The 115,343-nt window shown below is 50.1% G+C and carries 109 protein-coding genes, 15 tRNA genes and 2 rRNA genes; 90 read left to right on the top strand and 36 right to left on the bottom strand.

Annotated elements, in window-relative coordinates; translation table 11 throughout:
* Positions 1-253: 253 nt before the first annotated feature.
* The gene (locus PDUR_RS22215; protein ID WP_156130571.1) at positions 254-1,966 is read left to right on the top strand and encodes a glycosyl hydrolase family 18 protein; all 1,713 of its coding nucleotides are present in this window, start codon (positions 254-256) and stop codon (positions 1,964-1,966) included.
* Positions 1,967-2,073: 107 nt separating this feature from the next.
* Here the strand turns inward: PDUR_RS22215 and PDUR_RS22210 are convergent, their stop codons facing one another.
* Positions 2,074-2,439, bottom strand: a complete 366-nt coding sequence (locus tag PDUR_RS22210; RefSeq protein WP_025690302.1) for a YgzB family protein — start codon at positions 2,437-2,439, stop codon at positions 2,074-2,076.
* A 136-nt stretch (positions 2,440-2,575) separates the two neighbouring features.
* On the opposite strand from PDUR_RS22210, the gene PDUR_RS22205 reads away from it, so the two are divergent.
* From PDUR_RS22205 to PDUR_RS22090, 24 genes are all read left to right on the top strand, one after another.
* Positions 2,576-3,451 (top strand): nucleotidyltransferase-like protein, encoded by an 876-nt coding sequence (locus PDUR_RS22205; protein WP_042208228.1) that lies wholly within the window; start codon positions 2,576-2,578, stop codon positions 3,449-3,451.
* Between the two features lie 525 nt (positions 3,452-3,976).
* Positions 3,977-5,531, top strand: a 16S ribosomal RNA gene (locus tag PDUR_RS22200).
* Between the two features lie 295 nt (positions 5,532-5,826).
* Positions 5,827-8,755: ribosomal RNA gene (locus PDUR_RS22195) — 23S ribosomal RNA — on the top strand.
* Together the 16S and 23S rRNA genes with 15 tRNA genes alongside form the textbook arrangement of a ribosomal RNA operon.
* A 131-nt stretch (positions 8,756-8,886) precedes the next feature.
* Positions 8,887-8,962, top strand: a tRNA-Asn gene (locus PDUR_RS22190).
* 5 nt (positions 8,963-8,967) lie between these two features.
* Positions 8,968-9,059 (top strand) — tRNA-Ser (locus tag PDUR_RS22185).
* A gap of 12 nt (positions 9,060-9,071) precedes the next feature.
* Positions 9,072-9,146: transfer RNA gene (locus tag PDUR_RS22180), tRNA-Glu, on the top strand.
* 7 nt (positions 9,147-9,153) lie between these two features.
* Positions 9,154-9,229, top strand: a tRNA-Val gene (locus PDUR_RS22175).
* Positions 9,230-9,259: 30 nt separating this feature from the next.
* Positions 9,260-9,336, top strand: a tRNA-Met gene (locus PDUR_RS22170).
* Positions 9,337-9,363: 27 nt separating this feature from the next.
* A tRNA-Asp gene (locus PDUR_RS22165) sits at positions 9,364-9,440 on the top strand.
* A 20-nt stretch (positions 9,441-9,460) separates the two neighbouring features.
* Positions 9,461-9,536, top strand: a tRNA-Phe gene (locus tag PDUR_RS22160).
* A gap of 20 nt (positions 9,537-9,556) precedes the next feature.
* Positions 9,557-9,632, top strand: a tRNA-Thr gene (locus PDUR_RS22155).
* Between the two features lie 6 nt (positions 9,633-9,638).
* Positions 9,639-9,724: transfer RNA gene (locus tag PDUR_RS22150), tRNA-Tyr, on the top strand.
* A gap of 4 nt (positions 9,725-9,728) precedes the next feature.
* Positions 9,729-9,802 (top strand) — tRNA-Trp (locus PDUR_RS22145).
* Between the two features lie 27 nt (positions 9,803-9,829).
* Positions 9,830-9,905: transfer RNA gene (locus PDUR_RS22140), tRNA-His, on the top strand.
* A gap of 21 nt (positions 9,906-9,926) precedes the next feature.
* A tRNA-Gln gene (locus PDUR_RS22135) sits at positions 9,927-10,001 on the top strand.
* A 4-nt stretch (positions 10,002-10,005) separates the two neighbouring features.
* A tRNA-Gly gene (locus tag PDUR_RS22130) sits at positions 10,006-10,080 on the top strand.
* Between the two features lie 9 nt (positions 10,081-10,089).
* A tRNA-Cys gene (locus PDUR_RS22125) sits at positions 10,090-10,163 on the top strand.
* 37 nt (positions 10,164-10,200) lie between these two features.
* Positions 10,201-10,280 (top strand) — tRNA-Leu (locus PDUR_RS22120).
* 174 nt (positions 10,281-10,454) lie between these two features.
* Positions 10,455-11,549, top strand: a complete 1,095-nt coding sequence (locus tag PDUR_RS22115; protein ID WP_042208227.1) for a low temperature requirement protein A — start codon at positions 10,455-10,457, stop codon at positions 11,547-11,549.
* A 26-nt stretch (positions 11,550-11,575) separates the two neighbouring features.
* Entirely contained in the window at positions 11,576-12,145 is a 570-nt protein-coding gene (locus PDUR_RS22110; protein ID WP_042208226.1) for an NADPH-dependent FMN reductase, read from the top strand.
* Between the two features lie 21 nt (positions 12,146-12,166).
* Positions 12,167-12,409 (top strand): (4Fe-4S)-binding protein, encoded by a 243-nt coding sequence (locus PDUR_RS22105; protein WP_036641554.1) that lies wholly within the window; start codon positions 12,167-12,169, stop codon positions 12,407-12,409.
* 2 nt (positions 12,410-12,411) lie between these two features.
* Positions 12,412-12,693 (top strand): GNAT family N-acetyltransferase, encoded by a 282-nt coding sequence (locus PDUR_RS22100; protein ID WP_042208225.1) that lies wholly within the window; start codon positions 12,412-12,414, stop codon positions 12,691-12,693.
* 71 nt (positions 12,694-12,764) lie between these two features.
* The gene (locus PDUR_RS22095; protein ID WP_233277420.1) at positions 12,765-13,496 is read left to right on the top strand and encodes a LysM peptidoglycan-binding domain-containing protein; all 732 of its coding nucleotides are present in this window, start codon (positions 12,765-12,767) and stop codon (positions 13,494-13,496) included.
* Positions 13,497-13,620: 124 nt separating this feature from the next.
* On the top strand, positions 13,621-14,367 hold the full coding sequence (locus tag PDUR_RS22090) for an IclR family transcriptional regulator (RefSeq protein WP_081949620.1): 747 nt from the start codon (positions 13,621-13,623) through the stop codon (positions 14,365-14,367).
* A gap of 6 nt (positions 14,368-14,373) precedes the next feature.
* On the opposite strand, the gene PDUR_RS22085 is transcribed toward PDUR_RS22090, so the two are convergent.
* Genes PDUR_RS22085 through PDUR_RS22075 form a run of 3 tightly spaced genes read right to left on the bottom strand, consistent with a single transcriptional unit; the run spans position 14,374 to position 17,157 of the window.
* Positions 14,374-14,838 (bottom strand): heme-binding protein, encoded by a 465-nt coding sequence (locus PDUR_RS22085; protein WP_042208223.1) that lies wholly within the window; start codon positions 14,836-14,838, stop codon positions 14,374-14,376.
* A 12-nt stretch (positions 14,839-14,850) separates the two neighbouring features.
* Positions 14,851-16,029 (bottom strand): MFS transporter, encoded by a 1,179-nt coding sequence (locus PDUR_RS22080; protein WP_042208222.1) that lies wholly within the window; start codon positions 16,027-16,029, stop codon positions 14,851-14,853.
* Positions 16,030-16,035: 6 nt separating this feature from the next.
* The gene (locus tag PDUR_RS22075; RefSeq protein WP_052410345.1) at positions 16,036-17,157 is read right to left on the bottom strand and encodes a glycerol dehydrogenase; all 1,122 of its coding nucleotides are present in this window, start codon (positions 17,155-17,157) and stop codon (positions 16,036-16,038) included.
* Positions 17,158-17,828: 671 nt separating this feature from the next.
* Here PDUR_RS22075 and PDUR_RS22070 point away from each other — a divergent pair.
* The 12 genes from PDUR_RS22070 to PDUR_RS22015 all read left to right on the top strand — a co-directional run bounded on the left by PDUR_RS22070 (position 17,829) and on the right by PDUR_RS22015 (position 29,375).
* Positions 17,829-18,299, top strand: a complete 471-nt coding sequence (locus PDUR_RS22070; protein WP_042208221.1) for a NifB/NifX family molybdenum-iron cluster-binding protein — start codon at positions 17,829-17,831, stop codon at positions 18,297-18,299.
* 71 nt (positions 18,300-18,370) lie between these two features.
* On the top strand, positions 18,371-19,255 hold the full coding sequence (gene nifH / locus PDUR_RS22065) for a nitrogenase iron protein (RefSeq protein WP_179945170.1): 885 nt from the start codon (positions 18,371-18,373) through the stop codon (positions 19,253-19,255).
* A gap of 231 nt (positions 19,256-19,486) precedes the next feature.
* Positions 19,487-19,789, top strand: coding sequence for a LiaF transmembrane domain-containing protein (locus tag PDUR_RS22060; protein WP_042208219.1), 303 nt, complete (start codon positions 19,487-19,489; stop codon positions 19,787-19,789).
* Between the two features lie 46 nt (positions 19,790-19,835).
* The gene (locus tag PDUR_RS22055; RefSeq protein WP_042208218.1) at positions 19,836-20,510 is read left to right on the top strand and encodes a PspA/IM30 family protein; all 675 of its coding nucleotides are present in this window, start codon (positions 19,836-19,838) and stop codon (positions 20,508-20,510) included.
* Positions 20,511-20,514: 4 nt separating this feature from the next.
* The gene (locus PDUR_RS22050; RefSeq protein ID WP_042208217.1) at positions 20,515-21,015 is read left to right on the top strand and encodes a PspC domain-containing protein; all 501 of its coding nucleotides are present in this window, start codon (positions 20,515-20,517) and stop codon (positions 21,013-21,015) included.
* Between the two features lie 3 nt (positions 21,016-21,018).
* A complete protein-coding gene (locus tag PDUR_RS22045; protein ID WP_042208216.1) occupies positions 21,019-21,720 on the top strand; it encodes a PspA/IM30 family protein in 702 nt (233 codons plus the stop codon).
* A gap of 175 nt (positions 21,721-21,895) precedes the next feature.
* Entirely contained in the window at positions 21,896-22,543 is a 648-nt protein-coding gene (gene liaF, locus PDUR_RS22040; protein ID WP_042208215.1) for a cell wall-active antibiotics response protein LiaF, read from the top strand.
* Between the two features lie 24 nt (positions 22,544-22,567).
* Positions 22,568-23,614 carry a sensor histidine kinase gene (locus PDUR_RS22035; RefSeq protein ID WP_042208214.1) on the top strand — a complete coding sequence of 349 codons (1,047 nt, stop codon included), beginning with the start codon at positions 22,568-22,570 and terminating at the stop codon, positions 23,612-23,614.
* 298 nt (positions 23,615-23,912) lie between these two features.
* Positions 23,913-24,566: a response regulator gene (locus tag PDUR_RS22030; RefSeq protein WP_042208213.1), complete on the top strand. Its 654-nt coding sequence runs from the start codon at positions 23,913-23,915 to the stop codon at positions 24,564-24,566.
* 320 nt (positions 24,567-24,886) lie between these two features.
* Positions 24,887-25,729, top strand: coding sequence for a YwmB family TATA-box binding protein (locus PDUR_RS22025; RefSeq protein ID WP_042208212.1), 843 nt, complete (start codon positions 24,887-24,889; stop codon positions 25,727-25,729).
* A gap of 207 nt (positions 25,730-25,936) precedes the next feature.
* On the top strand, positions 25,937-27,487 hold the full coding sequence (zwf, locus tag PDUR_RS22020) for a glucose-6-phosphate dehydrogenase (protein ID WP_042208211.1): 1,551 nt from the start codon (positions 25,937-25,939) through the stop codon (positions 27,485-27,487).
* 301 nt (positions 27,488-27,788) lie between these two features.
* Positions 27,789-29,375 carry a peptide chain release factor 3 gene (locus tag PDUR_RS22015; protein ID WP_042208210.1) on the top strand — a complete coding sequence of 529 codons (1,587 nt, stop codon included), beginning with the start codon at positions 27,789-27,791 and terminating at the stop codon, positions 29,373-29,375.
* 93 nt (positions 29,376-29,468) lie between these two features.
* Here PDUR_RS22015 and PDUR_RS22010 read toward each other — a convergent pair whose 3' ends face one another.
* Entirely contained in the window at positions 29,469-29,711 is a 243-nt protein-coding gene (locus PDUR_RS22010) for a small acid-soluble spore protein SspI (RefSeq protein ID WP_042208209.1), read from the bottom strand.
* Between the two features lie 114 nt (positions 29,712-29,825).
* On the opposite strand from PDUR_RS22010, the gene PDUR_RS22005 reads away from it, so the two are divergent.
* Both PDUR_RS22005 and PDUR_RS22000 read left to right on the top strand, forming a co-directional pair.
* A complete protein-coding gene (locus tag PDUR_RS22005) occupies positions 29,826-30,506 on the top strand; it encodes a potassium channel family protein (protein WP_269079222.1) in 681 nt (226 codons plus the stop codon).
* A 29-nt stretch (positions 30,507-30,535) separates the two neighbouring features.
* On the top strand, positions 30,536-31,327 hold the full coding sequence (locus tag PDUR_RS22000) for a TrmH family RNA methyltransferase (RefSeq protein WP_042209612.1): 792 nt from the start codon (positions 30,536-30,538) through the stop codon (positions 31,325-31,327).
* A gap of 286 nt (positions 31,328-31,613) precedes the next feature.
* Here PDUR_RS22000 and PDUR_RS21995 read toward each other — a convergent pair whose 3' ends face one another.
* Both PDUR_RS21995 and PDUR_RS21990 read right to left on the bottom strand, forming a co-directional pair.
* Positions 31,614-32,486 (bottom strand): oxidoreductase, encoded by an 873-nt coding sequence (locus tag PDUR_RS21995; protein WP_042208207.1) that lies wholly within the window; start codon positions 32,484-32,486, stop codon positions 31,614-31,616.
* Positions 32,487-32,527: 41 nt separating this feature from the next.
* On the bottom strand, positions 32,528-33,958 hold the full coding sequence (locus PDUR_RS21990; RefSeq protein WP_042208206.1) for an aldehyde dehydrogenase family protein: 1,431 nt from the start codon (positions 33,956-33,958) through the stop codon (positions 32,528-32,530).
* A gap of 163 nt (positions 33,959-34,121) precedes the next feature.
* Here PDUR_RS21990 and PDUR_RS21985 point away from each other — a divergent pair, with 163 nt between their 5' ends.
* Positions 34,122-34,784 (top strand): TetR/AcrR family transcriptional regulator, encoded by a 663-nt coding sequence (locus PDUR_RS21985; RefSeq protein ID WP_042208205.1) that lies wholly within the window; start codon positions 34,122-34,124, stop codon positions 34,782-34,784.
* A 164-nt stretch (positions 34,785-34,948) separates the two neighbouring features.
* On the opposite strand, the gene PDUR_RS21980 is transcribed toward PDUR_RS21985, so the two are convergent.
* The 3 genes from PDUR_RS21980 to PDUR_RS28935 are packed head-to-tail and all read right to left on the bottom strand — an operon-like array spanning position 34,949 to position 36,918.
* The gene (locus PDUR_RS21980) at positions 34,949-35,833 is read right to left on the bottom strand and encodes an oxidoreductase (RefSeq protein ID WP_233277419.1); all 885 of its coding nucleotides are present in this window, start codon (positions 35,831-35,833) and stop codon (positions 34,949-34,951) included.
* Between the two features lies 1 nt (position 35,834).
* Entirely contained in the window at positions 35,835-36,641 is an 807-nt protein-coding gene (locus PDUR_RS21975; protein ID WP_218918423.1) for an SDR family NAD(P)-dependent oxidoreductase, read from the bottom strand.
* Positions 36,642-36,666: 25 nt separating this feature from the next.
* Entirely contained in the window at positions 36,667-36,918 is a 252-nt protein-coding gene (locus PDUR_RS28935; RefSeq protein ID WP_156130569.1) for a hypothetical protein, read from the bottom strand.
* Positions 36,919-37,033: 115 nt separating this feature from the next.
* Here PDUR_RS28935 and PDUR_RS21970 point away from each other — a divergent pair, with 115 nt between their 5' ends.
* From PDUR_RS21970 to PDUR_RS21935, 6 genes are all read left to right on the top strand, one after another.
* Entirely contained in the window at positions 37,034-38,530 is a 1,497-nt protein-coding gene (locus tag PDUR_RS21970) for an Lsa family ABC-F type ribosomal protection protein (protein WP_042208204.1), read from the top strand.
* A gap of 236 nt (positions 38,531-38,766) precedes the next feature.
* The gene (locus PDUR_RS21965; RefSeq protein WP_042208203.1) at positions 38,767-39,798 is read left to right on the top strand and encodes a Cfr family 23S rRNA (adenine(2503)-C(8))-methyltransferase; all 1,032 of its coding nucleotides are present in this window, start codon (positions 38,767-38,769) and stop codon (positions 39,796-39,798) included.
* A gap of 395 nt (positions 39,799-40,193) precedes the next feature.
* On the top strand, positions 40,194-41,381 hold the full coding sequence (locus tag PDUR_RS30145; RefSeq protein ID WP_052410344.1) for a 3-keto-alpha-glucoside-1,2-lyase-like domain-containing protein: 1,188 nt from the start codon (positions 40,194-40,196) through the stop codon (positions 41,379-41,381).
* Between the two features lie 303 nt (positions 41,382-41,684).
* Positions 41,685-42,425, top strand: a complete 741-nt coding sequence (locus PDUR_RS21950; protein ID WP_042208201.1) for a hypothetical protein — start codon at positions 41,685-41,687, stop codon at positions 42,423-42,425.
* 427 nt (positions 42,426-42,852) lie between these two features.
* A complete protein-coding gene (locus tag PDUR_RS21940) occupies positions 42,853-43,323 on the top strand; it encodes a hypothetical protein (RefSeq protein WP_042208199.1) in 471 nt (156 codons plus the stop codon).
* Positions 43,289-43,828 (top strand): hypothetical protein, encoded by a 540-nt coding sequence (locus PDUR_RS21935; protein ID WP_042208198.1) that lies wholly within the window; start codon positions 43,289-43,291, stop codon positions 43,826-43,828. Before PDUR_RS21940 ends, PDUR_RS21935 begins: the two co-directional genes overlap by 35 nt.
* A 99-nt stretch (positions 43,829-43,927) precedes the next feature.
* Here PDUR_RS21935 and PDUR_RS21930 read toward each other — a convergent pair whose 3' ends face one another.
* The 3 genes from PDUR_RS21930 to PDUR_RS21920 all read right to left on the bottom strand — a co-directional run bounded on the left by PDUR_RS21930 (position 43,928) and on the right by PDUR_RS21920 (position 46,120).
* Positions 43,928-44,464 (bottom strand): CueP family metal-binding protein, encoded by a 537-nt coding sequence (locus PDUR_RS21930; protein ID WP_042208197.1) that lies wholly within the window; start codon positions 44,462-44,464, stop codon positions 43,928-43,930.
* 231 nt (positions 44,465-44,695) lie between these two features.
* Complete coding sequence (locus PDUR_RS21925; protein ID WP_042208196.1) at positions 44,696-45,448, bottom strand: HAD family hydrolase; 753 nt, start codon at positions 45,446-45,448, stop codon at positions 44,696-44,698.
* 21 nt (positions 45,449-45,469) lie between these two features.
* A complete protein-coding gene (locus tag PDUR_RS21920) occupies positions 45,470-46,120 on the bottom strand; it encodes a GntR family transcriptional regulator (protein ID WP_042208195.1) in 651 nt (216 codons plus the stop codon).
* A gap of 189 nt (positions 46,121-46,309) precedes the next feature.
* On the opposite strand from PDUR_RS21920, the gene PDUR_RS21915 reads away from it, so the two are divergent.
* From PDUR_RS21915 to PDUR_RS21870, 10 genes are all read left to right on the top strand, one after another.
* The gene (locus PDUR_RS21915) at positions 46,310-47,449 is read left to right on the top strand and encodes a mandelate racemase/muconate lactonizing enzyme family protein (protein ID WP_042208194.1); all 1,140 of its coding nucleotides are present in this window, start codon (positions 46,310-46,312) and stop codon (positions 47,447-47,449) included.
* Between the two features lie 72 nt (positions 47,450-47,521).
* Positions 47,522-48,541: a zinc-dependent alcohol dehydrogenase gene (locus PDUR_RS21910; protein ID WP_169744932.1), complete on the top strand. Its 1,020-nt coding sequence runs from the start codon at positions 47,522-47,524 to the stop codon at positions 48,539-48,541.
* A 16-nt stretch (positions 48,542-48,557) separates the two neighbouring features.
* Entirely contained in the window at positions 48,558-49,697 is a 1,140-nt protein-coding gene (locus tag PDUR_RS21905; protein ID WP_042208192.1) for an ABC transporter substrate-binding protein, read from the top strand.
* Between the two features lie 66 nt (positions 49,698-49,763).
* Positions 49,764-50,849 carry an ABC transporter ATP-binding protein gene (locus tag PDUR_RS21900; RefSeq protein WP_042208191.1) on the top strand — a complete coding sequence of 362 codons (1,086 nt, stop codon included), beginning with the start codon at positions 49,764-49,766 and terminating at the stop codon, positions 50,847-50,849.
* A gap of 1 nt (position 50,850) precedes the next feature.
* Positions 50,851-51,693, top strand: a complete 843-nt coding sequence (locus PDUR_RS21895) for an ABC transporter permease (RefSeq protein WP_042208190.1) — start codon at positions 50,851-50,853, stop codon at positions 51,691-51,693.
* 11 nt (positions 51,694-51,704) lie between these two features.
* On the top strand, positions 51,705-52,505 hold the full coding sequence (locus PDUR_RS21890; RefSeq protein ID WP_042208189.1) for an ABC transporter permease: 801 nt from the start codon (positions 51,705-51,707) through the stop codon (positions 52,503-52,505).
* 17 nt (positions 52,506-52,522) lie between these two features.
* Complete coding sequence (locus PDUR_RS21885) at positions 52,523-53,452, top strand: hypothetical protein (protein WP_042208188.1); 930 nt, start codon at positions 52,523-52,525, stop codon at positions 53,450-53,452.
* A 592-nt stretch (positions 53,453-54,044) separates the two neighbouring features.
* Positions 54,045-54,902 (top strand): ABC transporter permease, encoded by an 858-nt coding sequence (locus PDUR_RS21880; RefSeq protein ID WP_407944320.1) that lies wholly within the window; start codon positions 54,045-54,047, stop codon positions 54,900-54,902.
* A 17-nt stretch (positions 54,903-54,919) separates the two neighbouring features.
* The gene (locus PDUR_RS21875; RefSeq protein ID WP_042208186.1) at positions 54,920-55,801 is read left to right on the top strand and encodes a carbohydrate ABC transporter permease; all 882 of its coding nucleotides are present in this window, start codon (positions 54,920-54,922) and stop codon (positions 55,799-55,801) included.
* Between the two features lie 59 nt (positions 55,802-55,860).
* Positions 55,861-57,477, top strand: coding sequence for an ABC transporter substrate-binding protein (locus PDUR_RS21870; RefSeq protein WP_042208185.1), 1,617 nt, complete (start codon positions 55,861-55,863; stop codon positions 57,475-57,477).
* A gap of 113 nt (positions 57,478-57,590) precedes the next feature.
* On the opposite strand, the gene PDUR_RS21865 is transcribed toward PDUR_RS21870, so the two are convergent.
* Both PDUR_RS21865 and PDUR_RS21860 read right to left on the bottom strand, forming a co-directional pair.
* Positions 57,591-57,971: an SET domain-containing protein gene (locus PDUR_RS21865; protein ID WP_042208184.1), complete on the bottom strand. Its 381-nt coding sequence runs from the start codon at positions 57,969-57,971 to the stop codon at positions 57,591-57,593.
* Between the two features lie 214 nt (positions 57,972-58,185).
* Positions 58,186-59,055 (bottom strand): helix-turn-helix domain-containing protein, encoded by an 870-nt coding sequence (locus PDUR_RS21860; protein ID WP_025696562.1) that lies wholly within the window; start codon positions 59,053-59,055, stop codon positions 58,186-58,188.
* Between the two features lie 182 nt (positions 59,056-59,237).
* Between PDUR_RS21860 and PDUR_RS21855 the strand changes: the two genes are divergently transcribed.
* The 12 genes from PDUR_RS21855 (at position 59,238) to PDUR_RS21800 (ending at position 71,173) form a co-directional block, all read left to right on the top strand.
* Complete coding sequence (locus PDUR_RS21855; RefSeq protein WP_042208183.1) at positions 59,238-60,542, top strand: ABC transporter substrate-binding protein; 1,305 nt, start codon at positions 59,238-59,240, stop codon at positions 60,540-60,542.
* Between the two features lie 180 nt (positions 60,543-60,722).
* Positions 60,723-61,598, top strand: a complete 876-nt coding sequence (locus tag PDUR_RS21850; protein WP_042208182.1) for a carbohydrate ABC transporter permease — start codon at positions 60,723-60,725, stop codon at positions 61,596-61,598.
* 12 nt (positions 61,599-61,610) lie between these two features.
* The gene (locus PDUR_RS21845) at positions 61,611-62,504 is read left to right on the top strand and encodes a carbohydrate ABC transporter permease (protein WP_218918422.1); all 894 of its coding nucleotides are present in this window, start codon (positions 61,611-61,613) and stop codon (positions 62,502-62,504) included.
* Between the two features lie 88 nt (positions 62,505-62,592).
* A complete protein-coding gene (locus tag PDUR_RS21840; protein WP_042208181.1) occupies positions 62,593-63,945 on the top strand; it encodes a glycoside hydrolase family 172 protein in 1,353 nt (450 codons plus the stop codon).
* A gap of 59 nt (positions 63,946-64,004) precedes the next feature.
* A complete protein-coding gene (locus PDUR_RS21835) occupies positions 64,005-65,510 on the top strand; it encodes a glycoside hydrolase family 32 protein (RefSeq protein WP_081949618.1) in 1,506 nt (501 codons plus the stop codon).
* A 676-nt stretch (positions 65,511-66,186) separates the two neighbouring features.
* Positions 66,187-67,122 carry a hypothetical protein gene (locus PDUR_RS21830; RefSeq protein WP_042208180.1) on the top strand — a complete coding sequence of 312 codons (936 nt, stop codon included), beginning with the start codon at positions 66,187-66,189 and terminating at the stop codon, positions 67,120-67,122.
* A gap of 23 nt (positions 67,123-67,145) precedes the next feature.
* Positions 67,146-67,718, top strand: a complete 573-nt coding sequence (locus tag PDUR_RS21825; RefSeq protein ID WP_042208179.1) for a hypothetical protein — start codon at positions 67,146-67,148, stop codon at positions 67,716-67,718.
* Between the two features lie 24 nt (positions 67,719-67,742).
* On the top strand, positions 67,743-68,207 hold the full coding sequence (locus PDUR_RS21820) for a cytochrome b/b6 domain-containing protein (protein WP_042208178.1): 465 nt from the start codon (positions 67,743-67,745) through the stop codon (positions 68,205-68,207).
* A gap of 24 nt (positions 68,208-68,231) precedes the next feature.
* A complete protein-coding gene (locus PDUR_RS21815; protein WP_042208177.1) occupies positions 68,232-68,531 on the top strand; it encodes a hypothetical protein in 300 nt (99 codons plus the stop codon).
* Positions 68,532-68,534: 3 nt separating this feature from the next.
* Positions 68,535-68,915, top strand: a complete 381-nt coding sequence (locus tag PDUR_RS21810; protein WP_042208176.1) for a hypothetical protein — start codon at positions 68,535-68,537, stop codon at positions 68,913-68,915.
* A gap of 125 nt (positions 68,916-69,040) precedes the next feature.
* Positions 69,041-69,520: a hypothetical protein gene (locus tag PDUR_RS27490; RefSeq protein ID WP_156130567.1), complete on the top strand. Its 480-nt coding sequence runs from the start codon at positions 69,041-69,043 to the stop codon at positions 69,518-69,520.
* A 12-nt stretch (positions 69,521-69,532) separates the two neighbouring features.
* Positions 69,533-71,173 (top strand): multicopper oxidase family protein, encoded by a 1,641-nt coding sequence (locus PDUR_RS21800; protein ID WP_052410341.1) that lies wholly within the window; start codon positions 69,533-69,535, stop codon positions 71,171-71,173.
* Positions 71,174-71,422: 249 nt separating this feature from the next.
* Here the strand turns inward: PDUR_RS21800 and PDUR_RS28285 are convergent, their stop codons facing one another.
* Positions 71,423-71,725, bottom strand: a complete 303-nt coding sequence (locus PDUR_RS28285; RefSeq protein WP_233277418.1) for a multicopper oxidase domain-containing protein — start codon at positions 71,723-71,725, stop codon at positions 71,423-71,425.
* Positions 71,726-71,764: 39 nt separating this feature from the next.
* On the opposite strand from PDUR_RS28285, the gene PDUR_RS21795 reads away from it, so the two are divergent.
* A complete protein-coding gene (locus PDUR_RS21795) occupies positions 71,765-72,889 on the top strand; it encodes an NADase-type glycan-binding domain-containing protein (protein WP_156130565.1) in 1,125 nt (374 codons plus the stop codon).
* Positions 72,890-73,063: 174 nt separating this feature from the next.
* Here the strand turns inward: PDUR_RS21795 and PDUR_RS21790 are convergent, their stop codons facing one another.
* Both PDUR_RS21790 and PDUR_RS21785 read right to left on the bottom strand, forming a co-directional pair.
* Positions 73,064-73,687 carry a class I SAM-dependent methyltransferase gene (locus tag PDUR_RS21790; RefSeq protein WP_042208174.1) on the bottom strand — a complete coding sequence of 208 codons (624 nt, stop codon included), beginning with the start codon at positions 73,685-73,687 and terminating at the stop codon, positions 73,064-73,066.
* Between the two features lie 35 nt (positions 73,688-73,722).
* Positions 73,723-74,304 carry a hypothetical protein gene (locus PDUR_RS21785; RefSeq protein ID WP_042208173.1) on the bottom strand — a complete coding sequence of 194 codons (582 nt, stop codon included), beginning with the start codon at positions 74,302-74,304 and terminating at the stop codon, positions 73,723-73,725.
* A gap of 137 nt (positions 74,305-74,441) precedes the next feature.
* Between PDUR_RS21785 and PDUR_RS21780 the strand changes: the two genes are divergently transcribed.
* The 4 genes from PDUR_RS21780 to PDUR_RS21765 are packed head-to-tail and all read left to right on the top strand — an operon-like array spanning position 74,442 to position 76,965.
* Positions 74,442-74,633: a DUF2933 domain-containing protein gene (locus PDUR_RS21780; RefSeq protein WP_042208172.1), complete on the top strand. Its 192-nt coding sequence runs from the start codon at positions 74,442-74,444 to the stop codon at positions 74,631-74,633.
* Between the two features lie 21 nt (positions 74,634-74,654).
* Positions 74,655-75,362, top strand: a complete 708-nt coding sequence (locus PDUR_RS21775) for a response regulator transcription factor (RefSeq protein WP_179945169.1) — start codon at positions 74,655-74,657, stop codon at positions 75,360-75,362.
* Complete coding sequence (locus tag PDUR_RS21770; protein ID WP_042208171.1) at positions 75,359-76,768, top strand: sensor histidine kinase; 1,410 nt, start codon at positions 75,359-75,361, stop codon at positions 76,766-76,768. The genes PDUR_RS21775 and PDUR_RS21770 overlap by 4 nt, the downstream gene beginning before the upstream one ends.
* Positions 76,765-76,965, top strand: coding sequence for a hypothetical protein (locus tag PDUR_RS21765; RefSeq protein ID WP_042208170.1), 201 nt, complete (start codon positions 76,765-76,767; stop codon positions 76,963-76,965). Before PDUR_RS21770 ends, PDUR_RS21765 begins: the two co-directional genes overlap by 4 nt.
* Before the next feature lie 60 nt (positions 76,966-77,025).
* Here the strand turns inward: PDUR_RS21765 and PDUR_RS21760 are convergent, their stop codons facing one another.
* The 6 genes from PDUR_RS21760 to PDUR_RS21735 form a co-directional block, all read right to left on the bottom strand.
* Positions 77,026-78,126, bottom strand: a complete 1,101-nt coding sequence (locus PDUR_RS21760; protein ID WP_042208169.1) for a glycerol dehydrogenase — start codon at positions 78,124-78,126, stop codon at positions 77,026-77,028.
* 225 nt (positions 78,127-78,351) lie between these two features.
* Complete coding sequence (locus tag PDUR_RS21755) at positions 78,352-79,158, bottom strand: alpha/beta hydrolase family protein (RefSeq protein ID WP_233277593.1); 807 nt, start codon at positions 79,156-79,158, stop codon at positions 78,352-78,354.
* Between the two features lie 320 nt (positions 79,159-79,478).
* Complete coding sequence (locus tag PDUR_RS21750; protein WP_042208168.1) at positions 79,479-79,826, bottom strand: hypothetical protein; 348 nt, start codon at positions 79,824-79,826, stop codon at positions 79,479-79,481.
* A gap of 153 nt (positions 79,827-79,979) precedes the next feature.
* The gene (locus PDUR_RS21745; RefSeq protein ID WP_042208167.1) at positions 79,980-80,654 is read right to left on the bottom strand and encodes an ABC transporter ATP-binding protein; all 675 of its coding nucleotides are present in this window, start codon (positions 80,652-80,654) and stop codon (positions 79,980-79,982) included.
* Positions 80,651-82,216, bottom strand: a complete 1,566-nt coding sequence (locus PDUR_RS21740; protein WP_330217220.1) for an ABC transporter permease — start codon at positions 82,214-82,216, stop codon at positions 80,651-80,653. The genes PDUR_RS21745 and PDUR_RS21740 overlap by 4 nt, the downstream gene beginning before the upstream one ends.
* Before the next feature lie 87 nt (positions 82,217-82,303).
* On the bottom strand, positions 82,304-83,395 hold the full coding sequence (locus PDUR_RS21735; protein ID WP_042208165.1) for a Fe(3+) ABC transporter substrate-binding protein: 1,092 nt from the start codon (positions 83,393-83,395) through the stop codon (positions 82,304-82,306).
* 372 nt (positions 83,396-83,767) lie between these two features.
* Here PDUR_RS21735 and PDUR_RS21730 point away from each other — a divergent pair, with 372 nt between their 5' ends.
* A complete protein-coding gene (locus tag PDUR_RS21730; RefSeq protein ID WP_042209600.1) occupies positions 83,768-84,238 on the top strand; it encodes a C40 family peptidase in 471 nt (156 codons plus the stop codon).
* A gap of 81 nt (positions 84,239-84,319) precedes the next feature.
* Here the strand turns inward: PDUR_RS21730 and PDUR_RS21725 are convergent, their stop codons facing one another.
* Complete coding sequence (locus PDUR_RS21725; protein WP_042208164.1) at positions 84,320-85,258, bottom strand: substrate-binding domain-containing protein; 939 nt, start codon at positions 85,256-85,258, stop codon at positions 84,320-84,322.
* Positions 85,259-85,396: 138 nt separating this feature from the next.
* Between PDUR_RS21725 and PDUR_RS21720 the strand changes: the two genes are divergently transcribed.
* Positions 85,397-86,251 carry a sulfite exporter TauE/SafE family protein gene (locus PDUR_RS21720; RefSeq protein WP_042208163.1) on the top strand — a complete coding sequence of 285 codons (855 nt, stop codon included), beginning with the start codon at positions 85,397-85,399 and terminating at the stop codon, positions 86,249-86,251.
* On the opposite strand, the gene PDUR_RS21715 is transcribed toward PDUR_RS21720, so the two are convergent.
* Positions 86,223-86,792: a guanylate kinase gene (locus tag PDUR_RS21715; protein WP_052410339.1), complete on the bottom strand. Its 570-nt coding sequence runs from the start codon at positions 86,790-86,792 to the stop codon at positions 86,223-86,225. The genes PDUR_RS21720 and PDUR_RS21715 overlap by 29 nt on opposite strands.
* 81 nt (positions 86,793-86,873) lie before the next feature.
* Positions 86,874-87,323, bottom strand: a complete 450-nt coding sequence (locus PDUR_RS21710) for a GNAT family N-acetyltransferase (RefSeq protein ID WP_042208162.1) — start codon at positions 87,321-87,323, stop codon at positions 86,874-86,876.
* A gap of 177 nt (positions 87,324-87,500) precedes the next feature.
* Between PDUR_RS21710 and PDUR_RS21705 the strand changes: the two genes are divergently transcribed.
* Positions 87,501-87,953, top strand: a complete 453-nt coding sequence (locus tag PDUR_RS21705; RefSeq protein ID WP_042208161.1) for a MarR family winged helix-turn-helix transcriptional regulator — start codon at positions 87,501-87,503, stop codon at positions 87,951-87,953.
* Between the two features lie 117 nt (positions 87,954-88,070).
* On the opposite strand, the gene PDUR_RS21700 is transcribed toward PDUR_RS21705, so the two are convergent.
* Entirely contained in the window at positions 88,071-88,628 is a 558-nt protein-coding gene (locus tag PDUR_RS21700; protein WP_042208160.1) for a GbsR/MarR family transcriptional regulator, read from the bottom strand.
* 252 nt (positions 88,629-88,880) lie between these two features.
* On the opposite strand from PDUR_RS21700, the gene PDUR_RS21695 reads away from it, so the two are divergent.
* Genes PDUR_RS21695 through PDUR_RS21685 form a run of 3 tightly spaced genes read left to right on the top strand, consistent with a single transcriptional unit; the run spans position 88,881 to position 91,812 of the window.
* Complete coding sequence (locus tag PDUR_RS21695) at positions 88,881-90,077, top strand: quaternary amine ABC transporter ATP-binding protein (protein WP_042208159.1); 1,197 nt, start codon at positions 88,881-88,883, stop codon at positions 90,075-90,077.
* Positions 90,077-90,910 (top strand): ABC transporter permease, encoded by an 834-nt coding sequence (locus PDUR_RS21690; RefSeq protein ID WP_042208158.1) that lies wholly within the window; start codon positions 90,077-90,079, stop codon positions 90,908-90,910. Before PDUR_RS21695 ends, PDUR_RS21690 begins: the two co-directional genes overlap by 1 nt.
* A 53-nt stretch (positions 90,911-90,963) precedes the next feature.
* Positions 90,964-91,812: a glycine betaine ABC transporter substrate-binding protein gene (locus tag PDUR_RS21685; RefSeq protein WP_042209595.1), complete on the top strand. Its 849-nt coding sequence runs from the start codon at positions 90,964-90,966 to the stop codon at positions 91,810-91,812.
* An 84-nt stretch (positions 91,813-91,896) separates the two neighbouring features.
* Here PDUR_RS21685 and PDUR_RS28280 read toward each other — a convergent pair whose 3' ends face one another.
* From PDUR_RS28280 to PDUR_RS21670, 3 genes are all read right to left on the bottom strand, one after another.
* A complete protein-coding gene (locus PDUR_RS28280) occupies positions 91,897-92,457 on the bottom strand; it encodes a CDP-alcohol phosphatidyltransferase family protein (RefSeq protein ID WP_179945168.1) in 561 nt (186 codons plus the stop codon).
* Positions 92,458-92,731: 274 nt separating this feature from the next.
* Entirely contained in the window at positions 92,732-94,204 is a 1,473-nt protein-coding gene (locus PDUR_RS21675) for a DUF4179 domain-containing protein (protein ID WP_042208156.1), read from the bottom strand.
* Between the two features lie 21 nt (positions 94,205-94,225).
* Positions 94,226-94,735 (bottom strand): RNA polymerase sigma factor, encoded by a 510-nt coding sequence (locus PDUR_RS21670; protein WP_081949612.1) that lies wholly within the window; start codon positions 94,733-94,735, stop codon positions 94,226-94,228.
* Positions 94,736-95,095: 360 nt separating this feature from the next.
* Here PDUR_RS21670 and PDUR_RS21665 point away from each other — a divergent pair, with 360 nt between their 5' ends.
* The gene (locus PDUR_RS21665) at positions 95,096-95,707 is read left to right on the top strand and encodes a TVP38/TMEM64 family protein (RefSeq protein WP_042208155.1); all 612 of its coding nucleotides are present in this window, start codon (positions 95,096-95,098) and stop codon (positions 95,705-95,707) included.
* A 313-nt stretch (positions 95,708-96,020) separates the two neighbouring features.
* On the opposite strand, the gene PDUR_RS21660 is transcribed toward PDUR_RS21665, so the two are convergent.
* Entirely contained in the window at positions 96,021-96,692 is a 672-nt protein-coding gene (locus tag PDUR_RS21660) for a DUF559 domain-containing protein (RefSeq protein ID WP_042208154.1), read from the bottom strand.
* 340 nt (positions 96,693-97,032) lie between these two features.
* Between PDUR_RS21660 and yunB the strand changes: the two genes are divergently transcribed.
* Positions 97,033-98,181 (top strand): sporulation protein YunB, encoded by a 1,149-nt coding sequence (gene yunB, locus PDUR_RS21655; RefSeq protein WP_081949611.1) that lies wholly within the window; start codon positions 97,033-97,035, stop codon positions 98,179-98,181.
* 1,142 nt (positions 98,182-99,323) lie between these two features.
* Here yunB and PDUR_RS21635 read toward each other — a convergent pair.
* The gene (locus PDUR_RS21635; protein WP_042208151.1) at positions 99,324-99,995 is read right to left on the bottom strand and encodes a DUF559 domain-containing protein; all 672 of its coding nucleotides are present in this window, start codon (positions 99,993-99,995) and stop codon (positions 99,324-99,326) included.
* A gap of 658 nt (positions 99,996-100,653) precedes the next feature.
* On the opposite strand from PDUR_RS21635, the gene PDUR_RS28930 reads away from it, so the two are divergent.
* The 7 genes from PDUR_RS28930 (at position 100,654) to PDUR_RS21605 (ending at position 109,406) form a co-directional block, all read left to right on the top strand.
* Positions 100,654-100,743 carry a potassium-transporting ATPase subunit F gene (locus PDUR_RS28930; RefSeq protein ID WP_156130563.1) on the top strand — a complete coding sequence of 30 codons (90 nt, stop codon included), beginning with the start codon at positions 100,654-100,656 and terminating at the stop codon, positions 100,741-100,743.
* Complete coding sequence (gene kdpA / locus PDUR_RS21630; RefSeq protein ID WP_042208150.1) at positions 100,740-102,434, top strand: potassium-transporting ATPase subunit KdpA; 1,695 nt, start codon at positions 100,740-100,742, stop codon at positions 102,432-102,434. The genes PDUR_RS28930 and kdpA overlap by 4 nt, the downstream gene beginning before the upstream one ends.
* A 19-nt stretch (positions 102,435-102,453) precedes the next feature.
* On the top strand, positions 102,454-104,511 hold the full coding sequence (kdpB, locus tag PDUR_RS21625; protein ID WP_042208149.1) for a potassium-transporting ATPase subunit KdpB: 2,058 nt from the start codon (positions 102,454-102,456) through the stop codon (positions 104,509-104,511).
* An 11-nt stretch (positions 104,512-104,522) separates the two neighbouring features.
* A complete protein-coding gene (kdpC, locus tag PDUR_RS21620; RefSeq protein ID WP_042208148.1) occupies positions 104,523-105,083 on the top strand; it encodes a K(+)-transporting ATPase subunit C in 561 nt (186 codons plus the stop codon).
* 136 nt (positions 105,084-105,219) lie between these two features.
* Complete coding sequence (locus PDUR_RS21615) at positions 105,220-107,955, top strand: sensor histidine kinase (RefSeq protein ID WP_042208147.1); 2,736 nt, start codon at positions 105,220-105,222, stop codon at positions 107,953-107,955.
* The gene (locus PDUR_RS21610; RefSeq protein WP_042208146.1) at positions 107,918-108,619 is read left to right on the top strand and encodes a response regulator; all 702 of its coding nucleotides are present in this window, start codon (positions 107,918-107,920) and stop codon (positions 108,617-108,619) included. The genes PDUR_RS21615 and PDUR_RS21610 overlap by 38 nt, the downstream gene beginning before the upstream one ends.
* A 118-nt stretch (positions 108,620-108,737) precedes the next feature.
* Positions 108,738-109,406 (top strand): alpha/beta hydrolase, encoded by a 669-nt coding sequence (locus PDUR_RS21605; protein WP_042208145.1) that lies wholly within the window; start codon positions 108,738-108,740, stop codon positions 109,404-109,406.
* Between the two features lie 94 nt (positions 109,407-109,500).
* Here PDUR_RS21605 and PDUR_RS21600 read toward each other — a convergent pair whose 3' ends face one another.
* From PDUR_RS21600 to PDUR_RS21585, 3 genes are all read right to left on the bottom strand, one after another.
* On the bottom strand, positions 109,501-110,262 hold the full coding sequence (locus PDUR_RS21600; protein ID WP_042208144.1) for an SDR family NAD(P)-dependent oxidoreductase: 762 nt from the start codon (positions 110,260-110,262) through the stop codon (positions 109,501-109,503).
* A gap of 118 nt (positions 110,263-110,380) precedes the next feature.
* On the bottom strand, positions 110,381-110,959 hold the full coding sequence (locus tag PDUR_RS21595) for a TetR/AcrR family transcriptional regulator (protein WP_042208143.1): 579 nt from the start codon (positions 110,957-110,959) through the stop codon (positions 110,381-110,383).
* A gap of 646 nt (positions 110,960-111,605) precedes the next feature.
* A complete protein-coding gene (locus PDUR_RS21585) occupies positions 111,606-113,105 on the bottom strand; it encodes a transposase (protein WP_042208141.1) in 1,500 nt (499 codons plus the stop codon).
* A gap of 279 nt (positions 113,106-113,384) precedes the next feature.
* Here PDUR_RS21585 and PDUR_RS21580 point away from each other — a divergent pair, with 279 nt between their 5' ends.
* The gene (locus tag PDUR_RS21580) at positions 113,385-114,341 is read left to right on the top strand and encodes a thiamine pyrophosphate-dependent dehydrogenase E1 component subunit alpha (RefSeq protein WP_156130756.1); all 957 of its coding nucleotides are present in this window, start codon (positions 113,385-113,387) and stop codon (positions 114,339-114,341) included.
* The gene (locus tag PDUR_RS21575) at positions 114,338-115,309 is read left to right on the top strand and encodes an alpha-ketoacid dehydrogenase subunit beta (RefSeq protein ID WP_042208139.1); all 972 of its coding nucleotides are present in this window, start codon (positions 114,338-114,340) and stop codon (positions 115,307-115,309) included. Before PDUR_RS21580 ends, PDUR_RS21575 begins: the two co-directional genes overlap by 4 nt.
* The last annotated feature ends 34 nt before the right edge of the window (positions 115,310-115,343 follow it).

Below are 115,343 nucleotides of genomic sequence, written 5' to 3'. Positions count from 1 at the left end.
CGTAAGACTCCGCCGTCTTGGAAGGCAGGAGACGCTTTTACCAAAAAAGTAACGAGAACGTGCGGAGTCCGAACAAATAGCGGATAACTCACGTTTTCTTTTTTTTAAAATATAAAATTTATAAATTTCAGTCTTATCAATGGCCTTATATTTCTACGAGAAAAGTACTTGCGTCCTTCAAGGACGCCGTCAGGCGTTTCTTCTTGGCAGCATTTTCCCCACTTTAAATTCAGCAGAGTATGGAGGACCTATTTTGAACAGAAGACAGAAGCATGGACACAGACGCGCCGTTAGGCGAAGCGGTGTTCTTCGCAGACTTGCAGGATTGTTAATTATTGCGGCGGCGGTATACGCATTAATCTTTTATGTGCTGCCCAATCCTCTTCACGTCGATCCGGAGTGGAAGGGAACGGACAAGCCTATTTTCGTCAAAGGCCAGTATACCGGATTTTCCGCTTCCGGAACTGGGGAGAACTTACTGCTGCCACTTCCGCTGTTGGAGAAGGCGATAGATCCCTCTATCCGGTACGAATCCGGGACGAAGTCGGTCATTCTTTCTACGGACAGCAAGCTTCTATATATGCAGGCAGACAAGAAGGCGGCGAGCCTTAACAATAAGCCGATTCAGCTTCGGCTGGCTCCCGAAGAACGGGACGGAGTCACCTATTTGCCGGCCGAACCGCTTAAAAGCTTATATGGCCTTGATGTGCAGGAGAACGCGGATACAGGAGCGGTTCTGTTAATGGCCGCCGGTGAGACGGTCCCACTCGGAGAAGTGAAGGAAGATAAGGCCGTGCTGCGCACCGAGGCGACGATTCACGCGCCCGTCCTAGCCAAAATGACGCCCGGGACGAAGGTAAGAATCTGGAGCCGGCATGGGGAGTGGCTGTACGCTCAAATGAATAACGGTTTTGCCGGTTATGTGAAGGCGGCGGGTATTGCGGAGACCGGAATCAAGACGGTGAAGAAGACAACATCCGAACCAACCCGGGCGGAGCGCAGTTGGGACGGCAAAGCCGTGAGCTTGACCTGGGAAGCTGTGTACGACCGGAATCCGAATCCTGGTTCCATCGGCAAGCTGAACGGTGTTAATGTTGTGAGTCCTACATGGTTCAAAATTGTGGATAGTGAAGGAAACGTACGCAGCCAGGCAGATCAAGCTTATGTGAAGTGGGCACACGGTCAAGGGATGGAAGTATGGGGACTTCTAAGTAATGACTTCGATCCCGATTTGACCACACAAGCGTTGTCCACCTATGACAAACGGATGCGAACGATCGTACAAATGCTGGAATACTGCGATCTTTATAATCTGGACGGCATTAATATCGATTTTGAAAATGTATATACCAAAGATGGCGGGAATGTTACGCAATTTATGCGCGAGCTGAAGCCGATGGCCCAAGCGAAAAATCTCATTTTATCTATCGACGTCACTCCCAAATCGAATAGCGAAATGTGGTCGCTCTTTCTCGACCGGCGCTCGCTGGGAGCATTGGCCGACTTTATGATTGTAATGGCGTATGATGAGCATTGGGCTTCCAGTCCTGTGGCCGGTTCGGTGGCGTCGCTTTCCTGGTCGCGGAACTCGGTGGAGCGCATTCTTGAAGAAGACGCGGTGCCGGCGAAGAAGCTTGTTTTGGGCGTACCGCTGTATACCCGTATTTGGACAGAAAAAAAGGCCGGAGGGAAGACGGAAGTAAGCTCCAAAGCGGTCAGCATGGACGCCGTTGCCGAAATTATCCGCTCCAAGACGCTGGTACCCGTCCTTTCCGAAGATTCTGGACAAAACTATGTGGAATACAAGGAAGACGGAGTTCTCCGCAAAATATGGATTGAGGACAAGGTATCGCTGCAGTCGAGAGTGAAGCTGGCCAAGACTTTGAACCTGGGAGGTATCGCGGTCTGGAACCGCAGCTTTGCAGGAGATGGGGCATGGGAAACACTGAGCGGAATTCATGAATAATAATATACAGGAAAAGAGGCTTCCCGGATCGGGGGCCTCTTTTCCTGTTACAGCCGGTTCTGACTCTACTGCCGATTTAGTTTCCTCGGTACGCCAGATTCTGGGGTTTATTGCTTGAGTTGTTCGCTTTTTAACTGTTCGGAGGTTATGGTCGCCTGCTGCGGGTCCAAGGTAAGAATCGTATGACAGAACATGCAGCGATCCGTTTTTCCGAGCATTTTGGTCAGCTTGCCGCATTCCGGGCATTCAATCTGAACGGCGCTTGTAGACAGCATGCCTGCCCAAAAATAAATTGCAAGACTAGCCATCATGGACACCAAGCCAATCACAAGCCCGAATGCCGCGAAAATTTTGCCCGTCTGACCCCAAAATACAATGCCGGCTGTTCCCAGTATCATGAGCCCCATGCCGAACATCGTCAGCAGCAGGCCCCATGTGCGAAAAGCGTTAATCTTGGCGGATTTAAAGGTCATGAGTCATTTCTCCCAGCTAAAATATAGTTCGGTCGTCCGGAAGGAACTAACATGGAGATGTAGAATAATTAGATTATAAGATAAGAGAATTATAACTGAATTGACGCAAAATCGCCAAATTTGATGGAGGACGATAATGGAATTATCCAATCTGACATTATTAAATGGAGATATTTTTGACGCGAACGCCCTTGGAGCGATTGCTTTGGATTCCCAAGGCAAGGCTCCTTTTCAGAGCGCCCTTCTTCATGAGTTCGATAGGGTTGTAATGCTTCTGCGCGACGATGGGGGAGCGAATCGGCTTGTTGGCAACATGATTGCAGGCGAGTTGCGTACCCAGACTCTCAGAGTTGGGCTTTCGATGTTGAAGCGCTCCATTATAACAGGAGACAATAACGAGCTTATCACCTGTCTGCTGGAAGGCGATATTATTTGGGACCCTCAGGAAGTTCTGGAGCAGCTTCGAGCAGAAGTGATTTCCTTTGAGCCGCCGCTAAGAGAGAGAATACTGTTTATAGAATTTGCCCGGTTTCTGCATATGTATGTGAAGTCGAAACGTTATTTGCAGGCAGGTTGTACAATGGATTCCTATAATTGTATTCTAATGGCTCTGTATCATTGGGCACGAATGGAGGTCGGCGAGGCTGGCCACTATCCGACACCGGCGGTATGGGAACAAGTGAAGAGTCTGAACAACTCAGTCTATAAGCTTTACGAGGAGCTGACAATCAGTGGTGAAACGATGGACCAGAGAATTCAGCTTGTTCAGCTTGCTTGTGAGTTCTCCCTTGTGTCCAAAATGGGCGACTGCTGCAAATGGTTCCTTGACCTCCTGAAGGAGCGGAAGGGACCGTGGAGTATAGAGGAGATTCTCGAATTTTCCGAATTAAAATATGTTGAAGCGGAACTGCCGTTTGTTCTTCGCAAGCTGGCATCCCGATCACTAATTCGGGAGATTGCGTCGTGGAGCGACGCAGGCGGCGGCGGGTATCGGGTGCGATATACTTTTTAGTCCAATTTTCTAATCTTAAATATTGAGCTTGTTTATGAACTGGAGAGGCGTAGCGCTCTCTTTTTTTCATTATATTGCGGATATCGGGAAGGATGAACAACATATTTATGGTTGACTGCCTGGTCGTTCATGTGATACATTATAACTCGTCCCTCGAGAGAGAACAGCGATAAAACGTTCGCAGAGGCAACCGAAATAAAATTAATTTAAAAAAAGGTTGACTAATTCAGGGGCAACGTGATATATTATAAAGGTCGCCGCGTGAGACACGGTGATGCACTGAGAGAGAAATTGATCTTTGAAAACTGAACAACGAGTGAGTGGGAATTCGCTTTAAGCGAGTTCCAAAAATAAGATGGATTTCACAGCGTGTTTCACGCTTTTGAAATGCCATCCTTGAGAATGCAAATTCTCGTCAGATGTTTCAAATTGAGCTAATCGCTCTATCGATATCTGAATACGAAATCATCCGCTCAACCGAGTTGGACCGATTTCATATTCGGCCGATGTTGCTCTGCAACATCTTTATTGGAGAGTTTGATCCTGGCTCAGGACGAACGCTGGCGGCGTGCCTAATACATGCAAGTCGAGCGGAGTTTCATCGGAAGCTTGCTTCCGATGAGGCTTAGCGGCGGACGGGTGAGTAACACGTAGGCAACCTGCCCCTTGGACTGGGATAACTACCGGAAACGGTAGCTAATACCGGATAATTCCTCTTAGCTCCTGCTAGGAGGCTGAAAGGCGGAGCAATCTGTCACCAAGGGATGGGCCTGCGGCGCATTAGCTAGTTGGTGGGGTAACGGCTCACCAAGGCGACGATGCGTAGCCGACCTGAGAGGGTGAACGGCCACACTGGGACTGAGACACGGCCCAGACTCCTACGGGAGGCAGCAGTAGGGAATCTTCCGCAATGGGCGAAAGCCTGACGGAGCAACGCCGCGTGAGTGATGAAGGTTTTCGGATCGTAAAGCTCTGTTGCCAGGGAAGAACGTCTTGTAGAGTAACTGCTACAAGAGTGACGGTACCTGAGAAGAAAGCCCCGGCTAACTACGTGCCAGCAGCCGCGGTAATACGTAGGGGGCAAGCGTTGTCCGGAATTATTGGGCGTAAAGCGCGCGCAGGCGGCTGTTTAAGTCTGGTGTTTAAACCATGGGCTCAACCTGTGGTCGCACTGGAAACTGGACAGCTTGAGTGCAGAAGAGGAAAGTGGAATTCCACGTGTAGCGGTGAAATGCGTAGAGATGTGGAGGAACACCAGTGGCGAAGGCGACTTTCTGGGCTGTAACTGACGCTGAGGCGCGAAAGCGTGGGGAGCAAACAGGATTAGATACCCTGGTAGTCCACGCCGTAAACGATGAGTGCTAGGTGTTAGGGGTTTCGATACCCTTGGTGCCGAAGTTAACACAGTAAGCACTCCGCCTGGGGAGTACGGTCGCAAGACTGAAACTCAAAGGAATTGACGGGGACCCGCACAAGCAGTGGAGTATGTGGTTTAATTCGAAGCAACGCGAAGAACCTTACCAGGTCTTGACATCCCTCTGAATCGTCTAGAGATAGGCGCGGCCTTCGGGACAGAGGAGACAGGTGGTGCATGGTTGTCGTCAGCTCGTGTCGTGAGATGTTGGGTTAAGTCCCGCAACGAGCGCAACCCTTGACTTTAGTTGCCAGCAGGTGAAGCTGGGCACTCTAGAGTGACTGCCGGTGACAAACCGGAGGAAGGTGGGGATGACGTCAAATCATCATGCCCCTTATGACCTGGGCTACACACGTACTACAATGGCCGGTACAACGGGAAGCGAAGCCGCGAGGCGGAGCCAATCTTAGAAAGCCGGTCTCAGTTCGGATTGCAGGCTGCAACTCGCCTGCATGAAGTCGGAATTGCTAGTAATCGCGGATCAGCATGCCGCGGTGAATACGTTCCCGGGTCTTGTACACACCGCCCGTCACACCACGAGAGTTTACAACACCCGAAGTCGGTGGGGTAACCGCAAGGAGCCAGCCGCCGAAGGTGGGGTAGATGATTGGGGTGAAGTCGTAACAAGGTAGCCGTATCGGAAGGTGCGGCTGGATCACCTCCTTTCTATGGAGAATCGTTTCCCGTAGCGGAAACATTCAAATACACACTCACTCGTTGCTCAGTTTTGAGAGTTCAATCTCTCAAATCTTGATCCTTGAAAACTGGATACCGAAACGAAAATTGCGTTTTAGAACATCTTTTAGCTGAGCTTGTGTCCAAACAAGTTGAAATAGTTATTAGCTGAGAGCGAAGATTTTCGAATGAGAGCGACTTTTGGCTTGAAAGGCGAAAGCGAACGGAGACATCCGGAAGCAGCCTTTCAAACAAGACGGAGCGATCAGGCGGAAATTGGAGCGTTGGTTAAGCTAGTAAGAGCACACGGAGGATGCCTAGGCGCCAGGAGCCGATGAAGGACGTGGCGAACAACGAAAAGGCCTCGGGGAGCTGTAAGCAAGCTTTGATCCGGGGGTGTCCGAATGGGGAAACCCGGCTGTGGTAATGCACAGTCACTCCTCTCTGAATTCATAGGAGAGGTAGAGGCAGACCAGGGGAACTGAAACATCTAAGTACCCTGAGGAAGAGAAAACAAGAGTGATTCCGTCAGTAGCGGCGAGCGAACGCGGAACAGCCTAAACCGAAGAGCTTGCTCTTCGGGGTTGTGGGACGTCTCACATGGAGTTACAAAGGAACGGTTTAAGCGAAGAGGTCTGGAAAGGCCCGCTGGAAAAGGTAAAAGCCCTGTAGCTGAAAAGTCGTTCCCTCCGAGACGGATCCCGAGTAGTGCGGGGCACGTGAAACCCCGTATGAATCCGGCAGGACCATCTGCCAAGGCTAAATACTCCCTGGCGACCGATAGTGAAACAGTACCGTGAGGGAAAGGTGAAAAGCACCCCGGAAGGGGAGTGAAACAGGTCCTGAAACCGTGTGCTTACAAGAAGTCAGAGCCCATTTTAGGGGTGATGGCGTGCCTTTTGTAGAATGAACCGGCGAGTTACGTTTAACGTGCAAGGTTAAGGCGAGGAGCCGGAGCCGCAGCGAAAGCGAGTCTGAATAGGGCGACTTAGTACGTGGGCGTAGACCCGAAACCGTGTGATCTACCCCTGTCCAGGGTGAAGGTGCGGTAACACGCACTGGAGGCCCGAACCCACGAACGTTGAAAAGTTCGGGGATGAGGTGGGGGTAGCGGAGAAATTCCAATCGAACTCGGAGATAGCTGGTTCTCCCCGAAATAGCTTTAGGGCTAGCCTCGGTGAATAAGAGTAATGGAGGTAGAGCACTGATTGGGTGCGGGGCCCGCAAGGGTTACCAAGCTCAGTCAAACTCCGAATGCCATCTACTTGTCGCCGGGAGTCAGACAGTGAGTGCTAAGATCCATTGTCAAAAGGGAAACAGCCCAGACCATCAGCTAAGGTCCCCAAGTGTGTGTTAAGTGGGAAAGGATGTGGAGTTGCACAGACAACCAGGATGTTGGCTTAGAAGCAGCCACCATTGAAAGAGTGCGTAATAGCTCACTGGTCGAGTGACTCTGCGCCGAAAATGTAACGGGGCTAAACACACCACCGAAGCTATGGCTTGATGCTTGCATCAGGGGTAGGGGAGCGTTGTGTATACATTGAAGGTTGACTGTAAGGACAGCTGGAGCGTACACAAGTGAGAATGCCGGTATGAGTAACGAAAAGATCAGTGAGAATCTGATCCGCCGAAAGCCCAAGGTTTCCTGAGGAAGGCTCGTCCGCTCAGGGTAAGTCGGGACCTAAGGCGAGGCCGACAGGCGTAGTCGAAGGACAACAGGTTGATATTCCTGTACCACCATAATCCGTTATGAGCAATGGGGGGACGCAGGAGGGTAGTGACGCGGACTGATGGATGTCCGTCCAAGCAGTGAGGCTGGTGTATAGGCAAATCCGTACACCGTAAGGCTGGGCTGTGATGGGGAGCGAAAATTGTAGTAGCGAAGGTCATGATCTCACACTGCCAAGAAAAGCCTCTAGCCAGGAGAAGGTGCCCGTACCGCAAACCGACACAGGTAGGCGAGAAGAGAATTCTAAGGCGCGCGGAAGAACTCTCGTTAAGGAACTCGGCAAAATGACCCCGTAACTTCGGGAGAAGGGGTGCCTCGGTAGGGTGAATAGCCCGAGGGGGCCGCAGTGAAAAGGCCCAAGCGACTGTTTAGCAAAAACACAGGTCTGTGCGAAGCCGCAAGGCGAAGTATACGGGCTGACGCCTGCCCGGTGCTGGAAGGTTAAGGGGAGCGGTTAGGATTTAGTCCGAAGCTGTGAACCGAAGCCCCAGTAAACGGCGGCCGTAACTATAACGGTCCTAAGGTAGCGAAATTCCTTGTCAGGTAAATTCTGACCCGCACGAATGGCGTAACGACTTGGGCGCTGTCTCAACGAGAGATCCGGTGAAATTTTAATACCTGTGAAGATGCAGGTTACCCGCGACAAGACGGAAAGACCCCATGGAGCTTTACTGCAGCTTGATATTGAACTTGGGTACGATCTGTACAGGATAGGTGGGAGCCTTGGAAGCCGGAGCGCCAGCTTCGGTGGAGGCGACGTTGGGATACCACCCTGATCGTATCTAGGTTCTAACCTGGTACCCTCATCGGGTACGGGGACCGTGTCAGGCGGGCAGTTTGACTGGGGCGGTCGCCTCCTAAAGAGTAACGGAGGCGTCCCAAGGTTCCCTCAGAATGGTTGGAAATCATTCGAAGAGTGCAAAGGCAGAAGGGAGCTTGACTGCGAGACCTACAAGTCGAGCAGGGACGAAAGTCGGGCTTAGTGATCCGGTGGTACCGCATGGAAGGGCCATCGCTCAACGGATAAAAGCTACCCTGGGGATAACAGGCTTATCTCCCCCAAGAGTCCACATCGACGGGGAGGTTTGGCACCTCGATGTCGGCTCATCGCATCCTGGGGCTGAAGTAGGTCCCAAGGGTTGGGCTGTTCGCCCATTAAAGCGGTACGCGAGCTGGGTTCAGAACGTCGTGAGACAGTTCGGTCCCTATCTGTCGTGGGCGCAGGAAATTTGAGAGGAGCTGTCCTTAGTACGAGAGGACCGGGATGGACGTACCGCTGGTGCACCAGTTGTTCCGCCAGGAGCATGGCTGGGTAGCTACGTACGGACGGGATAAGCGCTGAAAGCATCTAAGCGTGAAGCCCCCCTCAAGATGAGATTTCCCAAGTATGTAAGACCCCTTGAAGACGACGAGGTAGATAGGTTGGAGGTGGAAGCACGGCAACGTGTGGAGCTGACCAATACTAATCGGTCGAGGGCTTATCCAAATTCACCCCACAAAGTGAAGATGAGGCTGACGAAGCTGAATCCGAGTACTTTGCGGGGCCCCGGAATGGGGAAGACGCAATGTTTCGTTTCGATCCAGTTTTCAGGTGATCAAGCCTGAATTGAATATTGTTCCCTGATAGCTCAGTTGGTAGAGCACTCGACTGTTAATCGAGTTGTCACAGGTTCGAGTCCTGTTCGGGGAGCCATTTATGGAGAGGTGTCCGAGTTGGCCGAAGGAGCACGATTGGAAATCGTGTAGGCGTCAAAAGCGTCTCGAGGGTTCGAATCCCTCTCTCTCCGCCATCATTTTAATGTGGCCCGTTGGTCAAGGGGTTAAGACACCTCCCTTTCACGGAGGTAACAGGGGTTCGAATCCCCTACGGGTCACCAACTATACGGAGGCTTAGCTCAGCTGGGAGAGCATCTGCCTTACAAGCAGAGGGTCGGGGGTTCGATCCCCTCAGCCTCCACCATCTATACAATTTAAATAGATATATTACTGACGCGGGGTGGAGCAGCCCGGTAGCTCGTCGGGCTCATAACCCGAAGGTCGCAGGTTCAAATCCTGCCCCCGCAACCAAATCTTCTTATTAAAGAAGTGCCTCGTGGAACCGTGGTGTAGAGGCCTAACATGCCTGCCTGTCACGCAGGAGATCGCGGGTTCGAATCCCGTCGGTTCCGCCATTTTATGAATCTCAATGTTTGGCTCGGTAGCTCAGTCGGTAGAGCAGAGGACTGAAAATCCTCGTGTCGGCGGTTCGATTCCGTCCCGAGCCACCATAAGTATAATAATTGAATAAGCCGGTGTAGCTCAATTGGTAGAGCAACTGACTTGTAATCAGTAGGTTGGGGGTTCAAGTCCTCTCGCCGGCACCATTTTTTGGAGGATTAGCGAAGTGGCCAAACGCAGCAGACTGTAAATCTGTTCTCTTACGAGTTCGGTGGTTCGAATCCATCATCCTCCACCAGTTTAGGGGCATAGTTTAAAGGTAGAACAGCGGTCTCCAAAACCGTTAGTGTGGGTTCAATTCCTGCTGCCCCTGCCAATGTAATTTAGCATTCCATATTATATGGCGGTCGTGGCGAAGGGGTTAACGCACCGGATTGTGGCTCCGGCATTCGTGGGTTCAAGTCCCATCGATCGCCCCATATTTTCCAATTGGAATGCATTGGGGATTAGCCAAGCGGTAAGGCAACGGACTTTGACTCCGTCACGCATAGGTTCGAATCCTATATCCCCAGCCATTTCGCGGACGTGGCTCAGCGGTAGAGCATCGCCTTGCCAAGGCGAGGGTCGCGGGTTCGATTCCCGTCGTCCGCTCCATCTTAATACGGCGCCATAGCCAAGTGGTAAGGCACAGCTCTGCAAAAGCTCTATCCCCAGTTCGAATCTGGGTGGCGCCTCCATTGCTTTTAATAAGCATATGTTTCTAATTTGTTCTGCGCCGGTGTGGCGGAACTGGCAGACGCGCGCGACTCAAAATCGTGAGGGAAACCGTGGAGGTTCGAGTCCTCTCACCGGCATCATCAAAATAGACTCATAAAATTGCTTTTAAGCGGTTTTATGAGTCTATTTTTTTATATTCTCAAACAGCTGCTCATGACGTTGAAGTGTACGCTTGAGTTTGCAAGATGCAGATACAGATGATTTAAAATAATATATAATAGTCATATACGAAATAAGAAAGGAGTTTTAGCTTGGGAGAAAAGAAAGTTACATGGCTAGAACTCTTTTATGATTTGATATTTGTGGCCGCTTTTTCGAAATCAACGCATGTTTTACTTCATGTTGAAGAAGGGTATATTCATCTAGAGTATTTATTAAAATTTGTCTTGATTTTTATCCCGATCTGGTGGGCTTGGGTCGGACAGACGATGTTTATTAATCGCTTTGGAGAGGATTTTTGGCATCAGCGGATGTTTTTGATTTTACAAATGTTATTTGTTCTTATCATGACATCCAGCCTGTCGGTAGATTTTGATCAATACTATATTTCCTTTCTTACTGGTTATGTTGGACTTAGAGTAATGACAGCGGTCCAATATCTCGTTGTTCTGAGATCAGAAGAAAGAGGAAATCGAAGAAATACAGCACACTATTTGGGAACGCGCTTTTGGTTTGGAATTATTATCTCCTTATCTTCCCTCTTTTTTGATTCATGGATTCGATATGCTGCCTTGTACGCAGGTATTATTGTTGAAATGATCGTGCCCATTGCGGGACGCAAGCATTTGGTGAAATCGCCGACCCATACGGGGCACTTGTTAGAACGTTTTGGTTTATTGACTCTAATTCTTTTTGGCGAGTCTGTAGTCAGTACACTTTCAGTATTGCAGCCGCAAAAAGGGGACTGGGACTCGATCTCGTTTTCGATCCTTGCATTTACTCTGATTGTCTCCATCTGGTGGCAGTATTACGATAATGTGGAGAAGAAAGTGGACAAGTCGGTTCAAACTGCCGGCCAAACGGTTATTTACGGGCACCTGTTTATTTTAATGTCATTGAGCATGATTGCCTCGTCTATACAGCTATTGTACTTGCAGGAGGTCCATTATTCATTTATCCAGTACTACTTATTTGGTTCTGTGTTTATTTATTTCATTGCCACTTCCCTTGTCTTCCATAAATATAAGTACGAGCATCAACGATTAAAAATCAATCATCTCGGGCTGTTTACAGCGATTTTAGCCGCTTTTCTTACCGTCAATTTGATTCTGTTCGTTCCAAACATCATAATACTGGCACAATTAACTTTGTTTTTTGTCGTCTATGCTAAATTAACAACTACTTAGACTAAACCAAGAAGAGGAGAGCAAGGATGAGCGAAAACAAACTTACTATCACTGCCATATGTGGAAGTCTTCGTGAAGGTTCCTTCAATCGGAGAGTGTTAAAGGCAATGGAAGAGCTTGCGCCAAAGCATTGGGAGATTCATCACGTTGATATATCGGCGATCCCACTTTACAATTCGGACATTGAGAGCCACGGCGATCCGCAGTCGGTTGTTGAATTAAAAGAAAGCATTCGAACTGCGGATGGTGTGTTGATTGTCACCCCCGAATATAACATGGGAATTCCGGGCGTTTTGAAAAACGCTTTGGATTGGGCCTCTCGTCCGGCTAGAAGCTCGGTGCTGATTCAAAAACCTTTTGCGATTGCAGGAGCAACACCAGGGAGTGGGGGAACAGCACAGTCACAAGCACAGGTGAGGCAAACACTGCTTGCCATGAATGCCTATACGATGCCGGGACCGAAAGTTCTCATTGGCAGCGTTCACGAAAAACTGAATGAAACTACCGGGGAGTTGGTGGATGAAGCAACGCTTCGCCATTTGGAAAAATTTCTGATAGCTTTCGAACAATGGATCTTAATCTTTAAGCAATCTTAAAAGTGAAAGGTGTGAAGGAGTATGAGTCAACAGAAATTATACTACGGTAAAGATATTGAGGTTATGTTTAATTCGGAGATATGCACGCATTCCGGTATTTGCGTAAAGGGGTTTCCTGCTGTTTTTGATTTAAGCAAGCGCCCATGGGTTAATCCCGATGCCGCCCCTGCAGAGGAAATCGCCCGGCATATCGACAAATGTCCAAGCGGAGCACTGACGTATAAACGTCTGGACACCGAAAATTCACTAAAGAAAGAGGAATAAATATGTATATTGTAGATCATGAAACAGCTAATAAAAGATTTCTTATCCGAGATAACGGCGCAATTGCTGCCGAAATGACGTATGTACCCTCAAGTCCGGAACTATATATTGTTGATCATACTTTGGTGGACAATGCTTACCGGGGACAGGGGCTTGGCGACAAGCTTTTCAAAGCAATGGTTGAATACGCTCGGGAAAACGGTATTAAGATTATACCCTTATGTCCGTTTGCCAAGGGAAGATTTGAGCATTACTCCGAAGACGCGGATGTTCTCAATAAATAAAATCAGTGCCCAACAACCCCTCCCCCACATATAGATATTAGGCAAATAACTATGTTGGGGAGGAAAAAAGCATGTTCTACTCAGCACCGTGGGAAGCAGATCCGCGGTATCAACCTTCGTTTTATTCAGTGGACGGTGTCTATCCAGGGATTTATCCGTACAGTTTTCATTACGGGCAGATGAATGGTATTCCTTATGCGCAACCATTATTCCCATACTTAAGAAGTAAGTCTGACCCAGTACAAAGCTCTACGTGCATCAGTAAGTCAGAAGCAGAATTAAACCAAGTCTGGCGAATGCTCTGGGAACAGCATGTTGCATGGACGAGGATGCTTATCATAAGCATCGCGGCGGGTTTGCCGGATGAAGCGCAGGTGACTGAACGTCTTCTGCGAAATGTTCCGGATATGGCTGCCGTGATTAAACGTTACTATGGCGACGAGATCGCCTCCCGATTCAGCGCTTTAATGAAAGAGCATCTTGTATTAGCAGCGCAGCTTGTTAAAGCGGCGAAAGCCGGCAACACCCAAGCAGCCGCGGAAGCGGAGAAAAAATGGTATGCCAATGCGGATGAAATCGCTGCTTTCCTAAGCAGTATCAACCCAAACTGGCCCAAGCGAGTCTTGATGAAGATGCTGCATGAGCATTTGCGGCTGACCAAAGATGAAGCAGTTTTCCGGCTATCCGGAAATTATAAATCCGATATTGAGACATACGATCAGATTGAGAAGCAGGCGCTGGAAATGGCGGATGTCTTTACGGCTGGAATAGTAAAACAGTTCCAAAATTTGTTCGTCAAATAAAATGAATGATTAAAGGTATTATGGGTTCGTTATCACTGCCGTGGTTTTCTCCGATTCCCAGTCTATCGATAGTTGATCTTTAATTGCGTTTGATTTATTATTGCTTCACATATAAAGAGGTGGAATGATGAAGCAATATGAATCGGCCACATTAAAAAAAGGGCTGTCGATTTTGGAGGCATTGAGGCAATCGGAGCCGATGAAGCTGACAGACATCATGCGGCTGCTTGGCCTGAATAAATCGACTACATTTCGACTGCTGTACACACTTGAGGTTGCAGGATATGTAAAGAAGGAAGAGCATTTATACAGCCTTACTGAAAAAGTGGGCGGAGGGACCACCGCTTCTGCCAACCCCAGGCTTGACTGGATCGCTGTCCCTCCGCTGAATCAACTAAGCCAAGAAGTTGGAGAGACCCTATATATCGGCATCTTGAACGGCATCAATGTGGTGACAACCCAAGTCGTTGAGGGCACCCATTCAATGCGTATCCATTCCAAGGTGGGCGATTATGCGTATGTTCATCTCAGTGCTTTTGGCAAAGTCATCTTGGCTCATTTGGATGAAGGCAAACGGGAAACCGTTCTGAACAACATAACGCTGCAAAAAAATACGAAAAATACATTTGCCGATTTGCATTTATTAAGGGAGCACCTGAAGGTGATTCGGCAGCAAGGCTATGCCATTGATGATGAAGAGACGGAAATCGGACTTCGTTGTATTGCCGCTCCCATCTTTCACAAGGGGGAGGCCATCGCTGCGGTTGCTTTATCCGGTCCCTCTGCGCGTCTGACGAAAAAGAAGGACCGGGCTCTAAGCAAAAAGCTGCTGGCATGCAGCGTACAAATTTCAAGCTTGCTGGACAAGTAGCATCCATTAAGACTTGCGTGCTGCCAGAAATCTTTTCAAACCTTCTACTGCGTAATCATGGTCCAATGGGCCGGTTAATCCGGCAACCGTGACGGAACCGATGCTGCCTGAATGTTTTATTCGCAGAGGCAGTGAACCTCCGACAGCCTGATATTCGGCAGGCGGCAGGAGCGAGCTTTCCGCGTGAGTGGTTCCGTTTTGCTCGAAGCGTGCGGCAATATAGGCGGAACTTTTATTGTAATGATCTACGACCCGTTTTTTTCGATACAGCCAATGGACATTTTCTTCAGAGGTGCCATCCATCAAATGGGTGAACAGAGGAACCCGGTTTCGTTCAATATGGACGGCGACCGCGGTTCCTTGTTCTTTTGCATAGTTAATAATCGTCAATCCCAGCTCCAGAGCATCTTCGTTTGTGAATTGCGTCAATTCAAGTTCATTTTCCAGTTGTTCCAAAGTTTGCAGATTCATTTAGATTCACTCCTAAAAAAGATTTTGTTGTTTATCCAATCGATAATTGATTATAGCTAGAAGCATGGCTGCAATCACCATGACTGCTCCAATCCAAGCCGTATCCAGGTAGTCCAGGTAGTCTACAGCGTAGCCCCCGAGTGTGGAGCCAGCGGCAATGCCAATATTAAATGCTGAAATATTCAGAGCTGACGCTAGGTCTTTGGCGGAGGGAGCCAACTTTTCTGAGAGTGCCAAGATATAAGCCTGCACGCCCGGAGACATCATAAAGGCAAAGAAACCCATGATAATAAGTCCTGCGATTGTCAGCATCTTGTTTGGTAATAGCAGGATTTGCAACAACAAGGCAACGCTCTGAAATAGAAATACGAGTCTTAAATTTTTGACAGGGTGAGTATTGGCGATTTTTCCGCCTGCCAGATTACCGGCAGCTACTGCAATCCCGTATACCAACAACAAAAGGGTGACCGAGCTTGCAGAGAATCCGCTGATGTCTTCCAAAATAGGCGTGAGATATGTGAACAAGGAAAAAGTTCCGCCAAAACCTAATGCAGTCATCAATAAAGCCAGCAAGATTCGGCTATTCGATATTATTTTTACAATATCTCTAAGATGGAGGGTGCTCGATTGATCTTTAATTTTGTCAATAGCCAAGAAATTGCAGACAAGAGCGATCAGCGCAAGTGCAGCTACTACACCAAAGGTTGCTCGCCAACCGTAATGTTGGCCAATATATGTTCCTAGCGGAACACCCGCAATGGTTGCTACGGTCAGCCCTGTAAACATGATGGATACCGCAGTCCCTTTTTTATTCTCTGGAACCAGATCCATAGCAACAGTTGCCGCCACCGCAAAAAACACTCCATGAGCGACGGCCGTTAGAACCCGTGACAGCATAAGCAGATGATAGGAGTAAGAGAACGCGCTTAGCAAATTACCCAGGGTAAATACAGCCATCAGAATGATTAAAAATCTTCTTTTGGGCACTTTCCCCGAGAGGATAGCGATAAGCGGAGTTCCAACGGCAATGGCGACTGCATAACCGGAAATAAGTGTCCCTGCACGCGTGATGCTAATATGAAGATCACTCGCTACAGTTTGAAGCAATCCAACTAAGACAAATTCGGTCGTGCCAATTGCGAAAGCGCTAAGGGCAAGAGAAAATAAGGCAATATATATTTTCGTGGACATTTAGATTTACTGATGACCTCTCTTCCTGTAATGATTCCCCAATATATCGGCAGAGCGGATGGCATGGTACAGCATATCTTCCGTTATATCAAGCGGCTCGCGCAAAATAAGGGGGGATTGCAGCACCGCTTTTGCAGCCGTCCGTATTTTCTCCTCTGTCGGCTCCGAAACTCCAATTTCTCTCAATGTCACAGGCAGCCCGACGCTTAGACTGAACCGGATCACTTGCTCAAGCTCGTTTGTATCCCGATTTTCCAGCACAAGCTGGCATAACACGCCAAAGGCAACCCGTTCTCCGTGGAGATAAGGCTTGCATTCCTCCAAAGCGGTAAAGCCGTCATGAAAGGCATGCGCGCCTGCCGCTCCGTTGCTTTCGGCTCCAATGCCGCTCAAGAGAGTATTGACCTCAATAATATTTTCCATGGATGGAGAGCAAATGCCCGCTTCCGCATCCAGCTTCGCTTTTAACCCGTCTTGCAGTAGAACGTTGTAGCATTCCTTGGCAATGGCATAGGAGGCGAGGGTTCTTTTGAATTCTCCTTTGATGTTATTCTGCGAGTCGGACTCCTTACACGCCCGAGCCTCGAAGAAGGTCGCTAACGCATCGCCCATACCAGCCACCAGCAGCCTAACAGGAGCGCTCGAGATGATTTCGGTATCGACTATAACCAGGTCGGGCCCTTTGTCGTAAAACATTTCGTTGATATGCTCTCCCGCAGGGGAATAAATGACAGATAAGGCGCTGGTGGGTGCATCGGTTGCCGCAGATGTAGGTATAATGACTAACGGTAAATCCAGGGCATTAGCCACCAGCTTGGTCATATCAAGCGTTCTTCCTCCGCCGATTCCGATAATCGCATCATAATTTCCGCTGCGGGCTGTATGGATATACTTATCCGAATTTTCAATGGAAACCTGACCCTCAAAAGGTTCACAAATAATGCTGGCGGTGTCGTATGCACTGTACAGTCTGGAAGATAAGGCTTCGAATAAAAAGGAATCAATGTAAGCCAGGAACTTCGTGCCAAATGAATTAGTGTAGCTCTCAAGCTTGCTTATTTCCCCGTAGCCTTGAATATACTTGGCCGGAGCCAGAAATCCGCGTGTGCTTGTTTTAATTTGTCCCAAGTTGTTCATTCCCTTCTTTGATAATTGGCTGCGGCTTTGATTGGAAATACGCAGCTGATAAATCTGATTTCTATGGTAGCCAGGTAAACGATACATATCAAAATTTGCTGAAAAGTTTCAAAAATAGAAACAATAAAATGAAAAAATGGAATGTAGCCGCTGAAGAGAATAAGGAGGATCGATCATGATAGTATTCATGACGATGAACATCGAAAGCTTAAGATGATCTGGGTTTCATGGACAAAGCACAAGCTTAGACTCTCTCGGATCAATTTCGTTCTGCTGCAGAAGGGTCGCATTCCGGCTTTTTTGTCGCCGCTAACAGCAGTCGATAAGGCGGGTTTGTGAACAATTAATGCCCATTAGGAACGTCAGAGAGGCATGGCTATCCCTTCACAAATATATCAATGGCTGGAAAGGATTTATGAAAGCGGTACCTTCAGGTGGAAAAAGTGGAAAATCGCTGGAATATGTTATATAACCTAACGCCAATCTTGAACGATTTGTCAACGATGAATGTATGCGCTTAACATTCATTGACGGGATTTGAGTTGAAAGGATAATATATCTCTTAAGAACAACAACGTCTACATGACAAGTTAAGAAATGTAACATTTGTTACACTCGTATCTGAATGATTCGCAAATCTCATTTGAAGGAGAGGCGGTCGGGTGGAATTAATCGGTGACGATGAAGCAAGCCGGAATCAGACGGAGGTAACCAATGTGGACGCCGAGCGAAAGAATGAATCGGCCGATCATCTGGGCTTCGAGCCCCCGGTAATCAGAATAGCTGTTGCGACACGGGGCGGCGGCAAGGTTAATGTCCACTTTGGACATGCGAGTGAATTTTGGGTTTACGATGTTTCGGGCCAGTCAACGACCTTTTTGGAAGTGCGTCACGTTGAGGCCTATTGCACCGGGAGATCAGAGAGTGGCGAACCGGTCGACAAGAAGAAGATTTTTGACGATACGGCCGCTTTGTTCGCGGACTGCCAGGCGATTCTTTGTTCCGGAATTGGCGATTCCCCGCGCAGTAAGCTTTTGCAGAGAGGAATAGCAGCAATTTCCGGCAAAGGGGACATTGAAGAATTGCTGCTGGAAAGCGCCGAGTTCTACGCCAGTTTGGGTCTATCAAAATGATGTCCGTCAGAAATTTGCATTCATTTGCATTGATAATAATCTGAATAATTTAAATATGGAGGATGAGAAATATGGCTAAAGCAAGACAAATCGCATTCTATGGTAAAGGCGGTATCGGTAAATCCACGACTTCCCAGAACACATTGGCTCAGCTGGCAACAACTTTCGGCCAAAAAATCATGATCGTAGGTTGTGACCCTAAAGCCGACTCCACTCGTCTGATCTTGAACACGAAAGCTCAACAAACGGTGCTTCACATGGCCGCTGAATTGGGTTCCGTAGAAGACCTTGAACTCGAAGACGTAGTAGCAACCGGCTTTGGCGACATCCTTTGCGTAGAGTCCGGCGGTCCGGAACCAGGCGTAGGCTGCGCAGGCCGCGGTATTATCACTTCCATCAACTTCCTGGAAGAGCAAGGCGCATACGAAGGTATGGACTTCATCTCCTACGACGTACTGGGTGACGTTGTATGCGGCGGTTTCGCAATGCCAATCCGCGAGAACAAAGCACAAGAGATCTACATCGTCTGTTCCGGTGAAATGATGGCTATGTACGCTGCCAACAACATCGCACGCGGTATCTTGAAATATGCACAAAGCGGCAGTGTTCGTCTGGGCGGCCTGATCTGTAACAGCCGTAACACCGACCGTGAAGATGAGCTGATCATGGAGCTTGCGCGTCGTCTGAACACGCAAATGATCCACTTCGTACCTCGCGACAACGTCGTACAACATGCCGAGCTGAGAAGAATGACGGTTACTCAATACAACCCTGAGCATAACCAAGCTCAAGAGTATAAGCAGCTGGCTGACAAAATCCTGCACAACGAAATGCTGAATATTCCGACTCCGATCGAAATGGACGAACTGGAACAACTGCTGATCGATTTCGGTGTGGTAGAAGACGAAGAAACGGCTATCAAGAAATTGGAAGCTAAAGAAGCAACCGGCGCCTAATCGAAGAGAATATCTGCGATTGCCCATAGATTAATAGAACAGGCTTGTAAAACGGCTGGATCAGCTGTTTTACAAGCCTGTTTGTGTTATTACCTTACTTTTGGACGGCAGTCTTACAAGTGCCCCGCCTAAGGTCCAGTTCCAAAAACCGTCCCCGGTCCGTTTTGGGCGGACTGGATTCAGCCTACAATAAGAGCATAAGGTGAAGGACAACGAAAGGCGGTGAAAAAAATGCAAAGAAACAGAGGAAACGGTTTTGCGGTTGTACTGATTGTCATCGGCGCTATTATGCTGCTGGGTATAGCGCTTCCGCTGATACACGGGATTTTCAGGCTGCTGTTCCCGGTACTGCTGGTTGTTCTTGGTTACTACGGAATTAAGAGCGGACGCAAGGTGATCGGCTGGATCGTAATGTTTATCGGGGTCATGTCCCTGATCGCCAAACTGTCGTGGCTGATCGGACCGCTGCTCGGCGTGGCGTTGGTTGTATGGGGAATATCGGTACTTAAGGGCAAGAAAAGCACCTATTATTAAAGCTTAAGCAGAACTCAAATTAACGGCAAGGAGGGAGCGGCACACTATGAGCGTTTTTCGTCGCATGCGGGACATTACCGTAGCCAATTTAAATGAAAAGCTTGAACAAAGTCAGGACCCCGTGAAGCTGATTGATCAATTTCTATACACGACCCGTGAGGAAATCAGCGAAGCTGAAAGATTGTATCAGCAGTACGCGAACCATACGAAGCAGCTTCAGCATCAGGTAGACCAGGCGACTTCCATGAGGAATAGACGGGAGGAGCAGGCGCTGCTGGCGCTGAAAGCGGGCGAGGACAATCTGGCAAAGCTGGCTCTGCAGGAGAAAATCATTTACGAGGAAAAGCTGGAGCAGTACGGCGGTCTTCTGGAGCAGAGCCGGCAATCTCTGCTGGAACTGGAGCAGCAGCTCGGCGAACTGAAGATGGAGTATCAGTCGGTCTACAGCAAGCGTCAGTATTATGCGGCCCGGATGGAAACGCTCCGGCTGCAGCAGCGGATGAACCAGCGGGCGGCCGCTTACGGCGGAGGCGACATTCCAAAAATGTTCGGGCGCCTGGAAGACCAGCTTACCGACTGGGAGCTCGAAGCCAAAAGTCTTCGCGACCTGCGGCGAATGGGCCAGGAGTACGCGGTTCAGGCAGGCGAGACGGTCGCTACTGTTCTGGAGCGGGAACTGGCCAAACTGAAGGAGAAGCTGAACAAAGATGGAAAGGAGTAGCGTTATGACGAGGTTATATCGATCTACCCGTGACAAAGTGCTGACAGGACTCACCGGCGGATTGGCGGAGTCGGTCGGCATCGACTCCACCCTGCTGCGGATACTGCTGCTGATCAGCATTCCTTTTACGGGCGGCGCTGTTATTCCAGTGTATTTCATCGCAGCGCTGATCTTTCCGAAGGAGCCGGGGCCTTATCCGCCATACGGCTTTGGTCCTGAAACGGCGGACGGCGGTTACGGTCCGCATTATAGAGGAGAAGATGGATATGGACGCCGGGGATGCGGTCCGCGAGGCCCATTCGGCCACTCCGGTCCATCCGGCTCGCGGCCATACAGCCGCAGCGACTATTATGATCCGCGATACAGTAAAACAACAGGCTACACCGCGCAGGACTCCGGTCTGGACGATATGATGAAGGACATTGAGAAAAAAGCCATGCAAAAAGAAATCGAAGAACTTAGACGCAAGCTTGCCAAATACGAAGATAAGAAGGGAGAAGTGTAAAACATGGGAGTTTTTAAAAGAATTAAAGATATGACCAAAGCATCCGTTAACGATCTGCTGGATAAGGTGGAAGATCCGGTTGTCATGCTGAACCAGTATTTGCGCGACATGGAGGGAGAGATTCACGAGGCGGAGGTTACGGTTGCCAAACAAATGGCCAATGAACGCCGGATGAAGCAGCGTGTGGATGAAGCCGGGAAATTGTCCGGACAGCGCGGCGCGCAAGCCGAGCTTGCCTTGAAGAACGGCCAGGAAGAAGTGGCGCGCAAGCTCCTTGAGGAGAAAATTTACTTCGACCAAAAATATGGCGAATACAGCGAACTGCATTCCCAAGCGGATGCCCATGCCAAGGAATTGGTTCAGCAGCTGCACGACATGAAAGATGAATTCTATAAGCTGCGCAACAAACGCAATGAGCTCGTGTCCCGGGCCCAAATGGCGAAAGCGAAGAAGCAAATGTCGCAAATCAGCAGCGTCCACAGTATCGAAAGCGGCAGCGCTTCGCTTGGATTCCACCGCATGGAAGAGAAGATCATGCAGCTTGAAGCCGAAGCCGATGTGCTGCGCGCTCCTTACCGGCCAACGGCCGCAGCCGCGTACAGCCCTGTCGACGCCGAGAAGCAGCTGAAGGTGGAGGAACAGCTGAACGCGCTGAAGAGCAAGCTGAACGGCTCCGCCGCTCCTTCCGTGAGCAAGGAAGAATAGGGCGGAATATACGGTCAACAGGATAAAGACTGTTCCAAAAATACAGGTTGATATGATATGCTGAAGCGAGGGTAAAGCCATACGGATGGATCACCATGCCGTCATGGCTTTTCCGGCCGTTTGGTCCCAGGTTGTGCGGGGTTGTCCGAACTATAATACATCAGGAGGTGCGAGGATGGAGAAGCGAAACCGTTTGATAGCCATAGGACTGATTGCTGTCGGATGCTTGATGATTTTTGGCAGATGGATCGGTTTTTTTTCCATTGTCGCCCTTTTATTTCTGCTGCTGGGCATCTATCTGACAACGTCGGGTAAGATCAAACAGGGCTATACGCTGCTGGGAATTGGCGCGGTCCTGCTGCTGCTGGATCATCTGGTGCTGGTGCTGGGAATCTGCCTGATCTCTCTTGGCATGTTTTTTGTCAAATCCAAAGGGCTGCAGCAGGGGAGAAACCATCTTCAGAAGCAGAATTTCTCCTCAAGCTTTAACTGGGACCGGTCGCCTTGGGTGATGCATAGTCTCAGCGCCTGGCATGTGCTGGGAGAAACGGATCTGGATCTGTCGCTCGCGATGGCGGAGGATAAGGAAACGATTATGCTGTTTCAGGGGATTTTTGGCGATATGGACCTGCATCTGGCGGATGGCTACGGCGTGGAGATCGAGGCCTTCGTGCTGTTCGGCTCCATTGAATTCGGCAGCCAGCGCGATGCGGGCATGCTGAACCGGTTGAATTGGAAATCGCCGGGCTATGAGAGCAGCGAACATCGGGTTAAAGTCAGCGTTTCCTATTTGATGGGAGATTTGGATGTAAGAATGCCATAGCGGATAAGGAGGGGAGAACTCCGGATGGATCATAAAAAGAATGCCAACATCATGTCGCGCAGTATGGGCGAGGGAGCCTTGTTCTCCTTTGTCCTGCTGCTGGTTATCCTGTATATGATGTATACATATGGATTTATGCGCCCTTTTGAAAGTTGGAGCTATGGGCTGCAGACGGCTTCGGTCGTGCTTCTGCCGGTCGGTCTTGGCGTGGGCTTCGGATTCTATCAGAGCTTCCGCGTTAAGCGCAGGCTTGAACGGATGCGGGAAACGCTGCTGCTCTGGGAAAAAGGCAATCTGACGCTCTCCATGCCGCCACTCGGCGAGGACGAACTGGGCAGGCTCGCAGAACAGCTCAACGTAATCGGCGGCAAGTGGGAGAATCAGGTGACGACGCTTCAGCGGCTGTCGACGAATAACGCCCAGCTTGCCGAACAGGCGAGGCTGACGGCAATTGTGGAGGAGCGGCAGCGTCTGGCCAGGGAACTGCATGATGCGGTCTCCCAGCAGCTGTTCGCTATCTCGATGACGGCGACCGCGGTCGGCCGGACGCTCGAAAAGGACTTCGACAAGGCCCAGCGCCAGATCGCCCTGATCGAGGAGATGGCTGCCGTGGCCCAGTCAGAGATGAGAGCGCTGCTGCTGCATCTGCGTCCGGTTTATCTGGATGGAAAAGGTCTGGACCAGGGTATTCGGGAGCTGATCAAGGAACTGAAGGTGAAGGTGCCAATAGACATCCTGTTCGAGATGGATTCCGGCATACAACTGGTAAAGGGCGTCGAGAACCATCTGTTCCGCATTGTTCAGGAGGCCATTTCCAACACGCTGAGGCATGCCAAAGCGGAAAAATTGGAGATTCGCATTCACCGCCGCGGCGACACGGTCCGGATGACCATTCGCGATGATGGCATCGGTTTTGAAATGGATGATTACAAGCAGACGTCGTACGGCCTGTCCAATATGCAGGAGCGTATTACGGAAACTGGAGGGTCGATCCAGTTCATCACGGCGCCGGGCAAAGGTACCCGTATCGAGATTACAGTGCCGCTGCTTAGCGAGGACAAGGGGATCTAGATCCTAGGCATGGTCCTGCGGGCGCGGCTCAGTAAGTATCATCGGAGAATGCCGCTGAATCCGCCGGAATTCTGTCGTCTAATTTTCAGCTAATAGAGCCTTTTCGAACAAAGGAGAGGATCAGCCGGCCCGGGATTATAAGATGAATCATCTGTCAGATTACAGGCCGCGTCCAGTTTAGGAGAATTAGAGGGGAGAACTCTGGCTTATAGGTACAGCACTCCAATTGGAGGCTTGCCGGGCCGTTCTTTCGGAGTGGAAGGTAACTGGACTCACAAACTTTTGGGAGGGATTGGCCATGGAGAATGGCGAACCGATTAAAGTGCTGCTTGTGGACGACCACGAAATGGTCAGAATCGGACTGGCTGCGGTGCTTGGGACTGAGGAAGGGATTGAAGTGGTCGGCGAGGCCGGAAGCGGGGAGGAAGGTGTTCGCCTGGCGCAGGAGTACAAACCGGATGTCGTGCTCATGGACCTGGTGATGGAAGGGATGGACGGCATTGAGACAACAAGGCAGGTAATGAAGCTGTACCCCGAGTGTAAGGTGATTGTGCTGACAAGCTATTTGGATGATGAAAAAATGTACCCGGTCATCGAGGCCGGCGCTTTCAGCTACCTGCTCAAAACCTCGCGCGCCAGTGAAGTGGCGGATGCAATCCGGGCGGCGGCACGGGGACAATCGGTCCTGGTCTCGGAGGTCGCCTCCAAAATGATGAACCGGTTCCGCAGCGATGCACGCATTGAAGCTCCCGCTCACTCGGAGCTGACGGACCGGGAGATGGAAGTGCTGAAGCTGCTGGCGCAGGGCAAGTCCAACCAGGATATTGCCGACCAGCTCATTATCGGCATCAAGACGGTGAAGTTCCATGTCACGAACATTCTCGCCAAGCTGGGCGTTGAGGACCGCACGCAGGCGGCCATCTACGCTTACAAGAACGGACTGGCTGAGTAGTATTGCCGGACAGGCGGCCGCCGGCATAGCGCACGCCGATCATTAACCGGACGGTTGACGCGATGCGGACCGGCGCTTTCATCACGTATATCAACTCTGCTGCGATATTCTCATTACCGGGCAAGCTTACGTAACAAGCGTTAATGCCGTCAGTCAAAACGAGCCTTTTTTGCAAATATGGCCTTATATTTCTATGAGAAACGTACTTGCGCCCATCAGGGACGCTGTCAGACGTTTCTTTTTGCTTCGGTATAAAATCTCCCAAAACGGTTATCCTGTCTAGTAGATTGCTAGAACGGAACCGAGAGGGAGAGAAACGAATGGAAAACCGGGGAAAGAGCTCAAACAAGGGAACGCTGCTGCTGATTGGGTTGTGCTGTGCGGCGCTGGTGCTGGCGGGCTTTCGGAACGGAGTGGAAGCCAGTCCTGCTGCTGGGGTCTATTCCAAGGCTCAGCAGCCAAATGCTGCACTGGAAACGGAGGACCGTGCTGGATTGGCGGGTACACCGTCCGCAGCGGTACTGCTGCTAACGGATCTCGGCCGCAGCGTGACAGAACCGGACTCACCGATACGGCTTGTCTTTAAATGGCAGGGCAGCTATATAGGGGATGCGGGCAAAGCATTCTCTGCCGCAAACTCCCTCTCGAAGTCTCTCGGGCTCCAGACTGTCGTTAAGTCGGAAGAAGAAGGCCATACCGCTTACCGTTCCTCTTCCAAGTCTGGAGAAATGAAGACCTCATTATTCTGGAGCGAAATGGGGGAGGGAGAGAGCTACGTCATCGTGACGCTGGAAACGACCGATCTGTCCCGTACTACGGGACTCGCCGGGTCTGTTCAACAGGCCGGGATGATGATGACATCCGCAAGCGTTGCCGCCGACTGGAATGTCTCCCTGCAGGGAACTGCCAAGGAGCACGGGGATGCCAGTCAGGCGCTGAAGCTGACGAAGCATACGCTTGCAGATAAGCTGCAGGGCATGAGTGCTGCTGAAACTTACGAAGACGAGACAACCGCCAGCACCTCCTATACCGTGCCATCTATACTGCATACGGTGCAGAGCGGAGCGCATCGTCTTGCCGTACAAGCAGCGATTCACAAAGACGTTGCCAAAGGCAGCAGCCGGGTGACTCTCGGGTTCCCGCTGATTACGATTGAATATTGATTTTTTCAGCTATTATAAGCTCAATTATAGAGAACGATAAGAAACAGTAATCGAACTTTGCCGAAATCCGAGAGAAACTGTCAGGAATGTAATAGCATCCTTTTTCGGAATATGATAAAATGGCATCACGTCGTTATAACCTTTTTACTAACATTAGACGTGAAAATGGATTTTAATAAACTATATCATAGAGAAAGATGAGGAGCCATGGCTGAAAATCAAACCTTTGACGAATTGACTACACCAGGTGCTGTTTTTTTTATTTTTGGTGCGACCGGAGACTTGGCCCGGCGCAAGCTTTTTCCGGCCATCTACAGCTTGTACCGCGAGGGAAAGCTGGCTGAGGATTTTGCGGTAATCGGCGTGGCGCGCCGTCCCCGGACTCCCGAAGAATTTAAAGAAGATGTAAAGGCATCGATAACCGAGTTTAGCCGTTACAAGGCGACCGACGATAACGAATGGAATAGATTTGTCGATCATTTTGAGTATAAGTCGCTTGATATCAACAATGTTGACGGGTTCCGCGAGCTTAAGGCGCAGACGGAAGCGCTGGAAGAGCGGTTTCGCATTCCGGGTAACCGGCTGTTCTACCTGGCGCTCGCCCCTGAGCTGTTCGGCGGCGTCTCCTTCAACCTGAAAGCCGGAGGCATGCTGAACGGACAGGGCTGGAACCGTCTGGTGATCGAGAAGCCTTTCGGCTACGATCTGGAATCGGCCGAGAAGCTGAACGAGCAGATCCGCCAGGTGTTTGAGGAAGAGGAAATTTACCGGATCGACCATTATCTTGGCAAGGAAATGGTGCAGAACATCGAAGTGATCCGTTTTGCCAACGCCTTTTTCGAGCCGCTCTGGAACAAGCAGCATATTGCCAACATCCAGATTACGCTTGCTGAAACCGTCGGTGTCGAAGAGCGCGGCGGCTATTATGACCATGCCGGAGCGCTGCGGGATATGGCTCAGAACCATATGCTTCAATTGCTGACCATGATTGCGATGGAGCCGCCAAGCCGTCTGTTGCCGGAAGATATCCGCGACGAGAAGGTCAAGGTGCTGCGTTCGCTTCGTCCGTATGCAACCGGGGAAGAAGTGCGCCAGAACGTAGTGCGCGGGCAGTATTCACAGGGTCTGTACAATGGCAAGTCTGCGCCTGCTTACCGTCAGGAAGACAAGGTAAACCCGGAATCCACCACGGAAACGTATTTTGCGGCCCGGGTATTCGTAGATAATTTCCGCTGGGCGGGCGTACCGTTCTACATCCGCACAGGCAAACGCCTGCCGGCAAAGACGACCGAGGTGGTCGTGGAGTTCAAACGGATGCCTACCAATGTCTACTTGGGTCAGAAGCATAACCTTGAACCGAACCTGCTCGTTATCCGCGTTAACCCAATGGAAGGCATTTATGTGAAGATTAATGCCAAGAAGCCGGGCTCGGAGTCGGAAATTCAGCCGCTGGCAATGGATTTCTGCCAAAGCTGTCTGATCGGCATCAACTCGCCGGAAGCCTACGAGCGCCTGCTGCATGATGCCGCGCGTGGGGATTCCACCTACTTCACCCGCTGGGATGAAGTATCCTCGGCCTGGTCGTTCGTGGACCATATCGCCAAAGCCTGGAAAGAGGATGCCAGCGATCTGGCTTCTTATCCGGCAGGCACCTGGGGTCCGGTTGAAGCGGCTCAACTGCTTGAACAGGATGGCTTCCAATGGTGGCCGGTCAACGGGCAGAAAGAAGACAACGTTGTATGGTCTGTGAACAATTAATATTGTTAACCAGATAGATATTCAGAAATCTCCCTGCCCTAGAGCCCTAGAGCGGGGAGATTTTTTTCTCGGAGCTTGTATTTAGGTAGATAATGCCGCCCCGATTTTGATATACTTTAAAGGATGCCCGCTTTAATATGTCCTTCGGCTGTGAGAGATAAAGGCCGACAGGCTGCGGGAAAGGACGGCTAATTTAGCGATAGGAGCAAAGAATAATGGCCATTAAGCCGATTTGATACAGTTTTATTCTTAAGGCGCTAATTCGGAACATGAACAATTCAGATATGAAGGGATATGTGCAATGAGTCAAACGATGGATCAGAATTTGCAGCAGGAAGTGGATAAACGCAGAACATTCGCGATTATTTCCCACCCTGACGCAGGTAAAACGACACTTACGGAGAAGCTGCTGCTGTTCGGCGGCGCCATCCGGCTGGCGGGAACGGTTAAGGCCCGCAAAGCAAGCAAGCACGCGACAAGTGACTGGATGGAGATTGAGAAGCAGCGCGGTATCTCCGTCACTTCCTCGGTTATGCAGTTCGATTATGAAGGCCACCGGGTCAACATTCTGGATACGCCGGGTCACCAAGACTTCAGTGAAGACACCTACCGCACATTGACTGCTGCCGACAGCGCGGTCATGCTGATCGACGTCGCCAAAGGCGTCGAAGCGCAGACAATCAAGCTGTTCCAGGTATGCGCGAAGCGGGGCATTCCGATCTTTACATTCATCAACAAACTCGATCGCGAGGGCCGCAATCCCTTTGAGCTGATGGAGGAGCTGGAGCAGGTGCTGGGTATCCGTTCGGTGCCGATGAACTGGCCGATCGGTACGGGACGCGAGCTGAGCGGCGTCTACGACCGGATGAAGAATCAGGTGGAGTTGTTCCAAGGCGACGATCATTCGGTCATTAAAGTGCAGAAGGTGGATGACTATCATGATCCCGTAATCCGCGAGATGGCGGGCGACTATCTGCATGACCAGTTGTGCCAGGATCTTGAGCTGCTTGATGTTGCTGGAGATCCTTTCGATTATGAGAAGGTGCTGCGCGGCGAATTGACTCCGGTCTTCTTTGGCAGTGCGATCAACAACTTCGGCGTGCAGACGTTCCTGGAAAATTTCCTGCAGCTCGCTCCTAAGCCGGAGCCGCGCCGCAGCACGGCGGGTATTGTGGAGCCGACAAACGAGAAGTTTACCGGCTATGTGTTCAAAATCCAGGCGAATATGAACCCGGCCCACCGCGACCGGATTGCTTTCCTGCGCATCGTTTCCGGCAAATTCGAGCGCGGCATGAGCGTGAAGCATGTGCGCGCCGGCAAGGATATCAAGCTGTCGCAGCCGCAGCAGTTTCTTGCCCAGGACCGCGATATCGTCGAGGAGGCGTATCCGGGAGATATTATCGGTCTGTTCGACCCCGGCATATTCCGTATCGGCGATTCGCTCAGTCAAGCGGGCGATGTGGTGTTCGACGAGATGCCGACTTTCTCCCCCGAGATTTTTGCCAAGGTCAGCATTAAGAATGCGCTGAAGTCGAAGCAGTTCCAGAAGGGAATCGATCAGCTGACGGAAGAGGGCATGATTCAGGTGTTCCGTACGGTCAGCTTCGACGATATTCTGCTGGGTGTGGTCGGACAGCTGCAATTTGAAGTGTTCGAGTACCGGATGAAGGGCGAGTACGGCGTGGATGTGCAGCTTCAGCGGATGCCATATCAGTTCGCGCGCTGGATTGTGGACGAGAACAAGCCGGACCCGAGCAAGTTCCGGATCAATTCGACGCTCGTTACGGATAAAAAGGGCAATTTCGTCGTGCTGTTCGAGAACGAGTACGCGATGCGGACGGCGATCGAGAAAAATCCGACAGCCAAGTTTCTGGAAACGGCGCCGTAAGTTTAAGATAGTCGGCAAGTTATGCCGGAATTAAGTAAAAGCCTCCGTCTCTCGCGCGTTTTGCGCAGGGGTACGGAGGCTTTTTCCAATGCTTCAAATGCCGCTGGTAGTCGGACCCGGAGCGGAGGACTTCAGATGTTCGTGCAGCATCGTGACGACATTATCTTTTTTAGCGGGATCGAGGTCTTTCCAGATTATTTCAAAGACGGCGCCGAGTCCCGGCAATGCGGTTTCCGGACCGTCCACCGAACCGTCGATCATTTCCCGCAGTTCGGTTTTGGAATGACCCTGGATTTTATGGATGACCGCCTGGCGCAAGTCGAGCGTAATGGACATGTGGAGGGCTCCTTTTTCAAAAAAATGTGTATATGCTGAACATAATATGCCCTGCGCTGGGGCCTAAAATTCAAGTTTAATTCGCCTTGTGCTATACTGTTTTGAGATAATCGACTGCATACGGGGGGAGAACAGATGGCCAAGAAGCAATTCGCCATAATCGGAATGGGCCGCTTCGGTTCAAGCGTTGCCAAAGCGCTCAGCGGTATGGGCTATGATGTGCTGGCTATTGATTCGGACGAGCAGCGCGTGCAGGAAATCTCCGCAATCGTAACGCATGCCGTATCGGCGGATTCGACGGATGAGGAAGCGCTGCGCGCGCTGGGCGTCCGTAATTTTGATGTGGTCGTGGTAGCGATTGGCGAGGATATTCAGTCCAGTATTCTGACCACGCTTATTCTCAAGGATCTCGGCGTGCCGGCCATTCTCGTCAAGGCCAAGAGTGAGCTGCACGGTAAAGTGCTGAGCAAGATTGGAGCCGACAAGGTCATTTATCCGGAAAGGGATATGGGGGTGCGGGTTGCGCATCATCTGGCCTCGCCGAATATTCTCGACTATATCGAGTTGTCGCCGGATTACAGTATTCTGGATATGAAGGTGCCCGGAGCGATGCTTGGCAGAAACCTTAAGGAACTCAATATCCGTGCCAAATTCGGCTGCAACGTGATTGCGATCCGCCGGGGGGATGAAATGAACATTACTCCGAATGCGGATGACCGGCTGACAAGCGACGACGTGCTGGTCATTGTCGGACACAAGGATAATCTGACCCGGCTGGAAATGGCCTATCAATAAGAATCAATGGAGCGGAAAGGTTGAAATCGATGGAAATTATATCTCCGCAAAATGCGCGGGTTAAAGAGTGGGCCGGATTACTTGAGAAGAAACACCGCGACAGGAGCGGAAAATATATCGTCGAGGGCGTTCATCTTGTCCAGGAGGCGCTGCTGGCGGAAGCGGACGTCGAAATCCTGGCTTACGATATCGATAAAGGAATGCCTGCGGAGCTTGGCGGTCTGCTGCAAGCTGCTCAGGGCATGGAGACCATCGCGGTCTCGGCGGCGGTCATTGCCAAATGCAGCAGCACCAATACGCCGCAGCCTGTGTTCGCGGTTATCCGCAAAGAGCGGGATGGAGCGGAAGCGGCGCTGGACAAGCAAGGCAGCCTCGTTATTGTGCTGGACGGCGTGCAGGACCCCGGCAATGTCGGCACCATTATCCGCAGCGCGGACGCGGCTGGAGCGGACGGCGTCATTCTGGGCCGCGGCTGTGCCGATCTCTACAATCCGAAGACCATCCGTTCCACCATGGGCTCGATGTTCCATCTGCCGGTTGTGGAAGGCGATCTGGCGGAGATACTGCCGCAGGCCCGGCAGCGCGGCGTGCTGCTGGTCAGCACCTCGCTGCAAGGCGTGGACTCCTGCTACAGCCACGATTTCCGCAGCGGCAGCCAGTGGCTGCTTATCGGCAGCGAGGGCCGGGGCATCTCGCCGGAAACGGCACGGATGGTGGACAAGAGCATCATCATCCCGATGAAGGGCCGCGCCGAATCGCTGAACGCGGCGATGGCGGCGACGATTTTATTGTTCGAGGCGATGCGGCAGCGTGGGTTTTGAATAAACAGTAATTCCTGTCCTGTGAGTTGTAATATAGATGGTTACCATTTGTAATTTAGTTTGTCACACATTTAGAACGTTCTTTTGTCACTATAAAAAAAGTCCTGATTATCTAAAATCATTGATATAATATTTGATTCATGAAAAAAGAATTTTCTCCTTAAGTGCTTTAGAAATTTAGATGCTTTAAGAAAGCATGCCAAAAATAACAACCACCCATTGTTGGGCGGTTGTTATAAACAAAATTAATCAGTATACGACAACAAAGATACCGACCTGCTATCCTTTATTCAAGATTCATTAACCTCGAAATTTCATCGTCCAAGTCATTATTATAAAAATCGGTAGATACACTTAATTTTTCCCAACGTAAGGTTTCGTTAAGTCTATCTTGATCCACTTGTTTAGCGATTTGGACTGCATCGCTGCCAAGTAAAAGACGCAAGGGAGGGTACGCTTCATCAGCAATCGTTAGAATGGCTTGGGCTGCTTTCGACGGGTCTCCAGGCTCATTGCCACTGGATTCCCGGACATATTTCAATAATAAACCCACAGTATTTTTATAATCTTCACTTGGGGTAACATGCTCCATGGATGACCCTGCCCAATCCGTACGGAATCCACCCGGTTCGATTAACGTTACCTTTATCCCTAACGGATTAACTTCCTTGGCCAATACCTCGGAGTACCCTTCCACGGCCCATTTTGCTGCTTGGTACGGGCCCAAACCAGGGACGCTTGATCGTCCGCCAATCGAAGAAAACTGAAAAATGTGGCCCGATCTTTGTTGGCGTAAAACAGGCAATGCTGCTTTCGTAACTTGCACGACTCCCCAAAAGTTCGTCTCGATTTGAGAACGAAAATCTTCCATAGTAGTCTCTTCGATAGCTGAGATATTTCCATACCCTGCATTGTTAACCAATACATCCAGTCTGCCAAATGTAGCTACAGCCGCTTGAACAGCTGCTTCTGCCTGCAGCATGTTGGTTACATCTAATTCCATCGTATGGATTTGCTCTCCGTAACGATCTACAAGGTCTTCGAGCTGCTCAGGTTTACGTGCAGTAGCGACCAATTGATCACCTTGAGCTAGAACAGCTTCAGCTAGACTGCGGCCGAAGCCGCGTGAACTACCGGTTATAAGCCATACTTTAGACATCGCATATCCTCCATATATCCATTTTAGAACACTGTGTTTGATTATTTGGCCGAGTCATAGCCTGTTATGGTTTTCGTCTCCAAACAATCCTCCAGCCCATATAATCCGTATTCTCTACCGATACCCGATTGCTTGAATCCCCCAAACGGAGCCTTCATTTCAAAACCTGCCCCGTTAATGAGCACAACACCAGCAGCAATTTGGGCTGCCACTTCATTGGCTTTCTCAATGTCCGAGGAACTCACGTAGGCACCGAGACCATAATCTGTATTGTTAGCCATCTCAATGGCTTCTTCTTCCGTCTCGTAAGTTAAAATCGATAAGACGGGACCGAAGATTTCTTCCTTGGCGATCGTCATATATTCTGTCACCTGAGCGAAAATCGTTGGTCTAACAAAATATCCTTGTTCCAAACCCTCTGGATGCCCCACACCTCCGATGACCAGTTCAGCACCCTCATCAATACCAGACTGAATATATCGCTGAACCTGATTGTATTGCTTCTCTGTTATGATTGGGCCAAGTTCTGTGCCTTCCTCCCAGGGATTGCCGACTTTGATGCGTTCCACAGTTTCTTTAGCTATCTGTTTCACTTCTTTAAGCCGATGCTTGGGGACCAAAAGGCGGGTCCCTGCAACGCAAGCTTGCCCATTATTGTTATAACCCTGTCTTACAGCAGTCGGGATTGCCACGGAAAAATCGGCGTCATCCAAGATGATGTTCGGCGATTTGCCGCCCAGTTCCAGCGTGACCCGCTTCATGGAATCTACAGCACCTCTCCGAATTTCTTTCCCTGTTCGAGTGGAACCAGTGAAGGTGATCATTGCAATATCCGGATTGCGGGTCAATTCGGATCCAACCGTTTGGCCAAGTCCATGAACTACATTGATCACACCAGCTGGAATATCAGCCTCATGGAAACATTCAGTGATCAGATGTGCCTGAATCGCGCTAAGTTCACTTGGCTTGATCACCACTGGACAGCCGGCAGCTATGGCAGAAGCAAGCTTTGCAGTAATCTGAGAATAGGTTGCATTCCAGGGAGTGATAATTCCAATGACTCCAATTGGCTCTGCTACTACTTTCGCTTTCCCGATATATTTAACGAAATCGAAAGCCTCAAGCGCTTCTTTCGTGTCCAAAAAATTCGTAGCTGCCAGTTTAACTCGGCCAATGGCAGCGGGCTTCGGAGCACCGTATTCATTGATGTTAGCCTCCATCATTACTTCTAATTTTCTCATAACTGCGTCATGTAGTCTTTGCAGCATTTGAATGCGCTCTTCCACTGAAGTTCGTGAGAAAGTCTTGAAGGCTTTCTTTGCTGCCGAGATTGCTCGTTTGGCATCCTCTTCGTTCCCTAAAGTGACACGTCCGATGATTTCCCTAGTTGAAGGATTAATAAGTTCTTGTACCTCTGTGCCGTAAGGCGTTACAAATTCCCCGTTAATATAAACTTGATTAATTGTTCTCATTTTAATAACTCCTTTGAATTTATTTGGGATTCTTGCTAAAAAGAATGATAGCACACAACGAAAACAAAGTAAACAAAATATATATAAATTGTCTACATAATATTTTTTGTTTATATTTTATTGAAACCGTGTATAATAGAAGGAACAGGTAAGGGGGAGCGTAATGTCAATGGAGAATCAGCAAGATAAAGCAAAAAACAAGCTGCTGAAAAAACTGATTCCGTCCCTCATGAAGGACGGGTTTCAACAAATGAGGATGGACGATATTGCTAAATTTATGGATGTTAGCAGGGCAACGATGTACAAGAATTTTTCTTCAAAAGAAGAAATCATCGAGGGTGTCGTTCGCATTTTTGTTGACTATATAGAACAGCTAGAGGATCGTACCAATGAGGATGACGATCGATCGTTTGGGGTTTGGTTTCAGCAATTGTTTGAACAATCGGTAACGTTGGTTGGCAAAATATCTGATGTGTTTCTGAAGGATTTACAAATGGTATTTCCAGAAATGTACGATGTTTTGAAGACTGCGTTGAATAAAAGGGAACAACAGACCCTTAAATTTTATCGAGATGGGAAGAACAAGGGGATTTTTAATCCGATTAACGAGAAGTTCATTTTACTTCAAGACGATATTTTGCTCCGGGAAATCATGAATGTGAAGTATTTGCTTTATAACCAAATGACCATTCAACAAGCCCTCGATGATTATTATCAATTAAAAAAAATTCAATTGTTCAAACCGGAAAAGATATCCTTAGTGGACGACTCACGGATTCAACCCGTCATTGAACATATTGTCGAGAAATTCAATCGTGCTTTATAAATCAGAATATATAAAAGTCTCAAAGTCTTGTTCATTTGGAACGAGGCTTTCTTTTTATTGAAAAAAGAAGAGACCACTGACCGAATGGAAGCACCATAAATCGTGGCGTCAATTCCGTCAGTGGTCTAACTAAGGAGTTCGGTAAACCCTATGTTTCAGCCTGCTTAGTCTGTTTCTGTCGGAAAATCAGCAGAACGACTTACTTCAGCCCATGTATCCACTTCTTCTGCGCGCGATCTTGAGGATTTCTCTGCAGCTTCAACAGCCCCGGCACCGAGAAGTAGACGAAGCGGTGGCTCTTCCAAGTTAACGATATCCATGATGATCTTGGCTGCCCGTGCCGGGTCTCCTGGTTGTTTACCTTCCGTGGCAAGGCGGAACTGGTGCATTTGACCAACGGTTTGAAGGTAATCTTCACTCACCTCCGCCATGTCCATAGATGCCCCTTGCCAGTCGGTTCGAAATGCCCCCGGCTCAATAATGGTGACCTTGACACCGAAGGGCTTGACTTCATTGCTTAATACTTCTGAAAAGCCTTCGACTGCATATTTTGCAGTCTGGTAAGCCCCCATGCCAGGCGTACCACCAACCCGTCCACCTACGGAGGAGAACTGAACAAAATGACCGGAACGCTGCTTGCGCAACACAGGTAGTGCTGCCTTGGTCACATTTACGACACCGAATAAGTTAGTCTCGATTTGTGCTCGAAAATCCTCATCGGTCATTTCTTCAATGGGAGCACTATTCGCGTAGCCGGCATTGTTCACAACCACATCGAGTCTCCCGAACGAGTCAACGGCCAGTTTAACCGCCGAAAGAGCAGCCTTAGGATCAGTAACATCTAAAGAGAACGTACGAACTTGATCCCCGTATTCCTCCACAAGGTAGTCTAACTGTTTTGAGTTGCGTGCTGTGGCTATAACTTGATTCCCGCTTGCCAGCACCGCTTTCACAAGCTCCTTGCCAAAACCCCGGGAGCTCCCGGTAATAAGCCAAACTTTAGACATGATATATTCAACTCCATTTGGTTTAATTTGTGCTTTGCACATGTTAGAATGCTCCTCGAATCAAACCACCGTCAACGCGAATGGTTGCCCCACTTACATATTCTGCATATTCGCTGCAAAGATAGGCTACAGCCGCTGCAATTTCATCAGGGTAGCCGAAGCGTCCCCGGTCATTAGGAATAAGCTCGTTAACCGCATTAGGCATAATCTCATCCCAGGTTTGGCCCCAGCCCCGAGAAGGTCCAATGTGCTCAACCAAGTCCTTAACCGCATCCACAAGGATTGCTCCTGGCGAAACAACGTTGGAAGTAATTCGCGTGCCCTTCAACTCACGTGCCAAAGATACAGCAAGATTATGGCGGGCAGCCAGGGTTGCGTTGTATTGAGGGTGGGTATTCATTGGTTGCAGAGCAAGTCCCCCACCGATCGTGATGATACGACCCCAGTTCTGTTCACGCATTTTTGGAACCAAACGTTGAATCATACGCACACCAGAAATGACGTTAACGTTATAGGTATCAGCCCATTCGTCGGCTGTAGCTTCCATCCAGGAGAAATGACGATAGAAGCCAGCGTTGTTAACGAGAATGTCTACTGGACCATCGGCCAACGCAGCAGCAGCTACTGCATCTGCTCCTTCATCAGTAGTTAGATCGCCGAGTGCAATCGTCGCAGTTCCACCATTGGACGTGATGGACTCTGCTACAGCGCGAGTGCGCGCTTCATCGCGTCCATGTACAATAACGGTTGCTCCTTCAGCTCCCAGCATTTTTACCATTGCCATTCCGAGACCATTGCTCGAACCTGTAATAAGTGCCCGTTTGCCTTTTAAATTCAATTCCATGTCCATTGACCACTCCTTCATCTTAACCTGATCAGAGTATATCACTGGAATAAAACAAAGTAAACAATAAGTATGTAAAATGTCTATTTTGAATATTTTTTTGAATTGATAATGTCATTTTAGGATGTTGCAATGTTGAAGCGGGTATGCTAAGATCGTGCTGACACTTAACGATTGGAGTTGAAGAGGATAATGTAATATTTCTTGCCACTTTTTTTAAAGAATAAAGCAGAATTGTTTTATTTTTTATTGGCAAGAAAGTTACCTTATTCTTTTCACTCAAAAAATATATCCCCTTTTCATACCCTGCACCGGGTTGGATGTGCCGTATTTTTTGAGCTACAAGAAAGGTAACTTTCTTGTAGCTCTTTTTATTTTGACAAAGGAGGTTCCTAAACATGTCATTGATCAAGGTAACGAACCTGACGTTTGCTTATGACGGCAGTTATGACAACATCTTTGAGAATGTAAGCTTTCAAATTGATACCAACTGGAAATTGGGCTTTACGGGGAGAAACGGCCGGGGCAAGACCACGTTTCTCAATTTGCTGCTCGGTAAGTACGAATACAGCGGAACGATTTCGGCGGGCGTCAGCTTCGAGTACTTCCCATTCCACGTTCAACACAAAGAGAACAATACCGTTGACGTCGTCGCCGACATCTATCCGGACTTCGAGCACTGGCGGCTTCTTCGCGAGCTTTCGCTGCTGAAGGTGTCAGAGGACGTGTTATACCAACCGTTCGAATCGTTGTCGAGCGGAGAACAAACGAAGGTGCTGCTGGCGGCCCTGTTTTTGAAGGAAAACCGTTTTTTGCTCATTGACGAGCCAACCAACCATCTGGACCTGCATGCTCGGAAGCTGGTCAGCGATTATTTGAACCACAAGAGCGGGTTTATTTTGGTGTCGCACGACCGCTCGTTTCTCGACAACTGCGTGGACCACATTCTTTCGATCAACAAGACCAATATCGAAATCCAGAAGGGAAGTTTTTCCGACTGGTGGGAGAACAAACAACAACAGGACAACATGGAGATGGCCGAGAACGAAAAGCTGAGGAAGGACATCAAGCGGCTGTCCGAAGCGGCCAAGCGGACGAGCAACTGGTCGCACGAAGTGGAAAAAACAAAAAACGGCACCCGCAACTCCGGCTCCAAGGTCGATAAAGGGTACATCGGTCACAAGGCCGCCAAAATGATGAAGAGGTCCAAATCGATCGAACAAAGACAACAATCCGCAATCGAGGAAAGATCCCAGCTCCTTAACAACGTCGAAAGTTCGGAAAGCCTGAAAATATCTCAGCTGGCGTATCACAAACAGCAATTAGTCGAGCTTGACCGCGTTTCGATTCATTATGGCGAGAAGAAAGTTTGCCGCGACGTCAGCTTTACTGTGGAGCAAGGGGACCGCATTGCGCTCTCTGGTCCGAACGGCTCAGGCAAATCCAGCTTGCTCAAACTGATTTGCGGCGAGGAAATTCCTTATTCCGGAGCGCTTCGAATAGGGAGCCAGTTGAAAATTTCCTACGTTTCGCAAGACACCTCGCACTTGCGGGGCAATTTGTCGGAATTCGCCAAAAACAGCGGAATTGACGAAAGCCTGTTCAAATCAATTTTGAGGAAACTCGATTTTTCGCGCTTGCAATTCGAAAAGAACATCGCTTCTTTTAGCGGTGGTCAGAAGAAGAAGGTGCTGATCGCGAAAAGCCTCTGCGAGCGGGTTCATTTGCATGTTTGGGACGAACCGCTCAATTTTGTCGATGTCATTTCCCGGATGCAAATCGAAGAACTGCTGCTGGAGCATTCTCCGACCATCCTTTTTGTGGAGCATGACAGCGAGTTTTGCAAGCATATCGCAACAAAGATTGTGGAACTGAAAGAGATAAACCATTTCTAGGAGGATGAAAGCGATGAAGATTGAGGTCGCAGATGATTGTGTGAACCGGTTCCTGTTAGTTGAAGCGGTTCACAAAAAAACAAATCGGTTGCCGGAGGTTTACCAATCTATCGACAGGTGCACGTAGCGATCCGTCTGCAAACGTATGCGCTTTTTCTGTATAGTTTGTTAATGACGTGTCAAAGCGCCAACTGACGGTTACTTTTGTACGTTTTCTCCGGCGGTAAGGAGAAGACATGAGACTAATCTCAAAATATGAAACGATTCGGCGAATGTTGTCCGACTTCAAGCAGCCCGAGTATAGGTATGCTCAGATTATGGACGCGATTTTCAAACAAAACGTCTGCGAATACGAACGGATGACCATACTGCCCAAATTTTTACGCGACGAGTTGACCCGGATGCTTGGTCCGAACGTCTGCAGCATCGTTCCGGTAAAGGAACTCACGTCGAAACAGATCAGCAAGGTGCTGTTTGCCATTGCGGGCGATGAACGCGTGGAGGCTGTACGACTTACTTATGAGCGGGGGTGGAAATCGTATTGTATTTCCACGCAGTGCGGCTGCGGATTCGGGTGCAGGTTTTGCGCCACGGGTACCATCGGCCTGAAACGAAATCTGACCGCCGATGAAATTACCGACCAATTGCTGCACTTTCGCTTGAACGGCCACGCGTTGGACAGCGTCTCATTCATGGGCATGGGGGAGGCTCTCGCCAACCCGCATATTTTTGATGCAATGACGATTTTGACCGACCCGCATCTCTTTGGTTTAGGGCATCGACGAATTACGATTTCCACTATCGGCCTGTTGCCGGGGATCGACAAGCTGACACGGGAGTTTCCGCAGGTCAATCTAACCTTCTCGCTGCATTCGCCGTTCGACGATCAGCGAAGCGAGCTGATGCCGATTAACGACCGATTCCCAGTCCGCGACGTGCTGAAGGCATTGGATCGTCATATCCGGCATACAGGGAGAAAGGTGTATATTGCGTACATTCTTCTTCGAGGAGTCAACGACTCGACGGAGCATGCGGAAGCAGTTGCCGAGTTGTTAAGGGGAAGGGGACCTGGAGAACATCTCTACCACGTTAACCTGATTCCATTCAATTCGACCGAAGTTACGCCAGACAGCTATCGGCAATCTGATCCTAATCAGATTAAAGCGTTTGTTCGGATCTTGAATTCAAAAGGTATAAGCGTCACGGTCCGAACTCAATTCGGATCGGACATTAACGCGGCATGCGGCCAGCTATACCGCTCCGAATAATCGATGTTGGAAATTAAATTTATTACGCCGGACGCAGCGGGTCTGCGACTGAAAAGAGAAACGGCTTCCATGAAGAGGGCAGCTGTTATGATTTGCGGCGTAGGCGCACTATTCGGAAATTCGTTTGGCATCGATTGGGAATATCGTTTTGGCACAACAAAGTCAGTCCTGATAATCAAGAATTCCTTGATTTTCAGGACTTTTTTATATTGCTCTTCACTTAATAATGTGTCTGACTTGATTATAGATTTTACGAAATGTTCGAATATTAGTGTGTTATTTAAAGGTGAGCGCTTCATACAAAATAATATATTGAAATCGCTTCTAATCTTTTTTAAAACAAACAACGAATGAAAGATTTCGGCAGTGAATAGGATGATAACGTGTCAAAGTAGATGTCCACATTTGCAGCGAAAGGTGTTGGTTCCATTTTGAGTAAAAAGGGAAAAACGCTAGCCACTTTAACACTGGCGCTCGCCTTGGCATTTCCGGCCGGCTTGACCGCTAACGCTTCCGGGCAGACCGCCGGCTCAGACTATTACAACGAGGTTCACCGAAATCAGTTTCACTTCTCACCTCAAGCGAACTGGATGAATGACCCGAACGGAATGATTTATTTTGAGGGGGAGTATCATCAGTTTTTCCAATACGACCCTTACGAGAAGACTCAAGGCCCCATGCATTGGGGACACGCCGTCAGCAAGGACCTCATTCATTGGGAGCAGCTGCCATTTGCCCTGGTGCCAGATGAAAACGGTGTCATTTTCTCGGGAAGTGCGGTCATCGATTATAACAATACAGCCGGGTTCGGCAAAAATGCCATGGTGGCCATCTTCACTCACGCCAATGGACCAAGGCAGGTTCAAAGTCTCGCCTACAGCACGGACAGAGGCCGGACATGGACAAAATATGAAGGCAACCCTGTCATGCCGAATCCGCCCGTTCCCGACTGGCGCGATCCGAACGTATTCTGGCATGAAGAATCGAACCAGTGGGTGATGACTCTCGCATCCAAAGACAGAATCATGTTCTATACTTCGCCCAACTTGAAAGAGTGGACCTACGAGAGCGAATTCGGCCCCGACGGAGGCATTCAGGGAACCGGGAAAGCCGGGGGCTACTCCTTTGCCGTATCGACGCAGCGCGGGCAGTCGTTTGTGTACGAAGCCGACGTGATGCCTATTGAGAACAACACGCTGATCGGCGCAGGAGGACTGGTATTCCGGGCAGACCCGGAAATGAAGAGCGGCTATGTTGCCATGCTGAATACGGAAACTGATAAAGTTACGCTCGGAAAAATTGGAAACGATTCAATTACGGAAATTGTCTCTAAACCCGCCGATCTCCGTGCTTCCACGACGTATCATGTGAAAGTCGAGACGATTGACGAACGGGTGAAAATTTATGTGGATGATAAGCTGGTTATCGACCAGCAGGATTCGTCTTTCGAAAGCGGCTACTTCGGCCTGTCGTCCTGGAACTCGTCGGCGGTCTTCCGGAACGTAAAATTTACCAACACTTCAAATTTTGTGACCAATATTTCCGGCTGGACACCCGTTTCGGGAACATGGGCGATTTACTAGGGTAACCTTCATCTGAAGATTAGAGGTTCTTTTCGTGAGAGTTCGGATGATGTCTCCTTATCTACTAGCAAATTAGCCGTCGTAAATACTTGTTGTACTTTATGGAAAAATTTGCTATGATGAAATCAAATGGATTTTTACATAATTTACATTTTATATTTTTATTTTTCAAAAAAGTTGTTAATAGGTTCGATTGTATGAAGGTATAACTTAGGCTGCTTTGGAATCTTGTAGCGATAATGGGAATAATATTTCCATTTGTTGATACGCTGGGCCCAGCTGTCATATAAAATTTGAGGAGCGATGAAAATTCATGAAAAAAAGGTTGCCAAAATTGATGTAAAGGGAGTGGACAAAGAAACGGGTAGTATTATTAACGAAGAGCAGTTTAAGAAATCCCTATTAAATTTCTTTAATTCGAGTCCTGAGAAATATTCTGGAAGCATTAAAGAAATTGATTCTATTGTTAATAACTATAAAGCTGCACAATCGGGCAAAAGCACGAACAATAATCAAAAAGAAGTAGCTCCTTCTTTTGGTGAAATCTCTCCTTCTTATATTGTTGGTCAGGGTTGGTCAACAGACCCGCATGTTACTTTTTCTCAAGACCGAGTTACTTATTCAATGTCATGGATTACAGAAGATAATTATCGGTCAAGCGTACCTATCACTGCCACTTATACTAAAACTTTAAAAACATCGGCCACATTGGGATTTACGGGATCAAATCTTATACAGAGCAAATTGGGTTTCTCGGCAGCCTTTAATGTCGAACAAACTACGACTATTACACAAGGAGCTAATGTTCCGGCTTGGACAGTTTGGGGGATGAGACCTTATATTAAATATAACCTTGAAGAATGGGAAGGTATTTATTATTATATTGATTCGACTGGTGGAATCGTACAAGTAATTGAAGGCCCCGTGACTGGAACAAACAAAAAACTTATTACAAAATCGAATGAGTATTGGTCCCGTACCAACACTACACATGACCTCAATGCCACAACCCCAACTCCTTCAACGGGTGCTCCTAATGTATAAATTACATTAGAAGAACCAATTTGGATGGAGGGAGGATTGTGATGGGTAACCAGAGGAATATCTTGCTTATCATATATGGTGTATTAGTTTTTATACTCGGTGTCTTATTTGTTCCGGTTAAAAAAGTATGGGGCCCGGAGAATAATCTTACCGTTCAAGATGTAATATATGCTCCACTTTGGAGACTGACCAATAAGAGCCAAGATATTAATGGCTTCAATCCCATTTATGAGTTACAAACTGAACGGTTACTCTACACTATATTTATAGTTACATTACTATTTTCTGTCATTTACGTTTTTCTTTTTCAAAAGAAAAATAAGTAATTCTAATTGAATAAATTATATTTCAAAGACGGACCAGGTATTAACCCGGTATCCGTCTTTTTTGTAGTTGTGAAGAGAAAATAAAGCGATTGATGTCGTAGTTGCCGTCCGTCCGGCCCGTGGCCGGCGCGCTACGTCTGCATAGCCGGATCCTGGATGCCGCTCCGTATGCGGCCACGGCTAGCGCTTCAAAAGTGCGATCAGCAGGCCTGCTCGGCCTGCACGCTTCGGATGCTTCGGTCCAATTCCAGGGCGTGCTCCAGACAAAGTATATTGTCACGGAAGCTGCCGAGATCGAGAACCATGATTTTGAGACAGGCGATTTAACGGGCTGGAAAGTTGTAAGAGGAGACGCTTGCACGGACGCGCATGTCTCGGAAGCGACGGGATATTGGGGCGGACCTTTTGGACAGCAGGGAAACAGCCATTTATGGGGAGCGGCGGTTCCTCCTTATGACGCTTTGACAGGCGAGCTCCATTCCAGCTATTTCAAGCTGGGCGGTTCGGGTGAAATCAACCTGATGATCGGAGGGGGCAATGATATCGCTACCCGGTATAAAAACGGATTTTAAGCCTGCTCCTCCGAAGCCAGTTGACACGACCGCCACGGATTTGATTAATCCGGATTTTGAAACGGGCGACCTGACCGGATGGACGGTTGTGAGCGGCAATGCGTTCAGCGACAAGCATGTCTCGCAGGAGAAAAAATTCTTTGGCGTCCTTCCGTTCAACCACAGCGGCACATATCATCTTTGGGGATATAACGAGGAAGCGGGCGGCGACGCCGCGACCGGCATCCTGAAATCGGGCAATTTCAAGGTGTCCGGAAGCGGGGAGATCAGCTTCCTGATGGGCGGCGGAAACGACTATGAGAACCTGTATGTCGCCCTGGTAAGAGCGTCGGATGATCAGGTGCTGCTGAAAACGACGAACGTCGGTTTTGAAGATGACGAGACCTACCGCAGAATGACACTGGACGCTTCCGGCTATCTGGGCGAAGTCGTCTATATCAAGGTGGTCGATACCGCTACCGGCGGTTGGGGCCATCTGAACGTCGACGATTTTAAGGTACAATAAAGTCCGGTATCACGATTCGAGTGTTGACAGCCCCATAATGTACAAAGTTAGCGTCCGGTTACTTCCTGTAACCGGCGTTTTTTTGCCTGATCACTGGGACTAAGTCAACTGCATGGTGGAAATACAGGTATTGTCGCTGTCAAAAGTAGAGATGTCAGATTCGCTGCTTTTGCCGCCATGCTCAATTTTGACGTGGAAGGTTTGGTCGCGCGGGAGCCAAAAATCGATAAATCCATTGTCGAAAGATTGGAGTGCATCTTCAATTACGACCTTGCCGTCCCGATCCGTTATGGTCACGTTGAATTTCTCATTCGTCATTTCGCCCTGGCAGCCCGTCAAGCTATGAGTGGCACAGGGATGCGTCTTATTGACATATGGAGCAATAGAAACGAAAAATTCGTTCTGGGGCAGGTTGTAGGTCGATTTGTCATTGTTGTCTGCAGTCACGGTAAGTTCATGCGATGTAATCGATGCAGATTTCGCGTCAAGTTTTCTCGAACTGTAATCATTCACCAATTGTTTGATGTTCGGGGCCGTCTGTTTTGCGGTCTCCTTTGTTTTATCCCCGCCTGCGATGATGTATGCTCCCAATGCGACAGCAATCAAAGCCGCAGCTATAAAAATCTTCTTTCTCATTCTTTAAACTCCTTTTCTCGGTTGAACTCTTCTTTAAGGTCATATAATCACACCCGCCTGTGAATTGTAATTTAGATTGGCACTGATTTGCAATATCGTTTGGCACAATAAAGTCCGATCATCAAGCAGCCTTTGACTTGCTTGCGCAAGGCTCCTTGCTGGCACCAGCCGAGCATTGATCAATAAAAAATAAGCGCCCTCTACCTTTATACAGGTTCAGGCGCTTATTTTTCATTTTACTTGGATCTCCGATAGAGAATGGATTAAAAAATCTGTATACGGAGACAAATCCTTTTCCGATCCTTCGTACGTAATGAGGCCGATTCCGACGCTGCCGGCAGCTTTCGCCATTTGGACGTCCGCCACGGAATCACCGACAATGGCCAGCTCCCCGGGTGAAATCTTCAGCATCGCGCAAGCTTTTTGCACCATTTCCGGGTCCGGTTTTCCTTTGCTTACTTGCTCGGGGGTTATGACAAAATCAAGCAAATGATCGACTTTCAGCATCTGCATGAGCCGTGATGTGCGTTCGTAAGCATCCGATGTCATGATCCCGACGGATATCCCTTGGGAATGCAAATTATGAAATATATCAGGCACGTTATCAGTAGAGTGGAAAGCATGCTCCAATTGAAGCTGCCGGTCGGCGTTCGCGAAAATTTGCTGCGCTCTTTGCTTGCATTCGAACCAGGACCATCCCTTCAGACGATAAAGGAGCCCCGCAGTCAGAATGATTTCCTCCAGCGTCGTGGCTACCGCCAGCACCCCGGTGTAGTCAACGTGATCCGGTTGCGTAAACCCCATCATGGCGCTCCACTCATCACCGTGTTCGGGACCTGCAAGACGTGTAAATTCGCTCTTTCTCAATTCATCAATATAGGACCAGAATTTCACGGAATCGAACAAGGTGCCGTCTTTATCGAAAGCTACCGCCCGAACATGTAAGATTTCGGAACCAACCCATATTTTTTTGCCATCCTGCATCTAAACTCATGCCTCCTTATGCTACTTGATGTGTGTCTGCAAATGCTGTTCGATGCGTTCTTTATCTCCACTGCGAATCAGTTGAAGCATCTCGCGGTGTTCTTCCACTACGGTCTGCAAGGAGGAATGGCTGTAGCCCTGAATGAGAAAACGTGCGTGGAGCTTGCCGGAGATGCTGTTCCAAATGCGGAACATGGCAGGTGAAACACATTGTTCTACAATCCGTTCGTGAAATTTCAGATCCAGATTCGAGAGACGGTCCAGATCATCCTGGTCGCTCGCTTCCTGCATATTCAGAATAATGTTGTCCAAAAAGGCAAAATCGTCGGCTGTCAGCACGCTGGCAGCCTTCTGTGCCGCAAACAATTCGAAATTGCGCCGGGTAGGCACGAGCAAATGAATAACTTCCTCTTCGGAAAGGTCAACAACGACCGTCTCCCGGTAAGGATGGGAAATGACCAAGCCTTCTTGTTCCAAAATTCGGATTGCCTCGCGAATCGGACCGCGGCTGACGTTCATCTGCTTGGAGATCTCCACCTCGCGCAATCGGGCCCCCGGTTCGAGATGCCCCTTGATTATGGCTTCGCGAATTTCCTGGTAAACAAATTGACGCAAAGAAACGGTATCATTTTTTTTAAACTGAAAGCTTTCCAAATCATTGGGATTTGTCATAAGAATCTCCGATCTGATTATTGTTTACAATAAACAATGTACTTGCTTCAATAAAATACTGTCAACGAGATTAATTACCCTGTGAGCAGTGATAAGCATATTATACACCAAAATAGATTGTTGACAATCTACAAATGACACTCTATATTATTGTCATGAAACATCACATTCAGCAGGAGGAGATATGACGTGAAAATCACAAGAGTCGAAGCAATCCCAGTAAGACAAAGCAGCACGATTGAATTAATCAATGACAGCGCCCAAGATGGAATCATTATTAAGGTGCATACGGATGAAGGAATTACCGGGATTGGCGAGGTGGATTCGGCTCCGTGGGTAGTCAAATCAATTATTGATACTCCTTCCTCCCACCGCATTTGCCGAGGACTCGGAGAAATGCTCATCGGAGAGAATCCATTCGAGATTGAACGCATCTGGGAGAAGCTGTATGTGGGAAGTACCTTCTATGGTAGAAGGGGAGTTGTCATCCATGCCATCAGCGGGATTGATATCGCCCTGTGGGATATTATGGGCAAGGCGCTCAATCTGCCGGTGTACAAGCTGCTTGGCGGCGCGCAGCGCGGCAAGGTCCGGGCGTATGCAAGCACGCTGATGCCCTATACCCCGCAGGAGGCCTATGACGAAACGAAGAAGTGGGTCGAGCAAGGCTATACGGCGATCAAACTGGGCTGGGGCGGATTCGAGCAGGGGAACCGGGAGATTGTGGAATTGGTAAAAGCGTCCCGCGAAGCGGCGGGCCCGAACATTGATTTGCTGTTCGACCTCGGCTTTATTCCCTCCGACGACCACCCGATCGACGCCGCCTCACGTATGGCGCTCGTCAAAGAGCTTGAGCCTTTCGCTCCTTACTGGATCGAAGAACCGCTCTTCGCCGACGATTACGAAGGTTACCGCAAATTGGCGGAATCAACCTCTATCCGCATCGCGGGAGGAGAAAATGAAACGACGCGCTATGGCTTCAAAGAACTGATCGAGCAAGGCGGAGTCGATATTGTCCAGCCGGATGTGACCCGCTGCGGAGGGCTCAGCGAAGCCAAGCGAATTGCCCAGCTTGCTCATGCGCATCATATTACCTGTGTGCCCCATGCCTGGAGCAGCGGAATCGTAGTGGCCGCCTCCCTGCATTTGGTCACGGCCATACCGAACGGCGCTTTGCTGGAATACTGTGTAGCCGAGACGCCAATCCGTCAGGAAATGCTGCTCAGCGACGTTACCGTCAAGGACGGGTATGCCGAAATTACCGACAAGCCCGGTTTGGGCGTTGAGTTGAATGAAGAGGCGCTGGAGAAATACCGCTGTGACCGATAGAACCAGGGGCTTATTTCCGTAAAAGCGTCAATTGAAAGCCAGAATGCCAATGGAGGAGATATAATGGCGGGCATGATGAGAGCACTTATGTGGGAAGGGGACGGGATTCTGGCTCTAAGAGAGGTCCCGATTCCCGAGATTCGTCCCACCGAGGTACTGGTTCGTGTAAGCTATACCGGTGTCTGCGCCACGGATGTTGAAATCATAAAGGGCAAGTTCCCCTATTCCCCGCCTTATATATTAGGCCATGAAATAACCGGGAAAGTAATTGAGACGGGCAGTAATGTCAAAGAATTGAAAGAGGGAGACAGGGTCGTAATTGATCCGGGAGTGCCTTGCGGCGAATGTTTTTTCTGCAAAGCTTCACAGCCGGAATTTTGCGCGAATTATTGTGAGCTTGGGATCAACGAAAACGGCGGATGGGCCGATTATGTCAGGGTTCCGGCAAAAAGCGCACACAAAATTCCAATTGAAATGAGCGATGTTTCGGCTGCGATTTTCGAACCAATGGCTTGTCCCTTTGGAGCTGTGGATAATGCAGGCCTCCTGCCCGGGGAGCATGTGCTCATTTACGGAGACGGTCCCGCCGCCTTGTACTATACGCAAATCGCCAAAATGATGGGAGCCGGACGCATCTGCGTCGTTTACAAGCTTCCGGAGCGCGCGGAATTACTTCAAAGATTCGGAGCAGACGACCTGATCCCATTCGATGAGCAGGCCGCCGCGCTCAAAGAGCATCCGAGCATACGTGACAGGGGCGGCTTTCAATTGGTCATCGACGCCGTCGGTTTGTCGGATACCGTGAAAGATGCGGTTCGATATGCCAGCACAGGCGGAAGGATTATCTTGTACGGTTTTAATGATAGTCATACCGATCATTTTCCGCACAGAGAAATCATTTTTAAAGGTATCCGTATTTTCGGTCGGACCAATTCCCCTGCCGTCTGGTCCAGGGCGATCGAATGCGTAGCACGTAATCAAATCGAGTTGAATCCATTGGTCGAACGGGTGGTATCTCCGGAAGAGGCGAAAGAGATTCTGCTTGCCGGCAACCTTAACGGTCTAAAGACAATCATTTCTTGGGCAGATTAATTAAGGGAGGAAGAACATGAAACTGAAACATGTACTGATTGTTCTGATGTCTGTAGTCATTCTGGTTGGGCTCAGCGGATGCGGCGGCAACGCAAGCTCCACAAATTCAGGCGCCGGAACGGCAAGCTCTGCGGCTCCTGCAAATGGCGGCGAGGATCTGGCGAAGTTCAAAGGTGAAACGATTAATGTGCTGTCCTGGGAAGGATATCAGGAAGATGAATGGGTGAAGCCTTTTGAGCAAAAATACGGCGTAACCGTTAAAGTCACTTATGCTGGCAGCGTTGATGAAATGTTCGCCAAAGCAGCGTCCGGTTCTGTAAAGTACGACCTGATTTTCATGGATGGCGGGTCCGTGAGCCGTTACCACAAAATGAATTTGATTCAACCGATTGACTTGGCGAAGCTCACGAATACAAATCAGCTAATCGCAAATATGAAGTCGCTCAACGATAAGCACGTAGTAAAGGACGGAAAGACCTATGCGGTTCCGTTTGCCTGGGGTTCGCTGCCTATGATGGTCAACGCGGATAAAATCAAAGAACCGATTGACTCCTGGAACGCATTGTGGGATCCGAAGTACAGCGGAAAGATCGTTACCCTGGACGATGCGGCTAATCAAACGGCAATGACAGCGATGCTTCTTGGCTTCGAAGATCCGTATAACCTGACGGACGAGCAGATGGAACAAGTGAAGAGCAAATTGCTCGAACAGAAACCGCTGGTTCGTACCTATTACGCCGGCTTTGAAGACGGAAAAAATCTGATGGCAAGCGACGAAGGCTGGATCGGCTTCTCTATGGGACCGACAATGATTACAGATCTTCAAAAAGAAGGAAAGAATGTCGTGGAAGTGATTCCGAAAGAAGGGGCTTTGGTGTGGATTGACAATGCGGTCATCGGCAAGGATGCCAAAGATCCCGAACTGGTCCACATATATATCGATTATCTGATTTCGTCGGAAGTTCAGGCGCAGTTGATCAAGAAGACGAGCTATGGCGGGGTGAATGCCGATTCGGCAAACAAGCTGACCGACGAGGAGAAAAAGGTTTCACATATGGATGATCCGAATTATTTCAACAATCTTGTGTACGTAGCTTTCCCGGAAAGCTTTGAAAAGCGCGTGAAGCTGTGGAATGAAGTCAAAGCGGCTCAATAACCGAATCATCTGCATGAAAGGGTGCGGCTTAGCGGCCGCAGCCTTGCTTTGGAAAGGAGAGACCTCATGATCAATCAAGAACAGGCTGTAGTGGAGCTGCGCCAGGTATCGAAACGATTTGGCAATTACGAGGCAATCAAAGATTTAAACTTGTCGATCAGAAGAGGGGAATTTTTTTCCATTGTGGGACCGAGCGGTTGCGGTAAAACGACAACGCTGAAAATGATAGCGGGATTTGATCATGCGACCGAGGGGGCGGTGTATCTATCCGGAACCTCGGCTAACCATATTCCTCCCTACAAGCGGAATGTGAACACCGTGTTTCAAAACTATGCCCTTTTTCCCCATATGACAGTCTATGACAACGTGGCCTATCCTCTGAAACTCAGGAAGGTGCCGAAGAATGAGATTCGTTCCCGAGTGATCGAAAGCTTGAAAATGGTAAGCATGGACCAATTTCTTGATCGTTCTCCAAATCAGCTCAGCGGCGGACAGAAGCAGCGTGTCGCGTTAGCCCGGGCACTCATTTCCAAACCGGAAGTTCTGCTGCTGGATGAGCCGCTTTCCGCGCTCGATTTTCATCTAAGGCAAGAAATGCAGCGGGTGCTGAAGCATCTGCAAAGGGAAGTGGACATCACTTTCGTGTACATCACGCATGATCAGGGGGAAGCGCTGAGCCTGTCGGACCGTATTGCCGTAATGAAGAACGGCGTGCTGCATCAAGTGGGTTCGCCAGAGGAGATTTACGAAATGCCCCAAACGAGCTTCGTTGCCGGTTTTATCGGAAAATCCAATCTGATTAAAGGAAGAATGGAAGGGCCAACCCGCTTTGTGAGTGACGCCGGGCTTCAAGCGATGACAAATGAGGCTTCGAATCTCTCGGGAGAGCCGCATGTTTACATTTCGGTTCGTCCGGAGAAGCTCCGGATCTCCAAAGACGATGAACGGTATGTTAACCGTCTCAGCGCGGTCTTCGTGGAAGAAACCTATTATGGCGCAGATAGAGAGCTGACGTTCAGAGAGGCGGGAGGAACACATATTCTGATGAAGCAGCAGAAGGACGACGGGAACGTGAAATTCTCTGAGGGAGAGAGCGTGGATCTGTTCTTCCGTCCAGAGGATGCGGTTATCGTCAAAGAGTGGAGGAGCTAAGATGTACGGGAAAAACCTGATGCTGATTATGATTTCCATGTGGGTACTCTTGTTCATCGTCCTGCCTGTTTCTGCGATGCTGCTGTTCAGCTTCTGGAGTATTGAAAATTTCCAGATCATTCACAGCTTTAGTATTCAAAATTACTCGAAAATTTTCCAAGACCCGATATACTTGTCATTGCTTTGGAAAACGATCAAGCTGGCTTTGATTGTCGCGGTGCTGTCGGCGCTTATAAGCTATCCATTGGCATTGTTCGTCAATCACCAGAGAGGAATCTTGAAGACGATCCTGTTTCTTGGGGTGCTGGCTCCTTTGTGGGTGGGTTATTTAGTGCGGATCTATTCCTGGAGGTCGATTTTGGGAGAATCCGGGTTCATTAACTCGCTCTTGGTAATGACGGGGATTTTAAAACAGCCTTCCTCGTCGCTATTGTTCAACAGCTCTGCGGTCGTCATCACGATGCTGTGCATCGCGATTCCGTTCACTTTTATCCCGATCTATAGTGCCATCGAGAAAATTCCCGGCAATCTGCTGCAGGCTGCGGCAGATTTGGGAGCAGGCGGATCAAGGGCGTTCTGGACGGTTGTCTTTCCCCTCAGTATGCCGGGTGTCGTGACGGGGTTTATGTTCGCCTTCATCACCTCGTTCGGAGACTACATGACACCTTCGCTGGTCGGAGGCACATCGGGAATTATGTATGGAAACATGATTCAAACGCAATTCGGCAACAGTTATAACTGGCCGCTCGGCGCTGCGCTTTCGATGATTATGCTGCTGTTCCTATTGGCGGTCATTGCGGCAGCGCGCAGAATCGGGAACGTACAGGCTATCTTTGAGGAGTAAGGAGGCTGTTCATGAAGTATTTGAAATATGTGGGGGCGCTGCTATTTGCGTTCATCGTATACACCTTCTTGTATCTTCCGATTCTGGTGACGATCCTGTTCTCCTTCAATGAATCGAAAGTCCAGGTGCTCCCGATCAAGAAGCTGACATTCGAATGGTACAGGGGGTTGTTCTCGAATACGGAGCTCTGGGTTGCCGCGAAAAACAGTTTATTGGTTAGCCTGCCTGCCACGTTGTGCGCCATTGTATTTGGTACACTGGCGGCCTACTTGTTTCAGCGGTACCGGATACGCGGGGGATCATTCCTGCAATTTTTGATTCTTCTTCCGTACATTTTACCGGGAATTATTATTGGGACATCGCTCAATCTGCTGTTCAAGTTTCTGCAGGTGGATGCTTCTCTGATGACTGTCATTATCGGGCATATCACGTTTATTACGCCGGTTGTAATGTTTCTGGTTATGGACCGTTTGAAACGATTTGATCGGAATCTGGAGTTTGCATCTATGGATCTGGGCGCCTCGCCGATGCGGACCTTTCTGCTCATTACACTCCCGAATATCAAAGGCGCGGTGCTGGCCGGAGCGCTGCTCGGGCTGACGATTTCGTTCGACGAAGTTATTGTATCCTTCTTTCTGATTGGAACGGACAATACCCTGCCTATGCTCATCTGGTCCATGATCCGTCACGGCTATTCGCCGCAGATTAATGCGGTCTATACGTTGATCGTCTTATTCTCGTTAGGCCTGATCGCGATCGCGGGCAGCAGACTGTTTGCGCAGCGGAATTCGAAGGCTATTACTGAGGAATAACTTGCGAGGGGTTCAAAATGGCAGAGCTATGCGTGCGGCCCATTATTTATGGGAACTATGGAAAATGTGTGGAAGTTACAAACGGCACGATAAGCCTCGTCGCAACGGTAGAGTTCGGACCGAGAATTATCCGCTTTGGCTTTACTGGCGGCGATAATGTATTCTTTGAAGATACCGAGCGGCAGTTTACAGAAACAGGCGGGGATTTCTCGGTTGTCGGCGGAGGCGAATGGCATATTTACGGAGGACATCGGCTGTGGACGAGCCCGGAGTCTGTCCCCCGAACGACATACCCGGATAATGGACCCGTGCGGTGGCGAACGGCCGGAAATGGCATTGTGCTAACCCCTGATGCGGAAACCTGGACCCATATGCAAAAAGAGATTGAGGTGCAGATGAATCCCGAAAGCGGCGAAGTTACGATTCATCATCGTATTACCAATACGGGGGCCTGGCCGGTCACCTTTGCTCCCTGGGCCTTGTCGGTCATGGCTGAGGGTGGTAAAGCGATTATTCCTCAGGCGAAACGAGAGACGCTCGTACTTCCAAATCGTGTGCTCGCTTTATGGCCCGAAAGTCAAATGAACGACCATCGTGTCTATTGGGGGGAGCGTTATATCCTGCTGCAGCAGGATGCAACAGCGAAACCTTTTAAATTCGGAACCAATAATGATGAGGGCTGGGCCGCCTATTTCAACAAGGGCCAATTATTTATCAAAACCTACCGGCACAACGTTCATGCGGTTTATCCCGATTATGGAGTTTCGTTTGAATGCTATACGAATCATCTTTTTCTGGAATTGGAGACACTGGGGGAATTAAAGACCGTAGCGCCGCGGGAGACAGTATCGCATACGGAAAGTTGGAAATTGATTGGAAATGCAAGCTTGTCGATGGACAGTGAAAACGAGTTGGAATCGGCGATCCGTCCGTATTTAAGCAATTAATATGACAATATCCAGAATAATAAATCGAGGCCTGCAAAAACCTGCCGCAAACCGCAAGCGCAAATGCCGTATGACGGCTAAGCCCATGTGCGAAAGTGGCAGGTTTTATTGTCGCGCTTCTTAACTGGAGATCCTCCATTTAATTCGTGGCGATGATTGTCGGAAAAATGCACAATTTAGTTTACATTTGCATTTTCTTTAGTTTGCAAAATATTATATGTTTATCCCTGATAATTTTGGATGTTTTAAGGTGGATCAATAGATTAATCTATATAATAGTAGTATTTATTGTGATTTAACCAAATTATTCATGCTGTTTTGTAAACATTTCAATTGTCAAATGAACAATTTATTTTTTACAAAATGTATTGACGGAGGCTGAAGTCTTTGATAAATTGTAAATGCAGAAGGAAATAAGTGTTAATGAAAGCCCTTTAATTTGTTCTCTTACTGCATTGAAATATAAAATTGTACAAGAATGGAGGTAAAGGCAATGCAGAACTCAGTAGAAGTGGATTACAGAAAAAAAACGGTGATAAAACAAAAGAGCTCTACGTTTGAATATTTGAAGAAGCATTACTTTCTTTATTTAATGCTCGCACCGGCTCTGATCCTGACCCTTATTTTTAAATACGGACCTATGTATGGTGCAATTATTGCCTTTAAAGATTTCAGCCCGATTAAAGGAATTATGGGAAGTGAATGGGTAGGTTTTTATAACTTTGAGAAATTCCTATCTTCCCCTAATTTTACAGTTATATTTATGAATACGCTTAAATTAAGTCTTTTTGGTTTGATTTTGGGCTTCCCCGTTCCCATCCTGCTGGCCTTGATGCTGAATCAGGTGCGTAGAGCTGGAGTCAAAAAGAACATCCAATTATTGCTGTACGCCCCTAACTTTATTTCCGTCGTAGTCGTGGTTGGGATGCTGTTTATCTTCTTGTCCCCAACAGGACCAATCAACCAGCTGTTTAACTTGTTTACCGATGAACCGATTATGTTCATGTCTCGTCCGGAGTACTTCCGGTGGATCTATATTCTTTCGGATATTTGGACGGGTGCGGGCTGGGCCTCAATTATCTATGTGGCGGCTCTTGCCAACGTTGATCCGGAACTACATAATGCAGCAAATCTGGATGGTGCTAATCTTCTTCAAAGAATACGTCATATTGATCTTCCAACCATTCGTCCGATTATGGCCATTGTCTTTATCCTTGCTGCGGGCGGCATCATGTCGATTGGATTTGAAAAGGCATATCTATTGCAAACGACAACGAACCTGCCGGCAGCTGAGATTATTCCGACTTACGTTTACAAAATTGGTTTGCAGTCAGGCGACTACGCATACTCATCCGCAGTAGGGTTGTTTAACTCTGTCATCAACGTCATCATGCTTCTCACGGTTAACTTCATTGTGAAGAAACTGAATGAGGGTGAAGGTCTTTACTAAGAAAGGAGTTACAGGTCATGTTCATCAAACATTCCAGATTGGACCGCTTTATTCTCGCACTGAATTCCACCTTTTTGATTCTGGCCGTACTGATGGTGATACTTCCGCTCATTTATGTGGTTATTGCATCCTTAATGGATCCGTCGGTACTGCTCAGCCAAGGATTATCGTTTAAAATCTCGGACTGGTCATTGCAAGGATACCAAAAGATTCTTTCCAATCCGGCCATGATACGGGGTTTTGGAAACGCTGTATTTTACGCCTCCGCATTTGCTATTCTTACCGTTCTGGTGTCTATTTGCGCAGGATATGCCCTGTCGGATGACAGGCTAAGAGGAAAAGGCATATTTATGACACTGTTCATCATTACGATGTTCTTTGGAGGAGGACTTGTTCCAACTTACCTGCTGGTCAAGAATCTGGGTCTTCTTAATACGGTTTGGGCCGTGATCATTCCGGGGGCAGTCAACGTATGGAACATTATTTTGTCCAGAACCTTCTTCAAAGGAGTGCCGAATGAACTGAGGGAAGCCGCCAATGTGGACGGGGCATCGGAGGCGAGGATATTCCTCCGCATTGTATTGCCGCTCTCCAAACCCATTATCTTCGTGCTTGCTCTTTATGCCTTTGTGGGCCAGTGGAACTCCTACTTTGATGCCATGATCTATTTGGATAATCCAAACCTTCATCCGCTGCAGCTCGTTCTGCGTTCCATCCTGATTCAGAATCAGGTAGACCCAAGCATGATCAGTGATCAGCTCGCCATGGCGGAAATGAAAAAATTGTCTGAAATCATCAAGTATGCCGCGATTGTTGTGTCCAGTTTGCCTCTCCTTATTATGTATCCGTTCTTTCAAAAGTACTTTGAAAAGGGTGTCATGGTCGGTTCCCTTAAATAGGAAACGGGCTGCACATAGATGGAATATTTTCATTCATCCTAATTTGGAGGTCATATGCTATGAAAAGATTAAAGAAATCAAAAGTTTTAGCAAAAGCAGCTTCTGTCTCTGTACTTGCTTCTCTCGTGATCCTTACTGCTTGCAGCAGCAGCGGAGGGGGAGGGAATGCGGCTAGTGAAAAACAAGATCCCAATGGTAAAATAACCCTGAATTTTATTACGCAAAGCTCACCGCTTGCACCAGCCGATCCCAATGAGAAGCTGATCAATAAACGTCTCGAAGAAAAAACGAACGTGCATATTAATTGGAAAAACTTTACTAAAGACGTGTTTGTTGAAAAAAGAAACCTGGCAGTCGCAAGCGGCTCTCTTCCCGATGCGATTTTCAATGCCGACTACAGCGATTATGAGCTGCTCAAGCTCGCTAAGAACGGCACCCTCATTCCGCTGAATGATCTGATCGACAAGTATATGCCGAACTTAAAAAAAGTGCTGGAAGAAGCCCCTGAATACAAGGCCATGATTACGGCGCCGGACGGCAACATTTATGGATTTCCGTGGATTGAAGAGCTGGGTGAAGGAAAAGAACGAATTCAGGCTGTAGACAGCATGGCTTGGATTAATGTGGATTGGCTCAAGAAGCTTGGACTGAAAATGCCGACAACAACGGAAGAACTGAAGAAAGTGCTGACCGCGTTCAAGACACAAGATCCGAACGGCAACGGTCAGGCGGATGAAATTCCGTTGTCCTTTATTAACAAGCCGGGTGCGGAAGATCTGACTTACCTATTTGCTGCTTTCGGAGAAGGCGAGAACCCTGACCATGCGGTCGTAAGCAATGATGGCAAAGTGATCTTTGCGCCGGCGGATGAAGGCTATAAAAGCGCGGTTTCCTATATCAATGAGCTTTATAAAGAAGGCCTGATTGATGTGGAAGCGTATACACAAGACTGGAGCACTTACCTTGCCAAAGGGAAGGCTCAGAAATACGGTCTTTACTTCTCCTGGGATAAGGCCAATATCTCCGGACCAAACGATAGTTATCAAGTAGTGCCGCCACTCGCTGGTCCGGGTGGTCAAATTAACGTAACCAGAACAAACGGTATTGGCCTTGGCCGCGGTAAAATGGTTGTTACGAGCGCGAATAAAAACCTGGAAGCGACTGCAAAATGGGTCGATCAGCTGTATGATCCGATTCAGTCCGTGCAGGACAACTGGGGAACCTACGGGGACACCACGCAGCAGAATATCTTTGAATTTGATGAAGCCAAGGGCATGCTGAAGCATCTGCCGCTTGAAGGTGCGGCTCCGGTTGAACTTCGTGATAAAACAAGTATCGGCGGGCCGCTGGCTGTTCTCAATTCCTACTATGGCAAGTACACGACCGTGCCGGATGATGCCAAAGGCAGAATGGATATCATCAAGAACATCATGGCTCCGCATATGAAAGAGGATAACGTAATGCCAAGCGTATTCAACTCGATTGAAGAGCTTAACCGCCTGACGACGATTGAAGCAGACCTGTTCGCCTATGTCCTCAGAATGCGCACCGAATGGTACCAGAACGGCAAAGTAAATGAGCAATGGGGCGATTATCAGAAAGAGCTGAAACGCCTCGGCTTGGATGAATGGCTGAAGATCAAACAGGACGGTTATGATAGAGCAACTAAAAAATAAGCGATAGACGGCAAAGGCCGTGTTCCATGCAGTTATACTGCCGAACATGGCCTTTTTCTATAGCTCGTACTATTGAATGTGCAGATCAAGGAGGCGGCTTTGATGAACTATTTTCAATCCGTCTCAGTAAACCATAGAGGATCATCGCAATCAACATCACCGTTATAGTTAATTAGTATCTCATCCCCTGCATTTATCTCCGTATGCGCATAGAAGTCAAATGTGTGATTCTTAAAGTTAATATCATACGTGGCGTTAGGAGTATATGAATGGTTAAACAAGCTGCCATATCCTAAGAGGACTGCAGTGTGGTTAGCGCCATACTCAAATACATAATCTGAAAGTATTGTTTTCTCTATGAACTCATGATCCTCATTAGGGTAAGGGATGACCGGTGCTTCATGTATAAGTTCACCCTTTGCGATATCCCGTGTTGCAAATAACCCTCTGTTGAACTCCCCATTGCTAAGTTTGGAAATTTTTATCTCAATCATAATTTGTCACCTGCGCATTCTTTAGTATATTGAATCCTATTGACCATTTGATCACGTTTAAGGAATAATTCTAGCTTACTATCGGCAGTACGGCAAGCAGAAGAGTCATTAACTGGAAATGAGGGCTGAATAACCCACATAGGAATGTTCTCTCAAATCAATTCGCTGTTGTATCGAGTTAACCGGAAGATGTGTTTATGCAACAAAGCCAGCACTACCCTTTCCGGCGGTAATAAGAAGGGCTTTTGCCTTCGACCGTTTTGAAAAAGCGGCTGAATGCGTGGATGCTGGAAAACCCCATGTTCTCGGCGATGATGGTCAGCGGGTCAGCGGTGAACTGGATCATATGCCTGGCCGCGTGCGCGCGCATGAGCTGATGATATTGAATGGGGCTCATGCCGAAGGCCTGCTGAAACAGGCGGACGAGATAGTGCTTGCTGATTCCGGACATTCTTGCGATTTCATCCAGGCTTACTTTGCGGTTCGTATTGTGCATTAGATATTGTTTAATGTGCATCAGGGCATGCATATTGGTTTCGACATGGGAGTTGAGACTCCAATAATTTTCGCGAAGCAGTTGAGTCCAGAGCTGAATGAATAGGCCTTTGACCTTGAACTCGTAGAACGGCATTTTCGTTTCGTATTCGTAGATGATGTCCAGCAGCATTTTTTCAATAAAAACGGGATTCTTCAGCCGGAGGTGGCTCGATAAGGGAACGGGCATTTCATCGATAATATCCGGGCGGAAATAAGCCAATTCCTCCGGTTCGATTTCTTCAATCGGCCGGAAAGACACTTTCACCTTCTCGCTGTCCTCCGTATAGAAGAAGTCAAAATGGATATGGGGCTGGCGGAGTCTCTGTTTGCCGACCTTCTTAATTTTATGGCGCTGCTTCGGACGGAACAGAAAAATGTCGCCCCGAACGCCTTCATAGACCGCATCCTCGATCGTCACAATCACCTTCCCCTCCATAATGTACAGCAGCTCATAATCGAATAATTGCCTCTCTTTTATAACCCAAGAACCTTCGACAATATTATCCATCGCTACACGGATGTAAGGCGAAATCTGGTGCAGAATCATGAAAATCTAGCTCCTTTCCCCTTTTATGAAAGCGTATCACAAAAGCAATAAATGATAAATAAAAAATAAGCTATGCTAAATACTCAGCCTAAAAATAGGGTTACGATAAAGATGTACTTCAAAGGTAGAAGCAATATTTGCCATCTTGAAAAAATAACGATACAGAGGGGGACATGCAAACCATGAAGAACAGATTTTCGATTATTCTGATGGCATGTTTGTTGATTCTCAGTTTGGCAGCTTGCGGCAGCAATAACGCCCCTAAAAATGAAAACGCTTCATCAGGGTCGGGTCCGATTACTTTATCAATCGCCATGCACGTAGCCAACGTCAAGGAACAAGAGCCTTATATGTATGGCATCATTCAAAAATTCCAGGAGAAATTCCCTGATATCAAGATCGATCTTACGGGAGCGGAAACGCAGGAGCATGTCAAGAAAATGAAAATGATGTCCCAGTCGGGGAACCTTCCGGATATTTTCTGGATGCTGCCGGCTCCGGCCAAGGAAATGAATCAGGCGGGATTGCTGCTCGACTTGACCGATTTCCTGAAGAGCAATCCTGAAGTTACGGCAGGCATTGATTCCCAAATGGTAAGCGATTACCAGGATGGGGGCAAGCAGTTCGGGCTGCCTTATCAGGCGCTCGTGACCGGATTATGGTACAACAAAGCGTTGTTCGATCAATACAAGGTCAAAGTGCCGGAAACGTATGAGGAACTGCTGGCGGCGGCAAAAGTGTTCAAAGCCAACAACGTCGTTACCATTGCGAAAGGCTCGAAGGATACGTTCAGCACATGGGCTTTCCTCGGCATGCTGACCCGCTATGGATTCTTTGACAAAATCGCCGACATTGAGAGCGGTAAAGAGAAGTTCAACAATCCCGACTTTTTGAAGCTGTTCAACAAGATTGACGAGCTTCGGGTTAACGGGGCTTTCCCGGAAAATGTCTCGACGCTGTCCTACTTTCAGGCGGTCGAAATGTTCACGGTGGGGAAAGCGGCGATGCTGGATGCAGGCGTGTGGGAGACGAAGAAGATTGAAGGCAGTCCGATTGCCAAGACGGCCGGCTTCTCCTGGGGCCCAACCTTCTCCGACGGCGTCGGCAATCAGAAGATTGCGATGGCTGTCGCCGCGGCTCCGCTGGTTGCAAGCGCTAAAGTGAAAGATGACCCTGCTAAGTATGACGCGGTTCAGAAGTTTTTCGCTTTCTTTTATAGCCAGGAAGGCGCGGCGGTGATGGCCGAGAACGAAGCGCCGCCGGTCGTGAAATATACGGGAACTGTGGACAAGGAGAAATATCCGGTATACGCGGAAGTGATCAGTAAGCTGAATGAGCCGGGCTGGGAACGGGCAAAGGCGCAGCCTGATCTAGTGGTAAGCGAGGCGGTAGCCAACCAGCTTAACGACAGCATTTACGGCGTCATCAACGGCATTTACAAACCGGAACAGGCGCTGGATCTGATCGACCAGAAAGTGGCGAAGTAACAGGAAAGCATCGGCTGCTGCCGGCATTCAGGTGCCCGGCAGCAGCCAATCCAAAACCTTCGGAAAGGCGGTTGATGTCATGATTGGAAGCTTTGCTCTTGGTGCGTTGATCCTCTTACTCCTTGCAGCGGCGAGCTCCATGCGATCCGAAGCCATTTTACAGGTTTGGGGGAGAAAGAGATGATTTGGCTCAGTAAACGAAGAACCATTTTTTTCATGCTGATCCCCACGATGATTGTATATATAGGCTACATCATCATGCCGGTGCTTATCTCCTTCTATTATAGTCTGACCGAGTATACGGGAATCGGCGCGGCGAGATTTATCGGATTGGATAATTTCAGCAGGCTTTTGAGTGACTCTCTGTTCTGGATATCGCTTAAGAATACGCTGATTGTTCTGGCTGTCGCTCTGCTGCTGCTTCTGCCGGGAGCTTTCCTGCTCGCCCTGCTGCTCAACGTAAAGGTTAAAGGAGGCAATGCTGTGAAAGCGCTGAATTTTGCGCCCAGCATTGTCGCTCCGATCCTGGTGGGCCTAATCTGGGTGTTTATTCTCGACCCGCAAATGGGGATGATCAACGTGATCCTGACCAAGCTGGGACTCGGGCAGTTGGCTCAGTCTTGGATTGGCGGCAAGACCTTAACTCCTTATTCTATCGGCATTGTGTTTACTTGGCAGATGATCGGATTTCTGGCAACCATTTTCCTGGCCGGACTCAAGATGATTCCAAGGGATGTCTACGAATCCAGCTCCATGGATGGGGCCAGCAAGGTCCAGCAGATGTTCCGGATCACCATTCCGATGATGAACGAGACGGTCAAAATTAATGTCATTCTGATCATTACAGGCGTATTCAAAATCTTTGAAACCGTACTGCTGCTGACGAACGGAGGACCCAATCATTTATCGGAGGTCATGGTTACCTACATGTACAATGTAACCTTTACCTCGGGCGAGTACGGCTACGGTATGGCCATCGCCACGGTTACCTTTCTGCTGACCTTGATCTTTTCCCTGGTCTACATGAGCTTGAGCAGAAAGAGTATTGAGGAATAGGGGGAGAGGCAGATGAATTCTATATCCCGTGCCACGACAGGCTCCGCTGTGAAGGAAGCAAAGCGTGTGAAAAGGTGGCGCATTAGCGGCAATGCGGGCATGACCGTGTTGGCTTACATCATCACCCTGCTGGTGTTGTTTCCTTTCCTGTGGATGATTCTGCTGTCGTTCAAAACGAACAGCGATATTCTGAATAATCCGTTCAGCCTGCCCGAGACGCTGAGCTTTGACAATTACGAGCGGGCGCTTACGACGCTGAATATGGGACTGCTGTATAAAAATACGTTCATTATTGCCGTCATCACCATCGTGATTGAAGTATTAATCACCTTCATGAGCTCCTATGCCTTGACGCGTATGGTGTTCCGCTCGGAACGATTGAGACGGTCCTTGACCGCGCTGCTGCTGGCGGGATTAGCCATACCGGCGTTCATCCTGCTGTTCCCGGTATACCGCCTGACCTTGTCCTTCGGGCTGCTCAATACGTACGCTTCGCTGATCATTCCCTATATCGCGACTTCGATTTCCTTCAATACGCTGCTGTTTACCGGCTTTCTCCGCGGATTTCCGAGAGAGGTGGAGGAAGCGGCCATCATCGACGGATGCGGTCTCTTTACGCTGGGCAGGTCGGTCGTATTCCCGATTATTATGCCGGTGGTCGCTACAGTGTTCATTTTTAACATGCTGTATATCTGGAATGAGTTCCCGTTCGCGGTAACCTTAATCAGCAATGAAACGATGACTACGATCTCGCTTGGCATTTCCCAGTTCAAGGGCCGCTTTAACATTGATTACGGCGGCATCATTGCGGCAAGCACGCTGCTTATTATTCCGCAGCTGGTGTTCTTCGCCGTCTTTCAAAGATTCATTATCGAAGGCATGACGGCCGGGGCTGTAAAGGGTTAACCGGCAGCCTGACGGGTACCTGCCGATAACATGCGGCAACAACTCTTTTATTATAGAAAAATTATTTAGCGCAAAGGAGAAATTACGCATGCATACTCAATCGTTGAACTTGCTCGGGAATTTAACCCAGGTGAAGGAGGTCCACACGGCGCGCTTATCGAGCTGGGATCAGGACGGACGAAATCAGGATTATTGGATGATTCCGGCCGGCGGCACCGTCGTGCTTGGCGATATGGAAGGACCGGGCAGCATCAGTCATATCTGGATGACCTCGTTCTGCCGCCGGGTACACGGGCCAAGCGTAATGCATCCTGAGTGGGGCGGCAATATCGCGCCTGTCAACGAAATTCACAACGCGCTCGGCGTGACCTGGGAGTCGGCCGATCCGGCCTGGTACCGAAAGGTGCTGATCCGAATGACCTGGGACGATGCATCTCATCCAAGCGTGCTTGTGCCGTACGGCGACTTCTTCTGTATCGGCCATTCGATGCCCGGCAATTTCGCTTCTCTTCCGTTCACCGTGTCGGTGAAACCGGAGGAGCAGTTCAAATTCGGCGGCGTGGCTTCAGTCAACTGCTATCTGCCGATGCCCTTCAACAAACGGGCCAAGATCGAGATTATTAACGAGAACGATGTGCCGTTCGGCTTGTACTTCCACATTGATTATGAGCTGTACAAGCAGCCGCTTGGGGAAGATACCGCTTATTTCCATGCGCAGTGGCGGCGTGAGAATCCATGCGACGGCTGGGGGCCGGATCTTCAGGTGAACACGCCGGAAGTCAACCGGGTGGCCAATCTGGACGGCGAAGGAAACTATGTCATTCTGGAGGCAGAGGGCAAAGGCCACTATATCGGATGCAATCTCTCCGTTACCCATTTCCAGGGCAGCTGGTGGGGCGAGGGGGACGATATGATCTTCATCGACGGAGAGAAGCTGCCGAGTATCGTTGGCACGGGCGCAGAGGATTATTTCAACCATGCCTGGGGGATGCAAAAGAACGCGTTCCCGTTCCACGGCTCCATTGTGCATGAGAGCGATGTTCCGGGCTACCAGGTATCCTACCGGTTCCATATCACCGATCCGGTTCATTTCTCGCAGAGTCTTAAAGTAACGATCGAGCACGGCCATGCCAACCATCTGTCCGACGACTGGTCATCAACCGCATATTGGTATCAGACGCTTCCGTCCAAGCCGTTCGGCATTCTGCCGGTAGAAGAGCGAATTCAGCGGATGCCGCAATTCCCGAGCCCCGGCGAGCTTAAGAAGGCCATCCTGAACGAAGAGATGGAGGAGTCCTACAGGCTGGCCACAGAACGAATGGACGGCTATGCCAAAGGACGCGAAGAGCAGGTTCAGCGCAAAGTCGACCGGGTGTCCTGGCATTCCGAAGGCAATATCCTGCAAAGTAAGAGCGTGCGCGATTCGTTCTTGACCAAATAAAAGAGAAGTTGGGCGGAGCCGTTACAGGCTCCAGCCTTGCTAAATTAGGAGGGATAACGGTGGAGCTGCCAACTAAAGGAGCGTTATTGCACCGGGAAGCGTTGTTGAAAGCGGAACAGTCCATTTCCAAGATCAAGGACACTGTCGGCAAGGACCCGGGCCGGCTGAAATATCATTTTATGGCCCCTGCCTATTGGATTAACGATCCGAACGGCCTGATTTTTTACAAAGGCGAATATCATCTGTTCTATCAGCATTATCCTTACGCCGCTAAGTGGGGCGCCATGCACTGGGGCCATGCCAAAAGCAAGGATCTCGTCCACTGGGAGCATCTGCCAATCGCGCTTGCCCCAAGCGAGCCTTATGATCTGGATGAACGGGGCGGCGTCTTTTCGGGCAGTGCGGTCGACGACAATGGCGTTCTGTCCGTGCTCTATACGGGGACGGTCATTAAAGACGGCGTTCTCATACAGTCCCAATGTCTCGCTACCAGCCAGGACGGAATCACCTTTGAGAAGTACGAGGGCAACCCGGTCATTCCCGGTCCACCGGAGGATGGCTCCGCCGATTTCCGTGATCCGAAAGTGTGGCAGCATAATGGAACGTGGTACATGGTCGTCGGCTCGAGCAAGGACGGGATTGGAAAAGCGCTGCTTTACAAATCGCCTGACCTTCGCGCGTGGAACTACGTTGGCGTTCTTGCCGAAAGTGACGGAACGATGGGGACGATGTGGGAGTGCCCGGATTTCTTCCCTCTGGATGGGCGTTATGTGCTTATGTTCTCGCCGATGGGCATGGGGGAACGCAAAACCATCTATCTGGTCGGAGACATGGACTATGAAACCGGAAGATTTACCTGGGACACGATGGGCGATGTGGATCACGGCTTTGAATACTATGCTCCGCAGTCCTTCCTGGACGGCAAAGGCAGACGGATTATCATCGCTTGGCTGAATGCCTGGGATTGGATGCCGTGGTTCAAGGACTTCGGACCGACTGCGAACAATCACTGGTGCGGCGCCATGTCGGCGCCGCGGACCGTGGAACTGGATGGCGATGGAAGGTTGAAATTTATACCGGTCAAGGAACTGGAGGTTCTGCTCAGGGAGCATTACCATATCGAGCAGACCGCCGTCACACCGGACGCTCCGGTGATCCCCAAATATGTGGGCAGCGACTGCCTGGAGATCAAGGCGGAGTTCGATATGTCAGGCTGCACGGCCGAAGAAATCGGATTCGTACTGAGGGGCGCAGGTGACGGCGCGCAGCAGACGCTGCTCGTGTATAATACGAAGACCGGCGCGCTGCGCTTTGACCGGACCCGCTCCGACGGCTGGAGTGAGGGCGTTCGCTCGGTCGTTCTGGAGCGAACGGGAGAAGAGCCGCTAAAGCTTCATATTTTTGTCGATACCTGTGTAGTAGAGGCTTATACCGATGATTATCGGACCGCCATGACCAATAATATTTATCCGGAACCGGCTAGTGTCATGGTGGAAGTCTTCGCAAGCGGCGGCAGTGTGAATCTCACGTCGCTGGATATCTGGAAGCTGCGGTCGGCGTGGTAATCGGCATCATACCCAAATAACGGCGATCTATCTTTGTGACGGAGAACATCGGATGCATTCCCACCCGAATGGGATCGGGACATTCTTCGGCAGAAAACCTGAGATTGTACATCTTTTGGCTGTCTGAGAACACCAATTGTATAACACGCCTGTAAAAATACAGTTTTTTTCCTGTTCAGCCTTACATTCAGTCAGCACAGTCTCAAATCCCTGTATATTTTCAGGATTTCCCTATGAATAAACGTTTTAGGTTAAAAAAAGCTGTATTTTAGCTGTTTTGCAAGACGTTGAACTAAAATCACAACCAACCTGACCTCGTCACTTGATGTTGAACCGATTACCCTGATTCCTAACCAAGGTTCGATGGAGGAATTGAAGAATAGAACAACAGAAGCCAGCAAGTCTTTCAATAACCGAAAGACTTGCTGGCTTTTTAACTCCTATTTGTAATTTTGAATAAGAAAGGCGCTCTTATGGGACAGCCTCTGCCTCTGCGGTTGCCCGGCACATCGTGCTGACGGGTGAACGTCAAGAGTATGCCGCAGGTGGGCTGGACAGCCACAGATAAAAACATGCTTTCCCCATGGTTTCTTCATACTTTCTCCAAAGTGAATTGGTATTCTTGAGCTACAGACAAGACATCGATGTACTCTTCATAAAAGGAGGTGAGAATGTTTTGAAAACAGTTCGCAGCATCATTGGTTTTGTTCTCATCATCATTATTTTATCCGGCCTTGGATATATCGGATGGTTCGTTTCAAAGAGCGGTCTCATATCTTGGAATAACTTTGGAACCGCAGCGAATGAAACAAGCGCGCACAGCCAGCACGCTGCCATGCAGCAAGCGGAGACAACTTCCAGTACGAAGGTGAATCCTGCCAATGCGCTGCAGGAGAAAGTATCGAGCGCGAATCAAACGGTTAAGCAGATGGCGGACTTGATGTCGGAATACCCTTATGCTGTTCCGGCGAGCGCAGCTACTTATGGCAGCAATGGATCAGGCGGAACCGGCGGACAGGCGGGAGTACAGCATCCGGTACAGGTTCAGAACAATCAGAGAGGCATATATATTCTGTCTGAAAGTGTATATCTGTTAAATCAGCTTGATCAAACGCTAAAATCTCAGACCGGATTGACCGAATCGGCGAGTCCAACTTATCAGACGTATGTTAACCGCTACAATTTGCTGGTTCAGAGCCGGACGACGCTTAACAACGTATATGTCAAGCTCAATGATGCCAAAGATTTGTTCTTGTCCAACGCCGCAGGACCGGCAGCAGCTTATAACGAGCCCGGTGATATCCAGCAAGCAAACAAGGCTATTTATCAAATGGCACAAACTGTTATGGAAATGGATAGCCTGAACCGGTGGGTCGACAATGAAATGGAACAAACCGTTGTACAGGCCCGGAATCTCTCTGCAACCGAGGCATCTAATGCAGCTTCCCAGAGCCAATCCAGCGGATTCAGCATTAAGGGCATTCAAATTCCTGGGCTCATGACGTCGATTGCCGTATTGTTCATAGTATTACTGGCGGTCGGAATCATTGGAATGATTCGAAGCCTGGTCGTACCCCGGCCGGAACCGGCTAACGTGGAAGAGAACATTTGATTTAGAAGGAGGAGAAACAAGAAATGATGGATATGGATATGTCCGGAAATGTTCAAGGCACAATGAATATGGGGACTTATGGAGGCACAGGGAGTGTAATCAGCGGAGTACTCTCGGCCGTAACTCAACTGCTGTTGGTGGCTTTGATCATCAGTCTGGTTGTCGGACTTGCCGTATGGCTTAAAAACACGTACTTCAAAGAGTCCTATAACAAAGGAAAACAGGTGATTAGCAATGATCCGATGTTGAAAACGATTTTTGTGCTGGCATCCACATTTGTCGGCGTAATCATCATTTTGTATCTGCTGGGCATTTTGATGAATGGCGGATTTCATCCGAACCGGATCGGGTTTGTATCCGCTTGGAGCGTTGCGGGAATATTGACCTTCTTTGTAAAACTGCTGACCGTTCTGTTTGTAGTAGCGTTGATCGCGTTCTTGTACAGTTATGTGAAGCACAATATCAATAAGACTCCTGTCGCCTCTTCTAGTGGGGCAGCACTTCCAGCAGGAAATGAAGTGAATTCCAATCAAAACGAGGAAGCAACACATGCCGCAAAGGCAAGTCCGGATGAGCCGGAAACGAACAAAGACTAAAACGGATTGAGGTTGATGCGGGTAATGAAGTTTGATTTTATCCTTCACTGGTTATGGGCGCTTGTGTTCTCCATCTTGGCACTGAGCGGAATTGCAATGGCAGGAGCGAAATATGGTTGGGTGATGCAGTATGATATTGCGACGGCGGATATCGTACACCGCTTGGCTGCGGTTGTCTATGTCCTGCTGACCCTGATTGTCATCCTCTACGAAATCATTCGAATCCTAAGACGGGATAAGACTCTAAAGCCATGGCTTGTGTTCGGCCCATCCGGTTATGGACTCTTTACCTTCATTACCACTCTGATTTTTATTATTACCGGAGCTGTGATCTGGCTCTTCATGGACAGCAACCACGCCGCAACGGCTTTTACACTATGGATTCATGAAAAATTGACTTATCTGGCAGCAGCGAGCGTGATCTGGCACATCTATATGAAGTCCCATGCATTAAAGTGGCCTAAGAACAAGGAACGGAAGGCAAGATGATCGAAGAAGGGAGGGGCCTTTGTCATGTGGATGCAGAAAAAATGGTTTAAGCTGTTTATCTGGTTTGTGACTGCCTCATTTTTCTTTGCTGTTGGCGCAATATTGATCTCGATGTTCCGCTTCGGACCGACCGAGCAGGAGGCTATGAGCTTCATGATGGGTATGATGAAGGCCATGGAAACCTCCCTGATGGGATTGTCAATGCAAGTGAAGGAAGATGCAAATGTACAAAGGTTATTGTATGAGAGCGTTCAATTCGCATTCCCTCTATTAGCGATCAGCATTGCAGGCGGCGTCTACGTACGGTGCAGAAGAAAGGTGTAACCCATGTTCAACAAACAAAAACGGCCGTTCTGGCAGCTCAGCTCCGTGTTTGCAGTCATCATCATGCTAGTGCTGGCGCTTTCCTGGAGCAACCCGGCAGAAAATGCGGCGCAAATGGATGCTTCTATGGCAGACATGATGAGCAATGAGATTCTGGGTTCTGCAACCATTCCCGATCTGTTCACAATCGGTACAATGGACAGTCCGGAAGCATCATCAGGCAATGGCGGGCATAGCGGGCACCATGACCAAACAGGGAGACTGTATGCTATTCATCTGATAACAACAGCACTTCTTGTGTTTACGCTGCCAATCATTATAGCAGGGGCCGTGTTTCTTGCCATCGTATGGCCGAAGCCCGTTAAATGGAGGAACTCAAAATGAATGCTCTTGGAGCCTTTGGAAACTTGTATATGGCATCTCTGCTGATTCTTCTCGTCGTTGGTTTGCTCTTTACGGTTTATTATCTGTTAAAAAAAACGTATGGCTATATTGGAGGAATATCAATAATGAAAACGAATGGCTGGTTGAAATTAGCAATTTTCTCGTTCGTCGGTTTAATTATCTCTGTAGTATTGCTTAATGTAACGAATCCTGCAAACTCTGGTTCGACTACGTCAACGAATAATCTGCATAACGCTCATGTTAACGGAACGGCCGGAGTCGGAGCGACCATGCAGGGAACAATGGGCGGCGCCGTGCCGATGGATCAAATGAATGAAATGATGCAGCGTATGAACCAATTGCAGCAGGATATGATGCGTATGCAGCAGCAGTACATGAGCGGCGGGCAGTCCAATATGAATATGGGCAATTCGGGCAGCATGGGATCGTCCGGCAGCATGGGCGGCTCGGGCGGTATGATGGATGACATGGACATGATGAATATGGGCGGCGGCGGCATGAACAATGGCGGAAACATGAATAACGGCGGCAGCATGAACAACGGCGGAAACATGAACAATGGCAGCAACATGGGAATGATGTAGGAGGAATGAGACTTGAGCAGCAAAAGTCTTGTATGGCTATTCTTCCTGGCCTTGATCATCGGCGGGACGGCAGCCGGTATCTTTATAACTGAAACTTCGGGTTCCAAAGGTGGGGCGGCTACGGGCAGTACGGTTCAAGAAGATGCCAGCGCAACAAACCAACCGATGGACCATAGTTCCCATGTCATGACCAATACAGCTGCACCTGGCAGTACGGAGGGAGCAATCCCTCCCAGTCCTTCCCCTTCCCCTGAAGCAGCTGCAGGTACGGTTCAAGAGGGAACGGCAACTTTGCCGCAGCCTAAAGCCGGGCAGCCGGTAAAAGGGTTTACTCTGACTGCTATGGAAAGCAATTGGAAATTAGCGCCGGGTGTGACCCAAGCGGTCTGGACTTACAATGGTACGGTCCCTGGACAGGAAATCCGTGTTACTCAAGGGGATTTTGTAAGGATTACGCTGAAAAATGAACTTAGTGTACCCGTAACTATTCATTGGCATGGCTATCCTGTACCCGCCGGATCGGATGGTGTGCCCGGACTTACACAAGATGCGGTTAAGCCGGGGGAAACCTATACCTACGGGTTCTCAGCCGATGTGGTGGGAACCTATTGGTACCATTCCCACCAAGAAAGCTCCACGCAGGTAGACAAGGGACTCTACGGTGCTCTTATCGTGGAACCGAAACCATCCGAGCAGCCGGACAAAGACTTTACCTTAATTCTGGATGAATGGATGAATGCAGGTGGCAATGCTCACAGTGCTCACGGATCAGCAGGCATGAGTGATGAAGAAATGATGGCCGCCATGTACAACATTTATACCGTTAATGGTAAATCCGGTTCGCTGATTACGCCTCTGGAAACTAAACCAGGAGACACCGTTCGCTTGCGTTTCATTAACGCCGGATATCGTTCCCATGGAATCCATATTCCCGGAGAATTCCGGGTAGTCAGTACGGATGGACAGGATATAGCGGAGCCGGCTACCCTCCAAGATCAAATCGTGACCATCGCTCCCGGGGAACGGTATGATGTGGAGTTGAACATTGACTCGCAAAAGGATTTTTCCATTGATGCGCATGATGACAATAAATATAACGATCAATTGGTTATTCCGGTTAAGGTATCGGGAAGCAAGGGCGAAGAAATGGAAACACAGCATGATCAATTAACCGCGTTTGATCTTTATAAGTACGGCAAGCCTGCCGAATCCGAATTAAGCAAGGTCCAAAAATTTGCGCTGGAGTATACAGCCGTGCTGAATTCCAAGACGAATGGGAACCAGATAGTGTATACGATCAACGATAAAGTCTTTTCAGAACTCCCGGCTCTTCAAGTGAAAACCGGCGACTATGTAAAGCTGACGTTTGAGAATAAAAGCACGGTGGATCATCCGATGCATGTACACGGCCACTTTTTCCAAGTCCTTGAGAAAAATGGGGTGAAGGTGGAAAGTACGATCATGAAGGATACCGTTCTAGTTAAGCCCGGCGAGAAGATCGTAGTCGCCTTTAAGGCCGATAATCCCGGAAACTGGATGATTCACTGCCATGAGCTTCACCATGCTGCGGGAGGAATGGCGCAACAATTGACTTATACCGATTATAAGCCCGGTTACACTCCCCCTTCTAATGCAGCGAACAAACCGGAATAGATGAATGAGAATAACGCATGTCAGATGAAAATTATCAAGACCTAAACTTAAGAAAATCAAATTAATCGCCTCTTCAAGGGGCGGTTTTCTTTTGGTCGAAAATCAACAATAAACGAAAACAGAACCTAAAGAATAAAGAGCCCAACGGCTCTCTGCACATGCCATAATCATTGCTCCTTTGTCAAACTAAGCAACCTATTGTTATCTATACCCCTCACCAGTGTGCTTTAAAACGCTCAATGGGACGCATCATTTCGTAATCTTCAAGCTCCAGCATGTGACAATGCCATACATACGCCCAGTGAAGGGTCCAAAAAGGGCTATAACGGATGTAACGTAAAAAGGGGGGCCGAACTCTTTTAATCCCATTTCGTAGGGATTAGGAGGAGTGGGAGGTCCCGTGAAAATAAGGTTTCCGGTTTTTTGAAAATGAGAAGCATCAAAAGGTTGGCGATCAAGAATTTGAAAGTTAACCAAATGGAGATGGATGGGGTGAGGATCATCATAATTAGTGGTCTGATTAAGAACCAGGAGGTAATCGTTGCTATTCATCGAATAGGAATGTTATTCAGAATAGAAACGAGGACGAGAATGTCAATTCGAAAACTAATTATCAATCTCTTGTTAACCGCTCTAGTCTTTTCCTCCCTTTTCACCTTAAGTACGTACGCGGCGTCTCCAACTGCCAGCTCATTGGCTTCATCTTATGGAGGCGAGTGGGTTGACAAAGCATTGGTCGAGGTCGAGGATTTTGACGGTACGATCAACATTACATTCAACAAGCAAACTGGCAAGGCTAAATTGGATTATGATGCCTGGGGTTCAGGGGAAACCTACATCTTTCATTCGGTGACACCCATAACAATTGATGAACAAAATCCTGTGAAGTTCACCTACGAATATCAGGATTATAACCAGCACGGGGAAGTAGGGACCTTTCGAGGAGAGGGTATTATTCAATTCAAACCAGGCGTAATCGTACTTCGGATGGGAGTACTTCCATCCGATATAGACCCGATCTTTGCGCAGCCGCGGAGCTTTATTCGTGATCCTTATGCTAACTGGGTTCCAAAGCCTGGGGATGCCTTAAGTGTTGTATCCAAATACTGCAACTGCAAGGAATCAAATTTGGTGAAGTTCGATTACCCGGTTGCAGACAATGAAAGCAATAAAAATTGGATTGTCTATGTCAACGTGTATGTAAGAGGTATCTTCCTAACCGAATATAAAGTGAATCTTCACACCTATAAGGCAACAGATTTAAAGGATTCATGGTCGGAAGCCTATCAATCTTTTGACAAAATCGAGGCTTCAAAAATTACAGCGTCCTCCACACTCCCCAAATCGAAAGTATCTTCCCATAATTCAAGTCAAGTAATCGATGGCGATACGGCCACCTGCTGGTGCGAAGGGGTTAAGGGGAACGGAATCGGGCAGAGCTTTACGATTCGATTTACCAAAACAATTGAAATCGGCAGCCTCAAGATTTTGCCGGGCTATGGGAAATCCATCTCCACTTATCTGGAAAACAACAGTGTTCGTAAAGCAAGAATAACCTTCTCTGATGGAACATCGATCATTGCTGATTTCACGAAGGGATCCAGGTTTGACTTGCCAGAAGAGAAAATGACAACCAGTATTACGTTCACCATATTGGATATTGTTCCAGGCTCCAAGTATAACGATACTTGTGTATCGGAACTAGCCATCTCATAAATGGATGCCGAGTTCGTATATTCGCGGATTGAGCGCACAAGATCAACAACTCCTAATCTATCCTGAAACAACTTTATTTCATCATCTAATGGTTGCCGCATCAGCGGCATGAATATCTTGAACAACAAAAACCGGAGGCCATCTAGCCTTCGGTTTCTTGTTGCAATCACCATTTTAATTTGCACGTTTATTCGGTTTTAGCACGAGTCTTCGCATGATGGAACCCATCAAGGATACGTTCTCCTCAATGATAAAGCCTGCTTTTTCAATATTTTGCAGTGTTCTGCGGTTGATGTTAGCTCCCCAGAGTCTGACTGTAATTGGATTAAGTACATCCATTAATAATCCTGCAAACGGCTGCTCGCTGCGCATGTGCTCCAGCAGAAGCACTTTCCCGCCCGGCTTGCACACTCTTCGGATTTCCAGTAAACCGGCTACAGGATCAGGCACCGAACAAAAGACGCAGGTCGCAATGACATAATCAAATGAATCGTCGGGAAAAGTCATATGCTGGGCGTCCATCTCCAAAAGCGTTACCGGAAATGGAGCGCGGATTGCTTTTGGTTTGGCATAGCGAAGCATGCCCGGGCTGAAATCAATACCGGTAACGCCCGCTGTGTGTGCCGGATAATAGGACAAATTGGCTCCAGTTCCCACGCCTACCTCCAACACCTCACCGTCCACACCATTAAGCAGTTCAGTCCGCCATTCTTTTTTGATCATCCGATCCATTAGATCAAAGATTCCCGATATCCGGTCATACCGTTTTCTAATGATGTCTGTTCTATTTTCATTCATGCTTCATGATTCCTCCTAGTCCTCGTCAACGGAAATTATTTCATGTTCATCATAGAATGGTTTGGATGCTTAGGGCTAGGAATTATGGTATTGGGTGAGCTGCCGGTGGAGTACAGAAAAATGAAAGCAGCAATAGCCAGGAACATAAGGAATGGAGTACGAAAGATCCAAGGTGAGCGTTTCAGAACAGATTCCTCGATCTGACCTTGGAGCATCAGGGTATGAACAAATTGAAGGAAACCGCAGGCGGCCATAAAAATAAAAATCACTCGATTCCACTCGGACGAAGGCAGCATAACAATGAGCATCGCCCCCATCAAACCGGCCATCATGCCGGATAGCGCCCCGTTCAGAAATGCTCCGATATGGATAACAGAGCCGATGATCCCTCCTGCGAGGATGCCTGTCAGCACACTGAGCAACAAAGACAGGAAAATGTTCGATGAAAATCCGGCGCCAATAATCGTCCCGCTGCCAAAGCCGGCAATCATTCCGCTTGCCATTGGCGAAATCATTGCCATTGTGCCCGTTACGGCGGAGCGGAAGCGATAAATAAAGCTAAACGACCAACCAATAATAAAAGTATAGAAGATAGCTGCGATAATCCAGTTGGACATGAGTACAACCCCCTGCTTGTTTATATTGTATCGTATGAGCCCAAGTACATGGATACCTCAATTTTTCAACATATTTTCTCCATAATCTCTCCTTACAATAAGAGTATAAATAACAAAGCGTATGGGAGGTATTTATTATGAATTGGTCTTGGCTGCTAACGCTGATTTGCCCGTTAATGATGATATTTATGATGTTTGGAATGCGTGGGGGACATCATCATGGAAGCCATAAGAAACAAGTGACAACAGAACAGCTTCAGGAAGAACTGACGGAATTGAAGGCACAAAATGAGCGGATGCGCAAAGAAATACAGGGCTTAAAATCATAGAGAACGAAGAAGGTGGGCATTGTGCCGAAGCTCCAAGTGTTAATTGTGGATGATGAATGGAATATGAGGAACCTGCTCCGGATTTATTTGATGAAGGAAGGATTCCAGATTCAGGAGGCGTCTACAGGGCTGGAGGCGTTATCCATGGTCAAGAAGCATTCCTTTGATATTATTTTGCTCGATGTCATGATGCCTGATATGGATGGCTGGCAAGTATGCAAGGCGATCAGAGAAACGGAAACGGTTCCGATATTAATGCTGACGGCGCGTACTGAAACCAAGGATAAGATTCATGGATTGGGGATAGGCGCGGATGATTATTTAACCAAGCCGTTTGATTCAGAAGAACTCCTGGCCCGAATATATTCATTAATCCGCAGATCAACGATTACACAGACTTCACTGCCTCAGCAGTTGGTGCTTGAATTTCCGCAAATGACCATATTCCCCGACGCGCGGGAGGTTCGGATTCAAGATGAGTTGATTGAGTTTACCCCGAAGGAGTTTGATCTGCTGGCTGTATTAGCCCAAAGCAGGCAGCGCGCCTTCAGCAGGGAGGAACTCGTCGAAAGGTTATGGGGATATGATTATGAGGGCGAAGTCCGGGTCGTGGATACCCATATCAAGAATATACGTGAAAAACTGCACAAAGCGGGAATGACCTACAATCCTATTCAAACGGTGTGGGGAGTTGGCTATAAGTTTTATGCTTCCGGGGAACAGGAATGAGGAACAACCGGATCGGATTGAAACTTGGCCTGATTATCATCACCTTATTCTTAATCGTGCTGGTATTTCTGGGATTCTCCATTGACCGCATGTTTACTAACTATTATTATGCCCGCATGCAGACCGAAACGGAGGAGCTTACTTCCCACTTTGCGGTAATGGCGGACTCCACTGATGCAACGTCTGAGCAGACAATGAAGACGTTTGCCGAGTTCTCAAATGTCAGTGTTTTTAATATTCGGCAGGATGGAGCGGTGATTCTTCATTCGGGAGTGCATGATCCATCAGACAGAACCTTTATCCGGACCTCCGATCTAAAGAAGATTTTTTCCGGGAAAAAGGTGAACTTACTGTACGAGGATACTGCAGGACACCGTTACTTTGTGTCGGGGCAACCCATTCATGGAGGCGAAGGTGCAGCATCCGCTCTTTATGTTATGTCATCTACGGAACAGATGGAGCAATCGTTATCGGGTGTGCGGAATTTACTGATCCTTTCTGGAATGGGCGCATTCTTACTGGCCCTTGGGATCACGTGGATTATCGCCCAATTTCTATCCCGTCCGCTTCTGCAAATGCAGCAGGCGACCCGCAACATTGCCGCCGGTGAGCTGGAAACGAGACTGGAACTCAAAAGCCGGGATGAAATGGGCGCCTTGGCCGAAGCAATCAATGATTTAGCGGTTGATCTTCAGCGTTACCGGGATACACGCCAGGAATTTTTTGCTAATATATCTCATGAGCTGCGTACTCCGATCACTTATCTGGAGGGTTATTCCCGAGTGGTGAAGGATGAGCTATATGAGACCGATGCGGAGAAAAATCAATACCTTGATATTATCTACGAAGAATCGGTCCGGCTTCAGCATCTGGTCGATGATTTGTTTGACCTGGCAAAGATGGAAGAAGGGAAAATCACACTTGTTCTTGAATGGGTTGATTTGTCTGAGCTCACTGAACATGCGGTCAGGAAGGTTGAATTGAAGGCCAGAGTAAAAAATTTAAGTTTATTGATTCTGAAATCCGGAACGGCCTCATGCGTATGGGCAGATGGTAAACGGATGGAGCAGATTGTACTGAACTTGCTTGAAAATGCCATTCGTTATACAGAACATGGAGGCATTAAGGTATATTTGTTATATGAAGCTGCTGCTGTAACGCTAATTGTAGAGGATACCGGAATAGGTATTCCTGAAGATGAACTCCCCTATATTTTTGAACGTTTTTATAGAGTGGAAAAGTCTCGCTCCCGTCAATTCGGAGGCACCGGATTAGGATTATCGATCGTGAAGAAATTGGTAGAGCTGCAGGAAGGAAAAATACAAGTCTCCAGTAAAGCAGGAGAAGGAACCCGCTTTGAAATCCGGTTTGCCCTGCAATCAGGGTGTGGGGAGGGGAGCACATGAAAAAAATAGAGTGGCTGATTGCCATTCTGTTCATAGGAATGGGTTTAATGTGCATGACCATACCTGCGCTATCTTACCAAAGCGATGCTCTAATGCATTTTGGCGGTTACATCAAAACGTTCTTAATCTGCGCTGTATTGCTAATCGCATTTATATTTCTGCTGGCAAGCTGGATTCGTCAGAGAAAAAAACGTTGAAAGAGGCCCTTAAAGCCGGTCAAATGGCTGGAAGGGCCTCTTTGGCGTATCCTTCAGTTCTTACTTATACGTCTTGGCAATAGCATTGGCTGTGACAATCGCGTTATAAACATCCGCCGGTTCAACCGGGAATGGCATATTACCCATCGTGTCCCCTTCCGCGCAAGCGGCTTCCGCTACCTGGCGCCACTCGGACTCGATGAATTCCGTGCATCCCAGATCTTCGAGCGTCAAAGGCAGACCTACATCCTTAACCAGCTTAATGACCGTTTCGAGCTCATCGAGCGGCGCATTTTCGAGCACCAATTGGGCCAGAAGGCCAAAGGTTACTTTCTCGCCGTGCTGGGCTTTATGTACCGAAGGTACAGCCGTCATCCCGTTATGGATGGCATGCGCAGCAGCCAAGCCGCCGGATTCCGCCCCGACTCCGCTCAAATAAATGGTTGCTTCGATCGTTTCTTCAACCGCGCGGGTATACACCTTTTGCTCGACGGCGCGTTGTGCCTTGACTGCATGCTGCAGCAGCGCCTCATAGCACATTGTTGCAATGCCAAGGCCTGTTGTGGAAGGCTTCATCAGGACGAGGTTATCGCCGTTCGCGGCATAGCAAGCCCGGGCTTCAAAATAGGTTGCGAGCGCATCGCCGATGCCTGCGGCAAAAAAACGTGCCGGCGCGGCCGCCAAGATGCCTGTATCGGCAATCACAACATCCGGATTGCTCGGCAGGAAGAGATATTCGTCAAAGGAGCCGTCTTTCTTGTAAATGACGGACAGGGCCGTGCAAGGAGCGTCTGTCGATGCCAGAGTAGGAAAAATAACAACCGGCAATTTCTCGTAATAGGCCGTTGCTTTTGCCGTATCCAGCGTTTTTCCCCCGCCGATGCCCACGATAATATTGGCTCCGGCTTTGCGGGCCAGCTCACGGTTGCGCTCAATTTCTTCCTTGGTGCATTCATAGTTGAATTTTTCAAACGTCGCCTTATTTCCCGCTTCGGCGATCGAGGCGCCTGCTTCGTTCTTTGCGCGCTCCAGGATGAACTCGTCGCAAATGACATAGGCGTTGTCGCCGAAGCTTTGGATGTGCTCATTCAAATGGGCAAGCAAACCATGTCCGCAAATAAACTTTTTGGGTGAGGTGATAGAACGTACAAATGATGTCATAATTACCAGTCCTTTCAATTCAATTTTGTGTATTTAAACATTGCTTATTATAAAACTTACCAATTGATCTGGCAAATATTGTGTTATGTATTTACTAAAAATTAATAGATTTGTAACAAAATGAACTATTATTTTCGAATTTGGGTTCCGTCGAGTTGAAATCATAACAAAAAACTGCCGAGCTCTTATGAGACGACAGATTTTATATGATACGAATTAGCCCGCTTAGATTTTCCGAGGTCTTATCCAAGTTTGTATTGAAACTATGTCTGAAAATGGCTTGTTCATTTGATCGTGGTCCAATTCAATCAGCGTCCCGTCCATATTAATCCCGGCTTTGATTTTGGCGATCGTATAGGCTGCGTTATATGCGGTTGCCCCGCCGAAAGAATGGCCCATAATGCCTACATGGTTCAAATCGACTTTATCTTTAAAATCAGTCTCCATCCGTCCTGCATTTAATGCTTCCAATTGGCTTATGACAAACTCTACATCCTGAGTCCATATATCCCCGACAGCGCGGGCCTTATCATAGACATCCTCAGCAGACAGCTCCGTTGTGAACCCTGTTATATGGCCGTCCGAAAATGCCGTCGCCGTCGTGCTGTACGTATGGTCGATAGCGGCTACGATATACCCGTGGCTTGCCAGATGTTCGGCTTGCGAAGCATGAAGCATTCGGCTGGTGCCCATTCCATGGTTTATGATAACCAAGGGGTACGGTTGGGCGGAGGATAAGACGGGTGCATCTTGAAAGGAATGGCTGCGCGTATATTTCCAATAATCCAGAACAAATGCAGGCAGATGAAACCCCTCGGCAAAAGCTGATATGTAATTGTGAAAGATTTGCGGGTCCTGCGGGAAAAGAAACTGCGGCGGGCTGGATGTCTTTTCCGCCGGGTACCACACTTGTACGACGAGCTCGCGTTTATCTCCCGGATCGTCGGTGAGCTTCTCCTCGCGGTTTCCGTCGGTCCAATCGAAGGTAACCGTTCCGACCGCGTCCGGTCCGTCCGGCTTGGGTAAAACAATAACTGGCAGGGCTGCGGCCAGAACAGTGGAGAGTATAACCAGCGCTTAGCGCAAGGCCGCTTATATACCGGAGAACAAGCCGTTTTTTTACCGCCGGAACCGGTCTGAACAGTCTTCGCAGTATGCTTGTGAGCAGAATGAGAGTGACGAAATAAAGGGGGACCAGCTGCCACCGGTAGCCTTCCAGAAGCAGCTGCATCACCGGAAGTGTGAGCAATCCGGCGCCAATCAGGATATTCGCAGTTTTGCGGGGAGGGGGGGCCTAATATAAGTCAAAAAAACCAACTCCACCCGACGTGGAAGTTGGCTTCTATCTAAGTTTATACCATGTTGACCATCAAATCCCCGTGGGGGTCTGCAAAGCTAATGGAGAAACTCCTTTTATAGAAGGCCCTTACCACGTTATGCAAATGCCACCACCACTCGTCTTCTGGCTTATTGCTATTCTGAAAGTCATGAATGAGCTTCAGTTTATCGTAGAATCCCTTGGCGTTAGACAGGAGGATCAAATCATATAGATTAACCTCCAGCTTCTCTTCGTCGGTCAATTCTCGGAAATACGAATGAATCTTGCTCCGCAGCCGGAGCATTTCGACCATTTCAAAGGGGCTGGCATCCAAGTCTTTCACATCCATCCCATAATGGTCAATATCATTTTGCCTAGACATATCGGAGCACCTCCTTGATTGTTCCTGTTACGGGGAATAGATTATCTCCATTATATCATCGGAGAGAACTCACGCCTATCATGAATCCAAGAATGCCATGTGGCTCAACTACACTTTTTGGTGTTATCATATTATGATGCCGCAACCCTAAGCTTAGCAGGTTAACACCCGTACGCCCGGAGCAGACCCCGGCCCCAGATGAATCGACCGGTCGCTGATCGCCTCCACATCCTGCTGGTCGTGGGTAACGAACAGGCAGGTCATTTGCGCTTTCTTTAGAATGGCCCGCAGTTCGGAACGGATCGCGTCCTTCAGCCCCGCATCCAGGTTGCTAAAGGGTTCGTCCATCAGCAGCACCTCCGGCTTCTGCGCCAGCGCCCGGGCGAGCGCCACCCTCTGCTGCTGTCCGCCGCTCAGCTCATGCGGGTACCGATCCTTGAATTCGCCGAGCTGGACAAGATCAAGCATGTCCTCCAGCCGTTTGCCCCGTTCTTTACGGGGGAGACGGTGCAGGGCGAACTCGATATTTTTGCGGACCGTCATATGAGGGAACAGGGCGTAATCCTGAAACACCATACCGACGCCCCGCCGCTCCGGCTGGATGTAGCAGCCCTCATTCACAACGGGAGCCCCGTTGATCCGAATCTCGCCGCCCGAGGGAATCTCCAGACCCGCAATCAGCCGCAGCAGCGTGCTTTTTCCGTTTCCGCTTGCGCCTACAATTCCGACGATATCCCCTTTTTCAATGGAACAGGAGAACCGGTTGATCACCGGGGACTTGCTCCGCTCATAAGAGAAGGATAGATTCCGGATGTCTACAATACTCATTGCTCCCACCTCCTGTCTAAATAATGCATAACGTAAACCGAGATCAAGCTGATGCCAATGATAAGCAATGAGGGAATGGCCGCCTCGAAAATCTGTTCATCGCTGGCATACCGGTAAGCTTTTGTAGTCAGGGTCTCGAAATTGAAGGGTCTAAGGATTAGAGCCAGCGGCAGCTCTTTGCAGATTTCCACAAAGGTCAGGAGGCATCCGCTCATCACCGCTCCCTTAATCAAAGGCAGATCCACCTTGAAAAAGGTTGCGGTCATTCCGTGCCCCAGCATGCGGGACGCTTCCGTATATTTCCGGCCCATTTTCTCAAACCCGACTTCCACGGCGTTATACCCGGTAGCCATAAACCGGATCACATACCCCGCGATCAGCATCGCGAGCGTCAGGCTTAGCACGAGGGGGATTCCCCCAAGCGTGAGCTGATGATGGAAGGCCGCCCAGACTTTATCCAGCTTCAAAAAAACAACCAGCACACCGATGGCGATAATGGCCCCGGGCATCGAATAGCCAGCGGTTATCGCCTTGGAGAGCACAAAGGAAGCGGTGGAACGCGTCCGGTTCGCCCCAGCGGCAATCAGCGAAAAAATCATGATGATCAAGGTGGAGACGACAGCCACGAACAAGGTTTGATAGATCAGCCGGAACAATCCCGCGTTCCACATGCTGTCAAAGGTCCAGCCCGCCCATACGATTAACTGCATAAGCGGGAACAAAAAGGCCGCGCACCAAACGATTGCACACAGCAGGCCGGCCGCCCACCCGGGAACTCCCGTTAAGCGCCTCGGCACAAGCGGCCTCGACTTACTCGTCGTCGAGCTGTAAGCGCGCCGTTTGCGCAGCAGCATTTCGACCAGGAACAAGCCGATGACAATCATCATGAGCCAGGCGGCAAGGCGCATCGCCGAATCGGCGTCATACATCCCGAACCAGGTCTGGAAGATCGCCGTGGAGACGGTCTGTATGCCAAAATAACTCGTGACCCCGTAATCGCTCAGCACCTCAAATATGACCAGGCTGATACTGCCCGCAATCGCCGGCCGGGACAAAGGAAGCGCGATCCGCAGGAAGATGGACAGGCCGCTTCTTCCCAGCAGCCGGGCGTTCTCAATGTATGAGGCGCTCTGTTTTTCCAGAAACGATTTGGTAATCAGATATACATAAGGAAACAAAAACAAGGTGAATACAAGGACCGCGCCCCGCATGGAGGAGACGGTAATCAGCTCCTGATTGGGGACCATTCCGAACCGGTTCCGCAGCGTGGTCTGGACAACGCCGGTGTAGCTGAACATCGTGCTGTATGTAAAAGCGGCAATGTATGGAGGAATGGCCAGAGGAAGAATCAGCGCCCATCTGAAGAACTGTTTTCCCGGAAAATCATAGACCGCCGTAAGCCAGGCCAGCGTTACCCCGAGCAATGCTGTCAGGACGGCAACCGTTAGCGTCAGCTGAACCGTCTGGGCGATATAATCCTTTACGAGATACTGCCTGATTTGAACCCAATTGCCATTTGGCGGATTAAAGATCGAGAGCAGTACAAAAAGAATGGGCAGCAATATAACTGCCGCCCCCGCCAAGCTTACGATTCGCCAACCGCTAAGGCGTCTTTGTATCTGTACCTTAACTGTGTTTAGATTCATAAATTATTTCCAGCCTGTTTTGTTTATGATCTCAATTGCTTTGGCATTATGAACACCCAGTTTGTTGAAATCGATGTGCTGCGTTTTGAACGTTCCCCAGGATTTGAGCAGCTCGGGCAGCTCGGCTTTGGCATTGACTGGGAACTCGAAGTTTTCATTGGTAACCATCGTCTGCGCTTCGGCGCCGGTCAGGAATTCGATCAGCTTGACGGCGTTGTCCTTGTTCTTGCTGTACTTGGTTACAGCCGCGCCGCTGATATTCACATGGGTGCCTGTTGTATCCTGGTTAGGGAAGAAGACGCCGATGCTTTTGCCGACCTTCGCTTCTTCCGGATCATCCGAATTGATCAGCAGGCCCACGTAGTACGTATTCATCAGCGCTACATCGCCTACACCGGCGACAATGGCCTTGGCTTGGTCACGGTCATTTCCTTCCGGAGTGCGAGCCAGATTGGCTACCAATCCTTTGGACCATTCTTCGGCTTTCGCTTCGCCGTTCAATTCAATGAAGGAGGACAGCAGGGACTGGTTGTACAAGCTGGAGGATGGACGGACAAGCACTTTGCCTTTCCAGGCCGGGCTGGTCAGATCCTCATAGGTGGAGAGCTGCTCCGGTTTTACGCGATCCTTGGAGTAGACGATGACGCGAGCGCGTGTGGAGAGCCCAATCCACTGATTGTCCGGGTCACGCAGCTCTTTCGGAACATTCTGGTCGATCGTTGCCGAAGTGACCGGCTGGAGCAGTCCGGCCTGCTTGGCATTGTTCAACACGCCGCCGTCTACCGTGAGGAACAGGTCGGCCTGCGTGCTTTCGCCTTCACGCTTCATGCGCTCAATCAGTTCCTCCGCTTTGCCTTCAATGACGTTCACTTTGACGCCGGTTTCTTCCGTGAATTTCTTATACAGCAGCGCGTCTACATCATAGTTCCGGGCGGTATAGATATTGACGACTTGCTCCGCTGCCTGTGCAGTCGGCTCACTCTTCTCTGTATTCGCCGTACCGGCTTCACTTGCCTTGTCCGCTCCGCATCCGGCTAACAGACCGGCAGCAAGTACTCCCGTAAGCAATGGAGCAAAGAATTTACGCTTCATCATTTTCAAACATCCCCCTAAGATAATGATTATTATTCTCAATTGGCAACATGATAACTTTAATGCTTTCTCTATGTCAATAACATTAACTTTAAATATTTCAGAATTCATAATAGTAATTTTAAATAAGCACATTTTCGTCACAATCTCGCAGCGGAATTCCACATCCTGGGATATAGAGGGATCTAGTTACAATTCTGTTCTTTTTAACGAAATCAACGTATGCCTGGACAGTGCCTTTTTCTTTATAAAAAACGAGGTTACAAAGAGATTGACAGTCTTGTTTTCCGTATAATAAAGTAATTAATAGTTACAAAATATTAACTAATTGCCGCCCACCAGCTAACTCCGTAGGCATTGAAAGGGAGAAAAGTTCTGAAGAAAGTCATCCTATCGCTGCTAGCAGCCGCTGCTATATTTACTTCCGCCGCACCCCGTACATATGCAAGTGAAGTTAATCTTGAGAGTGTCGTGAACCAGGTTCTAGGAACACCATACGTTTATGGCGGTACTACAACCTCAGGGTTCGATTGTTCCGGATTCATCCTCTATGTATTAAAGAAATTTGATGTCGATAATCTGCCGCGCACCTCCCAGTCCCAAGCTAAGGCAGGAACTTCAGTAGCCAAAGAAGATCTGCGTGCCGGTGATTTGGTGTTTTTTGATACATTGGGCAGGGGGATTTCCCACGCAGGAATCTACATAGGTGACGGTCAGTTTGCACACTCTTCCAGCCGCAAGGGAGTAAGAATAAGCAAGCTGTCGGATGCATATTATCAAGACCGTTATGTTACCGCCCGCCGGGTAACGGATGAGAACAGTTATTCTGAGATGGTTAGCGAATAAATGAAATTAAAAGGACAAGCCCTTAGTATCTTACCTGGCTTGTCCTTTTTGTTTGGTAGAGAAATCAGCCTCTTTAATGCTTCAAACCTCCCCGACAATCTCCCCGCAGCGCGAAGTATCGTAGCCTCCGAGTCCGCTTACTTCATGCTGGAATTCGGGCGACCGCAGAGTCGCCAGAAGCGCCTGGAAATGCGGCTTGTCCATATCTTCCTTGTAAAACACAAGGTCGTACCGCTCCTTCTTGAGCGGAATGAAATCGACGCCGGACACCTGCTGCGCCGCTTTCTCCGTTCCGATCCCCACATCGGCAATTCCCCGCGCGACAGCGCTGGCCACAGCGATATGGCTCATCTCCTCATGCCCGTAACCCTGAATGGAATGGGCATCCGCGTTCATACTGCGCAGCCATTCGTCCAGCATGATGCGGGTTCCCGAACCTTTTTCCCGATTAGCAAAATGGATTCCAGGTTCTAATAGACTCTCCCAAGAGCGCATATTCTTCGGGTTGCCGGGAGCGACATAGAATCCCTGATTGCGGAACACCAGATTAACGATTACGCACCGGTGCCCGGGCAGAAGTCTGCGGACGTAAGGAATGTTAAATTCATCGGTTTCACCATCCCATAAATGAGCGGCGGCGAGATTCGCAGTGCCCCTGTATAGGGAGAGAAGCCCGTCAAGACTGCCGACATAGGAACGCAGGGAGCGGATGGATGGGTTTCTTTTTTCAATATGCCTGGAAAGCACGTCTAGAACTATGTCTTGGCCGCATATGATGAGTCCGTGATTATCCAGAATCAGCTTCTCCATGGAAACCGCCGGCGCTTCGGGCTGATGCTTTGGAGCAGCATAGGAAGGGCGGGTGTATGCTTCAAGATCGGCTGGAGCGACCCGCAGCTTTTTGCCAATACGGTAGGATGGAAGCTCCCCTCGCTTAATGAGATCATACACGGTGCCTTTGGAAATTTTGAGAATTTTGGAAACCTCTTCGGGTGAATAGGAAAGCGTGTTATCGGACATGTGGAAGATCACCTCGTCAATATTCGTTCAAATGTTGCTCTTGTCAATTATTATAGGCTAGGATACACTTTTTTTAAATCCGGTTTTGTTGTGTTTCGTGGCGTTTTGTTCGGTTTTGTAAGAGAGGAGCCGTTATGAATGAATGAAAAAGGAAAAAAATCGCTGCTTGCATTGCTAACAGGAACGCCAATCGGCTGCCTGGGCGGGTTAATTGGACTCGGCGGGGCGGAATTCCGTCTCCCTGTGCTGGTAGGTTTGTTCAAATATTCTACACGGCAGGCGGTTGCTTTCAATTTGGCCGTCAGCCTGGTTACCCTGATCTCCTCGCTGGCTTTTCGTCTTCCTCAGGCACCGCTTAAAGAGCTGACGGCCATCCTGCCGGTCATTGCCTCTTTTATTGCCGGGGGGATGATTGGCGCATACACGGGAGCGAACTACTCGAAGCGGCTGTCTGAACGGACGCTTGAGAAGGTTATTCTCATTCTGCTTGTTTCCATTGGCGTATTGCTTGTAGCGGAAGGCGTCTCTCCCGTTGTCTCCAGCGGAATTCCGATGATTCTTCCGGTTGCCATTCTCGTTGGGATTGCTTTTGGGATAGGAATCGGTATTGTAAGCAGCTTGCTTGGGGTAGCCGGAGGGGAACTGATTATTCCGACTCTGCTGCTCGTTTACGGGGTGGATATCAAGATAGCGGGGACCGCCAGTGTCCTGATTAGTCTGCCGACAGTGGTGATCGGAATGATCAAGCATGCTTCCAACGGGGCTTATAGGGAGAAAAAAGAATGGAGCGAACTGGTCTTTCCCATGGGGGTCGGTTCGATTCTGGGTTCGTTCATCGGCGGGCTCTTAATCGCTTACATCTCTTCCAGCCTGCTGAAGTTGGTGCTGGGCTTCATTCTGATTCTGTCTGCCATCAAGATGTTTACAAAAGCGTTCAAATCCGCACGGGTAAGCAGCGTTGCCATTACGCCTCCCGCCGATGGGAAGCGATGATTTCCCGGACGCGATTCAGCGTCTCCGTGAAATCCGTGCCGTCGTTATTCCACAGGACGGCGTCCGCAGGCTGCATGTAGGCTTCGGTGAGCTCCTGCTCCCGGGCCTTGCGCAGTCTGTTTGCCCTTTCAGCCGCATCTCCGCCTCTTTCGGCCAGCCTTCTGGCAAGAGAGGCGAGGTCCGCGCCGATGTAGAGGGCGAGGATATGCTCTTGGTAGCGCTCTTTAAGCGCAAGTACGCCTGCAAGATCCAGGATGATATTGGCGTCCGCCGGACCGGCTATGGCTTCCTCGATGCTCGAACGCAGCGTTCCGTACCATTCTCCGTTATACTCGGTCCACTCGATCAGCTCCCCGCGCGCGATTTTCTCCCGGAAGCTTTCTTTGTCCAGGAACAAGTAATGTACGCCACCCGTTTCATTCGCCCGTGCCGGGCGGGTCGTCGCCGTGATGATTCGTGGAAATCCGGGGCCCGTCAACTGCCGCTGAATTTCGGTTTTGCCGGAAGCGGACGGACCGTACAGCACAATAATGCGTCCCAATGCCAACACTCCTTTCTTGGGAAATGGATGCGGAAAATCGTAATCGGATTAGTTATCCGCCGGACGGACTGACCAAACGGCTTATTCTCCCGCCGACAGAAGCATTTCGATATGCGGAATTCCATCTTCCAGATAGACGTCCGACACCGGCTCGAAGCCGAAGGAAGCGTAGAAGTCTTGAAGATAAGCCTGCGCATGGATTTTCATACGGGTTTCCCGCAAGCTTTCTCTGACAAAAGCAAGTCCCCTGCCGAACAGCTCTCTTCCGAGGCCCGTTCCCCGGAGCTTCGGATCGACGATGAACCGGCCGACTGACGCTTCGGGATAAGCCACGCCCGGAGGCAGAATTCGCAGGTAGGCGATAATCTCGCCTTGGTCCTCCAGGTACAGATGATGGCAGGCCGGGTCCTTGCCGTCCACCTCGGAATAGGGGCAGTTCTGTTCTACGACGAAAACATTGGTTCTTGCCTTCAAAATATTGTACAGCTCCAGATTGGACAGCTCGTCAAATGCTTTCAGATACCAGTTCATCAGCGCTCACCTCGTAAAGTCTTGGGATTTCAGGCCGCAGTTCCCAAATGGCCGCATCCGCTTCTGGCTTTCCGCCTCGGATCAGGTCATAATGGAACCAAGAATATCTTAATGTCTATTAGTATAAGCCTATTTTATTGTATTTACAACAAAATATCGGAAATAGGAGCGTTGAAATTGAGAGAGATTTTACGTGAGATCGGGATGATTGCCAGGGCGTTCGACTCAATCAGCAATATCGAATTCAAGGAACTGGAGCTGACGAAGGGGCAGTATTTGTACCTGATCCGCATCTGCGAGCAGCCGGGGATCATTCAGGAGAAGCTGGCCGAGATGATCAAGGTGGACCGCACGACCGCGTCGCGCGCCATCGCCAAGCTGGAGCTTCAAGGATTTGTCGAGAAGCGCAGCGATCCGGACAACCGAAAGATCAAGAAGCTGTATCCAACCGCTAAAGGGGAAGAAGTGTATCCTTTTTTGAAAAGAGAATCCGACTATTCCGACCAATCGGCCCTGGCGGGCTTGTCCGATGAGGAAATCGAGACTCTATACAAGCTCCTGAAGAAGGTAAGGCGGAACACGGAACAGGACTGGGAATATGTAAAAAAGGGCAACAAGCGAAGCTATTAGGCTGCCTGCGCTTGCCCGTAAAGGAACAGCTAGGGGCGGGCGGCGGCCTTTGCGGTAAAAATAAAGACGATGGCAGCCTCGCGTCCAAGCTCCATCGCCTTCGTCCAACAGGGAAACCTATTCTTCCTTCGGAATCAGTTCAAATATTTTGCCGGTTTCCAGAGCCACGATCAGCTTCAGCAGCCAGCGGTAATATTTTATCGCGTCTTCGATTTTGTCCTCATCCTTGCTCAGCAGAGCGGCCAGCGCTTCATCCTCGCTGTACTCTTCTTTAATCGACCGGATCTCGTTCAGAGATTTAGTTAGGGCGTTCATGTTGCTCTCCACCGCTTTTCTCCACTTAATCGAGAAATAATCGCTGAAATTCTGGTACCAGTCGGATGAGGCCTCGAACAGATCCTTCCGCGTTCCTTTCCCCCATACCTTATCGATCATCTTCAGATCAAGCAGCGTCCGCACACCCGTGCTCATGGACGTCTTGCTCATCCCCATCGATTGGCTCAGCTCGTCCAGCGTAACCGGACCCTGCTTGAAATACATATATCCGTACAAATGGCCGATGGACAGAGTCACGCCGTACAGATCCATGTTCTTGCCGATGGAATCGATGACGCGCTCCCGGGCCTTGCTTATTCTGTCTATTTGCTCGGGCGCGAGCCCTTCTAAATCATTCATGCCGTCCCTCCTGAAGGAAGCTTTAAACTTCACAATCTCTCCTAGTGTATTGTAATCACATCCCCCAATGAAGTAAAGAACCCGAATCGAAACGGAATTTGGAGTAAAACAGAGTATTCTTTATGAAAAGTACGTAAAGTAAAAACTGTACGTTAAATTATAACGGTATATGCGCTTTGCTTCTCTTTCCGGTCGTCCGTTAGACTATAACGAGTGAATTGACCCGGAAAAATACGGGAGAAGGAGGTTCATATGCCTATACTTGAAGTGAAGCAGCTTACGAAAATATTCGGCCAGGACGCCCGCAAAGGGCTTACGCTGCTGGAGCAGGGCTGGTCCAAGGAAAAAATCGCGAAGGAAGCCAAGCTGACGGTCGGAGTGAATCAGGCCGATTTTCATATTAAAGAAGGGGAAATATTCGTCATTATGGGTTTGTCGGGCAGCGGCAAGTCGACGCTTGTCCGGCTGCTTAACCGGCTGATCGACCCTACGGCAGGGCAAATCTTGTTCCGGGGACAAGATGTGGTCAAGATGAATGCCGAAGAGCTTCGTCAGTTCCGCCGCAAAAATATCGGTATGGTCTTCCAGAAATTCGGCTTGTTTCCGCACCGGACGGTGCTTGGGAATGCCGAATACGGCCTGGAGGTGCAGGGTGTCGATAAAAAGAAACGCAGAGAGCTGGCGCAGCAGGCTCTGGAGCTGGTCGGCCTCGGCGGCTGGGAGAACCATCGTCCCGATCAGCTCAGCGGCGGGATGCAGCAGCGGGTCGGGCTGGCCCGGGGCCTTGCGAATGATCCGGACATTCTGCTGATGGACGAAGCGTTCAGCGCGCTCGATCCCTTGATCCGCAAGGATATGCAGCAGGAGCTTCTGGAGCTGCAGGACCGGGTGAAGAAGACGATTGTCTTCATTACGCATGATTTGGATGAGGCGCTGCGGATTGGCGACCGGATCGCCTTGATGAAAGACGGCGTTATTGTGCAGATCGGCACGCCGGAGGAAATTCTCATCCAGCCTGCCAACAAATATGTGGAGCGGTTCGTGGAGGACGTGGATTTGTCGAAGGTGCTGACAGCAGCCCATGTGATGAAGCAGCCGGAGATGATCCGGCCCGAACGCGGACCGCGCGTGGCGCTGCAGTTGATGCGCGACAGCGGCGTGTCCAGCCTGTATGTGGCCGACAAGGAGATGAAGCTGCTGGGCGTGATTACCGCCGATGACGCCGCGCGGGCGATTAAAGAGCAGCAGTCGATTTCAGACGTCATGCGGCGGGAAATCCCGCAGGTAAGTCCGGATACGCTGCTGAACGATCTGTTCGAGCTTATGGCGGAGTCGCATTTGCCGCTCGCTGTGGTCGATGAACAGGACCGGCTGAAAGGCATTGTGATTAAGGGAGCCGTGCTGTCCGCCCTCGCGGGCAATGCGGTACCGGAAGGAGGGCTTGCCTGATGAATATTCCGAAACTGCCGCTCGGCAGAATGGTGGAGAAGCTGGAGGAATGGCTGACGCTATATTTCGGTCCGGTCTTTGACTTCATCCATTCCGTCATCGGAGGGATGGTAGAGGGGATTGAAGCGCTGCTTACCTTTCTGCCCGCACTGGTTGTCATTCTGCTAATAACGGCGCTTGCTTATTGGATCGGAAAATGGCGGCTTGCGCTGTTCGCGCTGATCGGGCTGCTGCTCATCGACAATCTAGGGCTGTGGGGGCCCTCGATGCAGTCATTGGCGCTCGTGCTGGCAGCATCCGTGCTGGCCGTGCTGATCGGTGTGCCCATCGGCATTCTATGCGCGCAGAGCGGGAAGGCAAGAAATATCATCACGCCTGTTCTGGACTTCATGCAGACGATGCCAGCCTTCGTCTATCTGCTTCCGGCGGTGTCTTTTTTCTCGCTGGGCGTTGTTCCGGGTGTGATCGCTTCAATTATATTCGCCATTCCACCCACGATTCGCCTGACGAATCTCGGCATTCGCCAGGTCTCCTCGGAGCTGGTGGAGGCCGCCGACGCATTCGGCTCGACTCCGAACCAGAAGCTGTTCAAGCTGCAGCTTCCGATTGCCATGCCGACCATTATGGCCGGGATCAACCAGACGATCATGCTGTCTTTGTCGATGGTCGTCATCTCATCCATGATCGGCGCGCAGGGAGTCGGCGCCTATGTGTACCGCGCCGTATCGCAGGCCAAGACCGGCGCCGGGTTCGAGGCGGGACTTGCGATTGTCGTAATCGCCATCCTGCTGGACCGACTGACGCAGAACGCGCTTAAAATCAAGCACAAATAGGAGGATTTACATTAATGAAAAAGAGTAATCGCCGAAAGTTTATATCCGTCGCAATGTCGGGGCTCCTGCTGGCCGCCGTAATGCTGGCAGGCTGCTCGTCCTCGGGGAGCGGCTCGCAAACCGTCAAGCTGGCTTACGTGGCCTGGGATTCGGAAATTGCCAGCACCTATGTCGTCAAGGAAGTGCTGGAGTCGAAGCTGAACAAGACGGTTGAGCTGCTTCAGGTTGACGCCGGGCCGATGTTCGCCGGGGTAGCGGGCGGAAGCGCTGATGCGATGGTCGCGGCCTGGCTGCCGAGCACGCATGCTTCCTACATGGAGAAATACGGAAAAGACCTGGAAGATCTGGGCGTGAATCTTGACGGAACAAAAATTGGACTGACGGTTCCGGCTTATATGAAAGTGGATTCGATTGAAGATCTGACTGACACAGCGGTCGCAGATTCGATGGACCATAAAATTATCGGCATCGAGCCGGGCGCCGGCATTATGTCGGCTACGGAAAAAGCGCTGAAGGATTACAAGCTGGACGGCTATACGCTGGTGGAAAGCTCGTCGGCGGCGATGGCGCAGGAGCTGCAAAAGGCATATGACGCCAACAAGCCGATTGTCGTCACCGGCTGGACGCCGCACTGGATGTTCGCTAACATGGATCTGAAGTATCTGAACGATCCCAAAGGCGTATACGGCGGTGACGAGCAGATTCATACATTGGCCCGCAAAGGTCTGAATGACGATCAGCCGGATGTTCACCGGTTCCTGGACCAGTTCCAGTGGACGCCGGAGGATATGGCGAAGGTGATGGTTGCCATTCAGGGCGGACAATCTCCGGAGGAAGCGGCCAAGGCTTGGGTTGAAGCCAACCCGGACAAAGTCAAGGAATGGACGGCGGGTATTGAGTAAGCTTGTCTGACGGGATGCCCGGCGACAAGAATATATGTTGTTAAAAGCCTTCAGGAATGAAGGCTTTTACGCCTATCACATGTCTCATGATTTATTCCTCTTCCAATTAATACAGCCTGTATCCCTTGATAGCTCTTTAGATTTTATATTTATAATCAGTTCTTCGATTGCTGAAAAACTTGCTAATCCACAAAGTAAACTTGAGGTTATGGTTAGTCCCAATATACTATACAGAAATGGGAAGCAGAATAGCATAAGCCCTGTTGCCTTATTAGCATATGTATGTATGAAAGATAAAGCGCTGTATTTTACAAATCCAATTATCAATGAGCCTATGCGAATAACAGCAACCGCTCCGATCCAGCATAATATCCACAAAGGAAGATGAAGAATTGGAAGAAAGACAGACAGTGTAACACCTATGAAAATTGCATCTGCGATACTGTCTATACTTGCACCTAATTGACTGGTGCTTTTTGTCTTTCTTGCTATATATCCATCAAGAACATCGCTTGCGCCACATACGATATAGATGCCAAAAAATAGAGCAGATAACGGTTTTACAAGCAACAGTATCACAGAGCAAATGATCCGCATCACAGTGAGAACATTTGGTATATGCTTTATTCTTACCCCTCCAAGCATCAAACTAATATGAGAGAAAATTCACGCCGTTATACTTTTTGTTACGGCAGCTACTAAATCACGAAATTCTGTATTAGGTCTACATGCGAATAGAACAATACATTAATATTCTTTATTCATTTTAATATATCCTTTCACTTAAAATATTTATAACATCTCGGTATGAAACCAGTTAACGCGGTGCCGTCTTAAATAACTCGAACATAAAGCAGGCTGTCGAGACTTTCTCGACAGCCTGAGAAAACCGTTGATTCATTAGATTATTATTCAGCCTCTATTGCTTCAAGTACAGCTCTACGGCCTGTGTATCCATAATCGGATTCTGATACCGCTCAATTGTAATCGTAAGGGGCTGCGGATAATTCTTGGCTTCCTCTCCAAAGTTAAATTGAAACTCGTCCACCGCCGTACCATCCTTTGATAACCTATGGCTGCCGAAGTTACCTAATACGGTGCTATTCACTCTTTTGTGCACTTTACCCTGCGCATCGGTGAAGCTGTCGGCCAATATGGTAAAAGTGTTCTTAAAGTATCGGCCATTGTCAATTTTACGCCGTAACAGGATTTCTCCCGCTTCCGCATGGTCCTCTGGCGTGGGCTCGACAAGTTCAAGACCGCTCCCCGGCGCTTCAATAATCTGTTTTTTGTTTAAATCGACGACTATTTTCATCTGATCCTTATCGACAGCCGAAATGCCGAATGTTTTCAATGTTACGGAGTCTGGCTGGCTGTAACGGCTGTTCCTGAATACGAGCGTGGCCTTGGAATCATCCGAGTAGGCTACGGAATTGTCAGATGTGATGATGCCGGGGTAATATAATTTTTCGGTAGTGTCCCCTTTTTTACTGATCAGAACAGGATTAATCAATTGGAAAATTCGTTTCTCGTTGCTCTTGTCATACTCCAAATCCACATAGGTGCTCAGCGGAGTATACAGCACTTGGCTCACTTTAATTTTTTGTCCGTCCACGGTCAAGGTGCGGTCAGCCGTTAACGTATTCCGCTGGTCTTTGAACATGTCGGGGTCAAGCTCGAAGGAAATATCCAGGCTGGTCCGGTACTTATTACTGCTGGAAACGAGCGCCTCCGCTGAAGTCTCGGTAAGAATAATGTTGACCTTCACCTTTTTCGAATATTGAATCGATGGCGAAAGGTTGGAGGAGTATATAAAATCTACAGATTGGCCCGCCGGGATCCGGCTCTCGCCATCCAGTACATCTAATATTGAGCCTTTACGAGGATACGGGTCCTTATAGTCTCCAAATTGAAGCGAGAAATCCGCTTGTTCGACTTCTTTGTCCGTGTTGTTCTGGACGCTGTACAGGACGAACACTTTTCGGCCATCTGCAACAGCGCCGGCCACATCGACACGGTAACCCTTTTTTTCCGCGCTCTGGTGAACCGGTTTTACGAGATTCTGTTCCAAGGCGCTTGCAAGTGCAGGGTACCTGGAGCTCAAGCGGTACGCTTTGAAATTTCCCCAATTATTAGTGCTGGCCGTTTGTACTGAATGTTCAGCAGCTTCCTTTGCCGGTAATCCGATGGAAGAGAACGTAAGCAGAATTGCAGCCGCAGCGGCTATGGCCACACCCACTCCATATGAATATATGCGCCGCTTCTCACGCTTTTTCCCCTGCATGATTCCTTCTCGCATGGAGTTGTAGAGTTTGCTTTCCTGGAACGTTTCGGCGTGCCGGTTCGCTTCATGAGCATTCTGGCGCAGAATGCGTTCTTCTTTGTATATCATTTCCATTCGCCTCCCGTATGTCTACAGATACTTCCGAAGCTGTTTCAGTCCTTCGCGCAGCCAGGTTTTGATTGTGCCTTCGGGTCTTTTCAGCACCATTGCAATTTGGGCAGTTGTCATGTCCTGATAGTATTTCAGAAACACGGCATGCCGGTATTTCGGCTTCATCCGGCTCATCGCCCGCTCCAGGTCGATCCGCTCGTTGCTTTTCATTTCCTGTGCCGCTTCTTCCACCAGCTTCTCCGAAGGTAACATGCGCTTTTTGCGCCGGAGTTCATCCATGCAGCAGTTGATGGTAATCCGGATCAGCCAGGGCGTAAAGGCCTGCTCGTCTTTAAGCTTTTTGCGCTTCATCCATGCCCGGCATGACGCTTCCTGCACCACCTCCAGCGCGTCCGTTTCCGTTCCCAGGTAGCTGAAAGCGATCGCGTACATTTTGCGGTGTTCGACGTACAGGCGCTCAAAAAAAGCTTCTTCATCCATCAGCGCAACATCCGCCAATCGGGCCTCGTTCATTGTATTTCCCACCATTCACCACTCCCCCTTTTTCTATTAGTGTTGGTATTGGGAAAGAAGTCCTCTAAATTCATGTTCTTACAAGTAAGACGCGGCAGAACGGGAAAACGATTGATTTTTCAAAAATGACCACGGCTAACATGGGAGCCGCCCAAGCTATGCGCTGCTAAGTATTTTACAGTGAATTCACAAATATGCTATGATGGAGAGAACCAGACTGTAAATCTGTCATACTTTATACTCTTTTGTTCTTAAATGATAGACTATAGTGAATTTTCGTTTACAAACACCCCGTCCGGGGTGTTTTCTTTGAAATATCTGAATATGATCAGAAGCAGGGTTGGAGGGCATGGAGTACAGAGAGGAGAGCGATGCATGACAGACATGGTTAACGCCTGGATTGACTGGCTATTGCAGGCTTTGGGCCTTAGCGGGCCCGCAATTCTCCTGGTTACGATCCCGCTCGCGCTCCTTCAGAGCCTGTTCGGATTTTTTCCATTCGTTATATTGATCGTGCTGCATGTCTCGGTATTCGATGTAATCTGCGGGATGCTGATCAGTTGGATGATCTGTAATCTGGGAGGGCTGTTCGTATTTTATCTGTCCCGGAGGTATTTGTTTCACTGGTTTGACCGGAGATGGGGCAGGAAGCTGAAGCGTTATGACAAATGGCAGCGTTATTTGAACCGTTATGGCATCTGGACGCTGGTGCTGCTTCGAACGATACCAATCATTCCCAATAATGTGATTAATATTATGTCTGCGGTGTCAACCCTGCCTCACTCGGCTTTTATCTGGGGAACGGCGCTTGGAAATCTGTCTTATATCTGGCTGTTCGGTACGATTGGTTCTTCGCTTATTGTTCCGAGAGAGGAATGGGGTATTTATCTGACCAGTTACGGCATGTTCATCATCGTACTGCTTGCCGTCTTCATCTGGAAGCATTGGGGCCATCTGCAGGAGGATAAACGGGAGCGGATGGTTTGATCTGGCTCTAAAAAGTATAAACGCTCGAAATGGAACGCTTGTCCGGTGCGCCGCGCCCGGGGGCGCGCTGTCCACGGCGGAGCCGTAAGCGGGCGGCGGTTGGGAGAGACCAACCGAAAGATTTCCTTATTGAACGGGAATTTCTCCCGTTATCAAGCCGGAAATCTTTTGAATTTTCAAATAAACTGGAAAAACTCCTGTTTATTTCTCTATTTTGTCTACTTTACGGGGCAGGGGAAAGAACAAGCTGGAGTTTTTCCGCCTTAATGTACTTTTTTGGATGAAATATGAGAATTAAGCCGGAGAATTTCCGTTACAGGTAATAGTCAAGAACGCCATTAGACAGTTCATAGCCGACTGCCCGTTCACTTTTGCCGCGACGGACAGGGTTCAGTAAGCCTTTGGCGCACAGCTTTTTCAGAATTTGAACAGCCGTCTTGGAGTCTACTTCAAAATGCCGGGCGACATCCACCGGCCGCAGAGGTTTGGCGGCGTGAATGGCGAGCCGGAGCACCTCTTTTTCGGCCAGCACCGCTCTGGAGACGGGAGCAGCCGATGGCCGGTAGCGGCTCAACACCATGCGCAGCAAGGTTACGCATAACTGCGGACGCTGTTTAATATCGTCATAGGCAAAGGAAATCACCTGGTATCCCATGGCGTGCAGAAAGGTCTCCCGGTTCAATTCATTGCAATACTTCATTCGGTCCATATCGCGCACATGCGGGCCAAATCCTTTGATTTCTATAATCAGCTTGGTGTATCCCGGAAGCCAGGCAAAATCGGCAAAATAAGACCTGCCCCGCCAATCCAACACTTCATACTCCGGATGCAGATCATTCATATGGCCGATCAAAGGCCACCAGACCTTTTCCAGAAACAGCGATTCGGCGTGCAGATGCCCCCTTTTCAGCCTGGATTGGCGTTCTCCTGTCCGGTGTGCAAGATGATAATGAATAAACTGCTGGTAGGCTTCGTTAAAGTCCATTTTTCCTCCCCAAAATAAAAAACGCCCCGGCTCACTCGGTTGAGTGAAACAGGACGTTCTTCGTCATAGACCCATTATAATGCAGTTCTGCAATGACGGAAAGGAAAAAAACATCGAATTTCTTCTTCGTTTGCCACCGGCGCCGTTTGGCCACGATCAGGACCGTTGTTCATGCTCTCGCTGTTGCTAGACGGGTACCATGGATTACAAAAAGTATATACGCTCGAAATGGAACGCTTGTCGCCGCGCCGGATAAGCGTTCTTCTTTTTTGGGCGGTCGACGAATACGATACAGTAGAAGGCGGCTTGACCGCCGGAAGTGGCGGGAGGGAAGAGCGCTATGGGCAGAATAAAAAAATGGGGAAACCGGCGGCTTCAGCTGCCATCCGCCTTGCGCCTGCCGCGGATAAGCTTTACGCCGCCTGTCCGGAAAAGCTCGTTCAAGTCCGGCGGCTCCGGCATTTTTCGTCGTGTAAGCCGGAACTCGTGGGGCGGGCGCGGTGGATTCGGGGATGGGGGATGGACGGCGTCGCGTTCCGGCGGGGCGCGCTTCAAGTCCAGGCCCGCCAGGGCTTCGCGCCCAGCGGGTATCTGGAGCCGCCGGCCGGAAAGCGGCGAGAGGCTGGGGCAAGCAGCCGACGGACGGCGCCGCAGGCCGCGAAGCCGCCGCAGGTTCTGGCTGCTGACGTTTCTGCTGCTGCTTGTCGCCGTGCTGCTTGGCCTCGGCTATGTGGAACGGCATCTGACGCCGCCGATCGTCCATCTGGCACAAATCCGCGTGAAGCAGGTTGCGACCGAGGCGATTAACAAGGCCATCGCCTCCCAGGTGGCAAGCGGCAGCAGCGCCGAGAAGCTGATCGACTGGAAGACGGACGGCACAGGCAAAATCTCCGGCTTTATGCTCAACTATACGGAGCATATGCGTATTACTTCGCAGGCGACGGAAGTAATTCAATCAACCTTGGACGGCCTGCATAATCAGACCGAGCATATTCCGCTCGGCCAGGCGCTGGATAGTCCGCTGATCGCTTCCTTCGGTCCGGACATTCCGATCAAGATTGAGCCGCAGGGCGCGGTCAAGGTCGAACTGAATACCCGCCAGCAGAATGCAGGAATCAATATGATCCTGGTTGAAGTATACATCCATATCGTTACCGAGGTGGCGGTCGTTGTGCCTTTCGACATGGAACCGCAGGTGGTCGATACGGAAATTCCCGTCTCTTATCTGATGGTCGTCGGGGATGTCCCGATGTACTATTACGACAATCAGGGCAGACCCGTAGGCGAGGGAAGCGCCAGCGCGCCGAATATTGCGCTGCCCGCTCCGTCCTCCGGCGGCGGGGTAAGCACGCCGGGCTCTAGCGGCGGTGCGCTCCAGGGAGGGAGCGGCCCGGCGGCGGGCAGTCCCGCGGGGAGCGGCGCGAACGCCGGTGGCACCGGAAGCGGCGGCGCGCCGTACCCAGCGCAGCCGGACGCGGGCGGCCAGTAGAGCGGCGGCTGCCCTGGCTGGGGCAGTCCGGCGGGGAGCGGCACGCAGGGCCCGGACGCGCAGAGCGGCCCGGCGGCGGGCAGTCCGGCGGGGAGCGGCGCGAACGGCAGCGGCGTCACCGGAAGCGGCGGCGCGCCGTACCCAGCGCAGCCGGAAGCGGGCGGCCGGTAGAGAGGCGCGCTGCCCCGGCTGGGGCGCTCCGGCGGGGAGCGGCACGCAGGGCCCGGGCGCGCAGAGCGGCCCGGCGGCGGGCAGTCCGGCGGGGAGCGGCGCAAACGCCGGTGGCACCGGAAGCGGCGGCGCGCCGTACCCAGCGCAGCCGGAAGCGGGCGGCCGGTAGAGAGGCGCGCTGCCCCGGCTGGGGCGCTCCGGCGGGGAGCGGCACGCAGGGCTCGGGGGCGCAGAGCGGCCCGGCGGCGGGCAATCTGGCGGGGAGCGGCGCGAATAGCAGCGGCGTCACCGGAAGCGGCGGCGCGCCGTACCCAGCGCAGCCGGAAGCGGGCGGCCGGTAGAGAGGCGCGCTGCCCCGGCTGGGGCGCTCCGGCGGGGAGCGGCACGCAGGGCCCGGGCGCGCAGAGCGGCCCGGCGGCGGGCAGTCCGGCGGGGAGCGGCGCAAACGCCGGTGGCACCGGAAGCGGCGGCGCGCCGTACCCAGCGCAGCCGGAAGCGGGCGGCCGGTAGAGAGGCGCGCTGCCCCGGCTGGGGCGCTCCGGCGGGGAGCGGCACGCAGGGCTCGGGGGCGCAGAGCGGCCCGGCGGCGGGCAATCTGGCGGGGAGCGGCGCGAATAGCAGCGGCGTCACCGGAAGCGGCGGCGCGCCGTACCCAGCGCAGCCGGAAGCGGGCGGCCGGTAGAGAGGCGCGCTGCCCCGGCTGGGGCGCTCCGGCGGGGAGCGGCACGCAGGGCCCGGGCGCGCAGAGCGGCCCGGCGGCGGGCAAGACCAACCGAAGATTTCCTTATTGAACGGGAATTTCTCCCGTTTATAAGCCGGAAATCTTTTGAATTTTCAAATAAACTGGAAAAACTCCTGTTTATTTCTCGATTTTGTCAACTCTACGGGGCAGGGGAAAGAATAAGCTGGAGTTTTTCCGCCTTAATGTACTTTTTTGGATGAAATATGAGAATTAAGCCGGAGAATTTCCGTTACAGGTAATAGTCAAGAACACCATTAGACAGTTCATAGCCGACTGCCCGTTCACTTTTGCCACGACGGACAGGGTTCAGTAAGCCTTTGGCGCACAGCTTTTTCAGAATTTGAACAGCCGTCTTGGAGTCTACTTCAAAATGCCGGGCGACATCCACCGGCCGAAGAGGTTTGGCGGCGTGAACGGCAAGCCGGAGCACCTCTTTTTCAGCCAGCACCGCTCTGGAGACGGGAGCAGCCGATGGCCGGTAGCGGCTCAGCACCATGCGCAGCAAGGTTACGCATAACTGCGGACGCTGTTCAATATCGTCATAGGCAAAGGAAATCACCTGGTATCCCACAGCGTGCAGAAAGGTCTCCCGGTTCAATTCATTGCAATACTTCATCCGGTCCATATCGCGCACATGCGGGCCAAATCCTTTGATTTCTATAATCAGCTTGGTGTATCCCGGGAGCCAGGCAAAGTCGGCAAAATAAGACCTGCCCCGCCAATCCAACACTTCATACTCCGGATGCAGATCATTCATATGGCCCGTCAAAGGCCACCAGACCTTTTCCAGAAACAGCGATTCAGCGCGCAGATGCCCCCTTTTCAGCCTGGATTGGCGTTCTCCTGTCCGGTGTGCAAGATGATAATGAATAAACTGCTGATAGGCTTCGTTAAAGTCCATTTTTTCCTCCCCAAAATAAAAAGCGCCCCGGCTCACTCGGTTGAGTGAAACGGGACGTTCTTCGTCATAGCCCCATTATAATGCAGTTCTGAATCAGCGAAAAGGGAAAAAACCATCGAATTTCTTCTTCGTTTGCCACCTGCGCCGTTTGGCCACGATCAGGACCGTTGTTCATGCTCTCGCCGTTTAATCACCCCTCATACCCCCGTCATGAACAGCTATCCCCCATCATAGACGCCTATCACAGATACCAATGGAGGGACACACTGGCCGAAGGGCCGATATGCTGCATGCTGTGAACCAGCCGGGAGGACTGTGTCTACGATACCCTCCGGCATCTGCGTGGAGGAGCCGTACAAAATCGGCGAGACGATCAAATACAAGACGATTATTATCGTGACTGTGGCTGTACTGTTTGTTTATCCGTTCATATAACGCTTTCTCATTAAAGGCTACTCTAGCAGGTTCCATCAAGCCCCTCTTTTTGCTGTACAGTCATAGCTGCATCGGCAGATGGCGGCGCGACGAGCCGAACCGCCAAGCCGATTCGCCCGTCTTAACGAAATCTTTATACGCCGTCCGGGTTTCTTAACACTGTATTTATGCGCTCGCTGATAATATGAAACTCGTAAAAGAGAAGCGAAATGGAGGAGCGGGAATGGCGACGGTGATTATAATCGCGGGGCTTGCCGCAGCCGCAATGTTTGTGTATTTGCTTTATGTCTTATTCTGGGGTGATGGGAAATGAGAGAGGCGATGTTTCAGGATCTGCTGTTTCTCGTACTGCTGGTGGGGTTGTCCGTTCCGCTCGGCGTGTATATTTACAAGGTGATGATGGGAGAAAAGGTATTCTTGTCCCGGATTATGCAGCCGGCAGAGCGGGGAATTTACCGGATTATCGGCGTCAGAGAGGACGACGACATGAGCCCGGGCCAATATACGGGCGCGGTGCTTATTTTTAGCGGAATCGGCTTGATCGCTTTGTTCCTGCTTCTGATGGTGCAGGGCCTGCTTCCGCTTAATCCGGAGCATCAGACGGCCATGAGCTGGGATCTGGCGTTCAATACGGCGGTCAGCTTCGTTACCAATACGAACTGGCAGGCGTATTCCGGCGAATCGGCTTTGTCGTATCTGACACAGAGCTTGGGGCTCACGGTGCAAAATTTTGTATCTGCCGGGATGGGCATCGCGGTGCTGTTCGCCCTCATCCGGGGCTTTGTCCGCAAATCTCAAGGAACGGTCGGGAACTTCTGGAAAGACATGGTCCGCATTCATCTCTATGTGCTGCTTCCGCTTTCCGCGATCCTTGCGCTGCTGCTGGTCTCTCAGGGGGTTGTGCAAACTTTCTCCCCTTATGCGCATGTTGCTAACCTGGAGAACAGCGCCGCAAGTATCGTGCCGCTCGGCCCGGCGGCAAGCCAGATCGCCATCAAGCAGCTCGGCACGAACGGCGGCGGCTTTTTCGGAATGAATTCGGCGTTTCCGCTTGAGAATCCGACCGCGTTCTCCAACCTGCTTCAACTGCTGTCCATTCTGCTGATTCCCGCCTCGCTGTGCGTGTCGTTCGGGAGGGCGGTCAAGGACCGGGGACAGGGCCGGGTCATTTACGCGGCTATGCTGTTTCTGTTCATCCTGTGTCTTGTTGGAATTACGGCCAGCGAACGGTACGGAGCGCCCTTGATACACGGGGTGGCCTCATCGGGCAATATGGAGGGCAAAGAAGTCGTCCACGGGGTCGGAACATCGGCGCTCTGGGCAGCGGCGACTACAGCGGCTTCCAACGGATCGGTCAATTCCATGCATGACAGCTTTACTCCGCTGGCGGGCGGTCTGCTTATGTTCTTGATGCAGCTGGGGGAAATTGTGTTCGGCGGCGTAGGCAGCGGGCTGTACGGCATGCTTGCCTTCGTTATTCTGACCGTATTCATCGCAGGGCTGATGGTCGGGCGGACGCCGGAGTATCTGGGCAAAAAAATTGCGCCGTTCGAGATGAAAATGGTCTGCCTGATCGTGCTGGCGCCCCCGCTGCTGACGCTGCTCGGAACCGCCGCCGCCGTGCTGATGCCGCAGTCGGCGTCTTGGATGACCAATTCGGGCGCGCATGGCTTTTCGGAAATCCTGTACGCCTTCACTTCGCTTGGGAACAACAACGGCAGCGCCTTCGGCGGTTATGCGGCGAATAATGCGTTCACCAATATCCTCGGCGGGTTCGTTATGCTCTTGGTGCGCTATATTCCGATGGCGGGAGTGATCTTTCTAGCGGGCAGCCTGTCCGGCAAGAAAAGCGTGGCGGCGGGCGAAGGCACGCTGTCCACGAGCGGCGCGATGTTTGCCTTTCTGCTGATAGCCATCATTTTGCTGATCGGCGCGCTCAGCTTCTTACCGGCGCTTGCGCTCGGACCGATTGCCGATTACTTTACAACCCGCGGTTTAAGCTGATTATAGAGGTGTGATAACAATGGGAGAAAATAATAAACAGCCGTCTATTTTAAATGATGCGCTCCGTCAATCCTTCGTGAAGCTGTCGCCGCGCATTCAGGTGAAAAACCCGGTTATGCTGGTCGTTTACGCTGGCGCATGGTTCACAACGCTATTATATCTGCTGTCCTTTGCCGGTGTTCAAGATGAAGCGGCCGGCTACACGCTGGTCATTGCGCTGATTCTCTGGTTTACCGTCCTGTTCGCCAATTTTGCCGAGGCGATCGCGGAAGGGAGAGGCCGGGCACAGGCGGACAGCCTGCGAAGCGCAAGGAAAGAGGTCGGAGCTAAAAAATTGAAGTCCGCGGCCAGCCGCGAAGAATATACGGAGGTGCTGTCCGACAAGCTGTTGAAAGGCGATATCGTGCTGGTGGAGGCCGGAGAGCAAATTCCGATGGACGGCGAAGTAATCGAGGGAGCGGCTTCGGTTGATGAGAGTGCGATCACCGGCGAATCCGCGCCTGTTATCCGTGAATCCGGGGGCGACCGCAGCGCGGTAACCGGCGGTACGACGGTCGTGTCCGACTGGCTCATCATCCGGGTGACGGCGGAAGCGGGGAACAGCTTTCTGGACAAAATGATCGCTATGGTCGAAGGAGCTTCCCGCAAAAAAACGCCGAATGAAATCGCGCTGCAAATCCTGCTCGTCAGCCTGACGATCATATTCCTGGTCGTCTGCGCTTCCCTGATGCCTTTCTCATCCTTTGCCAGCCGTCAGGCGGGAACGGGTGCACCCGTATCGCTGACGAACATTATCGCGCTGCTCGTTTGTCTGGCGCCGACCACGATTGGTGCGCTGCTGTCGTCCATCGGGATCGCCGGCATGAGCCGGTTGAACCGGGCCAATGTGCTGGCGATGAGCGGCCGGGCAATTGAAGCGGCCGGCGACGTCGATGTGCTGCTGCTTGACAAGACGGGCACGATTACGCTCGGCAACCGGCAGGCCAGCGAATTCATCCCGGTCCCCGGCGTGACCGAAGCGGAGCTGGCCGACTCGGCCCAGATGTCCTCGCTCGCGGACGAGACGCCGGAAGGACGGAGCATTGTCATTCTGGCTAAGGAGAGATTCGGCATACGGGGCCGGGATCTGGCGAAGCTTAACGCGACATTCGTAGAGTTTACGGCCAAGACGAGAATGAGCGGCATCGATTACCAGGGCAGCGAGATCCGCAAAGGAGCGGCGGACGCCGTCAAGGCGTACGTCCAAGCGAATGGCGGAACTTACCCGCAGGAATGTGAAGAGATTGTAAAGCAGGTGGCCACCGCCGGTGGTACGCCCCTGGTTGTGTCCCGGAACGGCAGGGTGCTCGGCGTCATTCATTTGAAGGACATCGTCAAGAACGGCGTCAAAGAACGCTTTGACGACCTGCGGAAGATGGGCATCAAGACGATCATGATTACCGGCGACAATCCGATGACGGCCGCAGCCATCGCAGCCGAAGCGGGAGTGGACGATTTTCTGGCCGAAGCCACACCTGAAGCGAAGCTTGCGCTGATCCGCGATTATCAGTCCAAGGGACATCTGGTGGCGATGACCGGGGATGGAACCAACGATGCGCCTGCGCTCGCTCAGGCGGATGTCGCGGTTGCCATGAATACGGGAACGCAGGCGGCCAAGGAGGCCGGGAACATGGTCGATCTCGATTCCAACCCGACCAAGCTGATTGAGATTGTGCGGATCGGCAAGCAGCTTCTCATGACCCGGGGGGCGCTGACCACCTTCAGTGTAGCCAATGACGTCGCCAAGTATTTTGCCATTATCCCGGTGCTGTTCTTCGGCATCTATCCGCAGCTTACGGCGCTGAACGTCATGGGACTGAGCAGCGCCAAAAGTTCCATTTTATCGGCCATTATCTATAATGCGGTTATTATCATCCTGCTCATTCCCCTTTCCCTCAAAGGGGTCAAGTACAAGGAAATGCCCGCCCGGAAACTGCTGCAACGAAATATTTGGATCTACGGTCTCGGAGGCATAGCCGCGCCGTTCGCCGCCATTAAGCTGATTGATCTACTTCTGACCGCTTGCGGTCTCGCGTGAGGTGAATGGATATGAAACGCAGCTTCAAAATATTACGTCCCGCCCTGTTAAGCTTCATTGTCATGACCGTGCTATGCGGTATAATTTATCCTGGAGTCATTACGGCCTTGTCCCAGTCGCTCATGCCAAGCCAGGCGGACGGCAGTCTGATCACGGTAAAATTAAAAGACGGCGCCTCCCGTATGGCGGGCTCGGCGCTCATCGGCCAGCCATTCACGGAAGCCCGGTATCTGATCGGCAGACCGATAGGCGTAAGCAATCTGTCGCCGACCAGCAGCGAGCAACTGGGTAAGGTTCAGGAGAGAGCGGCCTGGTGGAGCAGTCTCGACCCGGCGAATAAGCAGGACATTCCCGCCGAGCTTGTGACCGCGTCCGGCAGCGGCGTCGATCCCAACCTGTCGCCGGCGGCCGCCAAATATCAGGCCGCCCGCATCGCCCGGGCAAGAGGTATCCCCGTGAAGACGGTAAACGAAATGATCGACAAGTATACAACGGACCGCTTTCTCGGCGTCTTTGGCGAACCGGCGGTAAATGTGCTGAAGGTTAATCTGGCGCTGGACGGCCTGCTCTGACTGAAGAGGATATTTTTGCCCTGCGGATCTTCTATAATCTGTGAGAAACGGATGCCTAAAAGCGATACGTATCGTTTCATCGGAAGCTTAAGCTTCCAGAGGACGGCGCAGCCGTTTCATCTTAAGGCGGTGAATCATGTTATCTTATCAAGACGAACGCCCGGACCCCGACGAACTGTTGAAGGATATGCCTTCCGAGCAGGGCGTAAGGACCGGCAAGCTCAAAATCTTCTTCGGCTATGCCGCCGGTGTGGGCAAGACGTACGCAATGCTGGACGATGCCAGAGAGCAACTGCAGCGCGGGGTTGACGTGCTGGTCGGTTATGTCGAGCCCCATACCCGCCCGGAAACGCTGCAACTGCTTGAAGGGCTCCCGACCCTGCCCCCCAAAGTCGTGGAGCATAAGCATATCTGTCTGCGTGAGTTCGATCTGGATCAGGCGCTGGAGCGCAAGCCGGAGCTTATCCTCGTTGACGAGCTTGCGCATTCCAATGCGGACGGCGTACGGAACAAGAAGCGCTACCAGGATATTGAGGAGCTGCTTCAGGCGGGAATTGACGTATATACGACCGTTAACGTCCAGCATATCGAGAGCTTGAACGATGTGGTCCAGGGAATTACAAAGGTCGTTGTCCGGGAGACAATTCCCGACTATGTATTCGACGGCGCGGACAAGGTCAAGCTGATCGATATTGATCCGGATGAGCTGCTCAAACGCTTTACTGAGGGTAAAATTTATCGACCCGAGCGCGCTGCGGCGGCGATGGATCATTTTTTCACCAATAGTAATCTTAGACTGCTGCGTGAAATCGCGATGAGGAAGGCGGCGGACCGGATCAGCCACGATAATTTGACCGAGCGCCGGACTCCCGGGAAGTCCGCGGGCATCAAATGGCTGGTCTGCATCAGCCCGTCGCCAACCTCCGCCAAATGCATCCGGTGGACCGCCCGTACGGCTGAAGCGTTTCACGCCCCATGGACGGCGGTGTATGTGGAGCGCACGGACAGCGACCAAGGGGGCGGCTTCCCGGACAAGAGCGTCCGCGACAATATGGAGCTTGCGGAGCGGCTTGGCGCCGAAGTCGTCGTACTGAACGGATACGATGTCGCTTCCTCCATTACGGAATATGCCAAGCTGTCGGATATTACGAATATCGTCATTGGAAAGAGCCGGACCAAGAAGCGCTTTGGCCGCCGGTTTGAGATGGCTCTGGAGGATAAATTGCTGTCAAGGCTGCCTCAGACGGAAATTCATATCATTCCCGACAGCGCCGGGCTGAAGCCGTACCGAAAGCCGAAGGTCCGCTTGCCTGCCGATCGCTTGTATTTTTCCCGGGCTGACACGCTGAAGGCGATGGGCATTCTGGCCGCGGCTACCCTTTGTTCTTTCGGACTGCACAGGCTTGATGTCGGCGACCGGAATATTATCATGGTCTATATTTTATCTGTGCTGATCATCTCGCGGATAACCACGGGTTACGCCTATGGCGTGGCCGCTTCCGTGCTTAGCGTCTTAATGTTCAACTTCCTGTTCACTTATCCATACTTTTCATTTTCGGCGGTTCAGGCGGGGTATCCGTTAACCTTCTTGATTATGTTAATCGTGGCCCTGACAACCAGCGCATTGACGGTCCGCAACCGGATGCAGGCGCGCGTGGCGGTGGAGCGTGAACGGCGGACCGAGGTGCTGTACGAAATTAATAAAAAATTGCTGATCACCCGCGAGCTGGAGCAGATCGTTAAACTGACAAGCAGCTATATCGTTAAGCTGTTTGGCCGTTCCGTCATTTTTTATCCGAGCGATCCGGCGGACGGAATGGAAGGGAGCTTGCTGGCCGCGGACGGAGAGGATGCCTCCCTCCTGCAAACCTCCGAGGAAGCGGCGGTGGCGCATTGGGTATTCGCCAACCAGAAACGCGCCGGAGCGGGAACGGATACGCTGCAGGGCGCAAGTGGATTTTACATGCCGGTCATTTCCCAGGGCCGGGTGCTGGGCGTCATCGGTATTTCATGCTTCGGCGGGGCTTTGCTGGGACCCGGCCAGCGGTCATTCCTGCGGATGATCGCCTCCCAGGTGGCGATGGCGCTCGAGCGGCAGCGCCTGTCCGACGAGCAGCGCCGCATTCTGCTTGACTCCGAGAAGGAGAAAATGCGCAGCAATCTGCTGCGGGCGATCTCCCATGACCTGCGCACACCGCTGACGGGCATACTTGGGGCAAGCTCGGCGATGCTGGAGAGCGGGGATACTTTGAACCAAGAGGTCAAAGGGCAGCTTCTTCAGCATATTAAGGAAGATTCCCAGTGGCTGATCCGAATGGTGGAAAATTTGCTTTCGGTCACGCGAATCAAGGAAGGCAGCGTCGATGTCAGTAAAACGGCGGAAGCGGCGGAGGAGATTGTCGCAGAGGCGATCAGCCGAATCCGAAGCCGGTTCAAGGACCGGAACATTAACGTCAAGGTACCCGACGAGCTGCTGATGGTGCCGATGGACGGCACGCTGATCGAGCAGGTTATTATCAATCTTGTGGAGAATGCGATCAAGCATTCCGGGGAGAATACGCTGGTCGAGGTCACCTTAATGAGAAAAGGCAATAACGCGGTGCTGGAAGTGAGCGATAACGGGGAGGGCATCGACGAGCGGGAGCTGCCGCATCTGTTCGACAGCTATGCCGCATCCGGCGGCAGAAGCCCCGATTCCTCGCGGGGGATGGGAATCGGCCTGTCCATCTGCATGTCCATTGTTAAAGCCCACCGGGGTAAACTGGAGGCAGAGAATAAACGGAGCGGTGGAGCGGTGTTCCGCGTGATTCTGCCGCTGGAGGAGGAGGCATCCAATGAATGGAAAAGTCCTGATTCTGGTCGTCGAGGATGAGGCCGGAATCAGCACCTACATTTCGACCGTATTGAACTCGAATGATTATGCGGTGCTCCGGACGGACAAAGGGGAGGAAGCCGTCTCTTTGGCGGCTTCTCACCATCCCGACCTCATGCTGCTTGATCTCGGCTTGCCGGATATCGACGGCATCGAGGTGCTGCGGCGGGTGCGCCAGTGGAGCAGCATGCCCATCGTTGTCGTCTCGGCGCGCGGTCATGAGCGGGAGAAGGTGGAGGCGCTCGATCTCGGCGCCGACGATTATATTACGAAGCCTTTCGGCACTTCGGAGCTGCTCGCCCGCATCCGGACGGCCATCCGCCACAATCGGCAGGGCGAAGGCAGCCCGGATCAGGAGAAGATCAGCATCGGCCTGATGACCATTGATTACGGAAAACGCACGGTAACGGTCAATGGCAGGGAGATTCATTTTACACCGATCGAATATAAGATCATTACGCTGCTAGCAAGACACGCCGGCAAGGTGCTGACCCATGATTTTCTGATTCGGGAAATATGGGGGCCTTATACGAACGAGAATCAGACGCTGAGGGTGAATATGGCCAATATCCGCAGAAAGATTGAAGCCAATCCGGCGGAGCCGAAATACATCGTTACGGAGGTGGGCGTGGGATACCGGATGAAGGACGGCGATCATCTGTGAAGCTGCCCGGAGCGGGCGATTCGGCGGGGCGCCTGAACTGCACTTTTGTATCTCTATTAGCCGCAGGCGTATAATAAACTCATTGCACCACCGAACCGCTGCGAAAAGAGGTAGGATCATGGAACGCTGTCTGTTCATCCACGGATTTACCGGGGGCATTTTTGAAATCGAGCCTCTGTCGGAATATTTGAAACAGCAACATTATCTAACCCATACGTTCACGCTGCAAGGACACACCGGCCGGAGGGCCGATATGCGGCGGGCCACCCGGGAAGATTGGTACCGGCAGGCCGGGAGCGAGCTGGAGCAGCTTGCGGAGGGTGGGGAGGGCGTGCATGTCATCGGCTTTTCGATGGGGGCGTTAATCGCTTCCCGTCTGGCCGTCCGCTACAAAAGCCTCGTCCAATCGCTGACCCTGCTCGCTGCACCGGTCTTCCCGCTGAATCCGGGGGAGATTGTGAAGACGCTGGGGAACCCTGCGATGCTGAAGAATTATTTGAGCAAGTTCGGCTCGACGCCGGTCCATGCCAACCGCGAATTTAACCGGATCGTCCGGGAGAGCTTTGACCTGTTCCCGCAGATCGAGGCGCCGACGCTCATTGTGCAGGGAACGAGAGACCACCTCGTCAAGACCAAGAGTGCGGCCTATTTGGAGCGGCATATCGGTTCTCCTGTCAAGGAAGTTCTGCTGGTCGAACGCAGCGGTCATATGCTGTGCTACTGCGAGGAGAAAGACAAGGTCCTGGATAAGGTTCATCGGTTCATCCGAAGCGCCTCAACCAAGTAATTCCCGGTTTCCCCGCATCTTCACGTTTAAAATTGCCAGCTTTGATGTAAAAGTGCTATATAGACCGGCGCTTTCGGATTGTTCGGCGTTCCTATCATTTCCCCCCAGTTACCCGTACAGCTTCTCCAGTCACAAAACTGTTGGCTTTCGAACCAAGGTAAACAATGAGATTAGCAGCATCATCAGGTGTGCCTAACCTTTTGGCAGGAATTGATTCAGCATGTTTTTTCAACATATCCTGCGGGAAAACGGATGAATTCGATTCTGTTAAAGTAAAACCGGGCATAACCACATTCGAGAAAATACTCTGTGCAGCCAATTCAAGCGATAATGATTTACTAAACCCAAAGAGTGCGGATTTGCTTGCTGTATAAGATGTTCCGCCAGGCATGCCATCTTCTGCAAGATTAGAAGACACATGGACAAGTCTGCCCCATTCCCGGTTTCTCATATAGGGAAGAACTGCTTTAGTAACGAGGTAGGTTCCTTTCAAATTTAGATCAATAACAGAGTACCAGTTGTCTGTCAAAGTATGCTCAAATGGTTCGAATTTGGGCTCGGCACTTCCCCAAAAAACGGCGTTATTTACCAATACGTCGATTCCGCCAAACTCTTTGCCAATAAATGTTACTGCGTTCCGGATACTTTCACTATTTCCTAAATTCAAACGGACAGCTTGACAGGAATATCCTTGTGCCTGAATTTCTTCTGCGGTTCGTAATGCGGTCTTCTGATCTTTATCGTAAGTGATGATAACATGAGCCTCTTCTGCTGCAAATTTTTTCGCAGTTGCTTTACCGATTCCTTTGGAAGCTCCAGTCACCACTACAACTTTCTCTTTCAATTCCAAATTCATCACAGTCAGCTCCTTTAGATTGTATTTACTTTGTATTTTCAAAAAAAATAAATAGACCGATCTACATAATGATCAAGGAAAATGGATGATCCATAAATCCCTATTTCCTTGTATGATGTTACTCCAACAACTGTGTGTTTTCGAGATGAATTCCTATTTCTCGTGCAATTTGCATAAGCGGTTCCGAACTTCGGTTGATGCGGCACAATATAATCGCTCCATCGATAGAGGCTGTAATCAACGTGGATATTTGAGCGGCACGGGATGCGGAGAATCCGTTCAGCAGCAACATCTCCTCATAAGCGGACCTCCATGAATCATAAGTTCTTCTGCAGGTTTCCCGCAATTGTTCGCTGATATGGGAGGTTTCCAATGCCACTGATGCAATAGATCCTGCGATTAAGCAATCGGAATCGTCAAATTTTTTGGCCAGAAAAAGAAATATGGAATAAATCCCCTCAGATAGAGATTTGGAATTATCAAGGATTTTTCGTGTTTGATCGGCAACTCCCTGACCGAGATGATCAATCGCAGCGGATACAAGTTCCTCTTTACCATTAGGAAAATGGTGATAAAGGGATCCTCTTGGGGCTCCTCCTTCCTTAATGATTTGATTTAGTCCTGTTCCATGATAGCCGTGCATTTCAATTAAGCGTGTTGTAGCTTCAATAAAACGTTCACGTGCGGATTTGTCCATTGATGTATTTCCCTTCCAATTATGAAGATCGGTCTACATTGATAGTACATGATCAAGCATGGAATTTCAACTATGTAATTTTTCGTGATTTCCAATTTATCAAAAATGTGGCTCCTATAAAAATCTGGTCCTTGTTAAGCGCAACGTTCCTTTCCCTATTGATCCTTGCGGGCTGCAATTCATCACTGGATGTGGACAGGGCTGTTCAAGCTGCAGAGAAGTACAAACAGGCATTTGAGAAGCTAATTGTTGAAAAATAAGCCGCCAGTTTAATCAAAAATTCAGTCGAATTCCCTTCTGTCCCGATTCTTCCCGAAATGGGAAGCATTCTCCCAGCCTTTCCCATATTGGGAAAGATTTTTTGACTGCGGCCTTATGTTTCAGGCATTTGATTTTGGCACGGAAATTGCATCTTTAATATAAGCGAAGGCCAATTTAATCCGGGGGTGGGGCGCCTGACGGGAAGCAGAGATTCCATCAAGAAACAGCAGCAGGGACTATTAAATAGGCTCTCGGAGTAAGGGGGGCGAGCCGGTCTAAAAGGACTGAATTCAAGCTGGAAAGAATGGTTATGAAAACCACTTTCAAAAATGGGTGCAACAAAGAAGCCGGATAGGGGTATATTTTTGAAAAAGAAGGTCGGTCTCTACGAAGCGCTTTGAAGCCATTGGGTTTGCAGTGGTTCCAGGTCAGCTTTGCGATGTGCGAACCAGGCATCCACGTGTTGGCAGATCATAATCCCATAGAGGCGGATGTACCACATCTTAGTGGAACGGTGGCGTCCGGATTCGAGCTTGTAATCCATCTTTTCCCGTTTGTTGGAACGCTCTACGGTGGTACGGCGTTTGTAAATGATTTTCCAAGCCTCGGAATCGCGAGGCGTTTCCGGGAAGAGACGCGGATTGTCTTTACATGCCGTATGAAAAGAACGACCATACTTCGCTGACGAACAAGGTGTCGTACAAGCACATTTGGTGCGCGTGGTCATCAGCGGGCAGATCCACTTGAATCGTTTTCGGGGCGGTTCAAAGCCATTGCGTTTCATCTCAAGGCCTGCCAGGCAAATCGGAATACCTTTAGGAGAGATGCGGATGTCGCTGTGGGTTTCGAGATTTTTGGTGGCCCGCACATTGAGGTCAATGAAAGGCTGAATGTTCTGGTGGGCTAGCAAATCGTAGATGGCGCCAGCATCGTGAGCAGCGTCTAGCAGCATCTTATCAACCATGCCCAACGTGAAACGTTGCGAAAATTCCACGGTACTAACGACAAAGCTCAGCGCATCGTGTCGCGAGGCGGGCTGGAGTTTAGGGTACAACGGCAGATCATGCGGACTGTTAGCGGCAGTCAGCATGTACAGGTGGTATCCATTGAAGTATCTCTCTCGTGCACTGTCCCACCCCGAGTCGCAATCGGGTTGGGAATACAGGCGAGGGTGGTGGCATTTCGCTATACCGCGGGCATGACAATCACACACCGCTTTGCTGCGGGGATAGGCGGAGGTAACAACTGGCGTGCCGTCTCCGGCAATGGTCAGCGCCGTGGCGTTCCCCAGTAAGCCGTACTTTTCGGAAACAGCGATGATTTGGGATTGGAAAAATGCCAGCAGACGGTCAAACGGCTGGTGCTGCTTAGGCATACCGTTCCTTAAAATTCGTTCGACGAGCCGTTTGACTTTTCCGGTTGAGGTGGTGGGTGCTTTCTCTCCTTTCTTGCCCCTCTTGGGTTTACGGCGTCTGGGTTTGACCTTAGGCTTTAGATGGCTCTTCTCCGCAGCCCAGAAGCGAGAGAGAAAGTCGTAAAAGGTGCCGACACCGGGAATATCGCCGGGCTCAAATCCGCTAAGAATGGCGTAGAGCGGAACGCGGTATAACTCATCCACCCATTTGGTAAGGCCGATTTCAGGTCTGACAAGCAGAAAGAGTAAATACGAACGCAGCATGGAAGCCGGATCGCGAGGAGCCGGACCTTTGGCCGAATACCCCTCGCAGAGAAACGATGTCGTATGCGAAAGGTCGGAGATGTAACATTTCCAAATGACAGGCCAATCGTTACGAACGAGAACGGCTGCGCCGTTGGAATAATGCTGACGAAGCCGATCAAACACGAACTGCTGGTAGTCTGTATGGCTGACGAAGGATGGTTTCATGGAAGCACTCCAATCGGGTGTAGTAAGAGAAAATCAATTCCCTTCTCACGCGATTTTGAGGCGACCTATGAAAAGTCAAGTGTTTTTTGAAAAAATGTGCAGCTGAATTTCCAATTCAGATTGTCACTGAAATGAAAAATCCCCCCGCAAATGTGGGAGGAACGTACGTAATCGACACAAGGAGAAGCCTTACGCCACAAGCCTCGGCGAATGCCGAGAGGCTATTATAAATAAGAGGGAGGGATTCACTTGAGCATTTCAAAAGAATTGTTGAGTGAGATGTACCGGAAAATGCTGAGAATTCGCAAGTTTGAAAAGACGGCTTCGGTGTTCTTCGCGGAAGGCAAGATTCCGGGCTTTGTGCATTTATATATCGGTGAAGAGGCCATTGCCGTTGGCGCTTGCGCAAACTTAAGGGACGACGATTTTATTACCAGCACTCACCGGGGGCATGGGCATATCGTCGCGAAGGGCGGCAATCTGAAGTACATGATGGCGGAATTGTTTGGCAAAGAAACGGGCTATTGTAAAGGAAAAGGCGGGTCCATGCACATTGCGGACGCGGAACTGGGCATCCTTGGCGCGAACGGCATCGTCGGGGCTGGACACCTGATTGCCACGGGATCGGCCTGGAGCGCGCAGTACAGAGGCACCGACCAGGTGAGCATATGCTTTTTTGGAGACGCTTCCACCAACCAAAGCACCTTCCACGAGGCAATGAATCTGGCCAGTCTGTGGAAGCTGCCGGTGATTTTCGTCTGCGAGAACAATCTGTACGGCATCTCCGTCAGCCAGGCAAGACATCAGAATATCAAGGACATTTCGCAGCGGGCGATCGGGTATGGCATGCCTGCGCTCTCGGCGGACGGCAACGATGTGCTGACGGTCTATGAGCAGGTGGGCGAAGCGGTGAGCCGGGCGCGTGCGGGCGAAGGACCAACGCTTCTGGAATTTAAAACGTACAGACAGCATGGCCATTTTGAAGGCGATCCGGGCGCTTACCGGCCGAAGGAGGAAGTAGAAGCCTGGCTGCAAAAAGACCCGCTTCCAAGATTCGAAAGCCATCTGCTGGGAAGCGGCATTCTGACGGAAGAGGAGCTTGAGGCGGTCCGCAGCGAGGTGGATGAGGAAATCCGGGAAGCGCTGGAGTTCGCCGACGCCAGCCCATATCCCACTCCGGAGTCTTCCGTGCAGGACATTTACTCCGATTTGATCGAGGAGGCGCGAATCAGATGAAAAAAATAACCTATGGAGAGGGCATCCGCGAAGCCCTGCGCGAGAAAATGCTGGAGAATAAGAACGTCGTTCTGCTCGGCGAGGATGTAGGACCTTACGGCGGCACCTTCGGCGTTACGAAAGGGCTGTGGGAGCAGTTTGGCGAAGAGCGGGTGCGCGACACACCGATTTCGGAAGGGGTTATTGTTGGCGCTTCGGTGGGTGCTGCGGCAACGGGCCTCAGACCTGTGGCTGAGCTGATGTTCATTGATTTTCTCACTTTCGGCATGGATGGGCTGGTTAACCAGGCGGCCAAGATGAGATACATGTTCGGCGGCAAAATCTCCGTTCCGCTCGTGCTGCGGCTTCCCGCAGGCGGCGGCATCAGCGCCGGAGCGCAGCATTCCGGTTCCCTGGAAGCGTGGGTGACGCATGTGCCCGGGCTCAAGGTGGTGTATCCGTCCAATGCTGCGGACGCGTGGGGTCTTATGCTGACCGCGATCGACGACGACAATCCGGTGGTCTATATCGAGAGCAAGGTGCTGTACTCGCAAAAAAGCGAAGTGCCAGAAAGGATGACCAAGGTTCTTTTCGGCTCGGCGGCTATTGCGCGGGAAGGCGCCGATGTCTCGATCGTCACCTATGGCAAGCAGGTTCATGACGCGCTGAAGGCAGCGGCCGCACTCGCCAAAGACGGCATCGAGGCCGAGGTCATAGACCTCCGGTCGCTCTATCCGCTGGATAAAGAGACGATCTTCGGGTCTGTCACCAAGACGCACCGGGCGCTCGTCGTTACGGAGGAAGTGAAGCGCGGCGGCTATGGCGGCGAGCTGTCGGCGCTTATATCAGAGCAGTGCTTCGATGAGCTGGACGCTCCCGTCGTCCGGATTGGCGCGCTGGATTCGCCGGTTCCATACTCCCAAGTATTGGAGTCGCTGGTGCTGCCAAGTGTGGCGGATATTGTCAAAGGCGTCAAAGAGATGTTCTGAACCCTGCGGCCTATAACTTGCAAAATCATGGAGG

The organism is Paenibacillus durus (assembly GCF_000756615.1).
GTDB classification, from domain to species: domain Bacteria; phylum Bacillota; class Bacilli; order Paenibacillales; family Paenibacillaceae; genus Paenibacillus_AQ; species Paenibacillus_AQ durus.
The sequence above is the reverse complement of the archived record's forward strand: the minus strand, read 5'-3'. Positions and strand labels throughout refer to the sequence as shown.

Excerpts from the sequence above, each read along its gene's own strand:
- PDUR_RS22210 (WP_025690302.1), bottom strand. The coding sequence starts at position 2,439 with ATGACCTTTAAATCCGCCAAGATTAACGCTTTTCGCACATGGGGCCTG.
- PDUR_RS22205 (WP_042208228.1), top strand. The coding sequence starts at position 2,576 with ATGGAATTATCCAATCTGACATTATTAAATGGAGATATTTTTGACGCG.
- PDUR_RS22110 (WP_042208226.1), top strand. The coding sequence starts at position 11,576 with ATGAGCGAAAACAAACTTACTATCACTGCCATATGTGGAAGTCTTCGT.
- PDUR_RS22105 (WP_036641554.1), top strand. The coding sequence starts at position 12,167 with ATGAGTCAACAGAAATTATACTACGGTAAAGATATTGAGGTTATGTTT.
- PDUR_RS22100 (WP_042208225.1), top strand. The coding sequence starts at position 12,412 with ATGTATATTGTAGATCATGAAACAGCTAATAAAAGATTTCTTATCCGA.
- PDUR_RS22095 (WP_233277420.1), top strand. The coding sequence starts at position 12,765 with ATGTTCTACTCAGCACCGTGGGAAGCAGATCCGCGGTATCAACCTTCG.
- PDUR_RS22090 (WP_081949620.1), top strand. The coding sequence starts at position 13,621 with ATGATGAAGCAATATGAATCGGCCACATTAAAAAAAGGGCTGTCGATT.
- PDUR_RS22085 (WP_042208223.1), bottom strand. The coding sequence starts at position 14,838 with ATGAATCTGCAAACTTTGGAACAACTGGAAAATGAACTTGAATTGACG.
- PDUR_RS22080 (WP_042208222.1), bottom strand. The coding sequence starts at position 16,029 with ATGTCCACGAAAATATATATTGCCTTATTTTCTCTTGCCCTTAGCGCT.
- nifH (WP_179945170.1), top strand. The coding sequence starts at position 18,371 with ATGGCTAAAGCAAGACAAATCGCATTCTATGGTAAAGGCGGTATCGGT.
- PDUR_RS22060 (WP_042208219.1), top strand. The coding sequence starts at position 19,487 with ATGCAAAGAAACAGAGGAAACGGTTTTGCGGTTGTACTGATTGTCATC.
- PDUR_RS22055 (WP_042208218.1), top strand. The coding sequence starts at position 19,836 with ATGAGCGTTTTTCGTCGCATGCGGGACATTACCGTAGCCAATTTAAAT.
- PDUR_RS22050 (WP_042208217.1), top strand. The coding sequence starts at position 20,515 with ATGACGAGGTTATATCGATCTACCCGTGACAAAGTGCTGACAGGACTC.
- PDUR_RS22045 (WP_042208216.1), top strand. The coding sequence starts at position 21,019 with ATGGGAGTTTTTAAAAGAATTAAAGATATGACCAAAGCATCCGTTAAC.
- liaF (WP_042208215.1), top strand. The coding sequence starts at position 21,896 with ATGGAGAAGCGAAACCGTTTGATAGCCATAGGACTGATTGCTGTCGGA.
- PDUR_RS22035 (WP_042208214.1), top strand. The coding sequence starts at position 22,568 with ATGGATCATAAAAAGAATGCCAACATCATGTCGCGCAGTATGGGCGAG.
- PDUR_RS22030 (WP_042208213.1), top strand. The coding sequence starts at position 23,913 with ATGGAGAATGGCGAACCGATTAAAGTGCTGCTTGTGGACGACCACGAA.
- PDUR_RS22025 (WP_042208212.1), top strand. The coding sequence starts at position 24,887 with ATGGAAAACCGGGGAAAGAGCTCAAACAAGGGAACGCTGCTGCTGATT.
- zwf (WP_042208211.1), top strand. The coding sequence starts at position 25,937 with ATGGCTGAAAATCAAACCTTTGACGAATTGACTACACCAGGTGCTGTT.
- PDUR_RS22015 (WP_042208210.1), top strand. The coding sequence starts at position 27,789 with ATGAGTCAAACGATGGATCAGAATTTGCAGCAGGAAGTGGATAAACGC.
- PDUR_RS22010 (WP_042208209.1), bottom strand. The coding sequence starts at position 29,711 with ATGTCCATTACGCTCGACTTGCGCCAGGCGGTCATCCATAAAATCCAG.
- PDUR_RS22000 (WP_042209612.1), top strand. The coding sequence starts at position 30,536 with ATGGAAATTATATCTCCGCAAAATGCGCGGGTTAAAGAGTGGGCCGGA.
- PDUR_RS21995 (WP_042208207.1), bottom strand. The coding sequence starts at position 32,486 with ATGTCTAAAGTATGGCTTATAACCGGTAGTTCACGCGGCTTCGGCCGC.
- PDUR_RS21990 (WP_042208206.1), bottom strand. The coding sequence starts at position 33,958 with ATGAGAACAATTAATCAAGTTTATATTAACGGGGAATTTGTAACGCCT.
- PDUR_RS21985 (WP_042208205.1), top strand. The coding sequence starts at position 34,122 with ATGTCAATGGAGAATCAGCAAGATAAAGCAAAAAACAAGCTGCTGAAA.
- PDUR_RS21980 (WP_233277419.1), bottom strand. The coding sequence starts at position 35,833 with ATGTGCAAAGCACAAATTAAACCAAATGGAGTTGAATATATCATGTCT.
- PDUR_RS21975 (WP_218918423.1), bottom strand. The coding sequence starts at position 36,641 with ATGGACATGGAATTGAATTTAAAAGGCAAACGGGCACTTATTACAGGT.
- PDUR_RS21970 (WP_042208204.1), top strand. The coding sequence starts at position 37,034 with ATGTCATTGATCAAGGTAACGAACCTGACGTTTGCTTATGACGGCAGT.
- PDUR_RS21965 (WP_042208203.1), top strand. The coding sequence starts at position 38,767 with ATGAGACTAATCTCAAAATATGAAACGATTCGGCGAATGTTGTCCGAC.
- PDUR_RS30145 (WP_052410344.1), top strand. The coding sequence starts at position 40,194 with ATGTCCACATTTGCAGCGAAAGGTGTTGGTTCCATTTTGAGTAAAAAG.
- PDUR_RS21950 (WP_042208201.1), top strand. The coding sequence starts at position 41,685 with ATGAAAATTCATGAAAAAAAGGTTGCCAAAATTGATGTAAAGGGAGTG.
- PDUR_RS21935 (WP_042208198.1), top strand. The coding sequence starts at position 43,289 with ATGATATCGCTACCCGGTATAAAAACGGATTTTAAGCCTGCTCCTCCG.
- PDUR_RS21930 (WP_042208197.1), bottom strand. The coding sequence starts at position 44,464 with ATGAGAAAGAAGATTTTTATAGCTGCGGCTTTGATTGCTGTCGCATTG.
- PDUR_RS21925 (WP_042208196.1), bottom strand. The coding sequence starts at position 45,448 with ATGCAGGATGGCAAAAAAATATGGGTTGGTTCCGAAATCTTACATGTT.
- PDUR_RS21920 (WP_042208195.1), bottom strand. The coding sequence starts at position 46,120 with ATGACAAATCCCAATGATTTGGAAAGCTTTCAGTTTAAAAAAAATGAT.
- PDUR_RS21910 (WP_169744932.1), top strand. The coding sequence starts at position 47,522 with ATGATGAGAGCACTTATGTGGGAAGGGGACGGGATTCTGGCTCTAAGA.
- PDUR_RS21905 (WP_042208192.1), top strand. The coding sequence starts at position 48,558 with ATGAAACTGAAACATGTACTGATTGTTCTGATGTCTGTAGTCATTCTG.
- PDUR_RS21900 (WP_042208191.1), top strand. The coding sequence starts at position 49,764 with ATGATCAATCAAGAACAGGCTGTAGTGGAGCTGCGCCAGGTATCGAAA.
- PDUR_RS21895 (WP_042208190.1), top strand. The coding sequence starts at position 50,851 with ATGTACGGGAAAAACCTGATGCTGATTATGATTTCCATGTGGGTACTC.
- PDUR_RS21890 (WP_042208189.1), top strand. The coding sequence starts at position 51,705 with ATGAAGTATTTGAAATATGTGGGGGCGCTGCTATTTGCGTTCATCGTA.
- PDUR_RS21885 (WP_042208188.1), top strand. The coding sequence starts at position 52,523 with ATGGCAGAGCTATGCGTGCGGCCCATTATTTATGGGAACTATGGAAAA.
- PDUR_RS21880 (WP_407944320.1), top strand. The coding sequence starts at position 54,045 with ATGCTCGCACCGGCTCTGATCCTGACCCTTATTTTTAAATACGGACCT.
- PDUR_RS21875 (WP_042208186.1), top strand. The coding sequence starts at position 54,920 with ATGTTCATCAAACATTCCAGATTGGACCGCTTTATTCTCGCACTGAAT.
- PDUR_RS21870 (WP_042208185.1), top strand. The coding sequence starts at position 55,861 with ATGAAAAGATTAAAGAAATCAAAAGTTTTAGCAAAAGCAGCTTCTGTC.
- PDUR_RS21865 (WP_042208184.1), bottom strand. The coding sequence starts at position 57,971 with ATGATTGAGATAAAAATTTCCAAACTTAGCAATGGGGAGTTCAACAGA.
- PDUR_RS21860 (WP_025696562.1), bottom strand. The coding sequence starts at position 59,055 with ATGATTCTGCACCAGATTTCGCCTTACATCCGTGTAGCGATGGATAAT.
- PDUR_RS21855 (WP_042208183.1), top strand. The coding sequence starts at position 59,238 with ATGAAGAACAGATTTTCGATTATTCTGATGGCATGTTTGTTGATTCTC.
- PDUR_RS21850 (WP_042208182.1), top strand. The coding sequence starts at position 60,723 with ATGATTTGGCTCAGTAAACGAAGAACCATTTTTTTCATGCTGATCCCC.
- PDUR_RS21845 (WP_218918422.1), top strand. The coding sequence starts at position 61,611 with ATGAATTCTATATCCCGTGCCACGACAGGCTCCGCTGTGAAGGAAGCA.
- PDUR_RS21840 (WP_042208181.1), top strand. The coding sequence starts at position 62,593 with ATGCATACTCAATCGTTGAACTTGCTCGGGAATTTAACCCAGGTGAAG.
- PDUR_RS21825 (WP_042208179.1), top strand. The coding sequence starts at position 67,146 with ATGATGGATATGGATATGTCCGGAAATGTTCAAGGCACAATGAATATG.
- PDUR_RS21820 (WP_042208178.1), top strand. The coding sequence starts at position 67,743 with ATGAAGTTTGATTTTATCCTTCACTGGTTATGGGCGCTTGTGTTCTCC.
- PDUR_RS21815 (WP_042208177.1), top strand. The coding sequence starts at position 68,232 with ATGTGGATGCAGAAAAAATGGTTTAAGCTGTTTATCTGGTTTGTGACT.
- PDUR_RS21810 (WP_042208176.1), top strand. The coding sequence starts at position 68,535 with ATGTTCAACAAACAAAAACGGCCGTTCTGGCAGCTCAGCTCCGTGTTT.
- PDUR_RS27490 (WP_156130567.1), top strand. The coding sequence starts at position 69,041 with ATGAAAACGAATGGCTGGTTGAAATTAGCAATTTTCTCGTTCGTCGGT.
- PDUR_RS28285 (WP_233277418.1), bottom strand. The coding sequence starts at position 71,725 with ATGAATAGCAACGATTACCTCCTGGTTCTTAATCAGACCACTAATTAT.
- PDUR_RS21795 (WP_156130565.1), top strand. The coding sequence starts at position 71,765 with ATGTCAATTCGAAAACTAATTATCAATCTCTTGTTAACCGCTCTAGTC.
- PDUR_RS21790 (WP_042208174.1), bottom strand. The coding sequence starts at position 73,687 with ATGAATGAAAATAGAACAGACATCATTAGAAAACGGTATGACCGGATA.
- PDUR_RS21785 (WP_042208173.1), bottom strand. The coding sequence starts at position 74,304 with ATGTCCAACTGGATTATCGCAGCTATCTTCTATACTTTTATTATTGGT.
- PDUR_RS21780 (WP_042208172.1), top strand. The coding sequence starts at position 74,442 with ATGAATTGGTCTTGGCTGCTAACGCTGATTTGCCCGTTAATGATGATA.
- PDUR_RS21770 (WP_042208171.1), top strand. The coding sequence starts at position 75,359 with ATGAGGAACAACCGGATCGGATTGAAACTTGGCCTGATTATCATCACC.
- PDUR_RS21765 (WP_042208170.1), top strand. The coding sequence starts at position 76,765 with ATGAAAAAAATAGAGTGGCTGATTGCCATTCTGTTCATAGGAATGGGT.
- PDUR_RS21760 (WP_042208169.1), bottom strand. The coding sequence starts at position 78,126 with ATGACATCATTTGTACGTTCTATCACCTCACCCAAAAAGTTTATTTGC.
- PDUR_RS21750 (WP_042208168.1), bottom strand. The coding sequence starts at position 79,826 with ATGTCTAGGCAAAATGATATTGACCATTATGGGATGGATGTGAAAGAC.
- PDUR_RS21745 (WP_042208167.1), bottom strand. The coding sequence starts at position 80,654 with ATGAGTATTGTAGACATCCGGAATCTATCCTTCTCTTATGAGCGGAGC.
- PDUR_RS21735 (WP_042208165.1), bottom strand. The coding sequence starts at position 83,395 with ATGATGAAGCGTAAATTCTTTGCTCCATTGCTTACGGGAGTACTTGCT.
- PDUR_RS21725 (WP_042208164.1), bottom strand. The coding sequence starts at position 85,258 with ATGTCCGATAACACGCTTTCCTATTCACCCGAAGAGGTTTCCAAAATT.
- PDUR_RS21720 (WP_042208163.1), top strand. The coding sequence starts at position 85,397 with ATGAATGAAAAAGGAAAAAAATCGCTGCTTGCATTGCTAACAGGAACG.
- PDUR_RS21710 (WP_042208162.1), bottom strand. The coding sequence starts at position 87,323 with ATGAACTGGTATCTGAAAGCATTTGACGAGCTGTCCAATCTGGAGCTG.
- PDUR_RS21700 (WP_042208160.1), bottom strand. The coding sequence starts at position 88,628 with ATGAATGATTTAGAAGGGCTCGCGCCCGAGCAAATAGACAGAATAAGC.
- PDUR_RS21695 (WP_042208159.1), top strand. The coding sequence starts at position 88,881 with ATGCCTATACTTGAAGTGAAGCAGCTTACGAAAATATTCGGCCAGGAC.
- PDUR_RS21690 (WP_042208158.1), top strand. The coding sequence starts at position 90,077 with ATGAATATTCCGAAACTGCCGCTCGGCAGAATGGTGGAGAAGCTGGAG.
- PDUR_RS21685 (WP_042209595.1), top strand. The coding sequence starts at position 90,964 with ATGTCGGGGCTCCTGCTGGCCGCCGTAATGCTGGCAGGCTGCTCGTCC.
- PDUR_RS28280 (WP_179945168.1), bottom strand. The coding sequence starts at position 92,457 with ATGCTTGGAGGGGTAAGAATAAAGCATATACCAAATGTTCTCACTGTG.
- PDUR_RS21675 (WP_042208156.1), bottom strand. The coding sequence starts at position 94,204 with ATGATATACAAAGAAGAACGCATTCTGCGCCAGAATGCTCATGAAGCG.
- PDUR_RS21670 (WP_081949612.1), bottom strand. The coding sequence starts at position 94,735 with ATGGTGGGAAATACAATGAACGAGGCCCGATTGGCGGATGTTGCGCTG.
- PDUR_RS21665 (WP_042208155.1), top strand. The coding sequence starts at position 95,096 with ATGACAGACATGGTTAACGCCTGGATTGACTGGCTATTGCAGGCTTTG.
- PDUR_RS21660 (WP_042208154.1), bottom strand. The coding sequence starts at position 96,692 with ATGGACTTTAACGAAGCCTACCAGCAGTTTATTCATTATCATCTTGCA.
- yunB (WP_081949611.1), top strand. The coding sequence starts at position 97,033 with ATGGGCAGAATAAAAAAATGGGGAAACCGGCGGCTTCAGCTGCCATCC.
- PDUR_RS21635 (WP_042208151.1), bottom strand. The coding sequence starts at position 99,995 with ATGGACTTTAACGAAGCCTATCAGCAGTTTATTCATTATCATCTTGCA.
- PDUR_RS28930 (WP_156130563.1), top strand. The coding sequence starts at position 100,654 with ATGGCGACGGTGATTATAATCGCGGGGCTTGCCGCAGCCGCAATGTTT.
- kdpA (WP_042208150.1), top strand. The coding sequence starts at position 100,740 with ATGAGAGAGGCGATGTTTCAGGATCTGCTGTTTCTCGTACTGCTGGTG.
- kdpB (WP_042208149.1), top strand. The coding sequence starts at position 102,454 with ATGGGAGAAAATAATAAACAGCCGTCTATTTTAAATGATGCGCTCCGT.
- kdpC (WP_042208148.1), top strand. The coding sequence starts at position 104,523 with ATGAAACGCAGCTTCAAAATATTACGTCCCGCCCTGTTAAGCTTCATT.
- PDUR_RS21615 (WP_042208147.1), top strand. The coding sequence starts at position 105,220 with ATGTTATCTTATCAAGACGAACGCCCGGACCCCGACGAACTGTTGAAG.
- PDUR_RS21610 (WP_042208146.1), top strand. The coding sequence starts at position 107,918 with ATGAATGGAAAAGTCCTGATTCTGGTCGTCGAGGATGAGGCCGGAATC.
- PDUR_RS21605 (WP_042208145.1), top strand. The coding sequence starts at position 108,738 with ATGGAACGCTGTCTGTTCATCCACGGATTTACCGGGGGCATTTTTGAA.
- PDUR_RS21600 (WP_042208144.1), bottom strand. The coding sequence starts at position 110,262 with ATGAATTTGGAATTGAAAGAGAAAGTTGTAGTGGTGACTGGAGCTTCC.
- PDUR_RS21595 (WP_042208143.1), bottom strand. The coding sequence starts at position 110,959 with ATGGACAAATCCGCACGTGAACGTTTTATTGAAGCTACAACACGCTTA.
- PDUR_RS21585 (WP_042208141.1), bottom strand. The coding sequence starts at position 113,105 with ATGAAACCATCCTTCGTCAGCCATACAGACTACCAGCAGTTCGTGTTT.
- PDUR_RS21580 (WP_156130756.1), top strand. The coding sequence starts at position 113,385 with ATGTACCGGAAAATGCTGAGAATTCGCAAGTTTGAAAAGACGGCTTCG.
- PDUR_RS21575 (WP_042208139.1), top strand. The coding sequence starts at position 114,338 with ATGAAAAAAATAACCTATGGAGAGGGCATCCGCGAAGCCCTGCGCGAG.